The 112,272-nt window shown below is 70.7% G+C and carries 105 protein-coding genes and 4 pseudogenes (2 of these 109 only partly in view); 62 read left to right on the top strand and 47 right to left on the bottom strand.

The annotated features are described in order from the left end of the window. Both ACIBHX_RS29215 and ACIBHX_RS29220 read right to left on the bottom strand, forming a co-directional pair. A protein-coding gene (locus tag ACIBHX_RS29215) for a glycine--tRNA ligase (RefSeq protein WP_397070497.1) crosses the window boundary here: on the bottom strand, nt 1–1,378 show its 5' portion. It extends 8 nt beyond the left edge of the window; the window shows 1,378 of its 1,386 coding nt (coding positions 1–1,378); it begins with the start codon at nt 1,376–1,378; its stop codon lies off the left edge, out of view. Nucleotides 1,379–1,465: 87 nt separating this feature from the next. Continuing rightward, entirely contained in the window at nt 1,466–1,756 is a 291-nt protein-coding gene (locus ACIBHX_RS29220; protein ID WP_397070498.1) for an antibiotic biosynthesis monooxygenase family protein, read from the bottom strand. A 253-nt stretch (nt 1,757–2,009) separates the two neighbouring features. Between ACIBHX_RS29220 and ACIBHX_RS29225 the strand changes: the two genes are divergently transcribed. From ACIBHX_RS29225 to ACIBHX_RS29250, 6 genes are all read left to right on the top strand, one after another. After that, the gene (locus tag ACIBHX_RS29225; protein WP_397070499.1) at nt 2,010–2,309 is read left to right on the top strand and encodes a DUF6703 family protein; all 300 of its coding nucleotides are present in this window, start codon (nt 2,010–2,012) and stop codon (nt 2,307–2,309) included. 51 nt (nt 2,310–2,360) lie between these two features. Then, nucleotides 2,361–3,257 carry a metal ABC transporter substrate-binding protein gene (locus tag ACIBHX_RS29230; RefSeq protein WP_397070626.1) on the top strand — a complete coding sequence of 299 codons (897 nt, stop codon included), beginning with the start codon at nt 2,361–2,363 and terminating at the stop codon, nt 3,255–3,257. After that, on the top strand, nt 3,254–4,033 hold the full coding sequence (locus tag ACIBHX_RS29235; RefSeq protein WP_397070500.1) for a metal ABC transporter ATP-binding protein: 780 nt from the start codon (nt 3,254–3,256) through the stop codon (nt 4,031–4,033). The genes ACIBHX_RS29230 and ACIBHX_RS29235 overlap by 4 nt, the downstream gene beginning before the upstream one ends. Further along, the gene (locus tag ACIBHX_RS29240; RefSeq protein WP_397070501.1) at nt 4,030–4,902 is read left to right on the top strand and encodes a metal ABC transporter permease; all 873 of its coding nucleotides are present in this window, start codon (nt 4,030–4,032) and stop codon (nt 4,900–4,902) included. Before ACIBHX_RS29235 ends, ACIBHX_RS29240 begins: the two co-directional genes overlap by 4 nt. Next, complete coding sequence (locus ACIBHX_RS29245) at nt 4,899–5,276, top strand: Fur family transcriptional regulator (protein WP_397070502.1); 378 nt, start codon at nt 4,899–4,901, stop codon at nt 5,274–5,276. The genes ACIBHX_RS29240 and ACIBHX_RS29245 overlap by 4 nt, the downstream gene beginning before the upstream one ends. A 240-nt stretch (nt 5,277–5,516) precedes the next feature. Next, the gene (locus tag ACIBHX_RS29250; protein WP_397070503.1) at nt 5,517–6,065 is read left to right on the top strand and encodes a CGNR zinc finger domain-containing protein; all 549 of its coding nucleotides are present in this window, start codon (nt 5,517–5,519) and stop codon (nt 6,063–6,065) included. A 168-nt stretch (nt 6,066–6,233) separates the two neighbouring features. Here the strand turns inward: ACIBHX_RS29250 and ACIBHX_RS29255 are convergent, their stop codons facing one another. From ACIBHX_RS29255 to recO, 4 genes are read right to left on the bottom strand one after another with little or no spacing between them, the layout of a single operon-like run. Beyond that, nucleotides 6,234–6,758 carry a TetR/AcrR family transcriptional regulator gene (locus ACIBHX_RS29255; RefSeq protein ID WP_397070504.1) on the bottom strand — a complete coding sequence of 175 codons (525 nt, stop codon included), beginning with the start codon at nt 6,756–6,758 and terminating at the stop codon, nt 6,234–6,236. Between the two features lie 16 nt (nt 6,759–6,774). Next, nucleotides 6,775–7,971: a cytochrome P450 gene (locus tag ACIBHX_RS29260; RefSeq protein ID WP_397070505.1), complete on the bottom strand. Its 1,197-nt coding sequence runs from the start codon at nt 7,969–7,971 to the stop codon at nt 6,775–6,777. Between the two features lie 18 nt (nt 7,972–7,989). Then, complete coding sequence (locus ACIBHX_RS29265; protein WP_397070506.1) at nt 7,990–8,778, bottom strand: isoprenyl transferase; 789 nt, start codon at nt 8,776–8,778, stop codon at nt 7,990–7,992. Further along, nucleotides 8,775–9,578: a DNA repair protein RecO gene (recO, locus tag ACIBHX_RS29270; protein WP_397070507.1), complete on the bottom strand. Its 804-nt coding sequence runs from the start codon at nt 9,576–9,578 to the stop codon at nt 8,775–8,777. Before recO ends, ACIBHX_RS29265 begins: the two co-directional genes overlap by 4 nt. A 118-nt stretch (nt 9,579–9,696) precedes the next feature. Here recO and ACIBHX_RS29275 point away from each other — a divergent pair, with 118 nt between their 5' ends. The 4 genes from ACIBHX_RS29275 (at nt 9,697) to ACIBHX_RS29290 (ending at nt 13,590) form a co-directional block, all read left to right on the top strand. After that, nucleotides 9,697–11,196, top strand: a complete 1,500-nt coding sequence (locus ACIBHX_RS29275) for a CDP-alcohol phosphatidyltransferase family protein (protein ID WP_397070508.1) — start codon at nt 9,697–9,699, stop codon at nt 11,194–11,196. Beyond that, on the top strand, nt 11,193–11,912 hold the full coding sequence (locus ACIBHX_RS29280; protein ID WP_397070509.1) for a DUF5941 domain-containing protein: 720 nt from the start codon (nt 11,193–11,195) through the stop codon (nt 11,910–11,912). Before ACIBHX_RS29275 ends, ACIBHX_RS29280 begins: the two co-directional genes overlap by 4 nt. A 197-nt stretch (nt 11,913–12,109) precedes the next feature. After that, on the top strand, nt 12,110–12,865 hold the full coding sequence (locus ACIBHX_RS29285) for a hypothetical protein (protein ID WP_397070510.1): 756 nt from the start codon (nt 12,110–12,112) through the stop codon (nt 12,863–12,865). Then, the gene (locus ACIBHX_RS29290) at nt 12,862–13,590 is read left to right on the top strand and encodes a vWA domain-containing protein (RefSeq protein WP_397070511.1); all 729 of its coding nucleotides are present in this window, start codon (nt 12,862–12,864) and stop codon (nt 13,588–13,590) included. Before ACIBHX_RS29285 ends, ACIBHX_RS29290 begins: the two co-directional genes overlap by 4 nt. On the opposite strand, the gene ACIBHX_RS29295 is transcribed toward ACIBHX_RS29290, so the two are convergent. After that, complete coding sequence (locus ACIBHX_RS29295; protein WP_397070512.1) at nt 13,587–14,753, bottom strand: hypothetical protein; 1,167 nt, start codon at nt 14,751–14,753, stop codon at nt 13,587–13,589. The two genes, ACIBHX_RS29290 and ACIBHX_RS29295, sit on opposite strands and share 4 nt — an antisense overlap. Nucleotides 14,754–14,800: 47 nt before the next feature. Between ACIBHX_RS29295 and ACIBHX_RS29300 the strand changes: the two genes are divergently transcribed. The 4 genes from ACIBHX_RS29300 (at nt 14,801) to rocD (ending at nt 18,349) form a co-directional block, all read left to right on the top strand. Beyond that, entirely contained in the window at nt 14,801–15,745 is a 945-nt protein-coding gene (locus ACIBHX_RS29300; protein WP_397070513.1) for an isopenicillin N synthase family dioxygenase, read from the top strand. 18 nt (nt 15,746–15,763) lie between these two features. Then, a complete protein-coding gene (locus ACIBHX_RS29305) occupies nt 15,764–16,234 on the top strand; it encodes an Lrp/AsnC family transcriptional regulator (RefSeq protein WP_397070514.1) in 471 nt (156 codons plus the stop codon). Between the two features lie 108 nt (nt 16,235–16,342). Next, nucleotides 16,343–17,140 (top strand): dimethylargininase, encoded by a 798-nt coding sequence (gene ddaH, locus ACIBHX_RS29310; RefSeq protein WP_397070515.1) that lies wholly within the window; start codon nt 16,343–16,345, stop codon nt 17,138–17,140. Continuing rightward, nucleotides 17,141–18,349, top strand: a complete 1,209-nt coding sequence (gene rocD / locus ACIBHX_RS29315) for an ornithine--oxo-acid transaminase (protein WP_397070516.1) — start codon at nt 17,141–17,143, stop codon at nt 18,347–18,349. Between the two features lie 66 nt (nt 18,350–18,415). Here the strand turns inward: rocD and ACIBHX_RS29320 are convergent, their stop codons facing one another. The 3 genes from ACIBHX_RS29320 to ACIBHX_RS29330 form a co-directional block, all read right to left on the bottom strand. Continuing rightward, on the bottom strand, nt 18,416–19,651 hold the full coding sequence (locus ACIBHX_RS29320; protein ID WP_397070517.1) for a CU044_5270 family protein: 1,236 nt from the start codon (nt 19,649–19,651) through the stop codon (nt 18,416–18,418). Continuing rightward, complete coding sequence (locus ACIBHX_RS29325) at nt 19,644–20,225, bottom strand: RNA polymerase sigma factor (RefSeq protein ID WP_397070518.1); 582 nt, start codon at nt 20,223–20,225, stop codon at nt 19,644–19,646. The genes ACIBHX_RS29320 and ACIBHX_RS29325 overlap by 8 nt, the downstream gene beginning before the upstream one ends. 66 nt (nt 20,226–20,291) lie before the next feature. Next, on the bottom strand, nt 20,292–21,821 hold the full coding sequence (locus tag ACIBHX_RS29330) for an alkaline phosphatase D family protein (RefSeq protein WP_397070519.1): 1,530 nt from the start codon (nt 21,819–21,821) through the stop codon (nt 20,292–20,294). Nucleotides 21,822–22,030: 209 nt separating this feature from the next. Between ACIBHX_RS29330 and ACIBHX_RS29335 the strand changes: the two genes are divergently transcribed. Further along, nucleotides 22,031–23,308: a Glu/Leu/Phe/Val dehydrogenase gene (locus ACIBHX_RS29335; protein WP_397070520.1), complete on the top strand. Its 1,278-nt coding sequence runs from the start codon at nt 22,031–22,033 to the stop codon at nt 23,306–23,308. Between the two features lie 80 nt (nt 23,309–23,388). On the opposite strand, the gene ACIBHX_RS29340 is transcribed toward ACIBHX_RS29335, so the two are convergent. Continuing rightward, nucleotides 23,389–24,783, bottom strand: coding sequence for a purine-cytosine permease family protein (locus ACIBHX_RS29340; RefSeq protein WP_397070522.1), 1,395 nt, complete (start codon nt 24,781–24,783; stop codon nt 23,389–23,391). A gap of 84 nt (nt 24,784–24,867) precedes the next feature. Here ACIBHX_RS29340 and ACIBHX_RS29345 point away from each other — a divergent pair, with 84 nt between their 5' ends. Next, nucleotides 24,868–25,701, top strand: coding sequence for an LLM class F420-dependent oxidoreductase (locus ACIBHX_RS29345; RefSeq protein ID WP_397070523.1), 834 nt, complete (start codon nt 24,868–24,870; stop codon nt 25,699–25,701). A 196-nt stretch (nt 25,702–25,897) separates the two neighbouring features. Here the strand turns inward: ACIBHX_RS29345 and ACIBHX_RS29350 are convergent, their stop codons facing one another. Then, nucleotides 25,898–26,269, bottom strand: coding sequence for a VOC family protein (locus ACIBHX_RS29350; RefSeq protein WP_397070524.1), 372 nt, complete (start codon nt 26,267–26,269; stop codon nt 25,898–25,900). Between the two features lie 2 nt (nt 26,270–26,271). Then, nucleotides 26,272–27,261 carry an MBL fold metallo-hydrolase gene (locus ACIBHX_RS29355; protein ID WP_397070525.1) on the bottom strand — a complete coding sequence of 330 codons (990 nt, stop codon included), beginning with the start codon at nt 27,259–27,261 and terminating at the stop codon, nt 26,272–26,274. 57 nt (nt 27,262–27,318) lie between these two features. Here ACIBHX_RS29355 and ACIBHX_RS29360 point away from each other — a divergent pair, with 57 nt between their 5' ends. Beyond that, complete coding sequence (locus tag ACIBHX_RS29360) at nt 27,319–27,939, top strand: TetR/AcrR family transcriptional regulator (RefSeq protein WP_397070526.1); 621 nt, start codon at nt 27,319–27,321, stop codon at nt 27,937–27,939. Nucleotides 27,940–28,391: 452 nt separating this feature from the next. On the opposite strand, the gene ACIBHX_RS29365 is transcribed toward ACIBHX_RS29360, so the two are convergent. Continuing rightward, nucleotides 28,392–28,820 (bottom strand): MarR family winged helix-turn-helix transcriptional regulator, encoded by a 429-nt coding sequence (locus ACIBHX_RS29365; RefSeq protein ID WP_397070527.1) that lies wholly within the window; start codon nt 28,818–28,820, stop codon nt 28,392–28,394. A gap of 89 nt (nt 28,821–28,909) precedes the next feature. On the opposite strand from ACIBHX_RS29365, the gene ACIBHX_RS29370 reads away from it, so the two are divergent. The 4 genes from ACIBHX_RS29370 to ACIBHX_RS29385 all read left to right on the top strand — a co-directional run bounded on the left by ACIBHX_RS29370 (nt 28,910) and on the right by ACIBHX_RS29385 (nt 33,283). Next, the gene (locus tag ACIBHX_RS29370; protein ID WP_397070528.1) at nt 28,910–29,989 is read left to right on the top strand and encodes a substrate-binding domain-containing protein; all 1,080 of its coding nucleotides are present in this window, start codon (nt 28,910–28,912) and stop codon (nt 29,987–29,989) included. A 26-nt stretch (nt 29,990–30,015) separates the two neighbouring features. Then, entirely contained in the window at nt 30,016–31,392 is a 1,377-nt protein-coding gene (locus tag ACIBHX_RS29375) for an APC family permease (RefSeq protein WP_397070529.1), read from the top strand. Further along, entirely contained in the window at nt 31,389–32,399 is a 1,011-nt protein-coding gene (locus tag ACIBHX_RS29380; protein ID WP_397070530.1) for an acetamidase/formamidase family protein, read from the top strand. Before ACIBHX_RS29375 ends, ACIBHX_RS29380 begins: the two co-directional genes overlap by 4 nt. A gap of 95 nt (nt 32,400–32,494) precedes the next feature. After that, nucleotides 32,495–33,283: a trypsin-like serine peptidase gene (locus ACIBHX_RS29385; RefSeq protein ID WP_397070531.1), complete on the top strand. Its 789-nt coding sequence runs from the start codon at nt 32,495–32,497 to the stop codon at nt 33,281–33,283. Nucleotides 33,284–33,295: 12 nt separating this feature from the next. Here ACIBHX_RS29385 and ACIBHX_RS29390 read toward each other — a convergent pair whose 3' ends face one another. The 3 genes from ACIBHX_RS29390 to ACIBHX_RS29400 are packed head-to-tail and all read right to left on the bottom strand — an operon-like array spanning nt 33,296 to nt 35,438. Further along, nucleotides 33,296–34,186, bottom strand: coding sequence for a Gfo/Idh/MocA family protein (locus tag ACIBHX_RS29390; RefSeq protein WP_397070533.1), 891 nt, complete (start codon nt 34,184–34,186; stop codon nt 33,296–33,298). Beyond that, nucleotides 34,183–35,094 carry an NAD-dependent epimerase/dehydratase family protein gene (locus ACIBHX_RS29395; RefSeq protein WP_397070534.1) on the bottom strand — a complete coding sequence of 304 codons (912 nt, stop codon included), beginning with the start codon at nt 35,092–35,094 and terminating at the stop codon, nt 34,183–34,185. The genes ACIBHX_RS29390 and ACIBHX_RS29395 overlap by 4 nt, the downstream gene beginning before the upstream one ends. Nucleotides 35,095–35,096: 2 nt before the next feature. Then, complete coding sequence (locus tag ACIBHX_RS29400) at nt 35,097–35,438, bottom strand: YrdB family protein (protein WP_397070535.1); 342 nt, start codon at nt 35,436–35,438, stop codon at nt 35,097–35,099. A 118-nt stretch (nt 35,439–35,556) separates the two neighbouring features. Here ACIBHX_RS29400 and ACIBHX_RS29405 point away from each other — a divergent pair, with 118 nt between their 5' ends. Continuing rightward, the gene (locus ACIBHX_RS29405; protein ID WP_397070536.1) at nt 35,557–36,255 is read left to right on the top strand and encodes a TetR/AcrR family transcriptional regulator; all 699 of its coding nucleotides are present in this window, start codon (nt 35,557–35,559) and stop codon (nt 36,253–36,255) included. A 124-nt stretch (nt 36,256–36,379) separates the two neighbouring features. Here the strand turns inward: ACIBHX_RS29405 and leuA are convergent, their stop codons facing one another. After that, a complete protein-coding gene (leuA, locus tag ACIBHX_RS29410; RefSeq protein ID WP_397070538.1) occupies nt 36,380–38,086 on the bottom strand; it encodes a 2-isopropylmalate synthase in 1,707 nt (568 codons plus the stop codon). Between the two features lie 165 nt (nt 38,087–38,251). Then, nucleotides 38,252–38,998 (bottom strand): dimethylargininase, encoded by a 747-nt coding sequence (ddaH, locus tag ACIBHX_RS29415; protein ID WP_397070539.1) that lies wholly within the window; start codon nt 38,996–38,998, stop codon nt 38,252–38,254. Between the two features lie 38 nt (nt 38,999–39,036). On the opposite strand from ddaH (ACIBHX_RS29415), the gene ACIBHX_RS29420 reads away from it, so the two are divergent. The 6 genes from ACIBHX_RS29420 (at nt 39,037) to ACIBHX_RS29445 (ending at nt 45,754) form a co-directional block, all read left to right on the top strand. Continuing rightward, a complete protein-coding gene (locus tag ACIBHX_RS29420) occupies nt 39,037–39,282 on the top strand; it encodes a DUF2630 family protein (protein WP_397070540.1) in 246 nt (81 codons plus the stop codon). Nucleotides 39,283–39,323: 41 nt separating this feature from the next. Further along, nucleotides 39,324–40,298 carry a GNAT family N-acetyltransferase gene (locus ACIBHX_RS29425; RefSeq protein ID WP_397070541.1) on the top strand — a complete coding sequence of 325 codons (975 nt, stop codon included), beginning with the start codon at nt 39,324–39,326 and terminating at the stop codon, nt 40,296–40,298. A gap of 11 nt (nt 40,299–40,309) precedes the next feature. Then, nucleotides 40,310–42,358: a glycoside hydrolase family 6 protein gene (locus ACIBHX_RS29430; RefSeq protein WP_397070542.1), complete on the top strand. Its 2,049-nt coding sequence runs from the start codon at nt 40,310–40,312 to the stop codon at nt 42,356–42,358. A gap of 99 nt (nt 42,359–42,457) precedes the next feature. After that, the gene (locus ACIBHX_RS29435) at nt 42,458–43,759 is read left to right on the top strand and encodes an MFS transporter (protein WP_397070543.1); all 1,302 of its coding nucleotides are present in this window, start codon (nt 42,458–42,460) and stop codon (nt 43,757–43,759) included. A gap of 10 nt (nt 43,760–43,769) precedes the next feature. Continuing rightward, the gene (locus ACIBHX_RS29440; RefSeq protein WP_397070544.1) at nt 43,770–44,435 is read left to right on the top strand and encodes a response regulator transcription factor; all 666 of its coding nucleotides are present in this window, start codon (nt 43,770–43,772) and stop codon (nt 44,433–44,435) included. Further along, on the top strand, nt 44,432–45,754 hold the full coding sequence (locus ACIBHX_RS29445; RefSeq protein WP_397070545.1) for a sensor histidine kinase: 1,323 nt from the start codon (nt 44,432–44,434) through the stop codon (nt 45,752–45,754). The genes ACIBHX_RS29440 and ACIBHX_RS29445 overlap by 4 nt, the downstream gene beginning before the upstream one ends. On the opposite strand, the gene ACIBHX_RS29450 is transcribed toward ACIBHX_RS29445, so the two are convergent. Continuing rightward, nucleotides 45,745–46,653, bottom strand: coding sequence for a TAXI family TRAP transporter solute-binding subunit (locus tag ACIBHX_RS29450; RefSeq protein ID WP_397070546.1), 909 nt, complete (start codon nt 46,651–46,653; stop codon nt 45,745–45,747). The two genes, ACIBHX_RS29445 and ACIBHX_RS29450, sit on opposite strands and share 10 nt — an antisense overlap. A 32-nt stretch (nt 46,654–46,685) precedes the next feature. Between ACIBHX_RS29450 and ACIBHX_RS29455 the strand changes: the two genes are divergently transcribed. The 3 genes from ACIBHX_RS29455 to ACIBHX_RS29465 all read left to right on the top strand — a co-directional run bounded on the left by ACIBHX_RS29455 (nt 46,686) and on the right by ACIBHX_RS29465 (nt 50,681). Further along, nucleotides 46,686–47,414, top strand: a complete 729-nt coding sequence (locus ACIBHX_RS29455) for a Mut7-C RNAse domain-containing protein (protein WP_397070547.1) — start codon at nt 46,686–46,688, stop codon at nt 47,412–47,414. Nucleotides 47,415–47,473: 59 nt separating this feature from the next. After that, complete coding sequence (locus ACIBHX_RS29460) at nt 47,474–49,024, top strand: BTAD domain-containing putative transcriptional regulator (RefSeq protein ID WP_397070548.1); 1,551 nt, start codon at nt 47,474–47,476, stop codon at nt 49,022–49,024. A gap of 1,195 nt (nt 49,025–50,219) precedes the next feature. Next, nucleotides 50,220–50,681: a hypothetical protein gene (locus tag ACIBHX_RS29465; protein ID WP_397070549.1), complete on the top strand. Its 462-nt coding sequence runs from the start codon at nt 50,220–50,222 to the stop codon at nt 50,679–50,681. 424 nt (nt 50,682–51,105) lie between these two features. On the opposite strand, the gene era is transcribed toward ACIBHX_RS29465, so the two are convergent. The 8 genes from era to ACIBHX_RS29505 form a co-directional block, all read right to left on the bottom strand. Beyond that, nucleotides 51,106–52,023 carry a GTPase Era gene (era, locus tag ACIBHX_RS29470; RefSeq protein ID WP_397070627.1) on the bottom strand — a complete coding sequence of 306 codons (918 nt, stop codon included), beginning with the start codon at nt 52,021–52,023 and terminating at the stop codon, nt 51,106–51,108. 9 nt (nt 52,024–52,032) lie between these two features. Then, complete coding sequence (locus ACIBHX_RS29475) at nt 52,033–52,509, bottom strand: NUDIX domain-containing protein (protein ID WP_397070550.1); 477 nt, start codon at nt 52,507–52,509, stop codon at nt 52,033–52,035. Between the two features lie 3 nt (nt 52,510–52,512). Next, entirely contained in the window at nt 52,513–52,827 is a 315-nt protein-coding gene (locus tag ACIBHX_RS29480; RefSeq protein WP_397070551.1) for a cytidine deaminase, read from the bottom strand. A gap of 13 nt (nt 52,828–52,840) precedes the next feature. Further along, nucleotides 52,841–53,473: a hypothetical protein gene (locus ACIBHX_RS29485; RefSeq protein ID WP_397070552.1), complete on the bottom strand. Its 633-nt coding sequence runs from the start codon at nt 53,471–53,473 to the stop codon at nt 52,841–52,843. 342 nt (nt 53,474–53,815) lie between these two features. Beyond that, entirely contained in the window at nt 53,816–55,105 is a 1,290-nt protein-coding gene (locus ACIBHX_RS29490) for a hemolysin family protein (RefSeq protein WP_397070553.1), read from the bottom strand. Next, the gene (ybeY, locus tag ACIBHX_RS29495) at nt 55,102–55,572 is read right to left on the bottom strand and encodes an rRNA maturation RNase YbeY (protein ID WP_397070554.1); all 471 of its coding nucleotides are present in this window, start codon (nt 55,570–55,572) and stop codon (nt 55,102–55,104) included. The genes ACIBHX_RS29490 and ybeY overlap by 4 nt, the downstream gene beginning before the upstream one ends. Continuing rightward, on the bottom strand, nt 55,569–56,597 hold the full coding sequence (locus ACIBHX_RS29500; protein ID WP_397070556.1) for a PhoH family protein: 1,029 nt from the start codon (nt 56,595–56,597) through the stop codon (nt 55,569–55,571). Before ACIBHX_RS29500 ends, ybeY begins: the two co-directional genes overlap by 4 nt. A gap of 364 nt (nt 56,598–56,961) precedes the next feature. Beyond that, the gene (locus ACIBHX_RS29505; RefSeq protein ID WP_397070557.1) at nt 56,962–57,306 is read right to left on the bottom strand and encodes a histidine triad nucleotide-binding protein; all 345 of its coding nucleotides are present in this window, start codon (nt 57,304–57,306) and stop codon (nt 56,962–56,964) included. Between the two features lie 332 nt (nt 57,307–57,638). On the opposite strand from ACIBHX_RS29505, the gene ACIBHX_RS29510 reads away from it, so the two are divergent. Then, nucleotides 57,639–58,118, top strand: coding sequence for a SigE family RNA polymerase sigma factor (locus tag ACIBHX_RS29510; protein WP_101783532.1), 480 nt, complete (start codon nt 57,639–57,641; stop codon nt 58,116–58,118). After that, a complete protein-coding gene (locus tag ACIBHX_RS29515; protein ID WP_397070558.1) occupies nt 58,115–58,762 on the top strand; it encodes a hypothetical protein in 648 nt (215 codons plus the stop codon). The genes ACIBHX_RS29510 and ACIBHX_RS29515 overlap by 4 nt, the downstream gene beginning before the upstream one ends. A 3-nt stretch (nt 58,763–58,765) precedes the next feature. Here ACIBHX_RS29515 and ACIBHX_RS29520 read toward each other — a convergent pair whose 3' ends face one another. Genes ACIBHX_RS29520 through hrcA form a run of 3 tightly spaced genes read right to left on the bottom strand, consistent with a single transcriptional unit; the run spans nt 58,766 to nt 61,709 of the window. Continuing rightward, nucleotides 58,766–59,491 (bottom strand): 16S rRNA (uracil(1498)-N(3))-methyltransferase, encoded by a 726-nt coding sequence (locus tag ACIBHX_RS29520; RefSeq protein WP_397070560.1) that lies wholly within the window; start codon nt 59,489–59,491, stop codon nt 58,766–58,768. Nucleotides 59,492–59,544: 53 nt separating this feature from the next. Continuing rightward, nucleotides 59,545–60,684: a molecular chaperone DnaJ gene (gene dnaJ, locus ACIBHX_RS29525; RefSeq protein WP_397070561.1), complete on the bottom strand. Its 1,140-nt coding sequence runs from the start codon at nt 60,682–60,684 to the stop codon at nt 59,545–59,547. A gap of 11 nt (nt 60,685–60,695) precedes the next feature. After that, nucleotides 60,696–61,709: a heat-inducible transcriptional repressor HrcA gene (gene hrcA / locus ACIBHX_RS29530; RefSeq protein ID WP_397070562.1), complete on the bottom strand. Its 1,014-nt coding sequence runs from the start codon at nt 61,707–61,709 to the stop codon at nt 60,696–60,698. Nucleotides 61,710–61,855: 146 nt separating this feature from the next. Here hrcA and ACIBHX_RS29535 point away from each other — a divergent pair, with 146 nt between their 5' ends. Genes ACIBHX_RS29535 through ACIBHX_RS29545 form a run of 3 tightly spaced genes read left to right on the top strand, consistent with a single transcriptional unit; the run spans nt 61,856 to nt 63,884 of the window. Next, a complete protein-coding gene (locus tag ACIBHX_RS29535) occupies nt 61,856–62,563 on the top strand; it encodes a hypothetical protein (protein ID WP_397070563.1) in 708 nt (235 codons plus the stop codon). 32 nt (nt 62,564–62,595) lie between these two features. Continuing rightward, the gene (locus ACIBHX_RS29540) at nt 62,596–63,405 is read left to right on the top strand and encodes a DUF3097 domain-containing protein (RefSeq protein WP_397070564.1); all 810 of its coding nucleotides are present in this window, start codon (nt 62,596–62,598) and stop codon (nt 63,403–63,405) included. Further along, a complete protein-coding gene (locus ACIBHX_RS29545) occupies nt 63,402–63,884 on the top strand; it encodes a DUF4870 domain-containing protein (protein ID WP_397070565.1) in 483 nt (160 codons plus the stop codon). Before ACIBHX_RS29540 ends, ACIBHX_RS29545 begins: the two co-directional genes overlap by 4 nt. Here the strand turns inward: ACIBHX_RS29545 and ACIBHX_RS29550 are convergent. Further along, nucleotides 63,877–64,530: pseudogene (locus ACIBHX_RS29550) on the bottom strand (formylglycine-generating enzyme family protein); the annotation flags it as partial. The gene ACIBHX_RS29545 and the pseudogene ACIBHX_RS29550 overlap by 8 nt on opposite strands. Before the next feature lie 47 nt (nt 64,531–64,577). On the opposite strand from ACIBHX_RS29550, the pseudogene ACIBHX_RS29555 reads away from it, so the two are divergent. Next, nucleotides 64,578–65,549 (top strand): annotated as a pseudogene (locus tag ACIBHX_RS29555) (sulfatase); the annotation flags it as partial. Between the two features lie 572 nt (nt 65,550–66,121). On the opposite strand, the gene hemW reads toward ACIBHX_RS29555, so the two are convergent. Then, entirely contained in the window at nt 66,122–67,333 is a 1,212-nt protein-coding gene (hemW, locus tag ACIBHX_RS29560; protein ID WP_397070566.1) for a radical SAM family heme chaperone HemW, read from the bottom strand. 128 nt (nt 67,334–67,461) lie between these two features. On the opposite strand from hemW, the gene ACIBHX_RS29565 reads away from it, so the two are divergent. After that, nucleotides 67,462–68,706, top strand: a complete 1,245-nt coding sequence (locus ACIBHX_RS29565) for a glycoside hydrolase family 18 protein (RefSeq protein WP_397070567.1) — start codon at nt 67,462–67,464, stop codon at nt 68,704–68,706. A 52-nt stretch (nt 68,707–68,758) separates the two neighbouring features. On the opposite strand, the pseudogene ACIBHX_RS29570 reads toward ACIBHX_RS29565, so the two are convergent. Both ACIBHX_RS29570 and ACIBHX_RS29575 read right to left on the bottom strand, forming a co-directional pair. Then, nucleotides 68,759–69,100, bottom strand: a pseudogene (locus tag ACIBHX_RS29570) (ATP-binding cassette domain-containing protein); the annotation flags it as partial. A 45-nt stretch (nt 69,101–69,145) separates the two neighbouring features. Then, a complete protein-coding gene (locus ACIBHX_RS29575) occupies nt 69,146–70,708 on the bottom strand; it encodes an amidohydrolase (RefSeq protein WP_397070568.1) in 1,563 nt (520 codons plus the stop codon). An 84-nt stretch (nt 70,709–70,792) separates the two neighbouring features. Between ACIBHX_RS29575 and ACIBHX_RS29580 the strand changes: the two genes are divergently transcribed. The 4 genes from ACIBHX_RS29580 to ACIBHX_RS29595 all read left to right on the top strand — a co-directional run bounded on the left by ACIBHX_RS29580 (nt 70,793) and on the right by ACIBHX_RS29595 (nt 74,327). Next, on the top strand, nt 70,793–71,482 hold the full coding sequence (locus ACIBHX_RS29580; protein ID WP_397070569.1) for a LysR family transcriptional regulator: 690 nt from the start codon (nt 70,793–70,795) through the stop codon (nt 71,480–71,482). A gap of 67 nt (nt 71,483–71,549) precedes the next feature. After that, on the top strand, nt 71,550–72,035 hold the full coding sequence (locus tag ACIBHX_RS29585) for a hypothetical protein (RefSeq protein WP_397070570.1): 486 nt from the start codon (nt 71,550–71,552) through the stop codon (nt 72,033–72,035). A 43-nt stretch (nt 72,036–72,078) separates the two neighbouring features. Further along, a complete protein-coding gene (locus ACIBHX_RS29590) occupies nt 72,079–73,500 on the top strand; it encodes a sensor histidine kinase (protein ID WP_397070571.1) in 1,422 nt (473 codons plus the stop codon). Further along, nucleotides 73,497–74,327, top strand: a complete 831-nt coding sequence (locus ACIBHX_RS29595) for a response regulator (protein ID WP_397070572.1) — start codon at nt 73,497–73,499, stop codon at nt 74,325–74,327. Before ACIBHX_RS29590 ends, ACIBHX_RS29595 begins: the two co-directional genes overlap by 4 nt. Here ACIBHX_RS29595 and ACIBHX_RS29600 read toward each other — a convergent pair. Continuing rightward, nucleotides 74,324–74,590 carry a hypothetical protein gene (locus ACIBHX_RS29600; protein ID WP_397070573.1) on the bottom strand — a complete coding sequence of 89 codons (267 nt, stop codon included), beginning with the start codon at nt 74,588–74,590 and terminating at the stop codon, nt 74,324–74,326. The genes ACIBHX_RS29595 and ACIBHX_RS29600 overlap by 4 nt on opposite strands. 74 nt (nt 74,591–74,664) lie before the next feature. Between ACIBHX_RS29600 and ccmA the strand changes: the two genes are divergently transcribed. From ccmA to ACIBHX_RS29620, 4 genes are read left to right on the top strand one after another with little or no spacing between them, the layout of a single operon-like run. Then, nucleotides 74,665–75,294, top strand: coding sequence for a heme ABC exporter ATP-binding protein CcmA (gene ccmA / locus ACIBHX_RS29605; protein WP_397070574.1), 630 nt, complete (start codon nt 74,665–74,667; stop codon nt 75,292–75,294). Beyond that, nucleotides 75,291–76,877, top strand: a complete 1,587-nt coding sequence (locus ACIBHX_RS29610) for a DUF6297 family protein (protein ID WP_397070575.1) — start codon at nt 75,291–75,293, stop codon at nt 76,875–76,877. The genes ccmA and ACIBHX_RS29610 overlap by 4 nt, the downstream gene beginning before the upstream one ends. Nucleotides 76,878–76,913: 36 nt before the next feature. Further along, the gene (locus tag ACIBHX_RS29615; RefSeq protein ID WP_397070576.1) at nt 76,914–77,207 is read left to right on the top strand and encodes a hypothetical protein; all 294 of its coding nucleotides are present in this window, start codon (nt 76,914–76,916) and stop codon (nt 77,205–77,207) included. Next, complete coding sequence (locus tag ACIBHX_RS29620; protein WP_397070577.1) at nt 77,204–77,620, top strand: acyl-CoA thioesterase; 417 nt, start codon at nt 77,204–77,206, stop codon at nt 77,618–77,620. Before ACIBHX_RS29615 ends, ACIBHX_RS29620 begins: the two co-directional genes overlap by 4 nt. Nucleotides 77,621–77,622: 2 nt before the next feature. Here ACIBHX_RS29620 and lepA read toward each other — a convergent pair whose 3' ends face one another. Then, nucleotides 77,623–79,449 (bottom strand): translation elongation factor 4, encoded by a 1,827-nt coding sequence (lepA, locus tag ACIBHX_RS29625; RefSeq protein WP_397070578.1) that lies wholly within the window; start codon nt 79,447–79,449, stop codon nt 77,623–77,625. Nucleotides 79,450–79,505: 56 nt separating this feature from the next. On the opposite strand from lepA, the gene ACIBHX_RS29630 reads away from it, so the two are divergent. From ACIBHX_RS29630 to ACIBHX_RS29655, 6 genes are all read left to right on the top strand, one after another. After that, nucleotides 79,506–80,495, top strand: a complete 990-nt coding sequence (locus tag ACIBHX_RS29630) for a hypothetical protein (RefSeq protein ID WP_397070579.1) — start codon at nt 79,506–79,508, stop codon at nt 80,493–80,495. 109 nt (nt 80,496–80,604) lie between these two features. Further along, on the top strand, nt 80,605–80,871 hold the full coding sequence (gene rpsT / locus ACIBHX_RS29635; RefSeq protein ID WP_397070580.1) for a 30S ribosomal protein S20: 267 nt from the start codon (nt 80,605–80,607) through the stop codon (nt 80,869–80,871). Between the two features lie 219 nt (nt 80,872–81,090). After that, on the top strand, nt 81,091–84,129 hold the full coding sequence (locus tag ACIBHX_RS29640; protein ID WP_397070581.1) for an FtsX-like permease family protein: 3,039 nt from the start codon (nt 81,091–81,093) through the stop codon (nt 84,127–84,129). Beyond that, on the top strand, nt 84,126–86,747 hold the full coding sequence (locus ACIBHX_RS29645) for a hypothetical protein (protein ID WP_397070582.1): 2,622 nt from the start codon (nt 84,126–84,128) through the stop codon (nt 86,745–86,747). The genes ACIBHX_RS29640 and ACIBHX_RS29645 overlap by 4 nt, the downstream gene beginning before the upstream one ends. Next, complete coding sequence (locus ACIBHX_RS29650) at nt 86,744–87,664, top strand: ABC transporter ATP-binding protein (protein ID WP_397070583.1); 921 nt, start codon at nt 86,744–86,746, stop codon at nt 87,662–87,664. The genes ACIBHX_RS29645 and ACIBHX_RS29650 overlap by 4 nt, the downstream gene beginning before the upstream one ends. Next, a complete protein-coding gene (locus tag ACIBHX_RS29655) occupies nt 87,657–88,352 on the top strand; it encodes an ABC transporter ATP-binding protein (RefSeq protein ID WP_397070584.1) in 696 nt (231 codons plus the stop codon). The genes ACIBHX_RS29650 and ACIBHX_RS29655 overlap by 8 nt, the downstream gene beginning before the upstream one ends. Before the next feature lie 183 nt (nt 88,353–88,535). Here the strand turns inward: ACIBHX_RS29655 and ACIBHX_RS29660 are convergent, their stop codons facing one another. Next, nucleotides 88,536–90,185, bottom strand: coding sequence for an MFS transporter (locus ACIBHX_RS29660; protein ID WP_397070585.1), 1,650 nt, complete (start codon nt 90,183–90,185; stop codon nt 88,536–88,538). 67 nt (nt 90,186–90,252) lie between these two features. On the opposite strand from ACIBHX_RS29660, the gene ACIBHX_RS29665 reads away from it, so the two are divergent. Then, entirely contained in the window at nt 90,253–90,750 is a 498-nt protein-coding gene (locus ACIBHX_RS29665) for a MarR family winged helix-turn-helix transcriptional regulator (RefSeq protein WP_397070586.1), read from the top strand. 783 nt (nt 90,751–91,533) lie between these two features. Here the strand turns inward: ACIBHX_RS29665 and holA are convergent. Then, nucleotides 91,534–92,517: a DNA polymerase III subunit delta gene (gene holA / locus ACIBHX_RS29670; protein WP_397070628.1), complete on the bottom strand. Its 984-nt coding sequence runs from the start codon at nt 92,515–92,517 to the stop codon at nt 91,534–91,536. A gap of 292 nt (nt 92,518–92,809) precedes the next feature. Between holA and ACIBHX_RS29675 the strand changes: the two are divergent. Next, a pseudogene (locus ACIBHX_RS29675) lies at nt 92,810–92,917 on the top strand (IS481 family transposase); the annotation flags it as partial. Between the two features lie 16 nt (nt 92,918–92,933). Here ACIBHX_RS29675 and ACIBHX_RS29680 read toward each other — a convergent pair. From ACIBHX_RS29680 to ACIBHX_RS29705, 6 genes are all read right to left on the bottom strand, one after another. Continuing rightward, complete coding sequence (locus ACIBHX_RS29680; protein ID WP_397070587.1) at nt 92,934–95,576, bottom strand: ComEC/Rec2 family competence protein; 2,643 nt, start codon at nt 95,574–95,576, stop codon at nt 92,934–92,936. A gap of 586 nt (nt 95,577–96,162) precedes the next feature. Then, complete coding sequence (locus ACIBHX_RS29685) at nt 96,163–96,888, bottom strand: helix-hairpin-helix domain-containing protein (protein WP_397070588.1); 726 nt, start codon at nt 96,886–96,888, stop codon at nt 96,163–96,165. A 385-nt stretch (nt 96,889–97,273) separates the two neighbouring features. Beyond that, nucleotides 97,274–98,026, bottom strand: a complete 753-nt coding sequence (locus ACIBHX_RS29690; RefSeq protein WP_397070589.1) for a DegV family protein — start codon at nt 98,024–98,026, stop codon at nt 97,274–97,276. A 166-nt stretch (nt 98,027–98,192) separates the two neighbouring features. Then, complete coding sequence (gene hutI, locus ACIBHX_RS29695) at nt 98,193–99,401, bottom strand: imidazolonepropionase (RefSeq protein WP_397070590.1); 1,209 nt, start codon at nt 99,399–99,401, stop codon at nt 98,193–98,195. 398 nt (nt 99,402–99,799) lie between these two features. Beyond that, a complete protein-coding gene (hflX, locus tag ACIBHX_RS29700) occupies nt 99,800–101,209 on the bottom strand; it encodes a GTPase HflX (protein ID WP_397070591.1) in 1,410 nt (469 codons plus the stop codon). A 63-nt stretch (nt 101,210–101,272) separates the two neighbouring features. Next, a complete protein-coding gene (locus ACIBHX_RS29705) occupies nt 101,273–101,962 on the bottom strand; it encodes a DUF4097 family beta strand repeat-containing protein (RefSeq protein ID WP_397070592.1) in 690 nt (229 codons plus the stop codon). A 142-nt stretch (nt 101,963–102,104) separates the two neighbouring features. Between ACIBHX_RS29705 and aceB the strand changes: the two genes are divergently transcribed. The 5 genes from aceB to ACIBHX_RS29730 are packed head-to-tail and all read left to right on the top strand — an operon-like array spanning nt 102,105 to nt 108,313. Beyond that, nucleotides 102,105–103,676 (top strand): malate synthase A, encoded by a 1,572-nt coding sequence (gene aceB, locus ACIBHX_RS29710; RefSeq protein WP_397070593.1) that lies wholly within the window; start codon nt 102,105–102,107, stop codon nt 103,674–103,676. After that, nucleotides 103,627–105,093 carry an FAD-linked oxidase C-terminal domain-containing protein gene (locus ACIBHX_RS29715; protein ID WP_397070594.1) on the top strand — a complete coding sequence of 489 codons (1,467 nt, stop codon included), beginning with the start codon at nt 103,627–103,629 and terminating at the stop codon, nt 105,091–105,093. The genes aceB and ACIBHX_RS29715 overlap by 50 nt, the downstream gene beginning before the upstream one ends. Beyond that, nucleotides 105,093–106,265, top strand: a complete 1,173-nt coding sequence (locus tag ACIBHX_RS29720; protein ID WP_397070595.1) for an FAD-binding oxidoreductase — start codon at nt 105,093–105,095, stop codon at nt 106,263–106,265. Before ACIBHX_RS29715 ends, ACIBHX_RS29720 begins: the two co-directional genes overlap by 1 nt. A 37-nt stretch (nt 106,266–106,302) precedes the next feature. Then, on the top strand, nt 106,303–107,526 hold the full coding sequence (locus ACIBHX_RS29725; RefSeq protein WP_397070596.1) for a (Fe-S)-binding protein: 1,224 nt from the start codon (nt 106,303–106,305) through the stop codon (nt 107,524–107,526). A 34-nt stretch (nt 107,527–107,560) separates the two neighbouring features. Then, the gene (locus ACIBHX_RS29730; protein WP_397070597.1) at nt 107,561–108,313 is read left to right on the top strand and encodes an IclR family transcriptional regulator; all 753 of its coding nucleotides are present in this window, start codon (nt 107,561–107,563) and stop codon (nt 108,311–108,313) included. A 487-nt stretch (nt 108,314–108,800) separates the two neighbouring features. On the opposite strand, the gene ACIBHX_RS29735 is transcribed toward ACIBHX_RS29730, so the two are convergent. After that, complete coding sequence (locus ACIBHX_RS29735; protein WP_397070598.1) at nt 108,801–109,049, bottom strand: hypothetical protein; 249 nt, start codon at nt 109,047–109,049, stop codon at nt 108,801–108,803. Between the two features lie 44 nt (nt 109,050–109,093). Here ACIBHX_RS29735 and ACIBHX_RS29740 point away from each other — a divergent pair, with 44 nt between their 5' ends. From ACIBHX_RS29740 to ACIBHX_RS29750, 3 genes are all read left to right on the top strand, one after another. Continuing rightward, on the top strand, nt 109,094–109,306 hold the full coding sequence (locus ACIBHX_RS29740; protein WP_397070599.1) for a DUF2277 domain-containing protein: 213 nt from the start codon (nt 109,094–109,096) through the stop codon (nt 109,304–109,306). A gap of 60 nt (nt 109,307–109,366) precedes the next feature. After that, nucleotides 109,367–111,283, top strand: coding sequence for a hypothetical protein (locus ACIBHX_RS29745; RefSeq protein WP_397070600.1), 1,917 nt, complete (start codon nt 109,367–109,369; stop codon nt 111,281–111,283). An 81-nt stretch (nt 111,284–111,364) separates the two neighbouring features. Continuing rightward, a complete protein-coding gene (locus ACIBHX_RS29750; RefSeq protein WP_397070601.1) occupies nt 111,365–112,024 on the top strand; it encodes an HNH endonuclease family protein in 660 nt (219 codons plus the stop codon). 67 nt (nt 112,025–112,091) lie between these two features. Here the strand turns inward: ACIBHX_RS29750 and ACIBHX_RS29755 are convergent, their stop codons facing one another. Further along, nucleotides 112,092–112,272, bottom strand: partial view of a phosphomannose isomerase type II C-terminal cupin domain gene (locus ACIBHX_RS29755; RefSeq protein ID WP_397070602.1) — the 3' portion only. The gene runs 155 nt beyond the window's last position; only the last 181 of its 336 coding nucleotides appear in the window; its start codon lies beyond the right edge, outside the window; the stop codon is at nt 112,092–112,094.

Here is a 112,272-nt window from a genome sequence, read left to right on the forward strand (position 1 = left end):
TGAGGTGGGTGCGGAGGTAGGTCTCGACCTGGTCGAGGGAGATGCGCTGCTGCTCCATCGTGTCGCGCTCGCGGATCGTGACCGCGTGGTCCTCGAGCGTGTCGAAGTCGACCGTGATGCAGAACGGCGTGCCGATCTCGTCCTGACGGCGGTAGCGGCGGCCGATCGCGCCGGCGTCGTCGAACTCGACGTTCCACCGCTTGCGCAGCTGGGAGGCCAGGTCGCGAGCCTTGGGCGAGAGGTCGGCGTTGCGCGACAGCGGCAGCACCGCGACCTTGACCGGCGCGAGGCGGTGGTCGAGGCGCATGACCGTGCGCTTCTCCATGACGCCCTTGGCGTTGGGCGCCTCGTCCTCGGTGTAAGCGTCGAGCAGGAACGTCAGCGTGGCCCGGTCGACACCGGCCGCGGGCTCGATGACGTAGGGCACGTACCGCTCGCCCGTGTCCTGCTCGAAGAACGACAGGTCGACCCCGGAGGCCTGCGAGTGCGCCGTCAGGTCGAAGTCGGTGCGGTTGGCGATGCCCTCGAGCTCGCCCCACTCACCGCCGGCGAAGTTGAAGCGGTATTCCACGTCCACCGTGCGCTTGGCGTAGTGGGACAGCTTCTCCTTCGCGTGCTCGTAGAGCCGCAGGTTGTCCTTGTTGATGCCCAGGTCGGAGTACCAGCGGTAGCGCTCGTTGATCCAGTAGTCGTGCCACTCCTCGTCGGTGCCGGGCTTGACGAAGAACTCCATCTCCATCTGCTCGAACTCGCGGGTGCGGAAGATGAAGTTGCCAGGCGTGATCTCGTTGCGGAACGACTTGCCGATCTGGCCGATGCCGAACGGGATCTTCTTGCGCGCCGACTGCTGCACGTTGAGGTAGTTGATGAAGATGCCCTGAGCGGTCTCCGGGCGCAGGTAGGCCAGGCCGGACTCGTCCTCGACCGGGCCGAGGTAGGTCTTCAGCAGGCCGCTGAACTGCCTGGGGTCGGTGAAGGCGCCCTTGGTGCCGCAGTTGTGGCAGGTGATGTCGGCCAGGCCGTGCTCGGGCGACCTGCCGTTCTTCTCCTCGTAGGCCTCGATGAGGTGGTCGGCGCGGAAGCGCTTGTGGCAGGACTGGCACTCGGTCAGCGGGTCGGTGAAGGTCTCGACGTGGCCGCTGGCCTGCCACACCTCGCGGGCCAGGATGACGCTGGAGTCGAGGCCCACCACGTCGTCGCGGGACTGGACCATCGACAGCCACCACTGCCGCTTGACGTTGTTCTTCAGCTCGACGCCCAGCGGACCGTAGTCCCACGACGCACGCAGACCTCCGTAGATCTCGCTCGACGGGTAGACGAGCCCGCGGCGCTTGGCGAGGCTGACGATGGTGTCCATGACGTCTGTACGGCGTGCCATGTTGGTTGGGTCTCTTTCCGGCTGGAGGTCGGCGAGGGAAAACGGATGAGCCCAGCTTAGGGGACTCGCGGTTGCCCTCGCGCGCGACTATTCCTCTTGTCCGGAAACGTAAACGTCCTCGAAGGCGCTCGGCTCGTTGACCATGAGGATCATCAGCGGGTACATCGCCATCCGCGCGGCCGACAGGGCCCGGCGGTAGAAGCCCGCGCCCTCCCACTCGCTGACCAGCGCCCACAGGTTGGGCTCGTCGACCGAGCGGGCAAGCCTGCCGCGCTGGAAACCCGGCTCCCCCGCCAGCGTGTCGAGGATGACGTGGGCCTGCTTGATGAAGTCCTGCGACTGCGACTCTGGCACGGAGTAACGGATGACGGCGAGCACCCGCCCAAGCTTAGAGTGCCAGCAGCACCGCCACCGGCGGACAGGTCAGGTAGGCCCTGGAACGATGGAAGTCCAGAGATGCTGACCGGTTTCTCCTGTTCCACGCCAACGAAGCGCGTGTCGCGCCTTTTGGCACAGATGCACGCCTACAACCATCGTCGCCTCCCGTACGGTCACCACCACCAGCCGCCCGCCGGGAGCGGACTCCCCAGCCGAGACGTGGTCCTCGGGACCAGGGATTAGGCTCACGCCCGTGGCTCCTCGTGAGAACTCCTTCCGCAAGGCCGTCGAGGCGCGCAGCGCGACGCCGATGGTTTACCTGTCCACCCAGCTGCCCCGGTGGGTGGTCCCGGTGCTGCTGGTGATCCTGCTGCTGGCCGGCCTGGCGGTCACCAACCCGCTGGGCGCGCTGGCCGTGCTGCCGGTGCTGGCGTTCGTGTGCTGGCTGGCCTACCTGTCGTGGCCGTCGATCGGCGTCGGCGGCAGGATCCTGCGGATCGTGGTGATGGCCTTTCTGCTGGCGCTCATCGCCACCCGGCTCGGGGCGTTCTGAACGTCGGAGATTTTGACAATCGTTTTCATTTTCTCCATACTCAGGGGTGTGATGTCCAGAACGCCCCTTATCGGCATGGCCGCGGCCCTCGCCCTCGTGACGACCACCGCGGCCTGCGGCTCCGGCGCCGCCGAGACCTCCCAGGGCGGACCGCCCGACGTGGTCGCCGCCTTCTACCCGATGCAGTGGCTCACCCAGCAGGTCGGGGGCTCCGACGTCAAGCTGACCGTGCTCACCGCGCCGGGCGTCGAGCCGCACGACCTGGAGCTGGGCCCGCAGCAGGTGGCGATGCTGGACCGGGCGGCGCTGACCGTCTATGTCAAGGGCCTGCAGCCCGCCGTCGACGACGCGGTCGCCCAGTACGGCGCCGACAAGGGCTTCGACGCCGCCACCGCGGTCAAGACGCTCCCCCTGACGGACAAGAGCGAGAACACCGACGTCGCCTACGACCCCCACGTCTGGCTCGACCCTTCGCGCATGGCCACGGTCGCCACCAAGCTCGGCGAGCGCCTGGCCACCGCCGACCCCGCGCACGCCCAGGCCTACAAGGACCGCGCCGCCAGTACGGCTGCCGCGCTCGGCGCCCTCGACCAGGAGTACGCCAAGGCGCTGGCCACCTGCCAGACCAAGACCCTGGTCACCAGCCACGCGGCGTTCGGCTACGTGGCCGACCGCTACCACCTCAAGCAGGTCGGCATCACGCTGGACCCCGAGCAGGAGCCCTCGCCCACCCGTATCCTCGAGGTCGCCAAGCTGGCCAAGAGCGAGGGCGTCACCACGATCTTCACCGAGTCCCTGGTCAGCCCCAAGGTGGCCGAGGTGCTGGCCACGGAGGTCGGCGCCAGGACGCAGGTCCTCGACCCGCTGGAGAGCAAGCCCGACGGCGACTACCTGTCGGCCATGCGCAAGAATCTGGACTCACTCAAATCCGCACTGAGGTGTTCATGACGGAGACCGCATTCCAGATGGTCGGCGGCCGGGTGACGCTGGACGGCCGCGAGATCCTGCGCGGCATCGACCTGACGATCTGCCCCGGCGAGGTCGTCGCCGTCCTGGGCGCCAACGGCTCCGGCAAGTCCACGCTGGTGCGCGCCCTGCTCGGCCTCACTCCACTGTCGGGCGGCAAGACCCTGATGTACGGCAGGCCGCCGGCGAAGTTCCGCGACTGGTGGCGCATCGGCTACGTGCCCCAGCGGCTCAACGTGGGCGGCGGGGTGCCCGCCACGGTCCGCGAGGTCGTGGCCTCCGGCCGGGTCGCCAGGCAGAAGCGGCTGCGCCGTACCAACTCCGCGGACAGGACCGCGGTGGCCGAGGCGCTCGAGGCCGTGGCGCTGTCCGACCGGGCCTCCGACCCGGTCCAGTCGCTGTCGGGCGGGCAGCAGCAGCGGGTGCTCATCGCCCGCGCGCTGGCCGGGCAGCCCGACACCTACGTCATGGACGAGCCCACCGCAGGCGTGGACGCCGAGTCACAGCACCTGCTGGCCGACACCATGGCCAGGCTCGTGCACGACGGCAGGACCATCGTGCTGGTGGTGCACGAGCTGGGCCCGCTCGAACCGCTGATCACCCGCGGCGTCGTGGTCCGCGACGGGCTGATCGGCCACGACGGCCGGCCGCCGCAACCGGAGGGCGACTGCGCCCGGCCGGGGCATCAGCATGTCCACCCGCACGCGGCAGGCGCGGCGGCGGGACCGCTCAGTGGCTGGCAGGGGGAGGCACCGTGATCGAGCTGCTGCAGACCGACATCCTCCAGCGGGCGCTGATCGCCGCCGTGCTGATCGGGCTGTGCGCTCCGGCGGTCGGCACGTTCATCGTGCAGCGCAGGCTGGCGCTGCTCGGCGACGGCATCGGCCACATCGCGCTGACCGGCGTGGCGCTCGGCTTCCTCACCCAGACCGCGCCCGTGATCACCGCTGTGATCGTCTCGGTGGCCGGTGCGATCGTCATCGAGCTGGTCAGGGCGCGCGGGCGCACCAGTGGCGACGTGGCCCTGGCCCTGCTGTTCTACGGCGGCATCGCCGGCGGCGTCATGCTCATGAGCATCTCTCCCGGCGGCAGCAGCACCAAGCTCAACTCCTACCTGTTCGGCGCGATCGCGCTGGTCTCCGACCAGGACCTGTGGATCATCGGCGGGCTCGCCGTCGCGGTGATCGGGGTCGTGTTGGTCTTCGGCAGGGAGCTGTTCGTGCTCTGCCAGGACGAGGAGATGGCCAAGGCCAGCGGGCTGCCCGTGCGGATGCTCAGTATGATCATCGCGGTGACCGCGGCGCTGACTGTCGTCATCGCCATGCGCGTGGTCGGGCTGCTGCTGGTCAGCGCGCTGATGGTGATCCCGGTGGCGACCGGCCAGCAGTTCACCCGCGGCTTCCGCGCCACGATGGCGCTGGCCATGGTGTTCGGCGTGCTCGCCGCCGTGGGCGGGCTGCTCGGCTCGACGGTCTCCACCAGGGTGCCGCCCGGCGCCGCGATCGTCCTCGTTGCCCTTGCAGGCTTCGTCGCGGCCCTCGGTGTCGGTAGATTCGTACGGCGGGGCAGAACGCGGGAACCGGCCGTCAGCCGGCGCCCCAGCATACGGATGGAGGAGGTCTCATGAGTGTTAGACGAGATGCCGTGCACGACACCCTCCGCCAGAGCGAGGGCTTCCGCAGCGCGCAGGACGTCTACGCCGAGATGCGCCAGCACGGCGCCAAGATCGGCCTGACGACCGTCTACCGGGCGCTGCAGGCGCTGGCCGACGGCGGCCAGGTCGACGTGCTGCGCACCGACGAGGGCGAGTCGGTCTACCGCGCCTGCGCCAGCGGCGACCATCACCACCACCTGGTGTGCCGTCGCTGCGGCCGCACCGTGGAGGTCGCCGGGCCCGCCGTCGAGCGCTGGGCCGAGATGGTCGGCAGCGATCACGGCTTCACCGAGATCACTCACACGGTCGAGGTCTTCGGCACCTGCGCCGGCTGCTCGACCGGCTGAAAGAACCGTTACCTGACATGAGATCAATTCTGATCACATGTCAGGCAGCCGTTACCTTTCATCGGCGGGTTCCGCCAGACCCCAACCGAGCCACGACAGGCCCAGAACCCCTGCGCCCACATGGCGCACAAACGCGGCCGCATGACGACGTTCGCTGATGAAAACCCGTACGGTTGCTGACCCCCGGCACCCCGATGGAGAGATACGCTGACGCTAGAACCGGGTCCGACAGGAGTCAACATGCCGTTTGGCCATGACATGGCGTATTCGCTGGCCTCAGCAGTGGAGCTGGTCAACACCTCACCGGCTACCGGCGGCGAGGATGGTCTGGCCGATCTGTCCGACCTGCAGGCATTCGTGGAATCCCAGCAGGTGAGCGGCGTCGACGTGCTCACCACGCGAGACCTCGGGCAGGTGCGGATGGTCCGCGAAGCGTTCCACCGCGTCTTCACCGCGCCCGACCAGCCCACGGCGGTGCGCCTGCTCAACGCGCTGCTCTCGGAGACGCGCATCACGCCCCGCCTCACCGAGCACGACGGGCACCCGCTGCACGTGCACTACTTCGCGCCCGGCTCCACGCTCGCCGAGCACCTGGCCGCCGACTACGGGGTCGCGCTCGCGCACCTGCTGGTGGAGGGCGAGTGGGAGCGGCTGCGCACGTGTTCGGCGCCCGACTGCGACCGCGTCTTCGTCGACGAGTCCCGCAACAGATCCCGCGTGTACTGCGACAGCCGCACCTGCGGCAACCGCATGCACGTAGCCGCCTACCGAGCTCGCCGCCGCGCATAGCCATTCCAGCCAGCTTCAGGGCGTTTCAGGGCGCCTTAGCGCGCTTTAGGGCTTTTTCTTGTACGGCGGGCCGCCGCCACCGGCCGCCCGCCGTACAGGAAAGAGAAGATCGCAGCCGGAGTGCGGCGGGCGGGCGGTGGGGCGGTTTGCCGTACGAGGGAGGGAGTTCTAAGAGCGCGGGCGGATCGCGTCGAGGAGGAGGGGGAGGTAGCGGGTGTGGTCGTCGGTGGCCAGGGCCATGATGACGATCGCGGCCAGGTCGCGGGGTTCGAGGTCGGCGCGGGCCCGGCCGAGGCGCTGGGCGGCCGTGAGGGCCTCGCCGAGCGGGGCCAGGAAGCGCAGGGCGATGTCGATGCTGAGAGCGTGCGACTCGCGGGCGGCGGCCAGCAGCGAGCGGTGGGTGGCCAGGGTGGCCACCGTGGCCGTCAGCGCCGCGCACAGCCCCTCCCAGGGGTCGGCGGCCTGGCGGGCCGCCTGAGCCAGGGGCTCGATCTCCTCGGCGAAGTACGCCTCGAAGGCCGCGCCGACGAGCGTGTCCCTGTCGCCGAAGCGCCGGTAGACGGTGGCGATGCCGACCCCGGCGCGCCGCGCGACCTCCTCCAGCGAGACCTCGGGCCCCTGCTCCCGCAGCGCCTCGATGGCCGCCCGGGCGATCCTGCCGCTGTTGCGCAGCGCGTCGGAACGGGTCGGCACGGCTAAACCATGAAGCTCACCAGGCCACCTCGAGCGAGGACAGCCCGAAGACGACGGAGAAGGAGCGGAACTCCGGCTCGGGCCCCGCCAGGCGCAGCCCGGGGAAGCGCCGCAGCAGCGCGGGGAAGGCCGTACGCATCTCCATGCGGGCCAGCGGCGCGCCCAGGCAGTGGTGGATGCCGTGGCCGAAGGCCAGGTGCCCGGGCGCGCCCCGAGTGATGTCCAGCCGCTCCGGGCCGTCGATGAAGGCCGGATCGCGGTTGGCCGTCGGCAGCGCGCACAGCACCAGCTGCCCCTCGGGGATCGCCTGCCCGGCGATCTCCACGTCGGTCGTGGTGACCTTGGCCGTGCCCGCGTGGACGATGCTCAGCCAGCGCAGCAGTTCCTCCACCGCCGCGTCGACCAGCGCGGGCTCACTGCGCAGCAGCTCCAGCTGTTCGGGGTGGCGCAGCAGGGCCAGCGTGCCGAGGCCGAGCATGTTCGAGGTGGTTTCGTGCCCGGCGATCAGCAGCAGGTTGCCGATGCCGACCAGCTCCATGGCCGACAGGTCGCCGCCGTGCTCGCGCACCAGCATGCCGAGCAGCTCGTCGCCCGGGTCGGCCATGATGCGCTCGACCAGCTCGGTCATGTAGGCGCGCGACTCGCGCTGCGCGGCCATCCGCTGCTCCGGCGGCAGGCTCACGTTCAGCAGCGTGCCGGTCCTGCGCTGGAAGTCGGCCCTGTCCTCGTACGGCACGCCGAGCAGGTCGCAGATCACCAGCGAAGGCACCGGCAGCGCGAACGAGGAGACCAGATCGGCGGGTGGTCCTGCCGCCTCCATGGCGTCGAGGTGCTCCTCGACGATCTTCGACACGAGCGGCTCCAGGCGCCGCATCCTGCGCAGCGTGAACTCCGGCGCCAGGAACTTGCGCAGCCGGGTGTGCTCGGGCGGGTCGAAGGCCAGCAGGTTGCCCGTGCGCATCTCCTCCAGCTCCCGCTCGCTCATGTCCCTGGCGGAGGCCAGCTGGACCATGCGCTGGCGGGCGTTGCTGTAGGTGTCGGGGTCGCTGAGGACGGCCCGGACGTCGGCGTAGCGGGTGACCAGCCAGGCGTCGATGCCCCACGGCGTGGCGACCTTGGTGACGCCCTCCCCGTCGCGGAGCCTGGCGAGTTCCGGGGCCGGGTCGAAGCCGGCCCTGGACATGTGCAGCGGTACTTGCGTGGACTCGCTCACCCTGGAAACGATAGCAACCTATCGTTTCGCCGGAAATACCTCGTTCGGCACCGCGCCGCCGTATCGCCTGTCGCGCTTGGCGAAGATCTCGCAGGCCTCCCACAGATCGCGGCGGTCGAAGTCGGGCCAGAGGCGGTTGAGGAAGACCATCTCGGCATAGGCCGACTGCCACAGCAGGAAGTTGGAGAAGCGCTGCTCGCCCGAGGAGCGCACGAACAGGTCGACGTCCGGGATCTCGGGCTCATCCAGGTAGCGGCGGAAGGTCTTCTCGCTGACCTTGCCCGGCTTGACGCGGCCTGCGGCGATGTCCTGGGCCAGCTTGACGGCGGCGTCGACGATCTCGGACTGGCCGCCGTAGTTGACGCAGAACTGCAGGGTCAGCTTGCTGTTGCCGACGGTCATCGCCTCGGCCGTCTGGAGCTCGGAGATCACGCTCTTCCACAGCCGGCCGGGCCTGCCCGCCCAGCGCACCCGCACGCCCATGGCGTTGAGCTCGTCGCGGCGGCGGCGGATGACGTCGCGGTTGAAGCCCATGAGGAAGCGGACCTCGTCGGGCGAGCGCTTCCAGTTCTCCGTGGAGAAGGCGTAGGCGCTCAGGTACGGGACGCCGAGCTCGAGCGCGCCCTCGATGACGTCGAACAGTGACGCCTCGCCCGCCTTGTGCCCCTCGGTGCGCGGCAGGCCGCGCTGCTTGGCCCAGCGGCCGTTGCCGTCCATGACGATCGCCACATGCCTGGGCACCAGGTCACGCGGAATCGGCGGCGGGGTCGCGCCGGAGGGATGCGGCGTGGGGGGACGGACGTTCAAACCGGTTCTCTTCCTGTGCTCATGGAGTCTTGCACCTTGGGATCCCAGGATGGTTCTCCAGGTGTCCGGCTCGGCTCCCTCTCCACGTGTTTCAGTGATCGGATGCCGTGCTCCAGGTGCCACTGCAGGTAGGCGGCCACCAGACCGCTGCACTCGCTGCGGTGTCGGGGCTGGGAGGCGTCGGCCGTGACCCAGTCGCCGCGCAGCAGCGCTGTCATCAGGCCGATCGTCTCGGCCGCCGGCACCACGGACCCGGCGGGCTTGCACGCGCCGCACACCACGCCACCGGCGACGATGGCGAAGCCCCTGATCGCCGGCGCCTGGCACTTGGCGCACGCCTCCAGCGCGGGAGCATAGCCCGCCACGGCCAGCGAGCGCAGGAAGTAGGCGTCCAGCACCAGCCTGGCCTCATGCTCGCCGTCGGCCAGCGTGCGCAGCCCGCCCACCAGCAGCAGGAACTGCCGCAGCGCGGGCTCCTTCTCACCCTGGGTGAGCCGGTCGGCGGTCTCCAGCATGGCGGTGCCCGAGGTGTAGCGGGGGTAGTCGGTCGCCAGGGCCTCGCCGTACGGCCTGATCGTCTCCGCCTGGGTGACCACGTCGAGGCTGCGGCCTACGTGGAGCTGCAGGTCGACGTGCGTGAAGGGTTCGAGTCGCGCCCCGAAGCGTGAAGTCGTGCGGCGGACGCCCTTGGCGACGGCCCGCACCTTGCCCGTGCGCTTGGTCAGGACGGTGACGATGCGGTCTGCCTCGCCGAGCTTCTGCGTGCGCAAGACAACGCCTTCGTCACGGTAGAGACTCACTTACTCATCTTATGGCCGGACTGGGGTGGAGCGACTTTGCGCAACCCTCACTAGACTTTGACGTCTGTCCCCGCATCACCCGTTGTTCAACCCCCCGCAACTGCCTCGAAAGGGAGTCATGACCCGCGTGGTCCTGCTGGGCGCCTCGCCCGGCCCCGACACCTCTCCGACCGGCCTGAGGCTGACCGCACTGCCTGGCGATCCCACCGTCGCCGAGCGGCTGCGTGGACAGCTTCTCTCCCTGGATCCGCAGCCCGTCACGATCGACCCCTCCGACGTGTCGAGCGCACTGCGCGCATTGGCCGAGGTCGCCGAGTCCGCAACGGACAACCTCTTCATCATCCCCGAGAACTCGGTGATCCACGACGAGCTGATCTACCAGATCACCAAGGCCAAGCGCGCCGCGCTGGCGCTGGTCGCCAAGGAACCGAGGCCCGAGGGCGAGGAGGCGCCGGAGGACAGCATCCCGATCGAGGAGGCCGATCCCGAGATCGGCCGCAACACCCTCGAGGGGCTGCCCGTGCGCGCCCGCGCGGGCAAGTCCAGGGTCGTCTCGGTCGGCACCGCCGCTCACGCGGTCACCCGGCCCAACACCGCGCTGCTCGGCCCGCTGCACATCGGCCAACGCAACCTGCCGATGCTGGCCGAGACCTGCCGGGCGCTGGCCGAGATGAGCTTCGTCGGCGACGACGACTTCGTCCAACTGCTGGTGTTCGGCCTGGTGCGCAACGGCGTGTCGGTCGGCATCCGAGGCCGCCGCGACCTGTTCTACCGCCGGGTCACCACCCAGGAGGAGGTCAACGAGGCCGGCGCCGAGATGGCCGGCATGGACGAGGACCGGGCCAGGCTCGACAACGCGGTCAAGGGCGCCGACGGCTTCTTCACCACGTACTTCGTGTCGACCTACTCGCGCTTCATCGCCCGCTGGGCGGCCAGGCGGGGGCTGACGCCCAACCAGGTGACGCTGATCTCGATCACGCTGGGCGTGCTGGCGGCCGCCTGCTTCGCCACGGGCCAGCGGCCGATGATGGTGCTGGGCGGTGTGCTGATCTACTTCGCGTTCGTCTTCGACTGCGTGGACGGACAGGTCGCCCGCTACGCCAGGAAGTTCGGTGTCCTGGGGGCGTGGCTGGACGCCACGTTCGACCGTTTCAAGGAGTACGTGGTCTTCGCCGGGCTGGCGGTCGGCTGGGTGGTGTCGGGCCACGGCGACGAGATCTGGATCCTGGCGCTTGCCGCGATCTCGCTGCAGTCGGTCAGGCACCTGCTCGACTTCTCCTTCGGCATCTCCAACCGGCGCAAGCCGCCCGCGCAGCTGCCCACGCTCGCTCTCGACGCGCCCAGCGACAAACCGCTGCGTAAGGCGCTGGAGAAGCGTAAGGTCGAGCGCAGCCAGGGCATCCGAGGACTGCTGAAGATGTGGACCAAGGCCGGGCGCTTCCGCGCCGTCCACTGGGCCCGCAAGATGATCGTGTTCCCCATCGGTGAGCGGTTCGCGGCCATCGCGATCACCGCCGCCCTCTTCGACGCCCGCATCACCTTCCTCACGTTGGTGATCTGGGGTTCCGTCGCCGCCGCTTACACCCTCACCGGACGCGTCATGAGGTCACTCGCATGATCACCCACCCGGCCACCATCTCCGCGCCCACTCCCGACCCTGACGAGGAGCGCCGCCGCATCCAGACGGCCCGGCTGCTCGCCTACCGCGACGACGGGCCGCTCGTGCACGCGCTCGGCCCCAGGCTCGGCAAGGGCGTGCCGCCCGTCCCCGCCACGCTCGTGGCTCTGCTCGCGGTCATCGCCCTGCAGGTGTCCGGGGTGCTCAAGCCCGGGCCGATCCTGCTGCTGCCGGTGCTGATCGTGGTGCTGCTCGTGCTGCCCACCGCGCCGCGCGACCACCTGGGGCGCTTCGACTGGCTCACGCCGCCGCTGCTGCGCGGCACCGAGTTCCTGACCATCGTCGTGGTGGGGCTGGCCTCCGACGCGCCCAAGTGGCTGCTGTTCGTCCTGGTCTACGTGGTCGGCTACCACACCTACGACACGGTTTATCGCACGCGACAGAGCATCTGGCCGCCGGCCTGGGTGTTCCACGCCGGGCTCGGGTGGGAGCTGCGGCTGCTGATCATCGGGGTGGGGGCCGCGCTCGGGTGGCTCACGCCGGTGCTCGCCGTACTGACCGCCTACCTGTTCGTGCTGTTCGCCATCGAGAGCGTGACCAGCTGGGTGCGGCTGGACAAGGCCTCCGCACAGGCCGGGGCCGACGCCGAGCAGGACCTCGAGGCCTCGCCCGAGGACGCCCAGGAGGCCGCCACCGGGGAGGCCGAGCGCGGCTGATCCTTTCGTACGGCGGGCGGTGGGGACCGCCGGTCGCGCGGCGCCTTCAGGGGGAAGGCCGCTGACCCGCAACGAGGCCGGGCGCCATCACGGTGCCCGGCCTTTCGCGTACCCGGGATGGATATGCGCGGATATTTCGGGGATTGCGCGCTTAGGCTGGGAGGCAGGCACGGCTCGGGTCTAGCCGGGAGACGCGGATGGCGTTCTGGTCACGGCTGTTCACGCGGGGGACGCACGAACGGGACGCCGCGTACCGGCAGGGTGCGCGCGATGCCAGGCAGCACCCGTTAGGCGAGTTCACCGATCCCGAGTCCCAGCCCGCCTACGTCTCCGAGCTGCGTGCCCGCTCCCGGCAGCGCGTCGCCGAGATCGACAGAGGGCTGGTGGCCCGCCGTACCGCGCTGCTGCGTGAGGCAGCCGAGGCGCGCGAGACCATCCTGCGCGAGCTGTCGCGACCGGACGTGCCACAGGCCAACGGCCACCGCCCGCTCCCCGCGGCCGGCGGCCAGGACGCGTTCATCTCGATCGCCGAGGCCAGGTGGCGGCGAGAGGAGCGCAGGCGCCGGGACGTGGTGCGGGCGGCCGGCGACACCCTCCAGCGGGCGCGCACGCGGATCGAGCAGCTGGCCCAGGAGTGGCAGAGCGCGCTGGCCGAGCGGGAGCACGCCGTGGCGGCCACGCAGGCGGAGGCCGACGTCCTGATCGCCGCCTACCGCAGCGGGGTGATGAGCGCCCACCCGCGCAGGGAGGAGCTGCCGCCGCTGTGGAAGGGCGAGGTCGCCGCCACCACCCGGCCGCCCACGCTGACGGAGGGCACGCAGGAGCTCGGCCGCATCCTCCAGGACGTCGAGCACCGCATCGAGCTCTGGCACCACCAGGTACGGCCGGCCCTGCCCTCCCCCGATCCGGAACCCGAACCGGCCCCGCCGGACGACCACGAAGAGGGGGCGTGATGGCGCAGGCGCCGGGCGGCCGGCGGGTGGCCGCGGCGCTGGTGGCGCTGCTGGTCGTGGCGGGTGGGGTGGCGGGATGCGGGAGCGAGGCGAAGGCCGTGTGCGGGGCCGTGGTGGATTCCACCTCCTACGCCGAGCCCGCGGCCTCGCGCCAGGACGTGAGCTCGAAGCTGCCCGCCTTCGCGCAGGGCTGCGACTGGATCGCGTTCGCGGCCGTGACCGGGAACTCGGAGAGCAGCGCGTGCCGCCAGGACCCGGTGTCCATCGCGGCGACCAGGCAGGAGAACCCCAACGACAACCCCGTGGTGGCGGACAAGATCCGGGCACACCGCGTCACCGAGGTGCTGCCGAGGGCGGCCAAGCTGTTCGACTGCCCTGCCGAGGGTCAGGGCTCCGACGTGCTGGGCGCGCTGCGTTACGTGGCCAAGCAGCTGGCCGCCCAGCGCCGGCCGGACGCGGCCCACCAGCTGATCGTCTTCAGCGACCTGATCAACAACCGCGGCGAGCTGAACGTCAACAAGCTCGACCTCGGCGACCGGGCGAGAGCCGCCAAGATCAAGGAACTCAAGGACGCCCACCTGCTTCCCGACCTGACCGGATACGCCGTCACGGTCCATGGCTTCCTGCGGAACAAGACCTCGAGCCCGGACCGCTTCCCGCTGCTCGAGAGCTTCTGGAAGGAGGCCTTCGAGGTGGCCGGAGCGACGTCCGTGGACCTGCTCTAAGGCACCGACCGGCGGCGCGACACGATGCGCTCCGCCCAGCTGGCGGCCTCGGGATCATGCAATCCCTCCACGACCCCGCCGAGGTAGGCCGTGGCCAGGCTTTCGAAGCCGCTGTCCAGCTGCCTGACCCGGCCGGCGTGGCGGCGCTCCGCGGCCTGGACGTACTGGGCCACGCTCTCGGCGTAGCCGGCGTCGCGCTGGTAGTCGGCCTGGGCGCGGGCGCAGGTGGCCGCCTCGGCGTCCCGCTTGGCGCGCAGCTCGCGCAGGCGGCGGTCGTTGGGGTTGTGCATCCTGCGGCCCAGGTCGGCGGCGATCAGCGCGGTGGCCACCAGCAGCGCCAGCAGCAGGATCATGGTGGGCAGCTGCCCGGCGCCGTCAGAGGTGGGGCCGATGTTCTGGCCGTCCACCACGAGCGGCTTGACCAGGGCGTCGCGCCGCAGCACGGCTACGGCCCCGATCAGGCCGAGCCACGCCAGGGCGACGAACCCCAGCAGCCACCTGCCCCTGGCCGGGCTGCCCGCCTCCTGCCAGGCACGGAACGCCCTGCCGTACATGTGCGGGGCGACCAGCATGATCAGGGCGGCACCCGCGGCGAGCAGGGCCGTCATGGCGACGCTGTCGCCCCAGTTGAGGATGACCTGGTACAGGATGGGCACCTCGACGATCAGCAGCAGGACGAGCAGCAGCGCGGCCGGCAGCCAGCGGCGCACGACCGGCCAGCGGCTGCCCGACAGCGCGATCGAGCCGGGGCGGCCGTCGCCGGGACGCCTGCTCGGCTGCTCCAGCTCGGCCAGGTGGCGGCGGGTGTCGTCCAGGGCCTGGCGGGCCTCGCCGAAGGCGCGCTGCGACTCGGCCAGCCTGATCTTCTGCGACTCGAACTCGGCGCGGGCGCGCTGCTGCTCGCGTTCCGCGCAGTCCTCGACGTTGGCCAGCTCGGCCAGGCGCTCGTCCTCCAGCTCGTGGAAGCGCGGCACGCTGCCGGTCTCCAGGGTCAGCGTGTCGATCTGTCCTTCGGCCGCGTGACCGCGGCCCAGTTCCCGCTCCTGCCCGCGGCGCTGCCGCCAGTCGGGCGGGTGGTAGAGATCGCCGTCGTAGGCGACGGCGGGGGCGATGCGGACGACCTCGTCCGCGGGCGTGTCCTGCTTCCGGCGAGCCAAGCGCATCTGGCCTCCAACCCGGGATATCCACGCTAATGCGGAACAATGGGCGAGTGAGCGAATTGCCGGTAATCGACATCGCACCACTCACGAGCGGGGACCCAGGACGGGTGCCCGACGAGATCGAGGCCGCCTGCCGCGACAGCGGGTTCTTCTACGTCTGCGGGCACGGCGTGCCGCCGGAGCTCGTCGAACGCCTCGACACGGCGGCCCGGCGCTTCTTCGCCCTGCCCGAGGACGTCAAGGGCGAGATCTCGATGGACCGCGGCGGGCGGGCCTGGCGCGGCTTCTTCCCCGTCGGCGGCGAGCTCACCTCCGGCGAGCCGGACCTGAAGGAGGGGCTCTACTTCGGCGCCGAGCTCCCGCCGGGTGACCTGCCGCTGCACGGCCCGAACCTGTTCCCCGACCAGGTCCCGGCGCTAAGGGAGGCGGTGCTGGCCTATCTCGACACGATGACGGGCGTGGCGCAGACGGTGATGTCGGGCATCGCGCTCAGCCTCGGCCTGGACCGGGACTACTTCCGCAGCACCTACACCGCCGACCCCACCATCCTGTTCCGGATCTTCCACTACCCGCCCTCCACGCCGGACGCGGACTCCTGGGGCGTCGGCGAGCACACCGACTACGGCCTGCTCACGCTGCTCCTCCAGGACGCCAACTCCGGCCTGCAGGTCCACACGCCCCGCGGCTGGGTCGAGGCACCGCCGATCCCCGGCACGTTCGTCTGCAACATCGGCGACATGCTGGACAAGCTCACCGGCGGCGCCTACCGCTCGACGCCGCACCGCGTCCGCAACCTCAGCGGGAACGAGCGGCTCAGCTTCCCCTTCTTCTTCGACCCCGGCTGGGACAGCGAGGTCCCGCCCCTGCCGTACGCGCCCGGCACCCGCCCCCGCTGGGACGGCCAGGACCTGCGCGCCTTCACCGGCCCCTACGGCGCCTACCTGCTGAGCAAGGTGTCCAAGGTCTTCCCCGCCCTCAGCGACGACGTGCTCTGAGTCGGTATACCTGTCTCTGTGGAACTGGACAGGCTTGACCGCGACATCATCGGGGCGCTCGTCGAGGATGCGCGGACGACATATGCCGACATCGGCCATCAGGTGGGGCTGAGCGCGTCGGCGGTGAAGCGGCGCGTCGACCGGCTCAGGGAGGCGGGCGCGATCACGGGTTTCAGTGCCCGCGTGGCCCCGCAGGCGCTCGGCTGGACCACCGAGGCGTACGTCGAGCTGTTCTGCCAGGGCAAGACCAAGCCGTCCGACATCGGGCTGGCCGTGGCCAGATTTCCCGAGGTAGTGGGGGCCGCCACGATCACCGGCGAGGCCGACGCGCTGCTGCATATCCGCGCGACGGACGTGCGGCACGTGGAGCGGGTCATCGAGCGCCTGGCGGCCGAGCCGTTCGTGGTCAGGACCAAGAGCGTGATCGTGCTGTCTCGCCTGGTCGACGAGGCGATCCCGGTGCGCAACGGATCGCACGTGAAGGGCTGAGATTCGCAACAGACCCGCGCGAACACGCAATGTCGCGGTCTTGGCCTGCATATTCATGCATTTCTAGGCTGTCTCCGTCCCCCAACGACCCCTCAGACGGAGTCCTGAATGCCCAAGCACTTCCTGATGTGCCGCCCGGAGCACTTCACGGTCGAGTACGCCATCAATCCGTGGATGGACCCCGAGGCCGGCGCCGATCGCGAGGTGGCGATCCGGCAGTGGGAGGGCCTGAAGGCGGCCTACGAGAGCCTCGGTCACAAGGTCAGCCTGATCGACCCGATCGCGGGCCTGCCCGACATGGTCTTCGCCGCCAACGGCGCGCTGGTCGTCGGCGGTCGCGTGTACGGCGCGCGGTTCACCTTCCCCGAGCGCGCCGCCGAGGGCCCCGCCTACCTGCGCTGGTTCACCGACCGCGGCTACCAGGCCAAGGCCGCCGAGCACGTCAACGAGGGCGAGGGCGACTTCCTCACCCTGGATGACTTCGTGCTGGCGGGCACCGGGTTCCGCACGGACCTGGCCGCCCACAACGAGGCGCAAGAGTACCTCGGACGGCCGGTAGTCTCATTGCGGCTGGTCGACCCGCGTTTCTACCACCTCGACACGGCGCTGTTCCCGCTTGACGGGCACAACGTCGCCTACTACCCGGGAGCCTTCTCCGAGGGCAGCCGCCGGGTGCTCGAGTCACTGTTCCCCGACGCCGTGATCGCGAGCGAGGCGGACGCGGCCGTGCTGGGGCTGAACGCGGTCAGCGACGGGCGCAACGTCGTCATCAACGCCGAGGCCACCGAGCTCCAGCTGGAGCTCAAGCGCCGAGGCTACGACGTGATCCCCGTCGACCTGTCGGAGCTGCGTAAAGCGGGCGGCGGGCCCAAGTGCTGCACACTGGAAATTAGGGGGGAAATCTAAATGACTACCAGCTCAGAGCTGATCGAGATCAGCGAGCGCCGCAGCGCGCACAACTATCACCCGCTTCCCGTGGTGATCCACGAGGCGCACGGTGCCTGGGTAACCGACGTCGAGGGCAAGCGCTATCTCGACTTCCTGTCCGGATACTCGAGCCTGAACTTCGGCCACGGCAACCCGAAGATCATCGAGGCGGCCCAGGAGCAGCTCAAGAACCTGACGCTGACCAGCCGCGCGTTCTACCACGACCAGTTCGCGCAGTTCTGCGCCGGGCTCGGCGACCTGACGGGCAAGGACATGATCCTGCCCATGAACACCGGCGCCGAGGCCGTCGAGACCGCGATCAAGGTGGCCCGCAAGTGGGGCTACCAGGTCAAGGGCGTGGCACCGGAGCAGGCCACCATCATCGTGATGGAGGACAACTTCCACGGCCGCACCACCACGATCATCAGCTTCTCCACCGACCCCGACGCGCACGACGAGTTCGGCCCCTACACGCCCGGCTTCAAGGTCGTGAAGTACGGCTCGGCCGAGGCGATCCGCGAGGCCATCGACGCCAACACGGTCGCGGTCCTGGTCGAGCCCATCCAGGGCGAGGCGGGCGTGCTGGTGCCCCCGGACGGCTACCTGACCCAGGTGCGCGAGCTGTGCACCGAGAACAACGTCCTCATGATCGCCGACGAGATCCAGTCGGGTCTGGGCAGGACCGGCAAGACCTTCGCCGTCGAGCACGAGGGCGTCGTGCCCGACATCTACGTCCTGGGCAAGGCCCTCGGCGGCGGCGTCGTGCCGGTGTCGGCCATCGCCGCCGACCAGGACGTGCTCGGTGTCATCCAGCCGGGCCAGCACGGCTCGACGTTCGGCGGCAACCCGCTGGCCTGCGCGGTCGGCAACGCCGTGATCGAGATCCTGAACACCGGCGAGTTCCAGGCCAGGGCCACCCAGCTCGGCGAGATCATGCACGCCAAGCTGCGCGAGCTGATCGGCCACGGCGTGGTCACGGTGCGCGGGCGCGGTCTGTGGGCGGGTGTCGACATCGACCCGTCGCTGGCCACCGGCCGCGAGGTGTCCAAGCGCCTGATGGAGCGCGGGGTGCTGGCCAAGGACACGCACGGCTCGACGATCAGGCTCGCGCCGCCGATCGTCATCTCCGAGGAGGACATGCTGTGGGCCCTCGGCCAGCTCGCCGAGGTCATCGCCACGATCCGCTAGGGGTCTTCCACGCGAGTACTCCGATGACCTGCCCGAGACGGCTGGCCCGGGCAGGTCATCGGATCGCTAGCTCGGCAGATCCGTGGGGACTTCGTTCTTGGGAGGCTCTGCCGTCGCGGTGGATTCGCTGAGCGGATCATCACCCGGCGGAGGCTCTGTCGGGAGCGTGGGTGATGCCTCCATGGTCGCCGTGATGGTCGCCTCATCCGTCGGGAGGGGCGGCGGCTCGCTGGCCGACGGCATCGAGCTGCTGAACTGCTCGCCGTTCTGCGGGTCGCAGCTGGCGTCCTTGCCCTCCGACTTCGCCTCCACCGGCAGCGAGTCCACGGCGGTGATCGACGTCTGCGCGGTCAGCGCCATCACACTGCCCTCCGGAGCCTTGGCCACGCCCGCGTCCACGACCGTGGCGCGCTCGCCCATGAGCAGGTGGCTGTCGGGGTCGAAGATGAACTGCACCAGCTGCCCGTGCGCCACCCGCCCGAGCGCCACGCCCTTGCGCCCCGCCGAGTCCTCCACCCCTTCGGCCACCTTCACGCCGGGGATCGACTTGAGCGCCTCGAAGTAGGCATCACGCTGCGCCTTTGGCATGTAGGTCTCGTTGAGCAGCTCGGTGGCGCTCTCCCAGGCCTGGTCGTCGACCGAGACGTCCTTGCCCGCCGTGTCCGTGTGCTGGTAGAAGCGGGTACGCAGCTGCGCAGGGTCGGTGGGCAGCGTGCTGAGGTAGGCGTAGTCGCGCCGAGCGTCCCCGAGCCGCTGCGGGCAGGCCGCCAGCCGGCTCCACCAGGGCGTTTCGCCCTTGCCCTCGGCCAGCGCCTCCTTGGGCAGTTTCTCCCCCGGCCACGGCTTGGCGGGCAGCCCCTGGATCATGAGCAGGCCGTCCTTGCTGCCGTCCACCGACTGCCAGATCTTGCGGTGCGTCCGGTAGAGCCAATGGCTGGAAGCGCCGTCCTTGCCCATCGACTCCGAGGTGTACATGGTGTCCGACTCGACCAGGATGTACTGGCCGGCCTGCGGATTCAGGTCACCGGGGAGGCCCGGCGGCACCACCGAGGCCACGGCCGCCGGCGAGGCGACCCCGCCGCCCTGCTGGCCGGACAGTGCCACGGCCACGCCCCCGACCAGGGTGACGGTCACCCCGAAGGCGGCCGCGGCCTGCCAGCCCAGGCGCGGAAAGCGAAAGGTGAAGGCGCGCCCCCCGCGCGCCTCCTCCAGCAGCCGGTCGCGCGCCCTGTCACGGGCCTCGCTCGGGTACGGCGGGGCCGCGGGGCGGCCCTGCGCGAAGAACTGGATCTCGTCATCCATGCTGGGGCTCCTCTGCTGCGAAGGGGTCGATGCCGCCGAGAGCCCTGCGCACCTTGACGCGGAGCCTGTGCAGTCGGGACCTGACGGTGCCGACGGGGACGCCGAGGGCCACCGCCGCGTCCTCGTAGGTGAGGTCGGCCCAGGCGACCAGGAGCAGCAGGTCGCGCTCGGCCGAGTTGAGCCGATCAAGCGCCCTGGCCAGCCGCGGCTGCAGCTGCTCGGCCGTGACGCGGTCGGCGCTGCGGTCGTCGAACCCGCCGGGCCGCTCGGGGCTCACCTTCGCCATGGCCTGGGTGCGCCGGCGCTCGGCCCTGCGGTGCTGCGCGATGACCTTCGTGGCTATGCCGTACAGCCAGGGCCTGGCGTCGGGCCAGGCGCGGTCGTAGCGCGAGCGCGCGCGGAATGCGACGAGGAACACCTCGCCCGTCACGTCGTCGGCGAGCTCGAGGCCCAGGCGCCTGGCGGCATAACGGAAGATCTCGTCGGCGTGCCGATCGAACAGCGCGGCGAAACTCTCAGGCTCGGTCAGCGACTGCCCGATGAGCACCGAGTCGTCCAGCGTCTCTGATAGCACCTACCGGTCCTCTCTCATGCGGTCACCCTGTTCTTGACCGCACGCGCAGGACCGGTTCCCACGAAATTACAGCCGCACGGATCCGATCAGCTGGAGCCGGTCGCCGGTGGATCCGTGCCAGGTCACCTCGTCGGGGAACGTCAGTGTGGCCAGCGCGTTCTGGAACCACGGCCCGTCGGTGATCCGCCAGCGGATGGGCGGCTTCGGGATGCGGGCCGCCCTGGCCAGCAGGCCGCCGATGGCGGCGGCCAGGCCGAACTGGCTGGCCACGTTGACCAGGCGCAGCACGCGGCTGAGCGGGTTGCGGATCGGCGAGCAGACGGCCTGCCGGATGTTGCGCGATCTGGCCAGGTAGGAGAAGTGCACGTCGCCGGACAGGATCACCACCGGAATGCCGGTCTTGATCAGCAGCCTGGCCAGGTCGTCGAACGAGCGGCGGAAGGCCGCCCAGTGCTCCAGGTCGATGGCCTGGCGGAACGTCTCCGACCAGCGCGCCATGGGCCTTCCCCAGGCCCCGTCGCACAGCGCCTCGTTCCAGTTCTGGATGTGGTGCACGCCCTCCGGCAGCAGGAACGGGATCGACGAGCCGATCACCAGCCGCACCGCGGGAGCGGTGACCTGCTCGCGCAGCCACTCCCACTCCGCCGGGTCGAGCATGCGCCGGTCGCCGGGGGTCAGCCGCCTGGCGCACCGGGTGTCGACCATGATCAGCCGGGTGCCGCCGAGGTCGCGGGCGTAGCTCCACCGGGTGCTCTCCGGCTCGGCGTCGGCCCGTTCCGCGAAGGCGTCCAGCGCGGCCGAGTCGCCCTTGCGCAGCGCGGCCAGCAGCGGGTCGGCCGCCCGCTCGGCCGGGGACAGGTTGCCCAGGTGCTGGTAGATCCAGTAGGCCCCGAGCCCCGACACCACCCTGCGGTGCCACCACGGGGTCGCGGCCATCTGCGCGCGCCAGGTCTGGGAGGTGTTCCAGTCGTCGCGCACGTCGTGGTCGTCGAAGATCATCGCGGTGGACACCGTGGACAGCAGCCACCGGATGTCCGGCTCGCTCCAGGCGCGCAGGTAGAGCTGGGCGTACTCCTCGAAGTCCGCGACCTCGCCGGTGGGCTCGGTGGAGCGGCGAGACCGGATGAACTCCAGCATGTCGGGCGAGGGGTTGTCGGCGTAGACCTGGTCGCCGAGCATGATCAGCAGGTCGGGCCGTTCGTCCAGCTCCTTCAGCCGCTTGGCGTAGCTGCGCAGCACATCCTCGCCGTGCGTGCGGACGTGGGCGGCGTCGTTCGGGACGCTGGTTCGGCAGGAGCCGAAGACGATCTTCTCGGGCCCGCCGGGTGGCAGCAGGCGGATCCGGCTCGGCGGCGCGCCCTCCAGCGGCCAGACCTGCTCGCCGTCCACGAGCACCCGGTAGGAGTCGACGTCGCCCGTCAGCTCGGTGAGGTCGACGAGCGCATAGTGGTGCCCGTGCACCGTGAACGTCCGGTCGTCGTAGGCCCGGCCGCCCGCCTCCACGGTCACGACGCCGGGTTCGGCCGTCTCCACCCAGATGGACGCGCTGGTGGAATCCACGTACCGGAGCATCGGCCCGACCACGAGCTCCTGCATCGCACCCCCGATGTGACAGATCGGCACAGTACCGATCTCAAGCCTGCCAGAGTGGCGCGTTCCCAGCACGCCCATGAGCGGCTTGGATTTATGGACAACGGGATCTCCACGGCGACGCCTTAGGATGATCCAGAAAAGAACGCCCAAATGGGTTAGGCAATGGCGCCTTTCCCGCTTTAAGGGCGTCCATAACAGGAGGAACCTCTTCCATGACCGTTATGGTGCCGTCAAGGACGCCGGCCCAGATCACCCCGGGACGCCAGGCTCTCGACTCCGCACTCCACCAGCTCGACCAGGCGGCCGCGCATCTCGGCCTCGACGACGGCCTGCACACGATGCTCGCCACGCCCCGCCGCTCGCTGACCGTGTCGGTGCCCGTCCGCCGCGAGGACGGGCGGATGGACGTCGTCCAGGGCTTCCGCGTCCAGCACAACGTCTCACGCGGCCCCGCCAAGGGCGGCATCCGCTTTCATCCCAGCACCGACATCCACGAGGTCACCGCGCTGGCGATGTGGATGACCTGGAAGTGCGCGCTGGTCGGCATCCCCTACGGCGGCGCCAAGGGCGGCGTGGCCGTGGACCCGACCGTGCTCACCACCCGCGAGCTGGAGCGGCTCACCCGCCGCTACGTCAACGAGATCCTGCCGCTGATCGGCCCCGAGAAGGACATCCCCGCCCCCGACGTCGGCACCGACGAGCAGACCATGGCCTGGATCATGGACACCTACAGCGTCAACACCGGCTACTCGGTGCCCGGCGTGGTGACCGGCAAGCCGATGACGCTGGGCGGCTCGCTGGGCAGGGCCGGCTCGACCTCGCGCGGCGTGCAGATCGCGGCTCTGGCCGCGCTCGGCCGCTCGCCCGAGGGCGTGCGCGTGGCGGTCCAGGGCTTCGGCAAGGTGGGCGCGCTGGCCGCGCAGTACCTCGCCGACGCCGGCTGCCGCGTGGTCGCGGTGTCGGACGTCTCCGGCGCGGTCTACTCGGCCTCGGGTCTGGACGTCTCCGACCTGCGGGCCTGGGTGGCCGAGTCCGGCGGCGTGTACGGCTACCGCCACGCCGACGCCCTCTCCCACGACGAGCTGTTCGAGCTGGACGTGGACGTGCTGGTCCCGGCGGCGCTGGAAGGCGTGATCACCGCAGCGAACGCGCCGCGGATCAAGGCCCGCCTCGTCGTCGAGGGCGCCAACGGCCCCACCACCCCGGAGGCCGACGAGATCCTGGCCGCCAACGGCACCGTGATCGTGCCCGACATCCTGGCCAACGCCGGCGGGGTGATCGTGTCGTACCTGGAGTGGGTGCAGAACATGCAGGCCTACTCCTGGAGCGCCGCCGAGGTCGAGATGAAGCTGCGCGACCTGATGCAGAACGCCTATGGCGAGGTCAAGTCGCTGGCCGCCGACCGCGACCTGACCCTGCGCCAGGCCGCCCATGTGATCGGCGTCGGCCGCGTCGCCGAGGCGCACCAGATGCGCGGCCTCTACCCCTGATAGCTACTTGAGTAGCCCCCTGGCCCGCCCATGGACCGATTCCGGACCATGGGCGGGCCTGCGAGCGTCGGGGGCATGAGCTAACGCCTGCGCGGTTTGAGCACCAGGTAGAGCAGTCCGCCGAGGACCAGCGCCACGATGACGCCGATGTTGGCCGCGCCGAACGTCCCCTGCTTCATCGAGTCGCTCATCAGGAAGCCGACCACCTTGGCGATGTTCGGATCGGTCGAGGTGATCAGCCCGATCCCCACGACCGAGGCCACGACCAGCGAGATCAGCCCCGGCCAGTTGAAGGCGGGAGCCCCGGCCCGCAGCAGGCTCTCGTCGTAGAGGCGTCCGCCGTCGCGCTGGCGCCACATGTCGACCAGGAAGATCGCCACCCAGGCGGCCATCACCACCCCGATGATCGCCAGGAACGCCTGGAAGGTGCCGAAGAAGCTGTCGGAGACGAACAGCAGGTAGTACCCGCCGAGCACCATCAGCACGCCGTCCACCAGCACCGCGTAGTGCCGCCGGATCGGCACGCCGAGCGCCAGCATGGACAGCCCGGACGAGTAGATGTCCATGATCGCCCCGGCCAGGAAGCCGCCGATCGCGGTCAGCAGGTACGGCAGCAGGAACCAGGTCGGCAGCGCGCCGGCCAGCGCCCCCACCGGGTCGGCCGCCGCCTCCCCCGCCAGCTTCGGATCGCCCCCGGCCAGCAGCACGCCGAACACCAGCAGCACCGTCGGCGGCAGCGCCCCGCCCAGCGTCGTCCACAGCGCCACGGAGCCGGGCTTGGAGTCGGCCGGCAGGTAGCGGGAGTAGTCGGCGCCGCAGTTGACCCAGCCCAGCCCGAGCAGCGTCATCGCGAAGATGATCCCGCCCACCCAGGCCCCCGGGCCGCCCGTGGTCGGCAGGCTGGTGCCCAGCTTCGGCACCATCAGCGCCATGTAGACCACGGTCAGCGCCACGAACGCGTACGTCAGGTACCGCTGCACCGCCATGATCATCGCGTGCCCGAACACCCCGACCGCGACCACGACCAGCGCCGCCACCGCGAAACACACCGCGGTCGCCACCGTGGGGTTCAGCCCCGGCGCCAGCCGCCCCAGGATCGCCGCCCCACCCTGCGCCGACAGCGTGACCAGCACGGTCTCCCAGCCGACGTTCGAGACATAGGACAGTACGGCCGGCAGCTTGTTGCCCTGGTAGCCGAACGCCGCCCTGCCCAGCGTCATCGTGGGCACGCCCGAGCGGGTGCCCCCGATCGCCACCAGACCGACCAGCCCGAACGACAGCAGGTAACCCAGCGTCCCGGTGATGATGGCCGGGAACACGCCCAGCCCGAGGCCCACGATGTACACGCCGAAGGCGACCCCGAACAGCGACAGGTTGGAGCCCGCCCACGGCCAGAACAGGTCCCTCGGCCTGCCGTGCCGCTCCTCGAGGGTGACCGCGTTGATGCCGTTCTGCTCCACGGCCATGGTGTCCATGATCGGACGGTACACCCAGGGGGTTACCCGAATCATCACCACCTGGGCGATGTGCGCCCTTCGTCACGCGGGGAAGGTGAAGGCATGAAACTCAGCCTGAACATCACCGACTTCTCCTACCCGGCGGGCACCATCGCCCAGCGGCTGACGGAGGTCGTCGAGGCGGCTGAAGCGGCCGGGATCGACACCGTCTGGGTCGGCGACCACCTGATCATGGTCGTGCCCGGCGCCTCCATCGACGACCCGATGCTGGAGGCCTACACCACGCTCGGCTACCTGGCGGCCCGCACGACGCGGGTCCGGCTGGGCACGATGGTCGCCGGCGTCACGTTCCGGCCGCCCGCGCTGCTGGTCAAGGCCGTCACCACGGTGGACGCGCTGTCGGGCGGGCGGGCCTGGCTCGGCATCGGCGCCGGGTACCAGCAGATGGAGGCCGACGCGATGGGCCTGGACCTGCCGCCCACGACCGAACGATTCGAGCGGCTGGAGGAGACGCTGCGGATCGCCGACCGGATGTGGTCGGGCGACCAGAGCCCCTTCGAAGGCAGGCACTACCGGCTCGGCCGCCCGGTCGGCAGCCCGCTGCCGATCTCCCGGCCCAGGATCCTGATCGGCGGCACCGGCGAGAAGCGGACGCTGCGGTTGGTGGCCGAGTACGGCGACGCCTGCAACCTGTTCGACATTCCCGGCCAGCTTCCGCACAAGCTGGCGGTCCTGGCCAAGCACTGCGAGGCCGTCGGGCGCCCCTACGACGCCATCGAGAAGACGGTCAGCGCCCGCCTGGAAGGAACCGCCGACGCCCTCGTTCCCAAACTCCGGGAGTTCCACGACCTGGGCATCGACCACACGATCCTCATCACCGAGGGCCCCTGGACCCCCGACCGCGTCGCTTCCCTGACCCCGCTGACCCAGCTCTAACCAGCCGTGCGCAGCCCCCGTTCGCGTGGAAAGCGCCCGTGAGACCTGAACCGGACGCCCCGTGCCACGTCCAGAAGGCGCCGTTACGGCGGGCCACAATCACCGACTCGCCAGAAGCGCCGGTCACGGGCCCTCAGCCGACGTACGGCGGGCGGCCGGTGGGGCGGCCTGCCGTACAACAGAAGTCTTTTGAGAGTTATGCATACGGCGCGGTGATGACCTCCATGTTGTGGCCGTTCGGGTCGTCGAAGTAGACGCCGCGGCCGCCGAACAGGTGGTTGATCTCGCCGGACTTGGCGTGGCCAGGGTCGGCCCAGTAGCGCAGGTCGCGCTCGCGGATGCGCTCGAAGATGTCGTCGAACTCCTGCTCGGTGACGATGAAGCAGTAGTGGATCGGCTCGAACCCGTCCGACTCCATGTAGTCGAGCGTCACACCGTTGCTGGTCTCGAGCGGTGTGAACGGCCCCCAGTCCTTGCCCACCTCGAGCCCGAGGATCTCGCCGAGGAACTCGGCCGAGGCGCGCTTGGAGCGGCACGGCACGATCGTGTGGTTCAGGTCCACAGCCATGCTTACACGGTATGTCGGCCGGTGTAGACACGGTAGGTGGCCAGCACGTTTAGCCGGTGCAGGTCGCGGCACAGCGCGAGCATGCCCTGCTGGGCGCGCTCCCCGTAGGCGGCCATCGCCGCGGCCAGGCTGGGATCGAGTCCCTGGGCGTACGGGTCGGTGGTGACGACCTTCTCCAGCGGCTTGCCCGCCTTGACGGCCGCCGCGACCTCCTCGTGCAGGCGCTCCAGGTAGCCGATCAGCGCGTCGATGGCGGCGTGCCCGTCGCCCATCGGGCCGTGGCCGGGGACGATCGTGTCCAGGTCGGGCAGCGTCTGCCGCATCTTGCGCAGCGAGTCCAGGTACGGCAGCGGGCCGCCCTGCAGCAGCATGTGCGCGGTGCCGGCGTGGCACAGGAAGTTGCCGGTCCAGGCGGTGCGCGTGTCGGGGACGTAGACGACCGTGTCGCCCGGGCCGTTGCCTGGGCCGAAGTGCCACAGCTGGACCTGCCTGCCGCCCAGGTCGAGCTCGGCGTAGGAGTCGAAGACCAGGTCGGGCGTGCGCCACGTGGTGACCTGGTCGAACATCGCCTCGTCGCCGTACATGTTGCCCGACCTGACCTGCTTCTCGTAGGCGAGGTCGGCCATGTTCTCCTTGTTGGCGCGCGAGGTGACGATCACCACGTCGTCGGGGAACTGCGCGTTACCGAAGGTGTGGTCGCCGTGGTAGGTCGTGTTGGCCAGGTAGCGCACGGGCGCGTCGGTCAGCTCCCCAGCCAGTTTCTGCAGCTCGTGGGAGATGTCCGGCGTGATACCGGCGTCGACCACCAGCGCGGCGCGGCTGCCGGCGATCAGCCCGTTGTTGTCCTTGGGCGGGATGTTGGCCATCAGCGCGTAGACGCCGTCGGCGAAGGCGTGCGGCAGGTGGCGCAGGCCGGTGGGTGACAGGTTCGGACCGCCGTATCCGTGGGGACGCTCGGCGATCTCTCGGTCGGGAATGTGTGACATCGACATGCCCTCAAAATAATCGAACGCTCGCTTATTTATCAACCCTCATGATTGGATGGCTTCGTGAGCACGACGATCCGACGACGGCCCGGCCGCCCGCCCAAGGCGGAGGCAGGCGACACCAAGGCGGCCCTGGTGGACGCCGCGCTGCGGCTGTTCGCCCAGCACGGGTACGCGGGCACCTCCATCAGGGCCATCGCCCGCGAGGTCGGGCTGAGCGAGAGCGTCCTGTACGCGCACTTCGACGGCAAGCAGGCGATCTACCAGGCCGCCATGGAGCTGGCCGGGCCGCAGGTGGCGATGGTCGCGATCTCCTCGGCGCCCGCGGATCCGGCGGAGTTCGTCCGCTCGTTCGCGGCCCAGCTACTCGAAGCCTGGGACACGCCCAGGGCGCGCCAGGTCATGAGCCTGGTGGCCCGCGACGGCCTCATCCACGACCCCGTGCTCGCCGCCGGAATCGAGCAGGCCCTCCACCATCTCGCCGAGATCTTCGCCTCCTGGGACCTCGACCCGTCGCTCGGCTCACCCGACGACCTGGCCTACGCCCTCCTCGCACCGATCGCCCACGCCCGCCTCCTCTGGCTCCACGACGCCGCCACCCCCGACCAACGCGAAACCGCCCACCACCGCATCACCCGCCACGCCACCCTCTTCGCCCACTCCCTCACCCACCCCACCCCCTAACCCCAGACCCACTCCCCCGCTACGACAAGCAACCCCAACCCCGAGCGCCGAGACGGCGAGACCGGGTACGACGGCCATCGACGCCCTCTAAGCGGCGCGTAACCGGAACCCCGAGACGTGGGTGCCCCGGCCAGGAACATGGGCGCCCGGAATGGACGTAGCGAGTGACGAGGCGCGGGCAGAAGCCAACAGACACCACCACCCCCAGACCACACTTCCCGGCGCCGGGATGGCGAGACGTGGCACGGCGGCCGTCGGCGCCCCCTGTGCGGCGCGCAACGCGGAACCGGTGACGCGGGCATGCCGGAACCCTGGGAGCGCGGGTATCTGGTAACCCCGGAACGCGGGCATGCCGGACTCCCGGATGCGTGGGGGCCGGGAGCCCGAGGAAGAAGAGCGAGCCGGGAGCCCGAGGTAGGGGTGGGCTGGGAGCCCGAGGGTGGGGCGGGGGGTTATTCGAGGGATTGGACGAGGGATTCGAGGTCGCGCATGAGTTGCTCTGTGCGTTCGATGCCGAAGGACTGCTCGATGTGCCGGTGGTGGTCGGCGATGCTGCCTTCGACCCGCGCGAGCAGGTCGGACCCGCGGTCCGAGACGAAGACCGCCACCCGCCGCCGGTCACCGCCCGAGGGGCCGCGGTAGACCAGGGCACGGTCGATCAGCCGGTCGACCGCCTTGGTGAGCGTAGGGTGCGGCATCAGGACAGCCGCCGCCAGCTCCCCCATCGAGTGCCCCCGCCCGTCGGCCAGCGCGCGCAGGATCCGCCACTGCTCCACGGTCAGGTCCTCGCCCGCCAACGCCGCCGCCAGCCCCCTGTTGACGCTCCGCTCGGCCCGGCTGAGCAGATACGCCAGCGAGGACCCGAGCCCGGTAACGGTCATGAGCCCTCCTTCGCCGGCCTCATGACCAAAAATGTCGAGGTCATGTGAGGTCCTTTCGAGCGGAGTCTGCCTTGGAGGATACTCGTCGCGTGGGGCCGATCGTCGATCCTCTCGAAGCGCGCCTTCTCCCGTCGGACGCACTCAGGATCGGTCTCGTCGTGCCCGTCTCGGGGGTGCTCGGCCTGGTCGGCCCGTGCGCTATCAACTGCGCGGCGCTGGCGGCCGAGGAGGTCAACGCGGCCGGCGGCATCCTGGGCAGGCCGGTGGAGCTGGTGCTCATCGACGGCGGCCGCGACAAGGCAGAAGTCGCCGCCGAAATTTCCGGACTTATCGAGATAAAGGCGATCGACGCCCTGGCCGGGACCCACGCCAGCGACACGCGCGTCGCCATCGTCGACGCCATGAAGGGCCGGGTCCCGTTCGTCTACGCCCCGCCGTACGAGGGCGGCGGCCGTGCGCCCGGCGTCTACTTCCTCGGCGAGACGCCCGCCAGGCAGTTGGAGCCCGGCATCGAGTGGCTGGTCACGCACCACCGCGCGCGCCACTGGTTCCTGCTGGGCAACGACTACGTCTGGCCGCGGCTGGTCAACGCCGCCGCCTGCCGCCTGCTGCACGAGCGCGGCGCCGTCGTGGTGGGCGAGCGTTTCGTCAGGTACGGCCAGGCCGCCCGGTGGCTGGATCGGGTGGCCGAGGCGAGACCCGACGCGATCCTGCTCACGCTGATCGGCAGCGACCTGGTGGCCTTCAACCGCGCCTACGCGGCGAGTGGCCTGGGCGCGGCCCGGTTGTGCGGCGCGCTGGAGGAGCACGGGTTGCTGGGCATCGGCGGCGACGGGACCGGCGAGCTGTACACGTCGATGGGGTACTTCCGCGACCTGGCCACGGATGCCAGCCTGGCCTTCGCCGAGCGGTACACGGCCCGGTTCGGCGCGCAGGCGCCCATGCTGAACGCGCACGGCCACGGCTGCTACGAGGCGGTGGCCATGCTGGCCGCGCTCGCGGCCAGGGCGGGGACGCTCGCCGTACCGGCCGTGGACAGGGTCGCGGACGGGACGACGATCACCAGCGCGCGCGGGCCGCTGACGCTGGTGGATCGGCAGGTCAGGCAGCGCGTGCACCTCGGCAGGGCGGACGGCATCGAATTCTTTCTAGAGAAACCTTTTCACTAGAAAGCTTTGGCTCTAGGGTGCAGGCCATGACCTCCATCGAGCAGTTCGGCTACCGCCAGGAGCTCCAGCGATCGCTGAGCTTCGCCGACCTGATGATCTACGGCCTCATCTTCATGGTGCCGATCGCCCCCTTCGGCATCTTCGGTGGCGTCTTCGCCGGCTCCGGCGGGATGGTGGCGCTGGCGTACATCATCGGGCTGGTCGCGATGGCCTTCTCCGGGCTGTCGTACGCGCAGATGGCCCGGGCGTTCCCGATGGCCGGATCGGTGTACACCTACGCGGGGCGCGGGATCGGGGCGCCCGTCGGATTCCTGGCCGGGTGGATGATCCTGCTCGACTACGTGCTGGTGCCCTCGCTGCTGTATCTGGTGGCGGGGACGGCCATGCACTCCTTCATCGGCGTCGTCCCGATCTGGGCGTGGATCGCGATCTTCGTGCTGCTCAACACGGTGGTCAACTACCTGGGCATCGAGATGACGGCCAAGGTCAACCGGGTCATGCTGGTCGCCGAGCTGGTGGTGCTGGCGATCTTCCTGGTGGTCGGCGCCGTCGCGCTGGCCCAGGGCAAGGCCACGGCGGGCGCGCTGACCCCGCTGTACGACTCCTCGACGTTCTCGTGGGGGCTGGTGCTGACCGCGGCGTCGCTGGCCGTGCTGTCGTTCCTGGGCTTCGACGGCATCTCGACGCTGGCCGAGGAGAACCGCGAGGACGCCAGGCGCCTGGGCAGGTCCATGGTCGCCGCGCTCTCGGTCGCCGCGGTGCTGTTCGTGGTGCAGACCTGGGTCGCGGCGCTGCTGGTGCCCGACAGGGCCGCGCTGCTCGCGCCCCAGCCCGAGCAGGCCAAGCTGGACAACGCCTTCTACGACCTGTCGTCCTACGCGGGCGGCCCCTGGCTGGCCATCCTGACCGCCGTGGCCACCGCGGTCGCGTGGGGGTTCGCCAACTCGATGGTCGCCCAGGCCGCCACCAGCCGCCTGCTGTTCGCCATGGCCCGCGACGGTCAGCTGCCCGCTTTCCTGGCCCGCGTCGACCCCCGTCGCAAGGTGCCGACCAACGCCACGATCGCGGTGGCGGTCCTGTCGCTGGCCATCGGCGTCGGCATGAGCCTGTACGACAAGGGGATCACGTTCCTCGGCTCGATGGTCAACTTCGGCGCCATGACCGCCTTCCTGCTGCTGCACGTATCGGTCGTGATTCACTACGTCGTACGGCAGCGCAGCCGCGACTGGGTGAACCATCTGATCGTCCCGGTGATCGGGTTCGTGGTGCTGATCCTCGTCGTGATCAACGCCCAGGTGAACGCGCAGACCCTCGGCTTCGTCTGGATGGGCCTGGGCCTGGTCGCGATCGCCGTCCTGTACGCCATGGGCCGCAAGCCCACTCTGCCCTCGGAGGTTTCGTGAACGTCGTGTCCTACCACCCCTCGCCCGACGAGCTCAGCTACACCTTCGGCGGGCGCGCCCCGGTGGGCAAGGTACGGCCGGGCACGATCATCGAGCTGTACACCGAGGACTGCTTCGGCGGTCTCGTCCAGTCGGTCGGCGACCTGCCGTCGCAGGTGTGCGAGTTCCCCTACCTGAACCCGGTCACCGGCCCCTTCCACGTGGAGGGCGCCGAGCCGGGCGACACGCTGGCCCTGCACTTCGTCTCGATCACCCCGGCCCGCGACTGGGCCATGTCCAGCACGTTCCCGCTGTTCGGGGCACTGACCAGCACCCACACGACCGCGACGCTGCAGCCGGCGCTGGAGGAGCGGGTCTGGCGCTACGACATCGACCTGGCGCGCAACGTGGCGATCTATCAGGCCCGCAACAGCGACTTCACCGTGGAGCTCCCCCTCGACCCCATGCACGGCACGGTCGGCGTGGCGCCCGCCGCCAACGAGGCGCGCATGACGATCACCCCGGACGCGCACGGCGGCAACATGGACACCCCGGAGCTCCGCGCCGGCGTCACCCTCTACCTCGGCGTCAACGTCGAGGGTGGCCTGTTCTCCATCGGCGACGGGCACGGCCGCCAGGGCGAGGGCGAGGTCTGCGGCACCGCGCTCGAGGCCGCGATGAACACGGTCGTCGCGGTCGAACTGATCAAGGGCGTGGCCACACCGTGGCCACGGCTGGAGGACGACCGGCACATCATGTCCACCGGATCGGCCAGGCCGCTCGAGGACGCCTACCGCATCAGCCAGCACGACCTGGTCACCTGGTCGGCCTCGCTCACCGGGCTCGACGAGCTGGACGCCTACCAGCTCATCAGCCAGGCGGGCCAGGCCCCGGTGGGCAACGTGTGCGACACGAACTACACCATGGTCGCCAAAGTGGCCAAGTCCTATCTGAACTCCCCGGAGGTGTACGAAGGCGCGCACGCCAGGCTGCGCGAGCTCGCCACGCAGTACCGCTCGACCCGCTGAGAGGGCCGGCCGCAGGGGCGCCGATCGTCCAGACTCGGGAAAATCCCTGGTGTCGCAGGTCAGGGCAGTGATCATTTTCGGTCTAGGGTTGAGGCGTGCTCAGGCTGATGCTGTCCCTCGCCCTGACCGCCTCACCCGACCTCGTCATGCCGCCGGTGGAATCCGTGCCGCACTCCATGGTGCTGACACCCGGCGGCGACCGGCTCGGCTACGTCCGCGTCCCGCACCCCTACACCGGCACCAGGCGCCTCACCGGGGTCCTGGTCGGGCGCGTGGCCGGCACCAGCCGGATCGAGCAGTGCGGCGGCACCGTGCTCCACGGCGGTCTGGTGCTGACCGCGGCCCACTGCCTGTTCCAGGACGGGCGGATGCTGCGCGACGTGCAGTTCGCGCCCGGATACGAGAACGGCAGGGCCGCGCTGGGACGCTGGCCGGCCCTGCGCGTCTGGGTCCCGCAGCGGTGGCAGCACAGGCCGTACACGCCACGGCTGATGCCGTACGACGTGGGCCTGGTCGCGGTCGGCAAACCCGGACGGAGGCTGGAGTCGGCGACAGGGCCGGGGTTGCGGCCGCTCGTGACCAGGCCCGGGACCGCGCTCGGCCGCCTGGAGCTGCTCGGCTATCCCGCCGGACGCCACTACCCGGGCACGGAGCAGTTCCGCTGCGTCGCCGACACGAGCGAGGTGGAAGCGGGCGTGCTCGTCACCCGCAACTGCCACGCCCCCGCCGGCAGCAGCGGCAGCCCCGCCCTGACCGGCAACGCGGTCGCGGGCGTGGTCTCGGCCTCCAGCCCGCTGAGCGACCCGGCCGGCTTCACCGTCCTCACCCGGCTCGGCCGGCCGTTCAGCCGCCTCCTCGCCCGCGCCAGCCACCCATCGGCCTAGCAGACCGCCAGGTCAGCCGGTGGCGTGGGCGACGACGGCCTCGCAGATGGCGTGGGATTCGAGCGCGTCGGCGGCCGACAGGACGCGGCCCTCGCGCACCGCCGCCAGGAAGGCCAGGCTGACCTGCTCGATCCCGCGCTGGCGTGCCACCGGCACCCAGTCGGGCCGCCGGGTGAGGATCTCGCCGCCCGCGTAGTCGACCACGTCGCCCAGGTTGACCACCCGGCGCTTGACGCCCGAGCCCATCACCTCGCACGACTCCTCGCTGGCGCCGCTCGCCCGGTTCATCACGCCGATCGCGGTGAAGCCGTCGCCCGACAGTTCGAGCACCAGGTGCTCGACGAGACCTCCGCGGGTGCGCGTGCGGATCGTGGTGTCGGTGACCGCGCCAGGCGCGAGGAAGCGCAGCGTGTCGACCACGTGGATGAAGTCGTCGAAGATCGCCCGCCGGGGATCGTCCGGGTAGTTCTCCCGGTTCTTCTCCATCAGGACGAGGCTGCGCGGCAGCTCGGCCAGCCCGGCGTATCCCGGCGCGTACCGCCGGTTGAAGCCCACCATCAGCGACCGCCGCGCCGATTCGGCCTGCCGTACCAGCTGCTCGGCGTCAGCGAGGTTGTCGGCCAGCGGCTTGTCGACGTACACGTGGACGCCCGCCTCGAGCAGCCGCCCCACGATCTCCGGGTGCGCGCCCGTGGCCGCGTGCACGAACGCGGCCTCCACCCCCGCCTTGATCACGTCGTCCACAGCAGTGAACCGCCCGGAGACGCGGTAGGCGTCTCCCAGGCGGTCCAGGGTGTCGGGGTTGCGGGTGCACAGGTGGAGGTCCAGGCCGGGCTGCGCGGCCAGCACGGGAAGGTAGGCCTTCTCCGCGATGTCCCCCAGCCCGATCAGCGCAATCTTCATCCGGCCAGAGTAGCCTTCAGCGCCACGTCGATCGGGGTGGGCGCCATGCCGAAGGTGTTCTGGAAGGCCGAGGAGTCCAGCTCGTAGGGTGCGACGAACTGGTAGCGCGTGTGCTTCAGCTCGCGGATCATCGGGCTGAACAGGCCCACGACCCGCATGAGCGGCCAGGGTAGCTCTGTCAGCTTCGGCGCGGGCTTGCCCAGGATCGCCGCCATCCGCTCCCCCACCTCGCGGAAGGTGAGCATCTCCGCGGTCGGCACGTGCCAGGGGCGGCCCCAGGACCGCTCGTCCGTGCCGGCGATGATCAGCGCGTCGGCCACGTCCGGCAGGTACGTCCAGCTGTGCGGGATGTCGGCGGGCCAGATGAGCTGGATCGCCTTGCCGGCCTTCAGCGCGGGCACGAACCGCTCGCCCAGGTAGGACTGGTCGCTGGCGCCCGGGCCGAAGTAGTCCGAGCCGCGCACCTCGACCGTCCGCACCCGGCCCGCCCGGTGCGCGGTGAGCGCGTCCTGCCAGATCTTGGCCCGCACCTGCGCCTTCGGGTTGGTGGACGCGAGCGGCAGGTCCTCGGTCATCGGGCCCGTGACCGGGCCGTAGGGGTAGAGGTTGCCCAGGATGACCAGCACGGCGCCGGTGGCCTCGGCGGCTCCCAGGAAGGAGGCGGCCATCGGCGGCCAGTCGGTGAGCCAGCGGTGGTATTGCGGGTTGACGCAGTTGTAGAGGGCGTCGGCGCCGCTGGCGACCTCGGTCAGCCGGGCCTGGTCCGTGACGTCGGCCGCGACCTTGGTGGCACCGGCCGGGCCGCTGCCGGAGCGCGTGACGACGGTGACCTGGTGTCCCTGCTGGAGGAGCTTGGTGGCCAGGTGCGAGCCGACCTGCCCGGATCCCACGACGACGTGCTTTCCCATGATCAGACCTGCTTCCAGACGATACGGAGGACGGCGTTGACGGCGAAGACGGCCGCGAAGATCAGGGCCGGGGTGAGCGAGATCGAGGCGTAGAGCGCCAGCGCGCCGCTGCCGAACCAGGCGACCTCGAACAGCGCCCGGGTGATCCCGGTGAGCGGGTAGGTGGCGTTCTTGCCGCCGCCGGCGGCGAACAGTCCCCAGAGTGTCGCGAGGAGCGCGGGAGCGCCGATCCCGGCGACGATCTTGATGATCCAGTTCGGGCTGACGGTGAAACCCCAGTAGCACACCGAGATCAGCACGCCCATCTCGAGGAAGAACATCAGTATCGCGTTGGCGCCCTTCATCCCGGCCTCCTATTTTGTGTTCACCGTTCGCTTACGAGAGCAATGCTCTCGTAAAAGAGCGACATTCGTCAAGAGCAGTGCTCTCGTTTTTTCGCAGTGCTCTGGTAGCGTGCTGAACATGACTGCTAGCCGTACCGCGCGTGAACGGGTCCGTGCGGAGCTGACTAAGGAGATCGCCGACATCGCCCGGAGACAGCTGGCGACGGAGGGTGCCGGAGGGCTGTCGCTGCGGGCCGTGGCCAGGGAGATGGGCATGGTGTCCTCGGCCATCTACCGATACTTCCCATCACGGGATGACCTGCTCACCGCGCTGATCATCGACGGGTACAACGCGATCGGGGAGGCCGTCGAGCGAGCGGACGCGGCCTGCGCGCGCGAGGACTACCTGGGCAGGTGGCTGGCGATCTGCCACGGGGCGCGCGACTGGGCGATCGCCCATCCGCACGAGTACGCCCTGCTCTACGGCTCGCCGGTGCCCGGATACCAGGCGCCGCAGGACACGATCGCGGCGGCACTGCGCGACACGGTCGTCATGGGCGCCCTGGTGTCGGAGGCCTACCACGCCGGAGCGCTCCAGCCCGTGCCCGATGCGCCGGCGACCCCGAGTTCGCTCGCCGGCGACGCCGCGGCCGTGCGCACCATCATCCCCGACGTGCCGGACCAGGTGATCTACCGCTCGATCGCGGCCTGGACGGGCCTGTACGGCTGGCTCAGCTTCGAGCTGTTCGGCCAGTTCAACGACACCATCAACGACCTGCGCGGCTCGTTCGAGCACACCATGTGCCTCAACGCCCGCCAGCTGGGTCTCCTCCGCTAGACCTCGCACGGCCCACTGGGTGCGCGTCACGGCGGGCCGTCTCGTCACCGGAGGAGCGTATCCCTGGACAGGGCCCAGCCATCTGCGGCGGGTGGGCCCTGCGGGGCTTGCCGTACCGAAGATCTCAGCGACCAGCGCGGTTGACCGCGGAGATGATCGCCTTGAGCGAGGCGGTGGTGGTGTTGGCGTCGATGCCGACGCCCCACAGGACCTGGCCGTCGACGTCGCACTCCACATAGGAGGCGGCCTTGGCGTCGCTGCCCTTGCTGAGCGCGTGCTCCACGTAGTCGAGCACCCGCACCTGGACACCCAGCACCGAGATCGCGTCGATGAACGCCGAGATCGGGCCGTTGCCGCTGCCTGAGATCTCGCGGATCTCCCCGTCGAAGCGGATGTCGGCGGAGATGCGGTCCTTGTCGTCGACGGTCGACTCGCTGCGGTGTGCCATCAGGCTCAGGCGACCCCAGCGGTGGCCGGGCGTGGGCAGGTACTCGTCCTGGAAGGTCTCCCACATCTGCGCCGGGGTGATCTCCCCACCCTCGGCGTCGGTGTGCGCCTGCACCACCTTGGAGAACTCGATCTGCAGCCTGCGCGGCAGGTCGAGCTGGTGGTCGGCCTTCATGATGTAGGCCACGCCGCCCTTGCCCGACTGGCTGTTGACCCTGATCACGGCCTCGTAGCTGCGGCCGATGTCCTTGGGGTCGATCGGCAGGTACGGCACGGCCCAGCGGAACTCGTCGACCGGCACCCCGGCGGCGGCCGCGTCGGCCTCCAGGTGCTCGAAGCCCTTCTTGATGGCGTCCTGGTGGGAGCCGGAGAAGGCGGTGTAGACCAGCTCGCCGCCCCACGGGTGGCGCGGGTGCACGGGCAGCTGGTTGCAGTATTCGGTGACGCGGCGGATCTCGTCGATGTCACTGAAGTCGATCTCGGGGTCGACGCCCTGCGAGAACAGGTTCATGCCCAGGGTCACCAGGCACACGTTGCCGGTGCGCTCGCCGTTGCCGAACAGGCAGCCCTCGATGCGGTCGGCGCCGGCCATGTAGCCCAGCTCGGCGGCGGCCACCGCGGTGCCGCGGTCGTTGTGCGGGTGCAGCGACAGCACGATCGAGTCGCGGTGCTTGAGGTTGCGGTGCATCCACTCGATCTGGTCGGCGTAGATGTTCGGGGTGGCCATCTCGACGGTGGCGGGCAGGTTGATGATGACCTTGCGGTCGGGGGTGGGCTGCCACACCTCGTTGACGGCGTCGCACACCTCGACGGCGTACTCCAGCTCGGTGCCGGTGAACGACTCGGGCGAGTACTGGAAGTAGACGTCCACGTCGGTGGCGTCGGCCAGCTTCTTGACCAGCTTGGCGCCCTCCACGGCGATCGCGGTGATGCCGTCCTTGTCCTGGCCGAACACGACGCGGCGCTGCAGCGTGGAGGTGGAGTTGTACAGGTGCACGATGGCCGTGGAGGCGCCCTCGATGGCCTCGTAGGTCCGCTCGATCAGCTCGGGCCTGGCCTGCGTCAGCACCTGGATGACGACGTCGCCGGGGATCCGATCCTCTTCGATGATCTGCCGGACGAAGTCGAAGTCGGTCTGGGAGGCGGCGGGGAAGCCTACCTCGATCTCCTTGTAGCCCATCTTCACCAGCTGCTCGAACATCATCAGCTTGCGATGGGAGTCCATCGGGTCGATGAGCGCCTGGTTGCCGTCACGCAGGTCCACCGCGCACCAGCGGGGCGCCTTGGTGATGACCTGGCCGGGCCAGGTGCGGTCGGCCAGCCGTACGGGCTCGAAAGGTTGGTAGCGCTGGAAGGGCATTCGGCTGGGCTGCTGTGCGGTCATGTCAGTACTCCTGGGTCGGCCTGAAGGGAGGATGGCCGACGCGCATGGCTCGCACCGCGGCGAGGGAGCCGGCCTCAGTGGCCCCCGCCGCGGCGGCTAAGAAGCAGCAGCCCGCGCAGCATGCCTTGCACGTTACCAGACGTCTCGCGATGCCCTGCCGGGATCTCACATGCTGAGAAGCACCGACAGGCAGGTGACGGAGCCCTCCAGCTTCTCGAATTCCGAGATGTCCACGCTCGTCACGCGATATCCGCGCTCGTGCAGCAGGGCGGCGGTGCTCGGCGCGGAGGCGGCCATCAGGATCCTGTCTCCGCCGAGCAGGACCACGTGCGCGCCCGGCTCCTCCGGCGGGACCAGCATGCCGGGCAGGTTCACGTGCTCGTCCAGCCCGATGAGCGTCCCGTCCGGCAGCGCGGTCACCGCCGACTTCAGGTGCAGCACGCCGTCCAGGTCGACGGGCACGACGCGCCGCTCGGGCAGCAGCGCGGTCAGCTGCCCGATCCCCTCGTCGTTGGTCCTGGCCGAGCGCCCCACGTACACGGTCTGGCCGACCTGCAGCACGTCGCCGCCGTCGAGGGTGCCGGGCTCGGCGATCCTGACCGTCTTCAGCCCGAGCCCGCGGATGGCCGACGCCACGGACTCCACCTCGGGCTGCCGCTCAGCCGCCCCGGGCCTGGTCAGTACGGCCAGCCGCCCCGACACGACCACGGTGTCCTCCACGAACACGCCGTCGGGCAGGTCGTCGGCCGGATCGGCGTAGACCACGGGCCAGCCGGCCTCCTCCAGCGCGGCCACGTACGCGGCGTGCTGCCGTGCGGCGAGCACGGCGTCGACCGGCTCGCGCTCGATATTGGTGACGATGCCCTCGGCGATCCGGGGACCAGGCTTTCTTACCAGCGCGATACCAGACATAGGGCGCTTTCTATCACGTCGTCGGTAGAGTCTCGGACATGCAGGACAACGAGATTCTCACCAAGATCAGCGACCTGGTCGCCGAAGAGCACGACCTTCGCGGCAAGGTGGCGTCGGGCGAGGTCACCACGGACGAGGAGCACGCCCGCGTCAAGGAGCTCGAGGTCGCCCTCGACCAGTGCTGGGATCTGCTCAGGCAGCGCCGCGCCCGCCGCAGCGTCGGTGAGGATCCCGACAGCGCCGCCGCCCGGCCGGTCAACGAGGTGGAGAACTACCAGCAATAATTCGGTGGCACGCGCGACAGGGCATGCGCTTGCCTGAAGACATGCGGATCCACCCCATCGACTTCGACAGCCCGGCCGAACTCATGGCCGGGCTGTACGACGCCTACACCGAGGCACACGCCGAGATCCCCGGCCCGCCGGAGACCAAGCAGCACCTGACCTACGTGCTCAGGAACCCCGAGGCCGGCGCCCGCCTCGAGGGGTACGCGTGGGTCGACGAGGGTCGTGTGGTGGCCGCCTACGCGCAGTCCTTCATCCAGCGCGACAACCCCCACCTGACCTGGCTCTACCCGTTCTTCGTGCGGCCCGACCGGCGGCGCGAGGGGCTGGCCACGCTGATGCTCGACCACGTCAGGCAGCGGGCGCGCGCCGACGGACGGACCATGGTGCTCACCGAGGCGCCCGTCACGGGTTCCGGTTCGGCCTTCGGCCATGCCCGCGGTTTCAAGGTCGCGGTCGTGGAGGCGCGGCGCGTGCTGGACCTGCGCAAGTCCGACTGGGACAAGCTGGAGCGGCTGATGCCGGAGGCCGACGGCTACCGGATCGAGCTGTCGGAGGGGCCGGCCGGTCCCGAGCTGCTTGAGGACCTGGCCACGCTGATGTACGGCATGAACGACGCCCCGCACGCCGAGGGCATCGAGGCGTCCACGTTCGACGCCGACCTGCTGCGCGAGCGGGAGGCGCACATCGTGCCGGGCGGCGGTCACTGCTACACCGCCATCGCCAGGCGGATCTCCGACGGCGTCCCGGCCGGCTACACGCGCATCTACGTCGACACCAACCGCAGCGTCGGCTGGGGCCGGCAGGCCGACACCACGGTGCTGCGCGAACACCGCGGCCACCGCCTGGGCCTGATGCTCAAGCTGGCCAACCTGTTGCGGTTCCGCGACCGGGAGCCGGCGGCCGAGCGCATCATCACCTGGAACGCCACGTCGAACGCGCACATGGTGGCGATCAACGAGGCGATGGGGTTCGAGCTGCTGGACGAATGGAACGAGTGGCAGCTGGCGATCTAACCTGATCACCTATGACCCTCGAGGCGTTACGGGACACGGATCCGCGGCAGGTCGGCCCGTACACGCTGCTTGGCCGGCTCGGCCAGGGCGGCATGGGCATCGTGTACCTGGGCCGGGCGGCCGACGGCGCCAAGGTGGCCGTGAAGCTGATCCACGCCCGCATGGACGCCGACCCCGGCTTCCGGCGCCGCTTCGCCAGGGAGGTGGCCGCCGCCCAGCGGGTGGCCCGCTTCTGCACCGCGCCCGTGCTGGACGCCGACGTGCGGGGCGACCCGCCCTACCTGGTCACCGAGTTCGTCGAGGGTCCGAGCCTGGACCAAGCCGTCTCGGCGTCGGGCCCGCTGCGGGGCTCGGCGCTCGACGGCCTGGCGGCGGCCACGGCCACCGCGCTGCGGGCCATCCACGGCGCGGGCGTGGTGCATCGCGACCTCAAGCCGTCCAACGTGCTGCTGTCGCAGGTCGGGCCGAAGGTCATCGACTTCGGCATCGCCCACCTGGAGGGCGGCGAGCTCAGCAGCGCGATCGTGGGCACGCCCGCGTACATGTCGCCCGAGCAGGTCAGCGGTGGCCCGATCGGCCCAGCCTCGGACATCTTCTCCTGGGGCTGCGTGCTGGCCTTCGCCGCCGGCGGCCACTCCCCCTTCGAGGGCGGCTCCGTGCCGGACGTCCTGATGCGCATCGTCACCGCGGAGCCGGACCTGTTCGGCCTCACCCCGCCGCTGCGCGACCTGGCCGGCGCCGCGCTGGCCAAGGACGCGGCTGCCCGGCCCACTGCTGACGACCTGCTCACCTCGCTGAGCGCCGCGGGCACTCCGCTCCCCTTCTCCGGTACGGCGAGCCCGCCCGAGCCCCCGGCCGCGGCTCAGGAGACCGACGGGAAACCGCTCGAGCCCACCGGCGGGCCCGTGACCGCGGGTTCCAGGCCGTCCAGGCGGCTCCTGGTGGGCGCGGCGGCAGCCGTACTGGCCGTCGGAGCCGTCGCGACCGCCGTGGCCCTCACCAGGGATCGGCAGATCACGGCGACCCATCAGGCGAAGACCACGGCCGGGACCGCCACGGCGCGGGCGGGCGGCGGCAACCCGTTGCGGGCCGAGTCGGTGACGCTGTTCGCGCCGCCCGAGCCGGGCGCCAGCTGGCAGGCGGGCATGTGGGAGAAGGACCGCCCGCAGGATGCCGCGCTGATGCGGAAGGTGGCGGCCGTGCCGTACGCGATCTGGCTCACCGACCCCGACGTGCGCGCGAAGGTGGCCGCGGCGGTCGAGCAGGCCGCAGGCCGGGTCCCGGTGTTCGTGGCCGACTACCTGCCGGGCGCCGACTGCCTGCCGCGCGGCGCGAAGGACCGGGCCGAATACGAGCAGTGGATCGAGGCCGTGGGCCGCCAGATCGGCGACGCCGAGGCCGTGGTGATCCTCGAACCCGACGCCCTGGCCAAGGTCCCCGGCACCAAGCAGTGCCCGATGCCCGGCACCGAGCAGGAACGCCTCCAGACGCTCGCCAGGGCCGTCGACACGCTCAAGCGCCACCCCCACACGGCCGTCTATCTCGACGCCAGTCTCAAGGACTGGCCAGACGTGCCCACCATGACCAGGCGCCTGCTCGGCGCGGGCGTCGCCAGGGCCGACGGCTTCTCCCTCAACGTCAACGGCTTCAACAGGACCGACGCGCTGGTCGCGCACGGCAAGCAGCTGGCAGCCTGCCTGGCCCTGGCGAACCAGACCTGCACCGGCACGGTCGATCCCGGCAGGCTGCCGCACTTCGTCGTCGACACCTCACGCAACGGCCAGGGCAGCTGGAAACCGCCGTCGACGTACAAGGACCCGCAGACCTGGTGCAACCCGCCAGGCCGCGGCATCGGCGCGCGCCCGACCACGAAGACCGGCGACGAGCTGGTCGACGCCTACCTGTGGATCAACCGGGCGGGCACCTCCAACGGCCGCTGCAGGCGCGGCACCACCGGCGACAAGGACCCGGAGCGGGGCGTCGTCTCGCCGGAGGCCGGCACCTGGTGGGGCGATCTCGCGCTGGAGCGGGCGAAGCTGGCGGACCCGCCGTTGCGCTGATGTTAAGCGCACGTTAGATCTGGGCTAACAGCCCTTGTCGGAACAACCTTCTGCGGAGAGGCTCTGGCCTGCACGTATTCCCCCCGCAGGAGGTACCTCGTGAGCAATACCCGCACGCCGTGGAAAGCGGTGATCGGCGGCTCCGTCGGCAACCTGGTCGAGTGGTACGACTGGTTCGTCTACAGCAGCTTCGCTGTCTACTTCTCCGCGGCCTTCTTCCCCAACGGCGACCAGACGACGCAGCTGCTGCAAACCATGGGGATCTTCGCCGTCGGCTTCTTCATGCGCCCGGTGGGCGGCTGGCTGCTCGGCCGCTACGCCGACAGGAAGGGCCGGAAGGCGGCACTGACGCTGACGGTGACGCTCATGTCCGGCAGCGCGCTGCTCATCGCGATCGCCCCCGGCTACGCCACGGCGGGCGCCTTCGGCGCGCTCGTCCTGCTGGTCGCCCGTCTGCTGCAGGGTCTGTCGGTCGGCGGCGAGTACGCGGCCAGCGCCACCTACCTGACCGAGGCCACGCCGCAGGGCAAGCGCGGATTCGCCTCGAGCTTCCAGTACGTGTCGATGACCGCGGGCCAGCTCGTCGGCCTCGGCCTGCAGATCATCCTGCAGAACTCGATGTCGAAGGAGGCGCTCACCTCCTACGGCTGGCGCATCCCGTTCATCGTGGGCGCGGTGGCCGCCGCGGTCGTGTTCTACCTGCGGCGCAGCCTGCTGGAGACCGAGGCGCACGATGAGGAGAGCAAGCACTCCGAGGAGCGGGGCACGCTCAGGCAGCTGTGGGCGCACAAGAAGGAGGCCCTGCTGGTCATCGCGCTGACGATGGGCGGCACGGTCGCGTACTACACCTACACCACCTACCTCACCAAGTACCTGGTGCTCACGGCGAAGATGGAGAAGGAGACGGCCGCGCTGGTCAGCTTCACCGCGCTGTTCGTCTTCATGCTGCTGCAGCCGCTGGCCGGTGCGCTGTCGGACCGGATCGGGCGGCGGCCCCTGCTGATCACCTTCGGCATCGGCTCCATGCTCGGCACCGTTCCGCTGATGACGGCGCTGGGCAGCGCCAAGGCGTACGGCGGGGCGCTGGTGCTGTCGCTGGTCGCGCTGGTCATCGTGACCGGCTACACCTCGATCAACGCGGTGGTCAAGGCCGAGCTGTTCCCCACCCAGGTGCGCGCTCTCGGCGTGGCGCTGCCGTACGCGATCGCCAACGCCCTGTTCGGCGGGACCGCCGAGTACGTGGCGCTGTGGTTCAAGAAGCTGGGGATCGAGTCCGGCTTCTTCTGGTACGTCTCGGCGCTGGCGGCGATCTCGCTGGTGGTCTACCTGACCATGCGCGAGACCCGCGACGCGGCGCTGACCAGGTCGGAGCGGGCGGAATCGGTCCCGGTCTCGGCCTAACCTGGGCGACATGCGCGTACTCCTGGTCGAGGACGACGATCGGCTCGCGGCGGCGCTCACCACGGCCCTCGCGCGCCACGGCCACCAGGTCACGCGCGCGGGGCTGGCCGTCGACGCCCTCCGCCTGGCGGGGGGCGTCGACTTCGTCCTGCTCGACCTGGGCCTGCCCGACATGGACGGGCTGGACGTGCTGCGCCGGCTGCGCCGCAGCTCCGCCGTACCGCTGATCGTGGTGACGGCGCGCATCGACGAGCGCGACGTGCTGCGCGGGCTGCGCTCAGGGGCCGACGACTACCTGGTCAAGCCGTTCCGCACGGCCGAGCTGATGGCCAGGATGGAGGCGGTGCTGCGGCGCGGCACCCGGCCGATGCCGGTGCGCGACCACGTGGTCAGCGTCGGCGACGTCCGCATCGACCTGGAGGCCAGGCAGGTGTCGGTGGCCGGCGAGCAGGTGACGCTGACCCGGCGCGAGTTCGACGTGCTGGCGATGCTGGCGCGCGAGCCGGGCGTGGTGCGCAGCCGGGAGGAGATCCTGGACGAGGTCTGGGGCGACCCGCTGCTGTCGGCCTCCCGCTCGCTGGACGTGCACGTGGCAGGCCTGCGCTCCAAGACGGGCCGTCCCGGGCTGGTGGAGACGCTGCGCGGCACCGGCTATCGGCTGGGGTCGACGGCGTGAACTCGCGCCTGGTGGTCACGTTCACCACGCTGATCGTCTTCCTGATCGCGGCGCTGGCGGTGCCGCTCGGCCTGGCCTACGCCTCCCACCGCACCAACCGGCTGCTGCTGGACCGCCGCGCCGACGCCACCCGCTTCGCCGAGCTGGCCGACCAGGCCTCCCGCGACGACGACCACACGGCCCTGATCGCCGAGCTCGACCGCTACGCCGACCTGTACGGCGCGGCCGTGCGCATCCGTGACCGCGACGGCACGCTCATTGCGACCGCGGGCCGCTTCGACGCCGACGAGCGCGAGGCCACGCGGCTGGCGCTGTCGGGCCAGACCACCGAGGACCTGCCCACGGTCAGCCCGTTCGGCCCGGCGACGGTGCTGCTGGCCGAGCCGGCCGGCCGTGACGCCCAGCTGTCGGGCGTGGTGCTGATCCAGGCGCCCGCCACGCAGGCCAGGCGGGACGTGGCGCTGGTGTGGGGCGTGCTGGCGGTGGGCGCGCTGGTGGCGCTTGGCTACTCGGTGCTGGCCGCGCGCCGGCTGGCCCGCTGGATCATGCGGCCGGTCACCGAGCTCGACCGCACCACCCAGGCCATCGCCGAAGGGCACCTGGACGCCCGCGCCCACCCGGGGGTGGGCCCGTCGGAGCTGCGACGCCTGGAGGAGCGCTTCAACGCGATGGCCGACGCGGTCTCGGCCGCGATGGAGCGCCAGCGGGCCTTCGTCGCCGACGCCTCACACGAGCTGCGCACCCCGCTGACCGTGCTGTCGCTGCGGCTGGAGAACCTGGAGCCGCACCTCCACGCGGAGGGCACGGCCGAGTTCGAGGAGGCGATGGCCGAGTTGGACCGGCTCGCGCTGCTGGTGGAGGACCTGTTGGCGCTGGCCAGGGTGGAGGCGGGCACCGAGGACAAGCAGGTCGAACTGGCCGCGAGGGTGGCGGTCTGGCGCGAGGTCTACGCCGCCAAGGGCATCACCCTGCACACCGACATCCCCGAGCCCTCCCAGGCACCCGACGCGGTGGCCAGGATCGCCGACATCGCGCTGGACAACGCGCAGAAGTTCGTCCCCGAGGGCGGCATGGTCACCGCCTCCTACGACGGCGCGGTGCTGCGGGTCGCCGACGACGGGCCCGGGCTGACCGAGGAGGAGCGGGGCGAGGCGCTCGGCCGCTTCTGGCGTTCCGGGTCGCACGCCAACGTGCCGGGCAGCGGGCTCGGGCTGGCCATCGCGGCCGAGCTGGCCCGCTCGTGCGGCGCCACGCTCTCGCTGCTGCCCGCCGTACCCCGAGGGCTGGTCGTGGAGGTACGGCCGGCCGCTCAGCCGTAGACCGAGCGGTAGTAGCGGGCGGCGCCCGGGTGGAGCGGCACGACGCCGGTGCCGATGGCGTAGCGCCTGTCCAGGCGGCCGCCGGGCGCGGTGGGGGCCTGGAGGCGGTCGCGGGCGCGGAAGAGGGTCTCGGTCACCGTGTAGGCCACGTCGTCGGGCAGGGAACCGCGGCACATCAGGTAGCTGGGGGTGCCCACGGTGGGCACCGGCTTGGCCCCGCCGTACACGCCCGCGGGGAAGGAGGCGTGCTCGTAGACGGGGCCGTAGGTGCGGCGCAGCACGGGCACGAACTGCTCGAGCGGGACGAGCCGGATGTCGTTCAGCTTGGCCAGCGCGGGCGTGGGCACGCCGCCCGACCAGAAGAACGCGGCCAGGTCGCCCTCCCGCAGCGCCTTGATCGACTCGTCCAGCCCCAGCTTCGTGGTCGAGGCGGGCACCTTCAGCCCGGCCACGGCCAGGATCCGCGCGGCGGTCACCGCGGTGCCCGAGCCGTCGGCGCCGATCGAGACCTGCCTGGCCGCCAGGTCCTGCGGCGTCCTGACCAGCGAGTCCTCGGCCACGACCAGGTGCACGTAGTTCATGTACATCCTGGCCAGCGCCATGACCGGCTGGTGGCGCACGCGCACGGCGTCGTCTGCGCTGTCGGCCAGCGCGAACCCCAGGTCGGCCCGCCCGTCGGTCAGCATCGTGAGGTTCTGCACGCTGGCGGCCGTCTTGATCACGGTCACCGTGAACCCGTCGCGCCGCAGCTCGGGCGCGAACCGGTCGCCCAGCATCTCGTACGGCCCGCCCGTCGAGCCCGTCGCCAGCCGCAGCTGCGGCAGTTCCTCGGTCGAGGCCGAGCAGCCGGCGACCGCCAGCGCGGCCCCGGCCAGGAACACGCGGCGGGTCAGGGACATGCCTTCACCGTATCCGCAGCTGCCGAAGTGGCATGCTGGACAACGTGGCCGAAACGGACGTGCTCCTGCGTATCGCTCCCGAGCTCATGATGTTCCTGCCCGGCGCCCGGCGTACCGAGTGGCAGCGGGTCGCTCCCGACGGCACCTCGACGCTCGGCCATCTGGTGGAGTCGCTCGGCATCCCGCTGACCGAGGTCGGCCCGATGACCGTCGACGGTGTCGGCGTGGGCCCCGGCCTCCACCCGCGACCCGCCCAGGTCGTGGAGGTGCACGCGGTGCCGCGTCCGCAGCCGATGGGACACCGCTTCCTGCTGGACGTGCACCTGGGGACGCTGGCGCGGCGGCTGCGGCTGCTCGGCATCGACGCCGCCTACCACAACGACATGGACGACCCTTCGCTCGTCGTCCAGGCCAACTCCGAGCGGCGGGTGCTGCTGACGCAGGACCGCGGGCTGCTGCGGCGGCGCGCGCTGTGGCTGGGCGCCTACGTGCGCGGCAGCCGGGCCCCCGACCAGCTGCGCGACCTGCTCGAGCGCTTCGCGCCGCGGCTGCGCCCGTGGACGCGGTGCACGGCGTGCAACGGCGAGCTGGACACGGTGGCCAAGCGCGAGATCGAGCCGATGCTGCAGGCGGGCACGCGGCGCAGCTACGACGTCTACGGCCAGTGCCGCGACTGCGGCAAGGTGTACTGGCACGGCGCGCACAGCGGCCACCTGGAGGAGATCGTCACCCAGGCGGAGAACTGGACGTCAGACAGGTGACGCCGCCAGTCTGACATTCTGCACTCAACGATCTCTTCCCCCCTTGTGAGGTTGTCTTCGTGGAGTTCCGCATCATGGGCCCGCTCCAGGTGCGCGACGGCGAGCAGGACCGCACGCCGACCGCGCCCAAGCACCGGGACCTGCTGGCCGTGTTCGTGCTGAACGCGCGCCGGCCGCTCACCCCGGGCAGGCTGCGGCAGCTGCTGTGGCCCAGAGAAGGCGGCGACCGCTCCGACTCGCTGGTCCGCGGCTACGTGGGCCAGCTGCGCCAGCTGCTGGGCAAGGACGTCATCACGACCGCCTCCGGCAGCTACACGCTGGCCATCGAGGACGACCAGCTCGACGTCAACCGCTTCCGCTCCCTGGTCGAGCGCGGCGCCCACGACGAGGCGCTGGCCCTGTGGCGCGGGCCCGCGCTGGAGGACCTGGACCCCGAGGGCGAGCGGTGGACCGAGACCCCGCGGCTGCGCGCCGAACTGGAGGAGCTGCGCGTGCTGGCGCTCGAGCGCCGGGTGCAGCGCGACCTGGACGCGGGCCGCCACCGCGAGTTGCTGGCCGAGCTGCGGCGCCTGATCGAGCAGCATCCCTTCTGGCAGCGCTTCCGCGGCCAGTACCTGCTCGCCCTCTACCGCAGCGGCAGGCGGGTTGAGGCGCTTGACGCCTACCAGGCGCTGCGCGACGAGCTCGACGACGGCCACGCCATCGAGCCCGACCCCGAGCTGCAGCTGCTGTACCACCGGATGCTGCACGACGACGTCTCGCTGCACGTCTCGGCGGGCCCGCCGGTGCTGCTGCCGCGCGACGTGTCCGACTTCTCCGGCCGGGCCGACCTGCTCGAGCTGGTGATCGGCGACGAGGTCGTGGTGCACGGCGCGGCCGGGGTGGGCAAGTCGGCGCTGGCCGTGCACGCCGCCTGGCTGCACCGCGAGCGCTTCCCCGACGGCATCCTCTACGCCGACCTGCGCGAGACCAGCGGGCCCGCGGCCGTGCTCGAGGACTTCCTGCGCTGGCTCGGCTGCCCGGCCCAGGCCATCCCGGTCGGGCTCGAGCAGCGCGAGCGCCTCTTCCTCACCTACGCGGCCAACCGGCGGCTGCTGGTGCTGCTGGACAACGCCTCCAACGAGGCGCAGGTGCGGCCGTTGCTGACGGCCTGCCCGACGGTCATCACCAGCCGCTCCCCGCTCGGCGGGCTCGCCGGCGCGGGCCGCGTGCCGGTCGGCGTCCTCGACGACGCGGCGGCCATCGAACTCCTCGGCAAGATCATCGGTCCCAATAGAGGCAATTTTCCCGACTTATCAGGATCTGTGGGAGCTTGCCCATCGCGCTGCGGATCGCGGGGTCGCGGCTGGCCACCCGCCCGGGCTGGACCGTTGACTATCTGGTCGACCTGCTGGAGGACGAGCACGGGCGGCTGGAGGCGCTGCACGCGGGCGACCAGACCGTGCTCAGCGTGTTCGCCGTCGGCTACGAGGGCCTGTCGGAGCAGGCCCGGCAGACGCTGCGCCGCCTGGGCGCCGTCTCCGCGCCCGACTTCGGCACGTGGGTGGCCACCGCCTTCGGCGGCGGGGCCGAGGAGCTGGTCGAGGCGGGCCTGCTGGAGACCCACATGATCGACGTGGCCGGGCAGGTGCGCTACCGCCTGCACGTGCTCACCCGCCTCTACGCCCGCGACCTGCTCGGCGAGCAGGCCGTGCCCGCGACGCTGACCATGCTGGCCACGGTCGCCAGGTCCGGGGTGGCGGCGGCCCGCCTCATGCCCAAGCCGGGCCCCGGCGGCACCGTCGTCGAGACCAGGGAGATCCGCCAGTCGGTCGAGTGGCTGGTGGCCGAGCGGACGTTCCTGGTCGGGCTCGTCTGCGACCTGGGCAGGGCCGGGCTGGACGAGGAGTGCGCGCGGCTGGCCCACATGCTGGTGCCCTTCCTGGAGCGCTACCGCTTCCTCGACGACTGGCGGCAGATCTGCGGCCCGGCGCTCGAGGCCGCCGCCCGGGTGGGCGACGGCCAGGTCCGGGCGCTGGCACTGCGCGACGAGGGCGACCTCTACCGCGCCCAGCGCCGCTGGGAGCTGGCCCACGACCGGCTCCGGCAGTCGCTGGCCATGTCGCTGGCCGACGGCCGCCCCCGCGCCGCCGCCCAGACCCGCCGCCGGCTCGGCCAGGTGCAGCTGGAGCAGGGACGGCTGGAGGAGGCCGAGCGCACGCTGGCCACGTGCCTGGCCGACGATCTCTCGGAGGGCTACGAGGACGCCGAGACTCTGCACGCGCTCGGCCTGCTGCTGCACCGCGCCGGCCGCCTCGGCGAGGCCGTCGAGCGGCTCACCACCGCCGCCAGGCGCCTCGCCGACGCCGGCGACCGCCACCGCCACGCCGACGTCCTGCTCGACCTGGCCGCGGTACGGCTGGCCCAAGGTGAGCCCGCCGAGTCGCGCCAGGCCGCCCAGACGGCCCGCGGCATCGCGATCCGATTGGGCGACCGGCTGATCGGCGCCCGCGCCCTCATGGCGCTCGCACAGGTGAACCTGGCGGAAGGCGACCGCCGCACCGCCCGCGACCTGGCGGCGGAGGCGGTCAAGGCCTTCGCCGACCTGGCCGACGAGGACGGCGTAGCCCGCGCCAGAGCCCTGATGACCCGCACCTGACGCTTGGAAACGCGAGAGCGGGGGCGCGTGCCTGTGCTTTCCGGTGGCCCTCGTCTCCGGGGTCGCCGAAGATGCCGGGGAGCTACGACGCGGCCTCCTGGGGGGCGAAACAGGCGTCACCTTTCAACGGCTGGTGAGTGGCCGCCCGCCGTCCTAGGGTTGATCGCGTGACCGACTACCTGACGCCGAAGCCCCGCACGCGCACCGGTTACACGCTCGCCGTGGCGGTGACGGGCGTGCTGCTCGTGGTCAGCACCCTCCTGCCCTGGGCCGGGGTCGAGGCTCGCAGCGACCTCATCGGCGGCGGCCTCACCGACGACATGCGCGGCATCGACGGCTCGTACGGCATCTACACGCTGGTCGCCGGCCTGGCCGTGGTGGCGTTCGGCGTGGCGGGGCTCATGGGCCGCCGCTGGCTCGCCGCCCTCGCCGTCCTGCCCGCCGCCCTCGCGGTGCTCGTCCTGGTCATGTTCCTGTCAGACTCGACGGGCGGCGCGTCGCTCGACTTCGGCCGCCTGCTGTCGATCGAGCCTGTCATCCGCTTCGGCTGGTACGCCGCCCTCACCTGCGCCCTGGCCGCCACCCTCACCTCCCTACTCACCCTCCTCCGCCGCCGCACCCCCTCGTGAATCCGACGCCTCTCGCCGCCCTCCCCGCACAAGCTTCAGCTGCACGGCAAGCCTCTGCTGCACAGCTGGCTTCTGCTGTACGGCAGCCACCGCCACCGGCCGCCCCCCGCACTTCGGCTGAGGGCCCGCTCGCGGCGCTTCCGGCGAGTCGGTGACAGTCACTCGCCGCCACGGCACCCCACAACCGGGCACCGCGGCCCGCCTTACCCGCCGCACACAGGCGCCGCCCACCACCGCACACCTCCCCGCCGACCCGGCGCCAGAAAGCACCACCGTGGATGGACAGGGAACATGGGCTCTCGTGCCACGGCTCCCGCCGGGCGCCGGGGCGAGAAACCAACCGCACACGAGAAGAACGCCTGCCGTACGGCGGAAGCCAACCGCACAGGAGGAGGACGCCTGCCGGGGAGCAGTTGGAGGCGGGTTAGTCGAAGAAGCCGAGGCGGCGGAGTTGTTTCGGGTCGCGTTGCCAGTCCTTGGCGACGCTGATGCGGAGGTCGAGGTAGACGCGGGTGCCAAGGAGGGCTTCGATCTGCTTGCGGGCGCGCGTGCCCACGTCGCGCAGGCGCTCGCCCTTGTGGCCGATGACGATGGCCTTCTGCGAGGGGCGCTCGACGAACAGGTGGGCGTAGATGTCCAGCAGGTCGTCGCGGCCCTCGCGGGGCATCATCTCGTCGACGACGACCGCGATCGAGTGGGGCAACTCGTCGCGGACGCCCTCCAGGGAAGCCTCCCTGATGAGCTCCCCGACCAGGATCTGCTCGGGCTCGTCCGTGAGCCGCCCGTCCTCGTAGAGCGGCGGCGACTCCGGCAGGTGCTCGATCAGGACGTCGGCGAGCACGTCGAGCTGGTCGCTCGTCTCCGCCGAGACGGGGACGACCGCGGCGAACTCCGCCACCTGCGACACCGCGAGCAGCTGCTCGGCGATGCGTTCCTTGGTGGCCAGGTCGCACTTGGTGACCACCGCGACGACCGGCGTCTTCTTGACCGCGGCGAGCTTCTCGGCGATGAAGCGGTCACCCTTGCCGATCGGCTCGTTGGCCGGGACGCAGAAGCCGATCACGTCCACCTCGGTGAGCGTGGACAGGACGAGGCTGTCGAGGCGTTCACCCAGCAGCGTGCGCGGGCGGTGCAGGCCTGGGGTGTCCACGATGATCAGCTGGGCGTCGGGGCGGTGCACGATGCCCCTGATGACGCGCCGGGTGGTCTGCGGCTTGGAGGAGGTGATGGCGACCTTCTGGCCGACCAGGGCGTTCATCAGCGTGGACTTGCCGACGTTCGGCCTCCCCACGAAGCAGGCGAAACCGGCACGGAAATTGTCTGGCGAAGTCACGTACTCGATTGTCGCCCATCAAAAGCGCTGACCACGCCACCAGGTGAACGCGTCGGGCACCACCACCGGTGACCACGCCGTCGTACTAAGTCTGGAAATTTCGTCTTCTGTGACCCAGCGATACGAGGTGATCTCGTCCCCGTCGGGTGTCGGAGTGCCGCCGGCCACCACGCATCCGTAGGCCGCGATCACGTACGCGCACTGGTGCCCGTTGGGGTACACGGTGCGGAACTCCGGCCCGCCGTACACCCCGATCAGCCCGCGCACCGCCACGTCCACCGCGAGTTCCTCGCGCAACTCCCTGACCACGGCGTCCTCGGGCCGCTCGTCAGGATCGACGCCCCCGCCCGGAGCCGCCCACAGCTCGACGTCACCGTGGCGGGCCATCAGCAGCCGCCCCTCGGAGTCGAACACGAACCCGGCCACCGACGGCAGCATCAGCAGGTCCGTGCCCACCTTCTCGCGGATGTTGGCCAGGAACGGCGACATGGCCATCGCTCAGCGCACCGTCCCGTCGGGGCCCGCCACGATGAGCTCCTTGACGCCCAGCGACGCGACCAGGTGCCGATCGTCCTCGCTCGGCTCGCCCGCGGTGACCAGCGCCGCCGCCTCGAGCGACTGCGCGCCGCTGGAGACCGCCATGGCCACGGCCACCTGCACGGCCGGGAGCGTCAGGGCGGGAAGCGCCACATTCGTCGCCGAGTAGGTGCGCCCGGTCTCGTCGCGGACGGCGGCACCCTCGGCCGAGCCGTTGCGCGCCCTGGCCGCCCGCGCCAGGGTGACGAGCTTGCTGTCTTCTGCGTCGAGAGTCACCCGACCAGCCTAGTCAGGGCTCCGCCATCCCCACGACCGCGCCCAGCAGCCGCCAGGTCTTGGCCGCGTCGACGTCCGCGATCCCGGTGTGAACCACGGAGACCAACGTGTCGCCCGTGCGCACGAGCATCACGTCCAGCGCGTAGGGGTAGCCGTTCAACCGTCCACGCAGCTCGCCGCCGACCGCCTCGTCGCCCACACCCTTGACGGGAAGCGTCCGCAGCCGCAGATGGGTCCCGTCCTCGGCGCGCACGCCCCGGCACGCCAGCAGCGCCTTGCCCAGGTCCTCGATGTGCCCCTCGGCCTCGGAACCCGCATACCTGGCCAGCCCCACCGCGAGCACCTCGCCCAGCCCATCCCCCTGGTAGGTGGCCGCCGCCTGCGCCGTCAGCGCCCGCGCCGGCGCGTGCCCGCCCGCGGGATCGAGTACGGCACGGCACTCCCGGCTCCCCGGCGCGAACGGAACCCGCCACGCCTGCTGGGCGCGCACGGAGAAGCCGTCGGGCAGCTCGGGGTCCTTGTTCAGGATGTCCCGGAACTTGTCCTCCGCCTGCACGTCCGTGTGAGCGCTCGTGGTGGTGCTCCCGCATCCCGCCAGCCCGGCGAGGAGCAGCCCGAGCACCATGACCCGCGGTCCGCGTCCCATGATTCCCCCCGGACGCAGCCTCCCCAGTCCACGAATGTGGCAATCCACCGGAGTTCCCAACAAACGCTCAAAGGGTGCCCTCGCCGGAAATTTGGCGAGAGCACCCTTTTACGCCGAGCAACGCCACGACCGGCTAGCTGGCCGGACGTTGCCGTCCCCCCAGGGAGCCTTCCTCTCGCCGCGAACCCCACCCAGCGATCGGATGCTCCTCGGTGACGCCCGCCGCACCGGGCGTCTGTCATCAGAGTGGGGCACAGGGCTTGCAGAAGACTTGTAGAACACTTGCGGCAAATCACGCACCACCGCGCACGCCTTCCGACCTGGCCCGCCGTACGGCGAGTGTCAGTCCTGCTCGGCCTGGGCGGCAAGCTCGTCCTCCTCCGGCGGCGTGGCCGGCCGCACCACCACGGTGCTGATCCGGTTGCGCCGCCCGGCCAGGCTCTCCGCGGTGAGGCGCAACCCGGCCACCTCCGCCTCCGACCCGGCGATCGGAACCCGCCCGAGGGCGTGCGCGAGCAGCCCGCCGACGGTCTCCACGTCGTCCACCTCGATCTCGGTGGTGAACAGCTCGGCCAGCTCGTCCACCGGCATCCGCGCCGTCACCCTCACGGCCCCGTCGGGCATGGTCTCGACGCGCGGCGCCTCCTGGTCGTACTCGTCGGTGATCTCGCCGACGATCTCCTCCAGCACGTCCTCGATCGTGACCAGGCCCGCCGTGCCACCGTACTCGTCGATCACGATGGCCAGGTGGATCTGCCTGGCCTGCATCTCGCGCAGCAGCTGGTCGATCGGCTTGCTCTCGGGCACGTAGGTGGCCGGGCGCATGATCGACTCGACCTTCTCCGTGCCCTCGCCGTTCTCGTGGACGCGCCGGATGATGTCCTTGAGGTAGGCGATGCCGATGACGTCGTCCTCGTTCTCGCCCGCGACGGGGATGCGGGAGAAACCGCTGCGCAGGTGGAGCGAGAGCGCCTGGTTGAGCGTCTTGCCGCGCTCGATGAACACCATGTCGGTGCGCGGCACCATCACCTCACGCACCAGCGTGTCGCCCAGCTCGAACACCGAGTGGATCATCTCGCGCTCGTCAGGCTCGATGACGCGCCGCTCCTCGGCCAGGTCCACCAGGTCGCGCAGCTCCGCCTCCGAGGTGAACGGGCCCTCGCGGAACCCCTTGCCCGGCGTGAGCGCGTTGCCCAGCAGGATGAGCAGCTTGGGCAGCGGCCCGAAGATGCGCGTCAACCCGGACACGATCGGCGCGCTGGCCAGAGCGATCGGCTCGGCGTGCTGGCGCCCGAGCGTGCGCGGCGAGACGCCGACGATCACATAGCTGACCACGATCATCACCACGGCCGCCCACACGTAGGCCCAGCCCTGGTCGTGCATCAGGTCGATGAAGAGCAGGGTCGCGATCACCGTGGCGACCAGCTCGCAGCTGATCCGCAACAGCAGCAACAGGTTCAGGTAGCGGGGCGGATCGGTGACGATCGCCTGCAGGCTCCGCGCGCCCCGCCGGTTCTCGCGGACGAACTCCTCTGCCCGTACGCGGGAGATGCGCGTCAGCGCCGTCTCGGCGCTGGCGATCAGGCCACCGCACACAACCAGTGCGATGGCCAGCGGCAACCAGGCGTTCACCGAGCCCGCCACGACTCCAGAAGCCGGGCCTGAAGGCCGAACATCTCCTTGTGCTCCTCTGGCTCGGCGTGGTCGTAGCCGAGCAGGTGCAGGATCCCGTGCGTGGTCAGCAGCTCCAGCTCGTCCTTGGTGCTGTGACCCGCCTCGGTGGCCTGCTTGGCGGCCACCTGCGGGCAGAGCACCACGTCACCGAGCAGCGCCGGGTCGGCGGGCACGTCGGAGTCGCCGCGCGCGCCCCCGCCGCCGCCCGGACGCAGCTCGTCCATCGGGAAGGCGAGCACGTCGGTCGGACCGGGCTCGCCCATCCACTTCTCGTGGTGCTGCGTCATCGTCTCCTCGTCGACCGCGAGGATGGACAGCTCGGCCAGCGGATTGACCTCCATGGCCGCGAGCACGTGCGCGGCCAGGGCGGCCAGGTCCTCCTCGTCGAGCTCGACGCCGGACTCGTTGTTGATCTCGATGCTCATCGGCGCTTGCCTCGCTGCTGGATCTGCTTGGGCTCCTGGAGCGCGTCGTAGCGGCCGTAGGCGTCGACGATCTCGCTCACCAGCTTGTGGCGGACCACGTCGTTGCTGGTCAACCGGGAGAAGTGGATGTCGTCGATGTCCGTCAGGATCTCCTGGACCACGCGCAGCCCGCTGGTCGTGCCCGCCGGCAGGTCGACCTGCGTGACGTCACCGGTCACCACGATCTTGGAGTTGAAGCCGAGACGCGTCAGGAACATCTTCATCTGCTCGGCCGAGGAGTTCTGCGCCTCGTCGAGGATGATGAACGCGTCGTTGAGCGTCCGGCCACGCATGTACGCCAGGGGGGCGACCTCGATCGTGCCCGCGGCCATGAGCTTGGGGATCGAGTCGGGGTCGATCATGTCGTGCAGCGCGTCGTAGAGGGGCCGCAGGTAGGGGTCGATCTTCTCGTAGAGCGTGCCGGGGAGGAAACCGAGCCGCTCGCCCGCCTCCACCGCCGGCCTGGTCAGGATGATCCGGTTGACCCGCTTCTCCTGCAGCGCCCGCACGGCCTTGGCCATGGCGAGATACGTCTTGCCCGTGCCCGCGGGTCCGATGGCGAACACGATCGTGTGCCTGTCGATCGCGTCGACGTACCGCTTCTGGTTGACCGTCTTGGGGCGGATCGTCCGGCCCCGGGAGGACAGGATGTCGAGGGACAGCACCTCGGCGGGGCGGTCTGAGGTCATCTTCAGCATCGCGATGCTGCGCTCGACCGCGTCGGGGGTCAGCTCGCCGCCGTTGCGGAGCACCTCCACCAGCTCCTCGAACAGGCGCACCACGGCGCCGCTCTCGTCGGGAGTGCCGGTGACGGTGATCTCGTTGCCGCGGACGTGAATGTCGGCCCGGAAAGCACCCTCGATGACACGCAGCAGCTCGTCACGAGAGCCCAGGAGGCTGACCATCGGGTATTCGTCCGGAATCAGCACCTTGGCCTGAGTGCGCGAGGGCGGTGCCGACCGTCGGGATTCATGTAGTTCGGACATGGGCAGGCCAGCGGCCTGAAGCCTCCGGGTGTCTAGGCTGTAGTTCACCACCCATCGTAGCCGGGACCAGCCCAATCGCTCGCGCCAATATCACCCGCCCCACCACCCCTTCCCCTTCTCGCGATCGGCGTTCTTGATCCTGTACGGCGGGCCGCTCCCACCGGCCGCCCACCGCACTCTGGCTGAGGGCCCGCGACCGGCGCTTCTGGCGAGTCGGTGCACCTTCCCGCCGCCACGACTCCGCCCATACCCACCCGACCGAGCCCCTGGGCCGACCGCCGCGCGAACGCGCCGGGCCTCGCCGTACACCTTTCGCCGCGGCGCGGACCCCGCATGGCTTGCCGTACAGGTGGTGGAGAAGGGGTTAGCCGGGGGGCCAGAGGAGGGGGCGGCCGCCGAGGACGTGGGCGTGGACGTGGAAGACGGTTTGGCCGGCGCCGGGACCCGTGTTGAGGACGACGCGGTAGCCGGTTTCGGCGACGTCGTCCTGGAGGGCCACGGCGTGGGCGGCCTTGAGGAGGTCGTCGGCGAGGCCGTCGTCGGCCTGGGCCAGCTCGAAGGCGTTGGCGTAGTGGGCCTTCGGGATGACCAAAACGTGAGTCGGCGCCTGCGGATTGATGTCGCGGAAGGCGACAGTCCGGTCCGTCTCGTGGACGATGTCGGCCGGAATCTCCTTGGCCCCGATCTTGCAGAAAAGACAGTCCGTCACGCGAGCAACCCTACCGACCAGGACAGTCTAGATCGGAAGTTCCGCTTGACCTGGAAGGACCGGCAACCCCTTTGGCCGTTGCCAATCGGTAATCCGCCGTGTCGTGCGAAGGAAGATCCACGCGGTTAGGGTGTGTGTGCGACACTTCACCAAAAAACGACGATTCAGGCTCGGGCGAGGCCACCTGGCGAGGACACGACTCGGTAATGCCCTCTAAGGAACCGGAAGAGCGTAAACCCTCAGGGAAGGCCGAGCGTCCCACTGATGTGACCACCGAAACCCTTCTGGCCGACAGGTCGTTGGGGGCGGTGCCGGTCGGGTGGGACGCCGACATGGCCGTGACTGCGCTCTACAGTGCGCATTTTCGGTCATTGGTGCGTCTCGCGGTGTTGCTTGTGCGCGACATAGCAACCGCGGAGGAAGTCGTGCAGGACGCGTTCGTCGCCATCCATGGCGCCTGGCGCAGACTGCGTGACCCCGACAAAGCACTCGCCTACCTGCGCCAATCTGTCGTCAACAGATCCCGTTCCGTGCTGCGTCACCGCGCGGTCGTCGAGAAGTACGCACCCAAGGGCCTGCCCGACGCCCCGAGCGCCGAGAACGGCGCCATCGGCGAGTTGGAACGCTCTGCCGTCATCGAGGCTTTACGCGCCCTGCCCACCCGTCAGAGAGAGGCACTTGTCCTTCGGTACTACGGTGATCTGTCCGAGGCTGAGATAGCCCACGCCATGGGCATCAGCAAGGGCGCGGTCAAGAGCCACACAGCCCGTGGCATGGCCGCTCTGCGATCCGTCCTGGAGAAAATGTCATGACCCAGCCGCCCGACGAGTACGGCGACGTTCTGCGCCGTGTGCTCCGCGCGGAGGCCGACGCGGTCGTGCCCTCTCCGGAAGGGCTGGAGATCATCCGCGCTCGGATCGAGCGGCGCGGGGTTCGCAACATGTTCTGGTGGCGGGCCGGCGCGGCCGCCGCCAGCGCGGTGCTGGTAGCGGGGACGATCATCATGGTCATCCCCGACCTGCGGGCCAAGGTGACCGAGACGATCCAGCCACAGAACTACACGACCGCTCCCACGGAGTCCTCGACCAGCAGGCCGGTGCCGACCAAGCCGTCGCACAGCGACCCGCCACCCGTGGTCGTGGTGCCGTCCACCACGCCGACCAGCCGGCCCTCGCAGAGGGCCACGGAGAGGTCGACGAGCAAGCCGAGCCCGACGCCCACGCCTACCCCTACGCCTACACCCACGCCCTGCCCGACCGACGAGCCTCAGTCCGAGCCGCCGGCGACCGACTGCCCGACCCCCTCGGCGAGCCCCACGCCGACGCCCACGGACGCGCTCACGCCGATCACGACGTGCCCGGCCGAGGGGTGCCTGCCGGACGCTCCGGCTCCTTCCTCCAGCCAGGCCGCCTCGCCGCTGCTGAACGGCGTCCCGGCCACCAGCACGCCCCAGTAGGGCTCACCAGCGTCCGGTCCGCGCGAGCAGCACCGCGGCCGCCGCCACCCCCGCCGTTGAGGTCCGCAGAACTGTGGGCCCGAGCAGAGCCGGTACGGCTTTCGCGGCCTCGAACCGGGCGAGCTCCTCCCCGGCGATCCCGCCCTCCGGCCCGACGACGACCACGAGGTCGCCGCTGGCGGGCAGTTCCAGCGAGGACAGCGACGCGGTGGCCTCCTCGTGCAGCACCACTCCCAGCGCGGCATCGGCCAGCAGCGAGGCGACGCCGGCGGTCGAGGCAAGATCGGCCACCTCGGGCAGGTGGAACCTGCGGGCCTGCTTGCCCGCCTCACGCGCCGTCGAGCGCCACCGGCCCAGCGCCTTGGCCACCTTGTCGCCCTTCCACTGGGTGATGCTGCGCGCGGCGGACCACGGCACGATGACGTCGACGCCCACCTCGGTCATCATCTCCACGGCCAGCTCGCCCCTGTCGCCCTTGGGCAGCCCCTGGACGACGACGAGGCGCGGCGCGGGGGCCGGTACGGCGTAGCGGTCAAGCACGTCGAGCCGCAGCGCGTCCTTGAGCACCTCTCGCACGACGCACTCGGCCACGGAGCCGGCCCCGTCGGTCAGGTCGACCCGCTCCCCCGCGCGCAGCCGCCGCACGGTCGCCGCGTGCCGCCCCTCGGGTCCGTCCAGGATCACCTCGGATCCGCCCAGCTCATCCGCCAGGAAGACAGGCACGCTCATCCGCGATCACTCCACCAGCACTCATCGATCGTTCGCCCCGCCGCCCGGTGGGGTCAGCGGCCGTTGAAGGCGTCGCGGAGGCGGGAGAAGAAGCCCTGCTGACCGGGGGCGAACTTGCCGGGCGGGCGCTCCTCGCCGCGCAGCTTGGCCAGCTCGCGCAGCAGTTCCTCCTGCGCGGGCTCGAGGCGGCTGGGCGTCTCGACGTTCACGTGGATCAGCAGGTCGCCGCGGCCCGTCTCGTTGAGGCGCTGCACACCGCGGCCGAACATGGTGATGACCTGGCCCGACTGCGTGCCCGGCCGGACGTCGATCTCTTCTGCGCCGTCGAGCGTCTCGACGGTGAGCACGGTGCCGAGCGCGGCGGCCGTCATCGGGATCTGGACCGTGCAGTGCAGGTCGTCGCCGCGCCGTTCGAAGATCTCGTGCGGCCGCTCGACGATCTCCAGGAACAGGTCGCCCGCGGGGCCGCCGCCGGGGCCGACCTCGCCCTCGCCGGCCAGCTGGATGTGGGTGCCGTCCTCGACGCCCGCGGGGATGCGGACCTTGATCGTGCGGCGGGTGCGGACGCGGCCGTCGCCGGAGCACTCCTGGCAGGGGTGGCGGATGATCGTGCCGAAGCCGCCACACTGCGGGCAGGGGCGGGAGGTCATGACCTGGCCCAGGAACGAGCGCGTCACCTGGGAGATCTCGCCCCGGCCGTTGCACATGTCGCAGGTGTCGGGGTGGGTGCCGGGCGCGGTGCCCGCGCCGTGGCACACCTCACACAGCACGGCGGTGTCGACGACCAGCTCGCGGGTGGTGCCGAACGCCGTCTCGCGCAGGTCGAGCTCGACCCGGATGGTGGCGTTGCGGCCCCGCCTGGCACGGGAGCGCGGGCCTCGGGCGCCGCCTGCCGTACCGAAGAAGGCGTCCATGATGTCGCTGAACGGGAAGCCCGCGCCGAAGCCACCGGCCCCGGCTCCGGCGCCCGCGCTCTGGAAGGGGTCGGCGCCCAGGTCGTACATCTGGCGCTTGTTGGGGTCGGACAGCACCTCGTAGGCCTGCGTGATCTCCTTGAAACGCTCCTGCGTCTCGGGATCGGGGTTCACGTCGGGGTGCAGCTCGCGGGCCAGCCGGCGGTACGCCTTCTTGATCTCGTCCTGACTGGCGTCACGGCGCACCCCGAGGGTGGCGTAGTAGTCGCTGTTTGCCACTTATCGACCTCTTATGATGCAGCCAGGATCTGGCTGACGTAGCGTGCCACCGCGCGCACGGCGCCCATCGTCACGGGATAGTCCATCCTGGTCGGCCCCAGCACGCCGAGCCGGGCCAACTGGTTGTTGCCAGAACCGTATCCGGTCGCGACGACGGATGTGCCGCGCAGGTAGGGGTTCTCTGACCCGATGCGCACGGTGAGTTCGGACGGGATGTCGGAGGAAGTCTCGCCGAGCAGCCGCATGAGCACGACCTGCTCTTCCAACGCCTCGAGCACGTCGCGCAGCCCGGTGGCGAAGTCGGCCCCGGCGAGGTTGGCCGCGCCGGCGAAGACGATCTTCTCGTCGTGCCGCTCGACCAGGGTCTCGAGCAGCACCGACAGGATCGTGGCCACCGCGGGCCTGTCCTCGACGGGGAGTCGCTCGGGTAGGTCGGCCACCAGGTCGGGGACGTTGCTCAGGCCGCAGCCGTCGAGGCAGGCGTTCAGCACCGCCCGCAGGTGGGCGATGCGGGTGTCCTCGACGACTTCGGGCAGCTCGATGACGCGCTGCTCCACGCGGCCGGTGTTGGTGATGAGCACGAGCATCACCCGGCGCTCGTGCAGCGGCACCAGCTCGACGTGGCGCACGGTCGAACGGGTCAGCGTCGGGTACTGCACGACCGCGACCTGACGGGTCAGCTGGGCCAGCAGCCGCACGGTGCGGGTGACCACGTCGTCCAGGTCGACGGCGCCCGCCAGGAACGTCTCGATCGCCCGCCGCTCGGCGCCGGAAAGGGGTTTGACCTGCGAGAGCCTGTCGACGAACAGCCGGTAGCCCTTGTCGGTCGGAACCCGGCCGGCGCTGGTGTGCGGCTGGGCGATGTAGCCCTCCTCCTCCAGCGCGGCCATGTCGTTCCTGACCGTCGCCGGGGAGACCTTGAGGTTGTGGCGCTCCGCCAGCGCCTTGGAGCCCACCGGTTCGTTGGTGGACACGTAGTCCTCGACAATGGCTCGGAGCACCGCTAGTTTCCGATCGTCGAGCACGTGCTCACCTCCTGCCTCCATCTTTCAGGAAACGCCAGATTTGGCACTCTGTGTTCCCGAGTGCCAAGTGTACGGCTCCGGCCCTCACGGTGCGATAACAGAGCGCTGCTGGCGTACTGCAAGTCCTGGGGCTCACACTGGCCGACATGACCGACGATTCGCAGCCGCCGCAGTACGGTCCCCCGCCGGGACAGGGTCCGTACTATGGCCAGCAGCCTCCTCCACCGCCGCCGCCCCAGTATGGCGGCCAGCCGTACCAGATGCCCCCTCCGTACGGTTATCAGCAGTTCGCCAGGCCGGTCGATCCCAAGCAGGTCAGGCCGCGGCTGTGGTGGATCGCGGTCGGCTGGCTGGTGGCGGTGGTGTGCGTCGCCGTGGGCATCGGTGTGTTCGCTTCGGGCATAGTCAGCACGGTGGCGAACGCGGCGCCGACCAAGGTCTTCGCCGCCGACGAGCAGGCGACGGTGACGGTCGATCCGGCCGACAGCCCCGCCCTCTACGTCACCCGGGGTGAGCTGGTCCACTACCAGTGCCAGATCTCCGACGGCGCCCGCCTGGCCAACACGCCGATCAACCAGACGGTCGGCCTGAACGGCAGGTCCTGGGAGATGATCCTGGTGATCAACGCCCCGAGGAAGGGTCAGTACCAGATCACCTGCACCACCCAGGAGAAGAACCCGGACACCCGCTTCGGGGTGGGCCGTGAGCTGACCGGCAGCGCGCGGGGGCTGGTGGGCAGCGCGGTGGCCTTCGTCGCGATTCCGCTGATCGGCATCCTGGCGGCGATCGCGGTCACGATCGTCGTGCTGATGCGGCGCGGCAGTCACCGCAAGCGGCTTGCGGCTGGTGGCTGATTTGCTTGCGGATGATTTGCTACGGTCCCCGTGTGTACGAGGGTGATGTTCTCGCGGGGAATTGGCGGCGTCCGGGCAAGGGCAAGATCCCCCTGGTGCCCGCCGAGTACGACCTGGTCGTGGAGGACGCCGACAGCGGCTTCTGCGGCGCGGTCGTGGCCTGCGACAAGGAGGCCGTCACCCTGGAGGACCGGTTCGGCAAGCGCAGGCTCTTCCCGCTCGCCCCGGCCGCGTTCCTGCTCGAGGGCAAGGTCGTGACTCTGGTACGGCCGGCCGCCGCGCCCACGGGCCCCAAGCGCAGCGCCTCGGGCTCCACCGTGGTCGAGGGGCTGCGGGCGCGGGCGGCCAGGGAGAGCCGCATCTACGTCGAGGGCGTGCACGACGCGGCGCTGGTCGAGAAGATCTGGGGCCACGACCTGCGGGTCGAGGGGGTCGTGGTGGAGTACCTGGAGGGCGTGAACGATCTGCCGTCCATCGTGGCGGAGTTCGAGCCGGGGCCGGGGCGCAGGCTGGGCGTGCTGGTCGACCATCTGGTGCCCGGTTCGAAGGAGAGCCGGATCGCCGCGCAGGTCACCTCCGGGCACGTGCTGATCGTCGGACATCCGTACATCGACATCTGGCAGGCGGTCAAACCGTCCGTCCTGCGTATCCCGGGCTGGCCTGACGTGCCGCGCGGGGTGCCGTGGAAGGAGGGCGTGATCGCGGCCCTGGGCTGGCGTGTGGAGCCGGCCGAGGCGTGGCGGCGGATTCTCGGGGCCGTCTCCACCTTTTCCGACCTGGAGCCCGAATTGCTGGGCCGGGTCGAAGAACTGATCGACTTCGTCACTACGGAGGCATCATGAGTCAGGATTCCCCGGAACAGCAGCCAGAGTCCGGCCCCCAGCAGGGGTACGGCTACGGCCAGCCGCCGACCCCGCCGCCGGGCTACCAGCAGCCCGGTTACGGTTACGCGGCTCCTCAGCAGCGCCCGCCGCACGTGCCGGGGCAGTACGGCCCGCGGCCCGGCAGCGACGACACCACGATGGCCATGCTGGCGCATCTGCTCGGCCTGCTCGTGTCGTGGATCGGTCCACTGATCATCTACCTGATGAAGAAGGACGAGTCCCCCTATGTCAGGGACCAGTCGGCCGAGGCGCTGAACTTCCAGATCACGATGTTCATCGGCTACATCGTGGCCTTCGTCCTTTCGTTCGTCCTCATCGGGATCATCCTGTTCCCGGTGATCTGGATCGTTTCCCTGATCTTCCACATCCAGGCGGCGCTGGCCGCCAACCGCGGCCAGAACTACCGCTACCCGATCAGCATCCGGATGATCAGCTGACGGTTCTGAACCCGCAGTTGCCGCTGCTGGATCCGGGCGTGTTCGCCGAGCGCGCGGCGACCCGGTAGCGGTGGCAGTACGACTCGTGGCACAGGTACGAGCCGCCTCTGATCACCCGGCGTTCCCCGGTTTCCGGGCCGCCGGGTGAGTCGAGGGGCGAGCGGGCGTAGTAGCCCGGGTCGAACCAGTCGGCGCACCACTCCCAGACGTTGCCCGCCATCTCGTGCAGGCCGTAGCCGTTGGGCGGGAACGCGCGCACGGGCGCGGTGGCCAGCCAGCCGTCCTCGCCGGTGTTGCGGCCCGGGAACGATCCCTGCCAGATGTTGACCGGCCACGGCTGCGCAAGCTCGTCTCCCCAGGGGAACCGCCTGCCCGCCAGCCCGCCTCGGGCCGCGTACTCCCATTGCGCCTCCGTCGGCAGGCGGCGCACTGCCCAGTCGCAGTAGGCCCGCGCGTCGTGCCACGACACGTGCACCACGGGATGGCCGGGCTCCGCCTCTGACAGCGGGCCGTAGGGGTGGCGCCAGTCGGCGCCGCGCACCTCCACCCACCACGGCGCGCCGGGGTCCACGGCGGCGACGTCCGCCCTGGTGGCGGCCACGGCCTGGTGGAAGACCATGGACGTGCCCGCCCGCTCGGCCTCGGTGCGGTATCCGGTCTCCTCGGCGTTTCGACAGCCTCAACCGGCACCTGCTGCCGCCGTACGGGGCCGACTGGACGCACGCGCCGAACTTCGCCAGGCTCGCCGAGCGGGCCGTCAGCTTCGACAACTGCTACGCCGGGTCACTGCCGTGCATGCCCGCGCGGCGCGAGATCCACACGGGGCGGCACAACTTCCTGCACCGCAGCTGGGGTCCGCTGGAGCCGTTCGACGACTCGATGCCGGAGATCCTCAAGCAGCACGGCGTCTACACCCACCTGGTCAGCGACCACCTGCACTACTGGGAGGACGGCGGCGCCACCTACCACGGGCGCTACAACTCCTGGGAGTTCTTCCGCGGCCAGCAGGGCGACCCGTGGAAGGGGCAGGTCGCCGACCCGGAGCTCCCAGATGACGTCAAACAGATGCGTTTCTCCACCTACCGCCAGGACTGGGTGAACCGGCAGCACCTGGCCACCGAGGACAGGCACCCGCAGACGCTGACGTTCGACGCCGGGCTGGAGTTCATCGCCACCAACCACGCCCAGGACCGGTGGTTCGTGCAGATCGAGACGTTCGACCCGCACGAGCCGTTCTTCTCCCACAAGCAGTACAAGGACCTCTACCCGCACGACTACGACGGGCCGCACTTCGACTGGCCCGACTACAAGCGGGTGACCGAGACGCCGTCGCAGGTCCAGCACGCCCGGTACGAGTACGCGGCGCTGCTGTCGATGTGCGACCACTCGCTGGGGCGGGTGCTCGACGCCATGGACGCCCACGGGCTGTGGGACGACACGCTGCTGATCGTGTGCACCGACCACGGGCTGCTGCTCGGCGAGCGCGGCTGGTGGAGCAAGAGCGTGCAGCCCTGGTACAACGAGCTGGTCCACCTGCCGCTGTTCGTCTGGGACCCGCGGGCGGGGGGCGCCGGGGAGCGGCGGGAGTCGCTGGTGCAGACGATCGACCTGGCGCCGACGCTGCTGGAGTACTTCGGGGTGGACCGGCCGTCCGACATGCAGGGCGAGCCTCTCATGTCCGATTTCTCGCGCGACGGCGCGCTCTTCGGCATCTTCGGCGGGCACGTCAACATCACCGACGGGCGGTACGTGTACATGCGGGCCCCCGCGGCGGAGGAGAACGCGCCGCTGCTCGAGCACACGCTGATGCCCACGCACATGCGCGGGCGCTTCACCCCCGCCGAGCTGGCCGAGGTGGATCTGGCCGAGCCGTTCACCTTCACCAAGGGCGCGCGGACGCTGCGGATGCCCGGGCGCACCTTCGTCAACCCGCACGCGCACGGGACCCTGCTGTTCGACCTGGCCACCGATCCCGGCCAGCTGTCGCCGCTGGTCGACGAGGAGGTGGAGCTGCGCATGGCCCGGCTGCTCGTCTCGCGGATGCGTGCCGGCGACGCCCCGCCCAGCCAGTTCGAACGGCTCGGCCTGCCGTACACCGGTGAGGTCACCCGCGAACACCTGCTCGTGGCCGCGCAGCGGGAGGTGGCGGTGCGGGCGGCGCGTGTTCCTGACGCTGCTGTACCGGCCGTACGCCAGGGACGCCGCCGTGGTCCAGGAGGAGCTGTCGCTGCGCCGAGTCAGGTCAGCAGGTCTCGGATGAGCGCATCGGCGAGCAGGCGGCCGTCACGGGTGAGGACCAGGGTGCCCTGCTTGAACGCCTCGATCTCCAGCAGGCCTCTGGCCATGGCGGCGGCCACCGCTTCGGGGGCGGTGACGGAGGCCAGCGGGTAGCCGGTGGCCAGCCGTACCTCCAGCATGAGGCGCTCGGCCGCGCGGTCGTCGGCCGTCAGCACCTCGCGCGCCTGTGCCGGGGACACCCCCTCGGCCAGGCGGCGGGCGTAGGCGGCGGGGTGCTTGACGTTCCACCAGCGGGTGCCGCCGACGTGGCTGTGCGCGCCGGGGCCGGCCGCCCACCAGTCTCCGCCGGTCCAGTACAGCAGGTTGTGGCGGCAGCGCGCGGCGTCGGAGGTCGCCCAGTTGGACACCTCGTACCAGCGGAAACCCGCGGCTGCGAGCAGCTCGTCGGCGATCACGTATCGGTCGGCGGCCACGTCGTCGTCGGGCATCGGCAGCTCGCCGCGCCGGATGCGGGCCGCGAGCCTGGTGCCCTCCTCGACGATCAGCGAGTACGCCGACACGTGGTCGGGCTCGGCGGCGATCGCGGCCTCAAGCGAGGCGCGCCAGTCGTCGTCGGTCTCGCCCGGGGTGGAGTAGATGAGGTCCAGGTTGACGTGCTCGAATCCGGCCTTCCTCGCCTCTCGCACGGCCTGCTGCGCCCTGCCCGGGGTGTGGGTCCTGTCCAGGACCTTCAGCACGTGCTCGCGGGCGCTCTGCATGCCGAAGCTGATCCGGGTGAAGCCCTGGTTCCTCAGCTCGTCCAGGTACCTCTGGTCGACGGACTCGGGGTTCGCCTCCGTGGTCACCTCGGCGCCCGCCCGCAGGCCGAACTCGTCGCCGATCGCCCGCAGGATCCTGCCCAGGTCGCCGGCGGGCAGCAGCGTGGGCGTGCCCCCGCCGAAGAACACCGTCTCCACCGGGACGTCCTTGCCCAGCACCTTCCGCGAGAGGCGGATCTCCTCGATCACGGTGTCGGCGTAGTCGCGCTGCGACGCGCCCGGCCCGAGCTCACTGGCGGTGTAGGTGTTGAAGTCGCAGTATCCACACCGCGTGACGCAGAACGGCACGTGCACGTAGAAGCCGAACGGCCGCTCGCCCAGGGTCTCCAGGGCGCTCGCGGGCAGCTCGCCCGACGCGGGACTCGGCTCACCGTCAGGAAGTGTGGATGGCACATCTCCAGTGTGCCCGCCCCCGCCCCATGGTCCCGCCGCCCGGGGCGTTGACGGGGGTGGATCGGGGTTCTACCATCGCGACTACTTATAGGAAAGTTTCCTATAAGTGAGCGCCCGGGAGCCGCCTCGTGAAGAAGATCCTGATCGCCGTGGTCTCGCTCTTACTCGGCCTCGCGGCCGTCTCGGCACCGGCGGAGGCGCGCACCGGGTTCAAGCGGGTCGCCTACTTCATCCAGTGGGGGATCTACGGGCGCGACTTCCACGTCAAGGACATGGAGACCAGCGGCGCGGCCGGCAAGCTCACCCACGTCAACTACGCGTTCGGGTTCGTCAACGCGGAGGGCTCGTGCTACTCGGCCGACCCGTGGGCCGACTGGCAGCGGCCCGTCTCGGCGGAGGAGAGCGTCGACGGGGTGGCCGACGAGCCGGGGCAGGCGCTCAACGGCAACCTCAACCAGTTGCGCAAGCTCAAGGCCAGGCATCCGGGGCTGAAGGTGCTGATCTCGCTCGGCGGGTGGACGGGCTCGAAGTACTTCTCGGACGCGGTGCTGACGCCCGAGTCGCGGGCCAGGCTGGCGCAGTCGTGCGTCGACCTGTGGCTGCGCGGCGACCTGCCGGGGCTGGCGCCGGGCGCGGGCGCCGGGGTGTTCGACGGGATCGACCTCGACTGGGAGTGGCCCGCTTCCGCGGGCAACGACGGGAACGTCGTCCGGCCGGAGGACAAGCAGAACTTCACGGCCTTCCTGGTCGAGCTCAGGCGGCAACTGCGGGAGTTCTCGCCGGACACCCAGCTGACCGCGTTCCTGCCCGCGGCGGCGGCGAAGATCGACGCCGGGTTCGAGGTGGCCAAGATCTTCCGCCAGCTCGACTTCGCCACCGTCCAGGGGTACGACCTGCACGGCACCTGGGAGCCGCAGACCGGGCACAACGGCAACCTCTTCACCGACCGCCGCGACCCCAACCCGATCAGGTACAGCGTGGACCAGACCGTGCGCGACTACCTGTCACGCGGCGCGCCTGCCCGCAAGATCGTCGTCGGCATCCCGGCCTACGGGCAGGGGTGGACCGGCGTCAAGGGCGGCGACGGCCTCTACCAGCCCGCGACCGGACCGGCGCCCGGCAAGTGGGGTCTGGGCACCGAGGACTACAAGGACCTGGTGAACAAGCCCGGCAAGCGCTACAGGGACGTGCGGACCGGGGCGCAGTGGCTGTATGACGGCAACGAGTTCTGGTCGTACGACGACCCGGCGGTGCTGGTCGAGAAGGCGGCCTACATCCGCTTCAAGGGGCTCGGCGGGTCGATGATGTGGTCGATCGACCAGGACGACTCGCGCGCCTCCCTGACCAGCGCCCTGTACTCGGTCCTGCGCTGACCGGCCCGGGCGGGCCGGGTGCCTGTCCGGGGCACGGGCGACCGTACGAGGATCACAGCACGCTGGACAGGAAGGCCCTGGTCCGCTCCTGCTGGGGGCGGGCCAGCACCTCGTCGGGGCGCCCTCGTTCCACCACGACCCCGTCGGCGAAGAACGTGAGGGTGTCCCCCACCTCCCTGGCGAACCCGATCTCGTGGGTGACGACCACCATGGTCATGCCATCCGCCGCCAGCGCCTTCATGACCTCCGGGACCTCGTCCACGAGCTCGGGATCCAGCGCGGAGGTGGGCTCGTCGAAGAGCATCAGCCGAGGCCGCATGGCCAGCGCCCTGGCGATGGCCACCCGCTGCTGCTGACCGCCCGAGAGCTGGTGCGGCCGCTTGTGCGCGTGGTCGGCAGGAGTGCGCCGATCGTGAGGATTTTCAACGGGGGGTCTCCTTTAGTCTCGCTGCCAGCGGGCCTCGCCGCCGACGACGGTGGTCAGGACCTTGGTGCGCAGGACCGCCTCGGGCGGTTCCACGAACGGGTCGGTGTCGACCGCGATGAAGTCGGCGAGCCTGCCGGGGGTGAGGCTGCCCTTGCGCCCCTCCTCCCCCGCCGCGAACGCCGAGCCGAGCGTGTGCGCCTTCAGCACCTCCCCGATGCTCAGCCGCTGCTCCGGCTGCCAGCCGCCGGGCGGCGTGCCGTCCTGGCGGGCACGCGCGACCGCGGCGTACAGCGCGGGGAACGGGTCGGGCTCCTCGACCGGCGCGTCGGAGCCGAAGGCCAGCGCCACGCCGGAGTCGAGCATGTCGCGCCAGGCGTAGGAGGCCAGGCGGTGCCCGGCCAGCAGGGAGTCGACCAGGTCGATGTCGCTGGTGCAGTGCACCGGCTGCATCGACGCGACGATCCCGAGGCGGGCCATCCGCTGGATGTCGGCCGGGCGCAGGTGCTGCGCGTGCTCGATCCGCAGGCGCAGCCTCGTCGGCGTCGCCTCGTAGGCGTCGATGACCAGGTGGTTCGCCTGGTCGCCGATGGCGTGCGTGGCCACCGCGATCCCGGCCTCGACGGCCATCCTGATCAGCTCGACCAGATCCTCATACGGCGTGACCGCGATGCCGTGGTTGCCAGGCTCGTCCGCGAACGGCTCGCTCATGTGGCAGGTGTGCGAGCCGAGGGCCCCGTCGCTGAAGATCTTCACGGGCCCGGTGCGGAACCAGTCGTCGCCGTCGCCGGTGCGCCGGCCCTCGGCGATGGCCGCCTCCAGGTGGACGCGCGGGATCGCCTTGTGCACCCGGATCTTGAGCTGCCCCGCGTCCTTGAGCGCCAGGTAGGCGGCCCGGCAGTCCTCGCCGTCGATGTCGTGGACGCTGGTCAGGCCGAGCGCGAGCAGCTCCTCCTGGGCGGTCCTGAGCTGGTCGCGCAGCTCCGCCGAGGTCATCAGGTCGCGCAGCGGATAGGCCGCCGACTCGCGCAGGATGCCGGTCGGCTCACCGTCGGCGTCCCTGACGATCTGGCCGCCGATCGGGTCCGGCGTCGTGCGGTCGATGCCCACTGCCCGCAGCGCGGCCGTGTTGGCCCAGGTGGTGTGGCCGTCGACGCTGGGCAGCGCCACGGGACGATCAGGGCAGATGCCGTCGAGTGCGTGCTGGTCGGGCTGGACCGGGCGCTCCCAGGTGTTGCTGTTCCAGCGCCCGCCGAACAGCCACGCTCCCGGCGGCAACCGCCGGGCGCGCTCCGCGACCCGCGCCAGGGCCTCCTCCAGCGAGCGCGCGCCGCGCAGATCCACCTCGCTCAGCCCGCGCGCGAAGCTCGCGGTGTGAATGTGCGCGTCGTACAGGCCCGGCAGTACGGCGGCGCCGTCGAGGTCGACGAGTTCCGCCTGACCGCCCACGGCGGCGCGGACTTCCGCTTCGTCGCCCACCGCCACCAGGGTCTCGCCCTCGACGGCGAGGGCGCTAGCCAGCGGTTTGGTGTCGTCTCCCGTGTGGATTACGGCGTTGCGGAATACCCGGATCGTCATGGGCCATCACTGTAAGTGGCTGCTATTAGGGTGTGAAAGGTCACAAAGGCGGACCTTTTTCATGGCTGAGAATAAGGACCTCTAATGCTGAAGCCCGAGCATCTGCTCACCCTGCGCGAGGTGATCCAGCGCGGCTCCTTCGCCGCCGCCGCGAACCGGCTCGGCTACACCGCCTCCGCCGTGTCGCAGCAGATGGCGGCGCTGGAGCGGGAGATCGGGGTGCGGCTGTTCCACCGCTCGGCGCACAGCGTGCTGCCGACCGGGGCGGCCGAGGTGATGGCCAGGCACGCCACGACCGTGCTGAACGACATCGACCGGCTCGTGGCCGCCACGCAGGCCGCGCACCGTAACACCGAGCGGCAGGTGCGGCTGGGCGTCTTCCCCAGCTTCGGCCTGAACGTCCTGGGCGAGGCGATCGGGCGGTTGCCGGCCGGCGACCGTACCGGATTCCGCATCTCGGTGGCCGAACCCTCCCAGCTCATCCCGCATCTCGGAGAGAGCGGCGAGCTGGACGCGGCCATCGTCTACCAGGTGGGCAACTCCGGGCTGTCCTGGCCGACCTCGGTGGACCGCCGCTGGATCGCCGAGGACCGTTTCCGCGTCGTGCTGCCCCGGGCCTGGCTCTCGACACCCCGCCAGACGTCATCGTGGCCGACGTCCCGTGGCTCAGGATCAGCCGCGGCATCTCCGCCCTCGTCCACCCCGACCGCGAGACCGGCCGCCTCCGGCTCCTGCTGGACTCCCTCACCCTCTGACATGTGCCTCCACCCGTAGGTGGAGATCGCGGACTCAATCCCCGGGCCGATCCGCCGGACCGGGGTCGATCCCTACCGTCGAGGGCATGGATACGGCTCTGGCCACCGCGCTCATCCCACTCGCCGCGCTCTTCATCGTCTACCGGCAGATGATGACCCGGCCCACCGAGCGTCCGGGCATCCTGTACGTCGCCCTCGCCCTGGTCGTACTCGGCCTGGCCAAGGGCGGCATCGTCGACAGCGGCCACCTCACGCTCAGCGTGGCGCTGGTCGCCGTGGAGGTCGTGTGCGCGGTCGCGTTCGGCATGATCAGGGCCGCGACCGTGCGCGTGTGGCGCGACGCGGCGGGCGTCACCTGGTCCAAGGCCACCGGCTGGACGCTGCTGGCATGGGTGGTGTCGATCGCCACGCGCGTCGGGCTGTACTTCGTCGGCGCCGCCTTCGGGCTGGCCCTCTCGACCGGGAGCCTGCTGCTGTTCATCGGCCTCACCATCGGCGTCCAGTCGCTGCTCGTCACCCGGCGCGGGCGCATGCTGGCGGGCACGCCGCAGCGCGCGAGCAGCCTCGTCTGAACTGGCTCGTCCGGTCCCGGGCGACGATGAGAAGCTGGGTCCCATGACCATCGAAAAGGGCAGGATCGCCACCCACGCGCTGCGCGTGGTGGCGATCGTCCTGTTCGTGGTCTCGCAGGGCAGGTCCGTGCCCGGGTTCGGCCTGTCGGGCGTGGAGCTGACGGTCACGCTGCTGTCCGCGTTCCTCATCCTCGTCCTCTCCCTGGTGATCTTCCCCGTCGACTGGGACCGCCCCCGCCTCGCCGACCTCCTCCCCTGGCCCACCTTCGCCCGGGCCCCCGAGGCGTGGTGGGCTACCGCGGTGCGGATGGCCGGGGACCTGCCGGTGAAGGCGATGCTGCTGGCCGTGGCGGTGGTGCTCGCGCTGGGGCTCGACTCGGTGGCGCAGGACGGTCCGGCTCTGGCCGCGATGTACGTGAGCGTCGGTACGGCCGCCGCCCGCCTGCCCCTGGCCTCGTCCGTGCCCGTCGGGGTCGTGGCCGTCGTGGGGTTGCTCGTCAGCGGCGCGACGGGCGGGCGGGTCGACCGAGACCTCAGCCTGGTCCTGGCCCTGGCCATCGTGTTCCTGGTGGCGTACTCCGTCAGGGAGCGCAGGGCCCTGCGGGTGGCCGAGGGGCGCGAGGCGGTGCTGGCCGAGCGTGCCCGCATCGCCAGAGAGATCCACGACGTGCTCGCCCACTCGTTGTCGGCCCAGATCGTCCACCTGGAGGGGGCCAAGCTGCTGCTCCGCGCCGACCGCGCCGAGGAGGCCCTCGACCGGGTGATCCGGGCGCGCGACCTGGCCAAGTCGGGGCTCGAGGAGGCGCGCAGAGCGGTGTCGGCGCTGCGCGAGGACATGCCCGGGCTGCCGGTGGCGCTCAAGAGCCTCGCCGCCGACTTCGAGGACGCGACCGACCTGCCCTGCCACCTCACCATCGCCGGCGGCGAACGCCGCATCACGCCCGAGACCGAACTGGCGATGACCCGCACCGCCCAGGAGGCCCTGACCAACATCCGCCGCCACGCCCCCGGCTCCCCCGCCACGGTCCACCTCACCTTCGCCCCCGGCATCTGCACCCTCGACATCACCAACCCCACCCCCCCACCCCCCAAACCCACCCACCCCACCGAATCGGAGCGCGAAACACCCGGAACCACCCACCCCGCCGGGGCGGAGCGTGGAACGCCTGGAATCACCCACCCCGCCGGGGTGGAGCGTGGGACGCCTGGGACCGTCCGCCCCATCGGCGGGGAGGATGGGGCGCCCGATGTGGACCACACCTCTGGGGGGCGGCCGGGAGTCGCTGGGTCTGGTGGGGAGGGGCGCGTAACCGAGCCTGGGGCGGTGGCGCGCGGGGGCGCAGGGGGGCGTGGGGGAGGATATGGGCTTGTGGGAATGCGTGAGCGGGCCGAGCTCCTCGGTGGGAGCCTTACGGCCGGCGAGTCGGATGGCGTCTTCCGTGTCCACCTCGAGGTGCCGTCGTGACAGTGCGGGTGCTGGTCGTGGACGACCAGGCGGTGGTGCGCGAAGGGCTCGTGCTGGTGCTCGAGCTGCTGCCGGGCATCGACGTCGTCGGCTCGGCGGGCGACGGCGAGGCGGCGCTCGCCCTGGTGGCCGCCGAGCGACCGGACGTCGTGCTCATGGACCTGCGGATGCCGCGCATGGACGGCGTCGAGGCGACCCGGCGTATCCGCACGGACCATCCCGGCACGCAGGTCGTGGTGCTCACGACGTATTCGGACGACGAGTCCGTCTTCGCCGCCCTACGCGCAGGGGCCCGCGGCTTCCTGACCAAGAGCGCCGACTCGGACGAGATCGCCAGGGCCATCACCACCGTCATGCGCGGCGACGCCCAGCTGGACCCGGCCGTCCAACGCCGCCTCCTCGACACGATGACCCATAACCCCGGCGCCCCCCGCCCCCCGCTCGCCGAACCCGAATCGTGGCACGCCGACAACCCAAGCGACCCACGCACCACCGGAGGCGCGGGCATAGCCGGAGGCCCAGGCATCGCCGGAGGCGCGGGCATCGCGCGGCGTGCGCCGTACAGCGGCCCGGCGGCTGGTCAGCGGGACCCGGGCACGCCAGGACGTGGCAGGGAGTCTGGGGCGGAGCTGCCGGACGGGCTGACGCCGCGGGAGGCCGAGGTGTTGAGCCTGATCGCCGAGGGGCTGTCCAACAGCGAGATCGCCGGTCGCCTGTTCATCAGCGAGGCCACCGTCAAGACGCACATCAACAACCTGTTCACCAAGGCGCACCTGCGCGACCGAGCCCAGGCCGTGCGGTACGCCTACCGTCACGGCTTCGCCTAGTCCGCCTGGGCGAGCGCTAACAGCTTCGACAGCGCCGCCTGCCGGGTCTCCTCCACCGACTCGCCCCGCTCGCCGAAGCAGTCGGCCGCCACGTCGAGCACGGCGAGCAGCACCGCCGCGTCCGGATACGGCACGTCCACCATGACCGTGCCGTCGGCGGCCACCTCGCTGGGACCGAGGTGGAGCCGCAGCAGGCGCCGGGTCTCCTCGGCCATCGCCACGCCGAGAACCGCAGCGTGCTCGAAACGATCGGCAGCACTCACGTTTACCTCCAGCCGCACAGGTGTTCGGATGAGAGGAATCTAGAGGGCGCCACCGACAGAATAGGCTCGGGATCGTGACCGCAGAGATCATCAGAATCCGAGGGCTCTCGGTGACCCTGGGCGGCAACCCGGTGCTCCGCGAGATGGACCTCGACGTCTTGCAGGGCGAGATCGTCGCCGTCGTCGGTCCGAACGGTTCCGGCAAGTCCACCCTCCTGCGCTGCCTGGCCGGCCTCCTGCCGCCGAGCAGCGGCGAGGTCACTGTCTTCGACGCCCCGCCGAAGGACGACGCCGGCTTCTGGCGCGAGGTGGCGCTGGCGGCCGACGAGCCCGCCTGGTACCCGGGTCTGACGGCCGGCGAGCACCTGGAGCTCATGCGCACCGTCCACGGCGCGACCAGGATGCAGGCCGACGAGGCGCTCGACCTCTTCGACCTGACGGACAGGAAGGACGCCGCCCCGCTCAACCTGTCCACCGGCCAGCGCCAGCGCCTGTCGCTGGCCACGGCCCTGCTAAGGCCCAGCACCGTGCTGCTGCTCGACGAGCCCGAGCGCGGCCTGGACTCCGCCTTCCGCGAGCGGCTCGCCGTACTGCTGCGCGATTATGCCGAGGCGGGCGGCACCGTCGTGATGGCCACACACGACCCCGGGCTGGCCGCGCACGGCAGGGTCGTGACGGCGGACACGTGGCAGGCGGCCGCATGACCGCCGAGGTCAGAGCGTTCCTCGCGGCGCGCCGCCGCACCAGTGCCGGCGTGCTCGACCGCTACGTCGCCGTGTTCGCCCTGGTCATGGCCGCGATGGTGCTGGGGCGGCCGGTCAGCTCGCTGCTCGCGGAGCTGGTACGGCAGGCCGACCCGGCCCAGGCGGGCCCAGGGGTGGCGCTCGTCCTGCTGGCCGTGGCGGGGTTCGCGGCCGCGGCCCGCGCGGCGGGGCCGGTGGCGGTGCCCGGCGCTGACGCCTCCTGGCTGCTGCTGACCCCGTTGGACAGGCGGGTGGTCCTGGGCCGTACGGCGCGCGTCCTGCTCGCCGTGTCGGTGGTGGCCGGGCTGGCGCTGGGACTCGGCCTCCTGGCCGCGGCAGGCGCGCCGGGTCCGGTGCTGGGGTACGTGATCCAGGCCCTGGTTCTCGGAGTGGCGATGAGCGTGGGCGCGATGGCGATGGCCGTCCTGTCCCAGTCGTCCCAGGCCTGGCACACCTGGCTGACGGTCACCCTGGTCGTGCTCGTCGTGGCCGCCGCCCTGGCCGCCACCGGCCTCTGGCGTACCCTCCCCCACCTCCCGGACCTCTTCCAAGGCCTGCCCCACTCACCGCCACCCTCGCCACTCTCTGATTCCGCAGGTCACGCGCGGGCGCTGCCCACGGGCACGGCTGATGGCCAGGGGTTGCCGCGCGGGTTTGCCTGGGTGGTGGTCGTCGTGGGGGCGTCCGCGGTGCTCGTACGGCGGGCGTGGGTGGCCCTGGGGCGGATCCCGGCCGCCGCGCTGCTGCGGGCCTCGACCCGGGCGGGGCATGCCGCGTCGGCCGCGTTCACACTGGATCCTGGAGCGCTGACCTGGATCGTCGAGGACAACCACTGGCGGGCGCGGACGCTCCGCTCGCGCCCATGGCCCGCGCTGCCCGCGCCGTTCGCGCTGGCCTGGCACGACTGGCGGCGGGTGGCCAGGCGTCCCGGGCGGCTGGCCGTACTGCTCGCGACCGCGGCACTGCCGTGGCTGCTCGCCGGGGCGGGCGCGTCCGAGGCGGTTCTCGGGGCGAGCGTCATCGCCGGGGCGTTGCTGGTGGCCTCCACCGCGACGGCCGGAGCGCGCAGGGACGCCGACAACCCGGCCATGGCCCGCCTGCTGGGCGTCGGCAGGCGCCCCGCCCTGGCCGCCCGCGCGATCCTCCCCGCCTTCCTGGCCGCCACCTGGGCCTCCGCCGCCCTGGCGGGCCTCACCTGGGCATCCACCGCCCTCCCGGGTTTCACCGCCGCGCCCGCGAACCCGGCCACCGGAGTCGCGGCATGGCTGTTCGGGGTGGCCGTCGCGCCGGCGATCGCCGCGGGAGCGCTCAGGATGGCGCGCCGCAAGCCCGTCGACCACTCGCTGCCCGTGATCGACACCCCGAGCGGCCCGATCCCGACCGGGCCGCTGATGTGGGCCGGGACAGGGCCCGACGTGGCGCTGCTCGGCTCGCTGCCCGCACTCGCCGCCCTGACGTCGGGCGCGCTGGAACCCGGGTCCCTGGTCGCGCAAGCCGTACTGGGACTGGCGACGCTTGCCGTATATATCCAGAGAGCGCGATAATCGGTAAGCAATCGCTACCGATCGATAGGCGATGTCATGGACGTGGCACGGATCCAGGCGGCGCTCCGCCTGCTGGCCAAGGGGCTGGAGGAGCTCGCGGCCGGGCTCGGCGACGCCGAGCCCGGCGAGGACGAGCGGACGGCAGCTCTGATCGAAGAGTGGGGTGAGCGCGGCCTGTCCCAGAGCGAGGCGTCGGCGCTGTTCAGGAAGCACGGCTTCGCCCCGCAGACTGCCGGCGGCTGGGCGCGCGGCGAGTGGATCGCGCTCGGCGAGGACGGGCTGCGCTACCTGACCGCGAAGTCGCACGAGTGGCTGGGGGAGCGGCGATGACCTTCTCGGTGCGGATCGAGGTGCGCGGCTACGAGCTGGACACGCAGGGGCATCTCAACAACGCGGTCTATCACCAGTACGGTGACCACGCCCGCTGGGAGTGCCTGCGGGCGGCCGGGATCTCCGTCGACGACCTGCTGGCCACCGGGGTGGGCCCGGTGACGCTGGAGAGCACGATCCGATTCCACCGCGAGCTGCGCGCCGGCGACGAGGTGGAGGTGAGCTGCGCCTTCATCTGGGGCGAGGGCAGGACGCTGCGCGTCGCGCAACGGTTCACCCGGCAGGACGGCGAGCTGGTGGCCGAGCTGACCAGCGTGGGCGGGCTGCTCGACCTGGACGAACGCCGCCTAGTGGACGACCCGGCCGGCCGCTGGCGAGCCCTGGCGGGCAACCCGGCAGTGATCGGCCTGTAGAGCTACTTCTTCTTGTCGGTGCCGGACTCGGTGGACAGCGCGGCGACGAAGGCCTCCTGCGGGACTTCGACGCGGCCGACCATCTTCATCCGCTTCTTGCCTTCCTTCTGCTTCTCCAGCAGCTTGCGCTTACGGCTGATGTCACCGCCGTAGCACTTGGCGAGCACGTCCTTGCGGATCGCGCGGATGTTCTCGCGGGCGATCACCCGGGCGCCGATGGCCGCCTGGATCGGCACCTCGAACTGCTGCCGCGGAATGAGCTCGCGCAGCTTCTTGGCCATCTCGACGCCGTAGGTGTACGCCTTGTCCTTGTGCACGATCGCGCTGAAGGCGTCGACCGCCTCGCCCTGCAGCAGGATGTCGACCTTGACCAGGTCGGCCTCCTGCTCACCGGCGGGCTCGTAGTCGAGCGAGGCGTAACCGCGGGTGCGCGACTTGAGCTGGTCGAAGAAGTCGAAGATGATCTCGCCGAGCGGCAGCGTGTAGCGGATCTCGACCCGGTCCTCCGACAGGTAGTCCATGCCGAGCAGCTGCCCGCGCCGCCCCTGGCAGATCTCCATGATCGCGCCGATGAACTCGGCGGGCGCCAGGATCGTGGACTTGGTGACCGGCTCGAAGACCTGGGCGATCTTGCCGCCGGACGGGAACTCCGACGGGTTGGTGACGGTGACCTCGTTGCCGTCCTCCATCACCACGCGGTAGACCACGTTGGGCGCGGTCGAGATCAGCGACAGGCCGAACTCGCGCTCCAGCCGCTCGCGCACGATCTCCATGTGCAGCAGCCCGAGGAACCCGACGCGGAAGCCGAAACCGAGCGCGGCCGAGGTCTCCGGCTCGTAGACCAGCGCGGCGTCGTTGAGCTGCAGCTTGTCCAGCGCCTCGCGCAGCTCCGGGTACTCGTCGCCGTCGATCGGGTACAGGCCGGAGAACACCATGGGCTTGGGGTGCTCGTATCCGGCGAGCATCTTGGTGGCCCCGCCCACGACCGAGGTGACGGTGTCACCGACGCGCGACTGGCGGACGTCCTTCACGCCGGTGATGAGGTAGCCCACCTCGCCGACGCCCAGGCCCCGCTCCGACATCGTCGGCTCGGGCGAGATGACGCCGATCTCCAGCGTCTCGTGCGTGGCGTCGGTCGACATCATCCTGATGCGCTCGCGCTTGCCCAGGTGCCCGTCGACCACCCTGACGTAGGTGACCACGCCGCGGTAGGTGTCGTAGACGGAGTCGAAGATCAGCGCACGGGCCGGCGAGTCGGCCACCCCGACGGGCGCAGGCACCTCGGCGACCACGTGGTCGAGCAGCTCACGGACACCCACGCCGGTCTTGCCCGAGACCCTCAGCACGTCGGAGGGGTCGCAGCCGATCAGCCCGGCGAGCTCCTCGGCGAACTTCTCCGGCTGTGCGGCCGGCAGGTCGATCTTGTTGAGCACCGGGATGATGTGCAGGTCGGCGTTCATCGCCAGGTAGAGGTTGGCCAGCGTCTGCGCCTCGATGCCCTGCGCCGCGTCGACCAGCAGGACCGCGCCCTCGCACGCCTGCAGCGACCTGGACACCTCGTAGGTGAAGTCGACGTGGCCCGGCGTGTCGATCATGTTGAGCACGTGGCCGTTCCACGGCAGCCGCACGGCCTGCGACTTGATGGTGATGCCGCGCTCGCGCTCGATGTCCATCCTGTCGAGGTACTGGGCGCGCATGGACCGCTCGTCGACCACACCGGTGATCTGCAGCATCCGGTCGGCGAGGGTCGACTTGCCATGGTCGATATGCGCGATGATGCAGAAGTTGCGGATCAACGCGGGGTCGGTGTGGCCAGGCTGAGTGCGCACCTAAGTCCGTTTCAACAGGGTTGATGGTCGAGCGTCTTTCATGGTGACATGCCCGGGTGATTGCCCGAACCGTCATCCGCCGCGGCCTGCGCGGGCTCCTGCTCGTCTTGGCCGTCGCGGTCGCGCTGCTCGGCCTGCTCGCCGCCGCGCTCCGCCTCCAGTTTACCGGTGCCCCGGCGGCCTGGGCGAAGAGCACGGGCAACGACGCCCTGTGGCTCGGCCACGCCTGGGTGGACGGCCGCAAAACCGAGCGTGACGTCCGTGACCTGGCCGTACGGCTGCGCGGCACAGGTATCAAGGACCTGTACGTCCATTCCGGTCCCTTCGGCTGGGACGGCCGCCTGAATCCGGCCAAATACCCCAATGCCCGAAATTTCGTGAAGTGGGCGCGAGCACAGCTCCCCGGCATCCGCATCTCGGCCTGGCTCGGCCAGTCCCTCAAGCATGGCCTCGACCTCGACGACCCCGGATCCAGGCAGAACATCCTGGACGGAGTCGCCGACATCATGAAGCAGGGCTACGACGGCATCCACTACGACTTCGAACCCATCGGCAACGGCGACGCCAGTTTCCTCGACCTGCTGGACAAGACCCGTCAGCACACGCGCCTGCTGTCGGTCTCCACGCCGCAGATCGAGCCGTATCCCCTGATGCGCCCGATCGCCCGGCTGGCCATCGGTCACGACAAGTACTGGTCGAGCGACTACTTCAAGACGGTCGTCGACCGCGTCGACCAGGTCGCCATCATGACCTACGACTCGGGCACCCCGCTCCAGTCGCTCTACGGCGGATATGTCGTACGGCAGGCCGCCCTGGCCCTCGACCTCGTCCCCGCCACCAAGGCCCTCTACATAGGCGCCCCCGCCTATCATGACCAGGGAGTCGCCTGGGGCGACTACGCCGAGAGCGTCGCCATGGCGGCGGAGGGCGCCAAGCTCGCCCTGTCCGACCACGGCCCGCGAGAGCGCTACGGCCTGGCTCTCTACGTGGACTTCGCCGCCACGGAGCAGGATTGGCGAGAATACGCCAAAGGCTGGCTCGGTTGATTTGAGCCGCCACCATAGTCATTGGTATCCTGAGCAACTGCGTGTGGCGCGCCCTCTCTCGTGAGCCCGCGCGCCCCATCCATCTCAAGACTTTCACCGAGGCTTCTTCGTGGCGAACATCAAGTCCCAGATCAAGCGCAACAAGCAGAACGAGAAGGCTCGTCTGCGCAACAAGGCGGTCAAGTCGTCGCTGAAGACGGCCGTCCGCAAGTTCCGCGAGGCCGCGGAGCAGGGCGATGTCGAGCAGGCTGTGGCCCTGCAGCGCGTCGCCGCCCGCCAGCTGGACAAGGCTGTCAGCAAGGGCGTCATCCACAAGAACCAGGCGGCGAACCGCAAGTCGGCCATCGCCAAGCAGGCCGCCGCACTGGCCAAGTAGGTCAGGCACTCGAACGCCGCACTCCCGCAGGAGTGCGGCGTTTTCGGCGCGTCCGGGAGCGTCTCCCCCATACTTCGTCTAAGAGAGTAACACCACCCTTTTCGTGTCACAGTTTCGATATCACGCAGGCATCGCCGCAGCGTATCGGCTGTGTCACCGCCCCTTGCCCCGATCCGTACTTGTACACAAGGGTTCACTTAATCGGGTGAAGGGGGCCAGATGCGGGGGCCGTTGGTCGTCAAACGGGCGTTCAGCGAGCCACTGCTGTTACTGGCCGCGTTCGGCTCCATCCTGCTGGCCACCACCACCCTGGTCGCGCTGACCATGTACGCCTCCTCCATCGCCGACATCGGCGTGCGCCGCACGATGGAGACCGCGACGCCGACCCAGAAGGCCGCCACCGTGAGCACCTCGGTGTCCGCCGAGACCTTCCCCCGCTTCGACCAGGCGGTACGCGCCGAGGTGGCCAGGGCCTACGGCGGCGCGCCCGCGCAGATCACCACCAGCTTCCGCTCCGACTCCTACACGATGCCTGGCCAGGAGGGCCGCAAGACCCCTGAGCTGCTGCGCTTCGGCAGCTACGAAGGCCTCGACCAGCAGGCCGAGCTGATCTCCGGCAGCTGGCCGAAGGCGGGCGGAGACGTGGTGGAGGCGGCCGTCTCACTGCCCGCCGCCTCGGCCACCGGCTTCAAGGCCGGCCAGGTGATCACCACCGAGGGCCGGCTCGACCACACCAGGATCCGCGTCCGCATCACCGGCGTCTTCCAGCTGCACGACCCCTTCGGCGACCGGTGGAGCGGCGAGCGGCTGCTCGGCCGCGGCGTGGAGCAGGGCGGCTTCACCACCTACGGGCCGCTCATGGTGGCACGCGAGACGTTCCTGAGCCGCTTCGCCACCAACGTCGCCGTCACCTGGACCGCGGTCCCCGACCTGCGCTCCATCACCCCCGAGCAGCTGCGCCCCTTGGCCGGCAGGGTGGCGCGGCTGCACGACCGGCTGGCCGCCGCCGGCTGCGCGAACTGCACCGCGAACAGCCGCCTGCCCGAGCTGCTCACCCAGCTCGACACCGCCTCCCTGGTGGCCCGCTCCACCATGCTGATCCCGGTGCTGCAACTGCTCCTGCTGGCCGCCTACGCGCTCATGCTGACCGCCCGCCTGCTGGCCGACCACCGCCGCATGGAGGTGGCGCTGCTGCGCTCGCGCGGCGCGGGAACGCTCCGCCTGGCGTTCCTGGCCGGCGGCGAGGCCCTGCTGGTGGCCGTGCCGTGCGCGGTCGTCGCGCCGTTCCTCGGCCCGCCCCTGCTCGGCCTGATCAACGCGCTGCCCTGGATCAAGGCCTCAGGTGTACGGCTGGCGCTGTCGGCCGACGCGGGCGCGTTCCTCGTGTCGGCGGCCGTGGCTCTCGCCTCGGCGATCCTGCTGGTGCTCCCGGCGCTGGCCGGGGCGCGCCGTACCTATGTCGAGGAGCAGGCGGCGCGCGGGCGCGGCGGCGGGCGCGGGCTGATCGAGCGGGCGGGCGCCGACCTGGCGCTGCTCGTGGTCGCGGGGCTGGCCATCTGGCAGCTGCAGCACTACGGCGCGCCGGTCACCGCGACGGCCGGCGGCGACCTGGGCATCGACCCGCTGATCATCTCCGGGCCCGCGCTGGCGCTGCTGACCGGCGGCATGCTGGGGCTGCGGCTGGTGCCGCGCATCTCGCGGGTGGCGGAGAAGGTGACCGCCAGGCGGCCGGGCCTGGCTCCGGCGCTGGGCGCCTGGCAGGTGAGCAGGCGGCCGCTGAAGTACGCGGGTCCCGCGCTGCTGTTGACCATGGCGGTGGCGATCGGGATCGTCTCGCTGGCCACGGCGTCCACCTGGCGTGCCTCGCAGGCCGACCAGGCTCGCCACCAGGCGGGCGCCGACCTGCGGCTGGCCGGGCCGCCCGACGGCCCTGAGCTGGGCACGTTCGGCCGCGGCACCGCCTTCGCCGCGCTGCCCGGCATCACGGCGCTGTCCCCCGCCTACCGCGGTCTTGTCGACCTCGGCTCGCAGACCGCCACGCTGATCGGCCTGGATGCGGCCAAGCTCGACCAGTTGCTGCAGCTGCGTCCCGACCTGTCCGCCCGCAGCGTCGGTGAGATGTCGAAGGCGCTGGCGGCCGCCCGCTCCGCGGGTGACGCGCTCGAGATCCCCGGCAGGCCGTCCCATCTGCAGGTGGAGGCGCACGCCACGGGCAAGGCGCCGCTGCGCATGATGATCGCCGACGCGCTCGGCGTGTGGCACGAGGTCTCGCTGGGTGTCCTGCACGAGGGCGACAACCGGTTCGACGTCGATCTGGCGAAGCTGGCCGGATCCCGCGGGAAGATCACCTACCCGCTGTCGATCCGCGGCCTGGTCGCCAACCCTCCCGAGTCCGGGACCGTGCGGATCACGGCCTCTGTGCTCGGCCGGCCGTACAGCCTGGAGGTGACGGAAGCCCAGCCCGTCTCCACCGCGCGGCGGGACGCGCGGCCGCTGCCGATCGTGCTGACCGCCGACCTGGCCGCATCGCTCAAGCTGGCCGACGGGGCGACCGGACGCCTCAGCATGGACGGGCGCGTCATCGACGTCACCGTGGCCGGGATCGTCGCGCAGATGCCCACCTCGGCCGGGCAGCCGGCCCTGCTCGCCGACTGGACCACGCTGCACGATCGCGACCTGGCCGCGGGGTTGATCCCGCGGCCGGCGACGGAGTGGTGGCTGGCCGCGCGTGACGGCGACGCCTCCCAGGCCAAGGCCGTGCTGCAGGCCAGGCCGCAGTGGGACGTGACCGCGGTCGACCAGCGAGAGCTGGCCGCGCAACTGCGTGACGACCCGCTGGCCAGCGGGCTGCAGGGGGCGCTGATCCTCGGCTTCCTGGCGGCGCTGGTGTTCGCGGCGCTCGGGTTCCTGGTCAACGCGACGGTCGCGGCGCGCGAAAGGATGGCGGAGTTCGCCATCCTGCGGGCGCTGGGGGTGAGCTTCCGGCAGATGTTCGGGCTGCTGGCCATCGAGCAGACCTTCGTCATCGGGCTGTCGCTGGTCGCGGGGACCGCGCTGGCGGTCGTGGTGGGCGTGCTGGTCGTGCCGCACATCGTGCTCACCGGGCAGGCCGCCGCGGTCACCCCGGGCGTGCTGCTCGACATCCCGTGGCCGGCCACGCTCGCCATGCTCGCGGCGGTGGCCGCGGTGCTGTTCGCCATCGTCGCCGGTCTCGCCAGGCAGCTGCGGCGGCAGGGCTTCACCAGGGAGGAACTGTGAGACCCCTGCAGCTGGCCCGGGTACACCTCGGCGCGGTGGCCGTGCTGTGCGTGCTCACGCTCAGCGCCTGCTTCCTGGTCGCGGGACTGCCGCGGGCGCTGCAGGCCTCCTTCGACGCCGCCATGCGCGAGGCGCTCGGGCGGGCGCCGGCCGAGCAGCTCGACCTCACCGTGCGCTCGGTGTCGAACTCGCACGCCGACGACCTGACCGAGCTCGGGCAGTTCCAGGACAGGGAGAACCGCTTCCGCAAGGTGCTGCCCGCCCCGCTCAGGCCGATGGTCCAGCCGCAGGGCAGCGGCACCAGCCATTTCAGCGCCAAGACCTTCCAGACACCGGTGCAGGGCTCCGGCGGCAAGAGGTTCGTCAATCTGGGCTGGCTGTCCGACGCCGACAAGCGGGTGGACTGGATCCAGGGCAGGCCGCCCGGCCCGCCGGGCAAGACCACGTTCCAGGGCCACCCGATCACGCTCTTCGAGGTGGGCGTGGCCGAGGAATCCCTCACCCAGATGGGGCTCGCGCCCGGCCAGCAGAAGATCATCGGCGAGAGCGACTACGCCGCCGTCAAGGTCGTCGGCGTCTTCCGCGCCAAGAACCCCGCCGACCGTTACTGGAGCCACAACTTCGACGTCCTGCACGTCCAGCTCGTGCAGCAGCCCGGGGCGCTGGAGCCGGAGAAGCACACCACGGCGCTCATCTCCACGGCCGGGCTGACCGCGCTCAGCGGCGCCGACCGCAACCTGGAGTACTCCTGGGTGCTCCCGGTCGACCCGCGCACTGCCAGCGCACTTGACGTGCCCGGGCTGCGGGCCGCCGTGAACGACTTCGGGCGGGTCGCCATGCTGCAGGCGGTGGGCTCGACCTCGCAGTACCGGCTCGATTCCGGGCTGGCCAAGCTGCTCGGCGACTTCCTGGTCGCCATGGCCACCGCTCAGACCGTGATGTACCTGGTGCTCGGCGGGCTCCTCGTGGTCGCGCTCGGGGTGATCGTGCTCGCCGTACAGCTGCTCGCCAGCCGGCTGGACACCGCGCTGGCCCTCATGCGGGCCCGCGGCGGATCGCTGTGGACCGTCGCGGGCACCGGGGCAGGGGTGGTCGCGCTCGCGGTGATCCCGGCCACTCTGGCGGGATACGCGGCCTCCTACGCGGTCCCGGGGCCCGTTCTGCCGATCGTCCACATCGCGCCGGTGCTCGTGCTGGTCACGGCGGTGGGCTTCGCCTGGGGCTCGCTCGCCATGGCGCACAGGACGCCGCTGCACTCGGCGCGGTCCGACGTGGTCACGGCCCGGCCGTCTGCCAGGCGGATCACGCTGGAGGTGCTGGTCGTCGGCCTGGCGCTGGTGGGCGCCTACCTGCTGCGCACCCGCGGGCTCACCACGAACGTCGCCGAAGACGGCCAGGACCCCTTCCTGCTGCTGGTCCCGATCGCGCTGACGGTCGCCGCCGCACTGATCATCCTGCGCTGCTACCCCTACCCGCTCAAGCTGGTCGTACGGCTGGCGTCACGCCGCCGGACCGCCGTACCGTTCCTGGGCCTGACCCGGGCGGCCAGGGCGGGATTCGGCAGCGTGCTGCCTGTCCTCATCCTGCTGCCCGCGCTGGCGGTGTCGGTGTTCGCCGCCGTGGTGTCGGACGGGATCGGGCAGACCCAGGTGCTCGCCTCCTGGCAGCGGATCGGCGCCCCGGTCAAGGTGAGCCTGTCGCGGGAGATCCCCGCCGACGCGATCGAGCGGATCCGGCGGGTCCCCGGCGTGACGGGCGTGGTGCCCGCCCAGGCGGACACCGTCCAGATCGGCTTCGGCGGCCAGCGGGCCGACATCCTGGCCGTCGATCTGGGCCGGTGGCGGCAACTCCTCGGGAACGCGCCGATCTCGCTGCCCATGCCCGGGTCCGTGTCAGGCATCCCCGCCCTGGTCTCGCCCGACCTGCGCGGCCGCGGGACCTTCGAGATCGGGTGGCAGAGCAGGTTGAAGGTGACCACCGCCGGGGTGATCACCTCCTTGCCCGGGTTCTTCACCGAGGGCAAGTACCTGGTCGTGCCCTACGAGACCAACCGGCGCCCAGCCCCCAACACGCTGCTGATCGGCGGGGACGTGGATCCCGCCGCGATCACGTCCGCCGCTCGGATCCCCGAGCTGGAGGTGCAGTCGCGGGCTCAGACGCTGGCCGCGATCCAGAACGATCCGCTGACGGCGACCGTACGACAAGTCCTGCTCATCACGATGATCGCGCTGACCTGTTACGCGCTCGTCGCGGTGATCGTCACGCTCGTGGTGGGCGCGGCCGACCGGGCCAGGGCACTGTCGTTCCTGCGCACGCTCGGGCTCTCCGCGCGCCAGGCGCAACTGCTCACCGTGCTGGAGATCTCCCCCATGATCGTGATGACCGCCCTGGCCGGGCTCGCGCTGGGACTCGGCCTGCCCGCCGCGCTCGGGCCCGGCGTCGACCTCTCGGTGTACGCCGGGGGGCTGACGGTAGGCCAGTTCGGCCCCTCCTCCGTGACGCCCGTCGCGCTCGCGGCCGGCGTCACCGCGGTCGCCGTCCTCGGCGCGTACGCGCACACCACCATCAGCCGGCGGCGCAGCCTCGGCTCCGTCCTACGAGTGGGTGATCTCGTATGAACCCGACACTGTCCGAGCTCGAGGCGCAGGCCACCCAGGAGAAGGCCGCCTTCGGCGGCGACGCGCACATCGTCTGCGACAACCTGGTGCGCATCTACAAGACCGAGGGCGTCGAGGTGGTCGCCCTGCAGGGGCTCGACCTGCTCATCCAGAAGGGCGAGCTGGTCGCCATCGTCGGAGCCTCGGGCTCGGGCAAGTCGACGCTGCTGAACGTGCTGTCGGGGCTGGACGTGCCGACCGCAGGCGTGGCCAAGGTGGCGGGGATGGACCTGCTGGCGATGACCGCCAAGGACCGGCTGCGCTACCGGCGCTCGGTGGTCGGGTTCATCTGGCAGCAGACCGCGCGCAACCTGCTGCCCTACCTGACCGCTCGGGAGAACGTCGAGCTGCCGATGCGGCTGGCCGGCGGCGCACGCCGCGGGCGGGCCCTCGAGCTGCTCGAACTGCTCGGGGTCGACTACTGCGCCGACAGGAAGCCACCGGAGATGTCCGGCGGCGAGCAGCAGCGGGTCGCCATCGGCGTCGCGCTGGCCAACTCGCCGCAGCTGATCCTGGCCGACGAACCCACCGGCGAGCTCGACAGCGAGACCTCCGGCGACGTGTTCGACGCCCTGCGCACCGCCAACCGCGAACTCGGCGTCACCGTCGTCATCGTCACCCACGACCCGCTGGTCTCCTCACAGGTCGACAGGACCATCGGCATCCGCGACGGGCGCACAAGCAGCGAGACACTGCGCCGCGAGGACGCCGAGGGGCAGATCGTCGCCGAGGAGTACGCCGTGCTCGACCGGGTGGGGCGCCTGCAGCTCCCCCGCGACTTCATGAACGCCCTGCGGATGGAGCGCCGGGTGCGCCTCGAGCTCGAGTCCGACCACATCGGCGTGTGGCCCGCCCGAGAGGAGCCGTCCAATGAGTGAGCCTCTGGTTGTCGTCGAGGGGCTGCGCAAGGTCTACCGGACCGGGCCCAAGGAGGTCGTGGCGCTGCGGGAGGTGTCCTTCCAGGCTTTCCCCGGCGAGCTGATCGCCATCCGCGGGCGCTCGGGGTCCGGCAAGACCACCCTGCTCAACCAGATCGGCGGGCTCGACAGGCCCGACGCCGGGCGGGTGGTGGTGGCCGGGCAGGAGGTCACGTCGCTCTCCGAGGACGCGCTGCTGGTGTTGCGCCGGGACGTGGTGGGGTTCGTCTTCCAGTCCTTCGGGCTGATCCCCGTGCTCTCCGCGGCCGAGAACGTCGGCGTGCCGATGCGGCTGGCTCGCATGCCGGTGCCCGAGCGCGAGCAGCGGATCAGCATGCTGCTCGCGCTCGTGGGGCTGGAGCAGCACGCCAACCAGCGGCCCTACGAGCTGTCCGGCGGGCAGCGGCAGCGGGTGGCCATCGCGCGGTCTCTGGCCAACAAGCCGCGGCTGCTGGTGGCGGACGAGCCCACCGGGCAGCTCGACTCGCAGACGGGGCGGCAGATCATGCAGCTGCTGCGGGCGCTGGTGCGGAGCGAGGGGGTGACGGCGCTGGTGGCCACCCACGATCCCAGCCTGATCACGCTCGCGGACCGGGTCCTGGAGATCAGCGACGGGGTGCTTCGCGAGTCGGCCCTTCAGGAGTCCTGAGGCTCCCGCGCTCCTCGATTTACGGGTCTGCCCTCTCCGTGCGCGGCGCTGCCTTCTTCCTGTACGGCGCTGCCCCCTTCGTGCGCGGGGCTGCCCCCCTTCGTGCGCGGGGCTGCCTTCTTCCTGTACGGCGCTGCCCTTTTCGCGCGCGGGGCTGCCCCCTTCGTGCGCGGGGCTGCCCTCTTAGTGCGCGGGGCTGCCCTCTGCGTGTACGGGGCTGCTTTCTTGGGCGGCGGGGATGCCCAAGATCGTGGCCAGGTTCGCCACCGCGACCAGGACGCCGCCCACCACCATCGTCGTCGTGACGCCCGCCAGCCCCGCCAGCGGAGCGGCCACCGCCAGCCCGAACGGCCTGGAGGCGAACGAGATCAGCTGGTCGAACGACCGCACCCGGCCCAGGGCGTGCTCCGGGATCTCGTTCGCCACCACGGTCTCCCACAGCGGGCTCAACAACCCCAGCCCGAACATCGCTCCCGCATAGGCCACCGCGATCCCCCACGCGGGCAACGGCACGGCCAGCGCGGCCATCGGCAACACGTACAGAGCCGCGCAAGCCTGCACCACCACCAACGCCCGCCGCGTCCCCACTCCACCTCGCACTCCGTCCCGCGCCCCGGCACCCGCCCCGTCTCGCACTCCGTCCCGCGCCCCGGCACCCGCCTCGTCTCGCACTCCGTCTCGCGCCTCACCGGGCCGCTCGACTTCTCCCCCCGCGCCCTTCCGCCCCTCGCCACCTCGGCCCGGCGCGCCCGCCCCCACCCCACGCACCACAGCCGAGATCCGCACACCCGCCACGTCGTCGCTTACCTGGCCCGCCGCGCCCTCCCTACCGGCAGCACCAACACTCCCGCCCTCTCCCACTGCGCCCACGCCCAGCCCTCGACCACGCCCCTGCGCCGCGTCCTCCCTGCCGACAGCACCGACCTTCCTGCCCATCGAGCCCACGCCCTCGCGGCCACGCTCGTTCTCCCTGATGGCGATGCGCAGAGTGGGCCCCCGCCCGATGGCGGGGCGGTTGCGGGGGCGGAGGATCGGGAGGCGGGGTGCCATGAAGACGCCCGCCACGAGGCCGACCGTGCCGCACTGGACGATCAGCACCCAGCTGGACTCGCCCCCAAGACTGCTGACGGCCATGAGCGGCCCGAGTGTGAGGAACAGCCCGGCCATGAAGTGCCACACCCCGTGCCCGAGCACGCTGGTCAGGAACCACGGCCTCCGCCGTACCTCGCGCCACCCCTCCACCAGGTCCCGGCCGAAGGACGCGGTCTCGGCGTGACGTTGCGGCCGTGCCGTACGCACACCTCCGAGAGTCATGGCCGAGCAAGCGAACAGCACCGCCGTGAGCAGCGCCGCCCATCCAGGCCCGGCCACCAGCACCAGCCCACCGGAGATCGCCGGGGCGACCACGCCGGACAGGCTGGTGGCCACGCCGATGCGGGCGTTCACGCGCAGGCGGTCGGGGCCCTGCACCACCGCCACCACCAGCCTCGGTACGGCCGGCGAACCGAAAGCCACCGCCACACCCGCCACGCCCGACAGCACCGCCAGATCCGGAATCCGTGTCACGCCGAGCAGCAGCTCGACGCCGATCGCGACCTGCGTCAGGCCACGCACCAGGTCGGCGGCCAGCGCGACCCGCTCGGGCCTGAACCGGTCGGCCAGCACCCCACCCACTGGGAGCAGGACCAGCATCGGCAGCAGCTCGCACGCCAGCACCAGCCCCAGCGCCTGGGCCGACCCTGTGGCACGCAGTACGGCGAGCGTCAGCGTCGTCGGGATCAGAGCGGTGGCGAGCGCGGACACGGAGCGCCCCACCAGCAGTCGCGTGGTCATGGACGTGACGATATTTCGTTGGCATATCTTTCGTCAACAAAATACTTGCTGGCGTATCGTTGCTGGGATGGAGGACTCGGTCGATCGTCACCTGGCGCGCTGGCGCGGTAAGGCGCCCTACGACGAGCAGGTGGAGGCCATCGTGACGCGCATGCAGATGCTGGTTAAGCACCTGCGCGCCGCGAAGGAGGCCTCGGTGGCGGGGGCGGGCCTGCAGTACTTCGAGTACGACACGCTCCACCGCCTCGTCGCCCACGGCGGCTCGGCCACCCCCACGGAGCTTGCGGAGGAGCTCATGCTCTCGCCCGCCGGCATGACCGGCCGCCTGGACACCCTCGAATCCTCGGGCCTCGTCCGCCGGGTCCGCAGCACCACGGACCGCCGCCGCGTGGACATCGAAATCACCGACAAGGGCCACGACCTCTGGACGGAAGCCATGTCCTTCCAAGGCGACGTAGAAACCGCCCTGATCTCCACCCTCCCCCCCGAAGACCAAACCACCCTCAACACCCTCCTCAAACACCTCCTAACCCAAGCCGAATCCCACCCCCCAACCCCCCACTAACCCCACCCCGCCCCCACGCAACACCCTGCGCCACCCAGCACCCCGGCTGGACGTCCACACCCGATACCGCTCATATCCCCGCGACTCATTCCCGCGCGACGCTCACACCCGAGCCTCCGCGCCTCGCCCACACCCAGCACCTCATTCCCGCGCAACCCCCACACCCGAGCCTCCGCGCCTCGCCCACACCCAGCACCTCATCCCCGCGCGACCCCCACACCCGAGCCTCCGCGCCTCGCCCACACCCAGCACCTCATCCCCGCCCGCCCCAGCCTGCGCACGCCCCATCGCCCGCCCGCCCATCTCGACGTCCGCTCATCCCACGCCTACGCATCTTCGCGCTCACCCCGCGCCTGCCCCGCCGCCAGAGCCCACCACGCCAGGACGCCCGACGACCACGCAGCGCGCTCAGGCCCCATGCCTGGCACGTGCCCAGCATCGGCGTAGCAGCTGGCCACCCACGCGGTCACCGCCAGGGTCCTGTGCACCCACGATCCAGCCCGCCACCCAGGCGCAAGCCCTTACCGGAGCCCGGCTGCCGCGCGCGCCGTGGGCACAGCGGCTACGGGGGCCGGAAGGTGACCCCACTGAGGCAAGCGGCCACGAGAACCGGACAGTCACCGTACTGGGGCAAGCGGCCACGCGAGCCGGGCCGTGAACGTACTAAGGCAAGCGACCATGCGAGCCGGGCCGTAAACGTACTAAGGCAAGCGACCACGAGTGTCGGACGGTGACCGTACTAAGGCAAGCGGCCACGAGGGCCGGACAGTGACCGTGCTGGACTTAGCGGCCTGTGCGGTTGGCGACGATGCGCTGGACCGTGTGTTCGAGGGCGTAGGCGGGGTCGGCGCCGCCGCCCTTGACCTGCTCGTCGGCGGCGGCCACCGCCTGGATAGCACGCGACAACCCCTCGGGACCCCAGCCGTTGAGCTGCCGTTTCACGCGGTCGATCTTCCAGGGCGGCATGCCAAGGTGGCTCGCCAACTGCCCGCCCCGGAGGTTGCGCGGCGCCCCGCCCACCTTGGCCAGCGAACGCAGCCCCCCGGCCAGCGCACTCACCAGCAGCACCGGCGCGACCCCGGTGCCCAATGCCCAGCGCAGTTGCTCCAGCGCCTCGGCCAGCCGTCCCTCGACGGCCGAGTCGGCGACGTTGAAGCCGGTGACCTCCGCCCGCCCCTTGTGATAGCGGGCGACGGCGGCCATGGTGATCGTCTTGTCCTCGGTGTCGTACCTCAGTTGGCTGCAGGCCGCCGCCAGCTCCCGCAGGTCGTTGCCCACGGCGTCGAGCAGCGCCTGCGCGGCGTCGGCCGCGATGCCACGCCCGGCCCGCTTGATCTCTCCCTTGATGAAGTCGAGCCGCTCCCCCGGCTTGGTGATCTTGCTTATGGTGACCACCTGGGCCCCGGCCTTCTTCACCCCGTCGACCAGCGCCTTGCCCTTCACACCCCCCGGATGCACCAGCACCAGCACGGTGTCGTCCGATGGTTGCTTGGCGTACGCCACGACCTCGGCGATGATCTCCTTACCCAGGTCCTGCGCGGACCGGATCACCACGATCGACCGGTCGCCGAACAGCGACGGCGAGGTGAGCTGGGTCAGCTCCCCCGCGCCGACCTTGGATCCGACGAGGTCGTGCACGTCGGCGTCGGCATCGACCGCCCGCGCGGCCGCCACGACCGCGCTCACGGCCCGCTCGGCCAGCAACTCCTCATCGCCGACGACCAGAGTCACCGGTGCCGGATCGGTACGCGCCATGCCGAGCAGCATGCCACGCCCCACCGACAACCCGAAACTCATCCCCAAACCCGCGCGAGCAGCCAGAGCGCCCGCCGTACCCCCGCGCGGGCGATATCGGAGGCCCGCGGGCGCACGCGACAGGAGCGCGCGGCCGAGATAGGCAGCAAGGAACCGAGCGGGGACGGTCGTGAACGGTCGAGGCCGGCGTAGGCGGCGAAGGACCGAGACCGGACGTCCATGGCGACACGGGCGTCTGGGGACCGAGTCGGTGCTGTCATAGACGCAGTGCCGGCAAGGACCAAGCCGGGGCGGGAATGAAGGCCAAGCCTTCGGCCCCTGGCTCCACACCTACAATCACCACCGAGCACACACCGCACTCGGCGGCCACCCATCCGCCGCCCGCGTACCTATCCTCTCAGGTCAGTACAGCTTGAGGTTGTGGGACGTCATGGGCCGCGGGCGGCGATGGCGAGAGTTCCGTTGTGGGCGATGACGGCTAGGTCGCCTGATTTGTCTGTGCGGTAGACGCGTGCTCCAAGGCGGTTCAGTAGCGCGAGCGTTGACGGGGCCGGGTGGCCGTAATCGTTGTCGGCGCCCACGCTGATCAGGGCGGCCCGGGCCCCGACCGCGGCGAGGAACTCGGGGTCCTGGCGTGCCGAGCCGTGGTGGGGGACCTTCAGGATGTCGGACGTGGGGGCGACCCTGCGCAGGATCTCCGCCTGGGCCTCCGTTTCCACGTCGCCGCCGAGCAGCACCGAGCCGGCGCGCCAGCGTGCCCGCATCACGACGCTGGAGTTGTTGATCACGCTTCCTTCGCCTTGCCCGCCAAGCTCGCCCGCCCCGGGATCGGGCGCAAGCACCGTCAGCTCGCATGGCCCGAACACCCAGCGCATACCCGGACTCGCCACCCATTCCGGCACGTGCCACCGGCCGAGCTCCGCCACGATCCGCCCGCTTTCCTGAGGGGCCGTACGCCGCGGGCTGACGACCACCGCCCCTACCCGCCGCCCACGCACGACCCCAGGCAGCCCGTCGACGTGGTCAGCATGCGGGTGCGTGAGCACGACCAGCGGCACATCCCGCACCCCCAGTCGCCGCAGGCACCTGTCCATCACATCCGGGTCCGGCCCGGTATCCACCACCACCGCCCTTCCGTCCCCCGCGGCCAGTACCAGCCCGTCCCCCTGGCCCACATCGCAGACCACCATCAACCAACCCTCGGGCGGCCAAGGCGCAAGAACGGGACGTACGGCGAGCACCGCCACCAACGCGGCACCCGCCACGGTCAACGCGACCGCCCGCCAAGCCCGCCGCCGCCAGACGGGGACCGCCACAGCCACAGCCACCCCGAGCAGGACCAGCCCCACCCACCCGCCGGGCCACGGCACGCTCGCCAGCGGCATCCCCACCGCCCACCGCGCGACCTCGATGATCCACCCCACGGCGTAACCAGCGGGCACGACCAGCAACCGCGCCCCCTCCGGCCACACAGGCGCGACCAACGCCGCCAGGAACCCCAACAGCGTCGCCGGTGCCACCGCCGGCTCGGCGAGCAGATTCGCAGGCACGGCGACCAACGTGATCTGCCCCGACATCAACACCAGAACCGGCGTAACCGCCACCTCTGCCGCAGCCGCCACGGCCACGGCCTCCCCCACCCACCTCCAGACCCACCCCCGCCCAGCCCCGGAAGCCGCACGACCGACCACCCTGTCCCGCATCCACCCCGCCCACTCCCAAGCCCAGCGTGATCCGGTACGGCTGGCCGATCCGTAAGCCCCAGAGGGCGAATCGCGTCGGCTGGCCGATCCGTGAGCCGCGGAGGGCGAATCGCGAGCCACGAAGCGCCGCGTACCCTCGGCGCCAGGACGCAAGCTGCGGGCGCCTCCCACGGCTTCCGGTAGTGGTTCACCCAGACCCGCATTCCGTGGAGCAGGCATCGGAGAGGCACCTACTGCGGTCGGGATCATCCGCTCGGTGGGGGTGGGGTGGGGGGTGGCTGGGGGTGGGGTGGGGTGGCGGGCTGTGAGGCGGGATCGCCAGCGGGGGGCCAGGAGGAGGATGCCGGCCGTGGCTGCTACCGAGAGGGCGAAGCCGTAGGAACGGGCGAGTTCCGGGTCGAAGAGGATCAGGAGGAGGACCGAGGAGGCCAGGGCCGCAAGGCCGTCCTTGGCTCGGCCCGTACCGAGGGCCGTCGCCGCGATCAGGCCCATGAGCAGGGCTCGCAGGACGCTCGGCGACGGGCGGGCGATCACCGTGAACGCGATCATGGCGGCGGCGGCCAGGCCCGCCCGCCACGCGAGCGGGATTCCCGCCAGCCGGGACAGTGCGATCACCGCGCCTGCGACGATTGCGAGGTTCGCGCCGCTTACGGCGTTCAGGTGGCTGAGGCCCACCTCTTTGAGGTCCGCCGACACCCGCGGATCCATCCGCGAGACGTCCCCGACGACCAGCCCGGGCAGGAGGCCGCGTTGGTCGGCGGGCAGCACGTTGGACGCCTCCCGCAGGCCATCTCGGAAGCGGCCCGCCACGGTCTGTATCCACGACGGCTCGCCCAGCACTCGTAGCGGTCCGTGTACCAGCAGGATGCCGCCGACCAGCTCGCCCGCATCGGCCCTGGCCAGCCGCCCGTCGACCCGCAGGCGTTGGCTCGGCAGCAGACTCCGCCACTCGCGACCGCTCGCGAATACGACGACGGGCGTGCGTACGGCCAGCCGTACCGAAGCCGTCTCGATCACCTCGACGTCGGCGGGGACCACCACGCTTTCCTGCTTGAAGCGTCCTCCCTTCGGCGCGCGCACCTTGGGATCGTCGGTCAGTACGATCTCCGCCGCCACCGGTGATCCGCGCTTCGCCAGCTCGGCCACGGGGCCTGTAGTGACCGCGTACAGCCGAAGCCCCACGACACCCGCCGTGGCCGCCATGCACCCCAGCAGCCCGATGACCACGTAGCGCCAGCCCGCCGACGATTGGACCCGCCCCAGCCACTTCTCGGCGCGGAGAACAAGGGCCTCGGGCACCCTGGGCGTGATGCGAGTGCCGTCGATCCACGCCACGGCTGCGGTGGACAACGTGAGCGCTCCGGCCACCGTGAATGCCGTCCCTGTCGAGCAACCCAGAAGCACCAGGGCGGTGGCCCACGTCGCCAGGGCTGGCGGGACAAGTACCCACGAACGCCCCGCTCCGAATGCGGTCGGATGTTGAGGCGCCTCCCCAGGTGGGGCCGCCAGGCTTCGGGCCAGGTCGAGCAGACGCATCAGCGCAGGGCTCGGAGGGTTCGGCCGTGTGGGGTTCCGTCGTGCAGGCATGGGCTCCTGGCAGTGGTCGGTGTGCGGCAGAGGGAGACGAGGTCATCGGTGACCAAGGCGGATCGGGCATTACGGAGGTGGCGGGGAGTGGCCGAGGATGGGATGCCGCGATCGCGATCGCGGTCTGCTGGGTGCCGAGGTAGATCACCCATCACGGATGCGACGCACGTCCCCGGAAGGGATGTCGCGATCGATTGGCAGGGACCAACGGGGCTCCCGCATCACAAGGGCGGCGCGCATTACCGGGAAGGGATGTCGCGATCGGGATCGAGGGCGTCAAGATGTTCTGCCGCTGACCAGGTTGGACTGCCGCTGAGCGGGGTTGGGATGGCGTTGAGCGGGTTGGGATGGCGTTGGGGTGGTGGGCTTAGATGTGGACCTTGGGTTTGAGGGCTTCGAACTTTCTGGGGCCTATGCCGGAGACCTCCCGGAGTTGGTCGATGGTGCGGAAGCCGCCGTGGGTGGTGCGGTAGTCGATGATGCGGCCGGCCAGTACTTCTCCTACGCCGGGGAGCTGTTCGAGTTCGTTGAGCGTGGCGGTGTTCAGGTCGATCGAGGTCGTGGCCGGGTCGGCGAGGGTGGGGTTGGCGGGCGGGGCTCCTGGGGGTTGGGGGCCGACGATGATCTGCTCGCCGTCCACCAGGCGGCGGGCCAGGTTGATGGTGCCGGGGGTGGTGCCCTGGCGGAGGCCGCCTGCTGCTTGGAGTGCGTCCGTCACCCGGGAGCCGAGGGGGAGGGTGTAGACACCGGGCTTGCGGATCTTGCCGGTGATGTCGATCGTGACTGTGCCTGTGGGGGTTGGGGTGGGGGCGGGTGGTTGGGGGGCCGCCGCCGGAGGTGGCGGGAGGGGTTGCGGCTCGGGTTGGGAGCGCCAGACGTAGAGGGCCGCGACGATCGCCGCGACCACGGCTACGGCGAGCAGGATGCGGACGCGGGGGTTGGCGGGGGTGGTGATGCCGGCCGTACGGAAGGCTTGGAAGGTCGGCGGGATGTCGGGGGGCGTCTCCTGGAGGGGGCGGCGGTGCGGGGTGGTGATCGACCGTAGCCGGGACTCGGCTATGGCCTGCTCGGACGTGGGGTCGGGCGCGCGCACGGGATGAAGGTACGTGGGGCTGGGTGGGGTGGCGGCGGAAGAATCGCGTTCTGTGGATAGAGCGGGTCGCTGCCCGGGTCGCTGTGGACGAGCGCGCCCTGAAGATCCAGCTGGGGCTCGGGCACGCCAATGGACCTGCGGCCCTGGCACGGTCTTCCGGGGATAGGGCTGCGTGCTTCGATTGACGCTCGCCCGGTCCCGCGAGCGGCAGACTCGCCCGGCGAAGACATAGACCCGAGTCGACGGTCTAACTACCCGTGGCCAGACGCTCAACGCCGTGCTCGTCGGCCCGGGACTCGATCAAGGTCCACTGGCAGGGCCCGGTCGAGCGCCGCAGCGCTCACCTCAGCCCGCCATAGCATGGCGAGCCACAGCTCGGGCGGGCCTACCGACGGGAGGCAGGGGTGATGGTCAGGCCCAGCATGCCGGGGCCCACGTGGATGCCGATCACGGGGCCGACTTCCACTGTGCGGAGATCTGTGAGGGCGGGGATGCGGGTGGGGAGGGTGGTGGCCAGGGCTTGGGCCTTGTCGGGTGCCGCCAGATGCTGGATGGCGATGTCAACGGGACCGGAGCCGGCCGCTTGGACCGCCAGGTCCTCCAGGCGGGCGATGGCCCTGGCGGAAGTGCGGACCTTTTCCAGGGGGAGGATGCGGCCATCCGTGATGTGCAGCAGAGGTTTGATCATCAGTGCGGAGCCGACGAGGGAGGCCGCCGTGCCGATGCGGCCGCTGCGGCGCAGGTGTTCGAGGGTGTCGACGTAGAAGAACGTGCGGGTGGCGGCAGCCGTACGGCGGGCCGCTTCGGCGACCGCCTCGAGAGGTTCGCCGGCGATGGCCACCCGGGCGGCCGCGAGGACCGGGAAACCGAGGCCCATCGCGATGGAGCGGCTGTCGACGACCTCGACCGGGATGGGGGCTTCGGCGGCGGCCAGGCAGGCGGCCTCGAAGGTGCCGGACAGCTCGGCCGACAGATGTACCGAGACGACGCCCTCGAAGCCCTGGGCCGCCAGCTCGCGGAAGAGCGCCAGGAAGCGCTCGGGCGACGGCCTGGAGGTCGTCGCGCCGGAGAACCCACGCCCGACGCTCGAGGAAAGGGCACGCCTGGCTTCCGTGGATCCGCCAGAAGGGCGAGCCATCGCGCGCCCCGAGCAGGGCACACCAAACGGAAAATCACCCTCATCCCACGAAATACCGTCATAAATCACTTGCACGGGGACAATCCACACACCAGGCGAATCAACCAGGTAAGAGGTGGAATCCGTGACAACGGCGACCGAGGGCGGCATACCCCGAGATTAACGACTACTGAACGGGCGTCCCACCCTGCCACACCCGCCGCGGCTTCAACCCGAACGCCCACGCGAAGGCGCCCTCGTGGTCCGCGTCCCACTGCACGATGTCCGCCAGCCGCCCGGGCGCCAGCACCCCACGGTCAGGAGCGCCCAGCACCGTGGCACCGCCCAGCGTCGCCGCACGCAGCGCGTCGTTGACGCTCATCCCGAACGCCGAGACCGCCATCGCGATCACCAGGGACATCGAGGTGATGCCGCAGTATCCGGGGTTGTGGTCGCTGCCCAGCGCGATCTGCACGCCGTGCTTGATCATCTGCCGGACCGGCGGGATCTGGCCGCGCTGCTGCGCCGTGGCCGGGCACACGACCGCGGGCACGCCGTATCTCGCCATGATGGCGATGTCCTCGTCGGACAGGTGGTGCAGGCCGTCGGCGGAGGCGCAGCCGAGCTCGGCGGCCAGCTGGATGGCGCCGCGGCGGCTGAAGAGGCCGGCGTGGATGCGGGGCAGCAGGCCGACGTTGCGGCCGGAGGCCAGCACCCAGCGGGACTCCTCGGTGGTGAAGTGGCCCTCGTCGCAGTAGACGTCCACGCTGTCGGCGCCGGCGGCGGCCGCGTCGGCGCACCAGGCGCCCACGGCCTCGACGTACTCGCGCTGGCGGCCGAAGTATTCGGGCGGGACCACGTGTGCCGCGAGGAAGGTGACGTGCACCCGCGGCATCATCGGCTCCTTCTCCAGCTCGCGCAGGAGCCGCACGTCGGCCAGCTCGCCGTCGCGGGTGAGGTGGTAGCCGGTCTTGGCCTCGACCGTGGTGGTGCCGCCGAGCAGCCAGGACCGCAGCCGCTCGCGCACGCCGTTGCACAGGGTCCACGGGTCGGTGCCGCGGGTCACGGTGACCGTGGAGCCGACCCCGCCGCCCGCGGCGGTGATCGCGGAAGAGGTGGAGCCCCCGGTGCGGATCGCCAGCTCCGCATAACGATTACCGGCGTAGACCGGATGGGTGTGCGCGTCGATGAGGCCGGGCGTGACGAGCGCGCCGCCCAGGTTCTCGACGTGGTCGACGTCGACGATGTCGTCGACGACGCCGGGGACGCTCTGCGGCAGGTCGGGCGCGCGGCCGACCCACGCGATGCGGTCGTTGTGCACGAGGATGGCCGCGTTGCTGAGGACCTCGTTTCCGGTCCAGAGGCGGCCGATGTTGGTCAGCAGGCGAACGGTCATCGCATCACCCCACGGACAGAGCGCAGCACCCAGCGCACGGCAGCCGCCGCGCCCACTGAGTCCGCTCCGGGTCCGGACGACATGGGGGTCTCCTGCTCTCATCCGCGTAAGACTGCGGTGACCTTATCGCTGGACTCATGATCCGGCGATTTCAGTTCAGTTACGTTATTTCACAGGTCGGCTTGCTGTACAGGGCTATTCGGAAGAAAACCCAATCGTCCCCGTGGCCCCCGCATGCTTCATGCTTCACAGCAGCCATCATCCGAAACCGCGCCATTAGTGTCGTAAGGCTTGGCTCATGGTAGCAACCCCGGCCGCACACGACCACTGCCGCCTTTGTGCAGGTTTGAGGGGTACGGCGATGCCGCGCCGTACCCCTCAGGTCAGGTCAGGGCCCCTCAGGACACCCGCTCGACCGGCTTACCCACCTTCTCCAGCTCCTGGAACAGGCTGGGCAGTACCCGGGCGTGCAGGATCGTCCCGTCGGCCTCGTGCACGACGGAGAGCACCTCGCCCTCCTTGTGCGCCCGCGAGATCAGGTCGCCGCGCTCGTACGGGACCAGCAGGTGCACCTCGTGGTCGAGCCTGGGCAGCCGCTCCTCGATGAGCCGCATGAGCTCGCCGATGCCCGCGCCGGTGCGCGCGGAGACCACGATGCTGTCCTGGCCGAACCGCCTGGCCAGCCGGTCGAGCGTCTCCTGCGGAGCGGCGTCGGCCTTGTTGACCACGATGATCTCGGGCACGTCGAGCGCGCCGTCGATGTCGGCGAACACCTCGCGGACCGCCGCGATCTGCCCCTCGGGGTCGGGGTGCGAGCCGTCGACCACGTGCAGGATCAGGTCGGATTCGGCCACCTCCTCCAGCGTCGAGCGGAACGCCTCGACGAGCTGGTGCGGCAGGTGCCGGACGAAGCCCACCGTGTCGGCCAGGGTGAACAGCCGGCCCTCCGGCGTGCGCGAGCGGCGCACGGTCGGGTCGAGGGTGGCGAACAGCGCGTCCTCCACCAGCACGCCGGCGCCGGTCAGCCTGTTGAGCAGGGACGACTTGCCGGCGTTGGTGTATCCGGCGATGGCGACCGCCGGGACCTCTCGCGCGGTCCGGTGCGAGCGCATCGTCTCGCGCGCCACCGACATGCCGGAGATCTGCCGGCGCAGCTTGGCCATCCGCTCGCGGATGCGCCGCCGGTCCAGCTCGATCTTGGTCTCACCGGGGCCGCGGCCGCCGATGCCGACGCCGCCCGCGGCACGACCGCCGACCTGCCGGGACAGGTTGCCACCCCAGCCGCGCAGGCGGGGCAGCAGGTACTGCAGCTGGGCGAGCTCGACCTGGGCCTTGCCCTCGCGGCTCTTGGCGTGCTGGGCGAAGATGTCGAGGATCAGCGCGGTCCGGTCGATGACCTTGACCTTCACGATCTCCTCGAGCTGGCGCAGCTGACCGGGGGTCAGCTCGCCGTCGCAGATCACGGTGTCGGCGCCGGTCGACTCGACCACGTCGAGCAGCTCCTGCGCCTTGCCGGAGCCGATGTAGGTGGCGGTGTCGGGCTTCTGGCGGCGCTGGACCAGGCCCTCGAGCACCTGGGAGCCGGCGGTCTCCGCCAGCAGCTTCAGCTCCAGCAGGGAGTTTTCAGCGTCGACGGCCGTGCCGGAGGTCCAGACGCCCACCAGGACCACCCGCTCCAGACGGAGCTGGCGGTACTCGACCTCGGTGATGTCTACAAGTTCGGTGGACAGACCCGCCACGCGGCGCAGCGCCTGACGCTCCTCCAGGTCCATCTCGCCGGTGTCGAATTCAGGGTGCATTCGTGTCATCTCTAATAGGGAACGTCTGGACGCATCAGAATCATCCCCCGCCTGACGTCCCTCGTCACCTGGTTATCCCGCCGCGACGTCCACGTCGCCGGACCCGGCGTCGACCGAGATCTTGTGCGAGGAACCGGAGTCGCTGGGCAGAGTGACGTTCTTGTCCCCGGAACCTATGTGGGTCTTGACGTCATACGAGCCGTTCGGCACGCGCAGGGTGAGATCGCCGGATCCGGTCTTCATATCCACGTTGTCAGGCTGCGCGGCGTACTTCAACTCGATGTTGCCGGAACCGTCCTCGGCGAAGAGCTTCTTGCCGCCCAGTCCCGAACCGTCGATGTCGCCCGAGCCGGCGTTCAGCGTGAGGTCGCCGGTCAGCGAGCGCAGCGTCAGGTTGCCGGAGCCGACGTCGGCGTCGAGCTTGACGCCCTTGGGAATCTCGATCTTGTAGTCGACGCTGCAGCTGCCCCAGTTGGAGGGGCAGTCGTAGGTCATGAACAGCGTGTCGCCGTTGACCTTGTGCTGCGGCTTCGGCTTGCTGTCGCGCCACTGCAGCGTCTCGGTCACACGGATGGCCGTGCCGTCGTACTCGCTGATCACGCTGTCGCCCGAGCCGCTCTTCAGCTGCAGCGCGGTCACCTTGTCGGTGACCTGATAGTTCTGCGTCTCCTGGTTCGTCGGCCCGCCGATGCTCTTCAACCCGCACCCCGTAAGCAGCAGCGCCGACGCGAGCAAGCCACCCGCGATCACCATCGTCCTCATACCGGGAATCCTCCCGTGCCGCCGCGCGGCAGGCATCAGGGATCACCCGGGGGGAACCCCCACCTTTGACCCCTGACAACCCATGAAGTAGCTTCACTTCCATAATTCAGAAGCGGTTTTCCACAAAGCGGAAAGAGGCCACATGGAGATCACCGGCCCGATGCTCGACGGGTTCGACGAGATCCTCACTCCCCAGGCGCTGGAGTTCCTGGAGAGGCTGCAGCGCGAGTTCGGCGCTCGCCGCCAGGAGCTGCTGGAAGTCCGCCAGGTACGGCAGGCCGAGCTGTCGGCCGGGGGCACTCTCGACTTCCTGCCCGACACCAAGGAGATTCGCGAGGGCCAGTGGCGTGTCGCGCCGCCGGCGCCCGGCCTCGAGGACCGCCGGGTGGAGATCACCGGCCCCGTCGACCGCAAGATGACCATCAACGCGCTCAACTCCGGCGCCAAGGTCTGGCTGGCCGACTTCGAGGACGCCAACTCCCCCCTCTGGGAGAACTGCGTGTCCGGCCAGCTCAACCTGCGTTCCGCACTGGACCGCACGATCGACTTCGAAAGCGGCGGCAAGCGCTACGAGCTGCGCCCCGACCAGGAGCTGGCCACGATCGTGGTGCGCCCGCGCGGCTGGCACCTGCCCGAGAAGCACGCGCTGGTCGACGGCGAGCCCATCTCCGCCTCGCTGTTCGACTTCGGCCTCTACTTCTTCCACTGCGCCAAGCGGCAGCTCGCCAAGGGCAAGGGTCCCTACTTCTACCTGCCCAAGATGGAGTCGCACCTGGAGGCCCGCCTCTGGAACGACGTCTTCGTCCGCGCCCAGGACCTGCTCGGGATCCCCCAGGGCAGCATCAGGGCCACCGTACTGATCGAGACCTATCCCGCGGCCTTCGAGATGGAGGAGATCCTCTACGAGCTGCGCGACCACTCGGCCGGGCTCAACGCCGGCCGCTGGGACTACCTGTTCAGCGTGATCAAGAAGTTCCGCACGCGCGGCCGCGAGTTCCTGCTGCCCGAGCGGAACGCGGTCACGATGACCGCGCCGTTCATGCGCGCCTACACCGAACTGCTGGTGCGCAGCTGCCACAAGCGCGGCGCGCACGCCATCGGCGGCATGGCGGCCTTCATTCCCAGCCGCAGGGATCCCGAGGTCAACGCCAAGGCGCTGGAGAAGGTCACCGCGGACAAGACGCGCGAGTCGGGCGACGGTTTCGACGGCTCCTGGGTCGCGCACCCCGACCTGGTCCCGGTCTGCCGCGAGGTGTTCGACGGCGTGCTCGGCGACAAGCCGAACCAGCTCGACCGGCTGCGCGAGGACGTCCAGGTCTCCGCCGCTGACCTGCTCAACGTCCAGCCGGGCGACATCACCGAGGCGGGCCTGCGCAACAATGTCGACGTGGCGCTGCGCTACCTGGCCGCCTGGATGGGCGGGCTCGGCGCGGTGGCGATCCACAACCTGATGGAGGACGCGGCCACCGCCGAGATCTCCCGCTCGCAGATCTGGCAGTGGATACACAACGACGTCACGCTCACCGACACGGGTGTCCAGATCACCCGCGAGCTGGTGGAGCAGATCATCGCCGACGAACTGGCCAATATCGCGACCGAGCCGGCATACGACGCGGAGCTGTACGGTCAGGCTGAGGCATTGTTCAAGGAGGTCGCTCTCAACGATGACTTCGCCGAGTTCCTCACCCTCCCCGCTTACGCCCGTATGCCGTGATCTGACCGCTCTGCTCGGCGAGCACGCGGTCATCACCGACCCGGTCAGGCTGCGCACCTACGAGTGCGACGGCCTGACCCACCACCGGGCGACCCCCGGCGTCGTGACGCTGCCCGACACGGCCGAGCAGATCGCCGCGATCGTGCGGATCTGCAATGAGTACGGCGTGCCGTTCGTGGCCCGCGGATCGGGCACCGGCCTGTCGGGCGGCGCGCTGCCCCGCGAGGACGGCGTGCTCATCGTCACCTCCAAGATGCGCCGCATCCTGGAGATCGACCTACCCAACCGGCGCGCCGTGGTCGAGCCTGGCGTGACAAACCTGGCGATCACCGAGGCCGTGCGCGACCAGGGCTACTACTACGCGCCCGACCCCTCGAGCCAGCAGATCTGCTCGATCGGCGGCAACGTCGCGGAGAACTCCGGCGGCGCCCACTGCCTGAAGTACGGCTTCACCGTCAACCACGTCGAGGCGTGCGAGATCGTCACCCCCGACGGCGACCTGGTCGGGCTCGACCGGATGAACCCGGGATACGACCTGCTGGGGGCTTTCGTCGGCTCCGAGGGCACGCTCGGCATCGCCACCAAGATCACGGTACGGCTCAGCCGTACACCCGAGTCCGTCATGACCGTGCTGGCGGCCTTCCACAGCATCGAGCAGGGCGGGCGGGCCGTGTCGGCGATCATCGGGGCCGGCATCGTCCCCGCGGCGATCGAGATGATGGACGCGCTGGCAATCGAGGCCGCGGAGGCCGCCGTGGCCTGCCGCTACCCCGAGGGCGCGGGAGCCGTGCTGATCGTGGAGCTGGACGGGCCCGAGGCCGAGGTGGCGCGGCAGTTCGAGCAGCTCGAGGAGATCTGCTCGGGCGCGTTCGAGCTGCGGGTGGCCGAGGACGCGGTCGAGCGCGCGGCGATCTGGAAGGGGCGCAAGTCGGCCTTCGCCGCGGTGGGCCGCATCAGCCCGGCCTACATCGTGCAGGACGGCGTCGTCCCGCGCACCTCGCTCGGGCGGGTGCTGGCGGCTATCGACGAGCTGTCGGCCGAGTACGGGATCCGGGTGGCCAACGTCTTCCACGCCGGCGACGGCAACCTGCACCCGCTGGTGCTCTTCGACGACGCGGAGGCGGGGGCGGGCGAGCGGGCCGAGACGGTGTCGGGGCGGATCCTGGACCTGTGCATCGAGCACGGCGGCTCGATCACGGGCGAGCACGGCGTTGGGGTGGACAAGTCCCGATATATGCCGAAGATGTTCTCGGAGGATGATCTCGACACGATGCAGCTGGTCCGGTGTGCTTTCGACCCGAAGAGCCTGTCCAACCCGGGCAAGGTCTTCCCCACGCCACGCCTGTGCGGCGAGGTCCCGGGCATCCGCAAGGGCGTCCACCCCCTGGTCGAATCGGGGAAGGCGGAGCAGTTCTGATGAAGCTGGCCGACACCGGGGTCACGGTGCGTGACACCGACGAGGAGGACGCGGTCGCCGGAGTCCTGCCTCGCTGGGTGGCGATGCCGGAGTCGGTGGAGGAGATCGCGGCCGTGCTGCGGGCCTGCGCCGAGGAGGACCTGGCCGTCGTGCCGGCGGGCGGAGGCACCAAGCTGCACTGGGGCGCGCCGCCCGAGCGGTGTGACGTGCTGCTCGACCTGTGCTGCATGAACGAGGTGCTCGAGCACGCCTCCGGCGACCTGGTCGTGCGCGTGCAGGCGGGCGTCACGATGGACACGCTCGCCGAGCGGCTGGCCTCCTCGGGCCAGGAGCTGGCGCTGGACGTGCCGTTCATGGAGAACACGACCGTCGGCGGCACGCTCGCCACCGCGACCGCCGGCCCCCGTTCCTTCCGGTACGGCGGGCCGCGCGACCTGCTGATCGGCATCACGGTCGTGCTGGCCGACGGCACCATCGCCCGCTCGGGCGGCAAGGTGGTCAAGAACGTCGCCGGCTACGACCTGGGCAAGCTCTTCACCGGCTCGTACGGCACGCTCGGGGTGATCGCCGAGGCCACGTTCCGGCTGCACCCACTGCCTGCCGAACGCGTGTGGATCACCGGCGAGGTGGCTCCCGAGGATGTGCAGGGGCTGGCGGCCGCGCTGGCGGCGAGCCAGGCGGAGCCGACCGCGGTCGAGGTCGACTGGCTGGATCCGCGCGGGCCGCTCACCGTGGCCGTGCTGGTGGAGGGCGCGACCGCCCGTGCCCGCGCCGACGCGCTGAACGCGCTGGTCGAGGGCGAGATCGGTGACGAGCCGCCGCCGTGGTGGGGGCTGATCACCAGCGACGACGTGCTGATCGACCTGCGCTGCCTGCCCGGCCAGGTGGGCGAGACGCTGGACGCGGTGCGCGGCGGTGGGCTGTCGCTGCGCGGGTCTCCCGTGACCGGGCGCTTCCACCTGGAGTCCTGGGGCGAGCTGACCAGGGACGAACTGGCCGCGGCCGTCGCCGGGCTGCGCAAGCGGGTGGCCGTGGTCACCGTGACGGCCTCGCCGTACCAGGACATCGACCGCTACGGCGAGGTGCCGGGGCTGGCGCTGATGCGGCGCGTGAAGGACCAGTTCGATCCCGGGCGCAGGATGTCTCCCGGCCGGTTCGTGGGAGGGATCTGAGGTGGAGCGGCGAGCCGGTCGGGAAAGGAGCGCGAGCATGGGCGCGGACCCGAAGCTGATCGACGACTGCGTGCACTGCGGGTTCTGCCTGCCCACGTGCCCGACCTATGTGCTGTGGGGCGAGGAGATGGACTCGCCGCGCGGGCGGATCCATCTGATGAAGCAGCACGCGGAGGGCACCCCGGTCACACCGGAGATGGCCGGGCACTTCGACGCCTGCCTGGGATGCATGGCGTGCGTGACCGCCTGCCCGTCGGGTGTGCGGTACGACCGGCTGATCGAGCAGACGCGGGCCGAGGTGGAGCGGGTCCACGTGCGGGATCCCCAGGAGCGGGCCGTGCGCGAGATCGTGTTCAGCCTGTTCCCCTACCCCCGGCGGCTGCGGCTGCTGCGGCCAGGGATGGGGCTGGCGGCGCGGCTGGCGCCCTTCCTGGAGCGGGTGCACCCGAGCCTGGGGGCGATGGCCGCGCTGACGCCCAAGGTGGAGCGCAGGCAGCGGCTGCCGCGCCGCGTCAGGGCGCGCGGGCCGCGGCGCGCGGTGGTGGGGATGCTCGTCGGGTGCGTGCAGCGGGAGTTCTTCCCGCAGGTGAACGCGGCCACGGCGCGGGTACTCGCGCTCGAGGGGTGCGACGTGGTGATCCCGCCGAGGCAGGGCTGCTGCGGGGCGCTCAGTGTGCACTCGGGGCGCGCCGACCAGGCCAGGCGGCTGGCCAAGCGGACGATACGGACGTTCGAGCGGGCCGGGGTGTCGGTGGTGGTGGTCAACGCCGCCGGGTGCGGGTCGTCGATGAAGGAGTACGCCGAGCTGCTGTCCGGTGAATGGGCGGCCAGGGCGCGCCGGATCAGGGTCGTCGATCTCGCCGAGTGGCTGGTCGAGCTGGGGCCGGTGGCCGAGCGGCATCCGCTGCCGGTGACGGTCGCCTACCACGACGCCTGCCACCTGGCGCACGCCCAAGGGATCAGGAGCCAGCCGCGGGCGTTGCTGGCCGGGATTCCCGGGCTGGCGCTGAAGGAGGTGCCCGAGGCCGCGATCTGCTGCGGGTCGGCGGGCACGTACAACATCTTCCAGCCCGAGGCCGCCCGTGACCTGGGCGACAGGAAGGCCAAGTCGGTCGCCTCCACCGGGGCCGAACTGCTGGTGTCGGCGAATCCGGGGTGCACGATGCAGATCGCCTCGGCGATGCGCCGGGCCGGGGGCGAGATCCGGGTCGCCCACACGGCCGAGGTCCTGGACGCCTCGCTGCGCGGGGTCGGCCTGTGAGCGAGCGTCGCAAGCGCGCTGCGGAGGGGTCCGCATGAGCGTGCAGTCGGTCGACCGGGCGCTGGACGTGCTGGAGGCGCTGGCGGAGCACGGGGGCGAGGCGGGGTTGTCGGAGATCGCCGCGCGCACCGGCCTGCCGTACGGGACCATTCACCGGCTGCTGCGCACGCTGCTCATGCGCGGGTACGTGCGGCAGGAGTCCGACCGGCGCTACGCGCTCGGTGGCGGGCTGGTACGGCTGGGCGGGATCGCCGAGCGGATGGTCGGGGTGTGGGCGCAGCCGTATCTGGCGCGGATGGTGGAGCTGTCGGGCGAGACGGCGAACCTGGCGGTGCTGGAGGGCGACTTCATCGTCTACGTGGCGCAGGCGGCCTCACCGCGCAGGCTGCGGATGTTCGCCGAGGTGGGACGGCGGGTGCTGCCGCACAGCACGGCCGTGGGCAAGGTGATGCTCGCCGACCGGCCCGCCGACGAGGTGCTCGGTCTCTTCGAGCGCACGGGGATGCCGCGGCGCACGGCCAACACGATCACCTCCGCGCAGGACATGCTGACGGAACTCGACCGCGTGCGGGTTCGCGGGTACGCGCTCGACCTGGGTGAAGAGGAGCTCGGGGTGCACTGCCTGGCGGTGCCGGTGCACGACGGCGACCGCGTGGTGGCCGCGATGTCGGTCTCGGGGCCGGCCGAGCGCATCGAGGCGCTCGATCGGGAGGAGCTGGCGGAGGGCATGCGCAAGATCGCCGACACCTTCGGCACCGAGCTGAGCCCCAACCCCCCAACGCGATGACTTCCATTTTGTACGGCAGGCCACCGCCACCGGCCGCTCACCGCACTTCGGCTGAGGGCCCCTGACCGGCGCTTGCGGCGAGTCGGTGCCGCGCACCCACCGTCACGGCGCCCGTGACCCGAGCACCGCGCTCCCCCGTCCCCGCCGCACAAGGCGCCGACTTCCACCGTCCCACTCCTCGCCGACCCGGCGCCCACCCACACCCGGGCACGCTCCCGCATCAGGGGCCAGCGTGACGCGGCACGACGCCCGCCCAGCGCGCTCCCGCGCCGGGGTCGGCGGGACCTGGTACGGCGGTCGGCCGCCGCGTTGTACGGCGGGTGGGTCGGGACCGTGGTGCGTGGGTTACGAAGCGCCGTGGCGGCGAGTAGCCGTCATCGACTCGCCGGAAGCGCCGGGCGCGGGTCCTCAGCCGAAGTGCGGCGGGCGGCCGGTTGCGGCGGCCTGCCGTACATCCTCTCGAGAGGGCCAGATCGCGAGGTGGCGGTCAGGTGAGGGGTTGGCGGAGGCTGAAGAAGCCGGCGGAGGTGCGCAGGTAGACGGTCCAGGCGGGCGGCTCGGACGCCTCGGGATAGGGCGTGATCGCGCCCACCGGGCGGCCGTCCAGGTAGGCCGCCGCCCAGCCGCCCTGGTCACGACACTCCCAGCCGAACAGCTCGGCGTAGAAGCGCTGGGCTCCGTCGGCGTCGCGGGTCAGGAGCTGGACCCAGCAGGGCGCCCCGTCCGGAAAGCTCATGGCCGGAGCCTTTCACAGCCGGCCGACAAATTACCTTGGAAGGCATGTGCAGAAGTATCAAGACCCTCCGCCCGCCGTACACGGAAGAAGTGACGGAGGCGGACGTTCGAGCGGCCGCCCTCCAGTTCGTCAGGAAGATCTCCGGCTTCCGCGCACCCGCCGCGCACAACGCCGAGGCCTTCGACCGAGCCGTCGAGATGATCACGAAAGCGTCAGAGGAACTGCTGGATTCGTTGCAGATCCGCGGTTCCCGTTGACAGGGTCCCCAGGGCGGAGAAACGTGCCGACTAACAGGCATCGGACCCTGGGGGGCTCCCATGATCAGCGGGCTTTATCAAGGTCAGGACGGCGACTCCAGGCTGGAGCTCCGTGTCGACGTGGACGGGCCGCGCCCGACCCGGCGGGTCAGCGGCGACCTGTTCTCGGTCGCGGGCGCGACCACCTCCTACGTCGGCTCGTTCGTGGCCGGCTCCGCCGACATCAGGGTGGAGGGTGACCAGGCCTGGATCGAGGGGCAGGCCACGTTCAGCCACCACGCGCTGAACACCTTCCTGGGCATCCACATCGCGCCCGAGGGCTCCGAGGCGGTCATCGACGGGCACACCTACCGGATCGCCAAGGCCTCGCCGTTCTTCAGAAGCGTGCTGCTGGAGCAGGACTCGGTGGTGGGCACCGTCCCGTTCGTGGAGTACGCCACGGGGCAGCTGCCGGCGCCCACGGGCTCGCCCGCCAGGACGCTGAACGTGGCGGCCGCCTACGCCGAGGCGGGCGTGGAGATCAAGACCGTGCCGCCGCACGTCATCCCGGTCGACGGGTCGGGCACCGACCTGGCCTGGGACGACGCCGAGCTGCACCACGCGATGGAGCAGCAGTTCAGCCTGTTCACGGACGCGCCGTCGTGGCGGGTGTGGCTGCTGGTGGCCAGCAAGCACGTGGGCGGCTACCGCGGCATCATGTTCGACTACAACGACGCGCACCAGCGCCAGGGCTCGGCCGTCTTCTACGACGCGATCAAGGGCGACACGCCGCAGGCGCAGCGCGCCCAGTTGCGCACCTACGTGCACGAGCTCGGCCACGCCTTCAACCTGCTGCACTCCTGGCAGAAGAACCTGGCCACACCGCCCCAGCCCCTCGGCCCGAGCGGCGGCTTCGGCGACCTGAGCTGGATGAACTACGTGCAGAACTACCTGCCCGGCGGCGAGCAGGGCTACTGGGCGGCCTTCCCGTTCCAGTTCACCGACCCCGAGCTCATCCACATCCGGCACGGCTTCTACCGCGACGTCGCGATGGGTGCCAACGCCTTCGGCACCGGGGCCGCCGAGATCGCGCCCTTCGAGCAGCCCGTCGCCGACGAGTCGGGGCTGGCGCTCGAGGTGCGGGGCAAGGACTCCTTCGCCTTCGGCGAGCCGATCGTGGTCGAGCTCAAGCTGGCCTACACGGGCGAGCCGCGCAGCACGCACGGCCACCTGCACCCCGACACGGAGTTCACCCAGGTCTGCATCACCCAGCCGAACGGCAGGACGGTGCTCTACCGACCGATGATGCGCTACTGCGTGGACACCTCCCCGCAGATCCGGCTGGACGAGACGCATCCCGCGCTATACCGCAGCGCCTACATCGGCCACGGCCGCGACGGCCACTACTTCCAGCAGCCCGGCGAGTACAAGGTCCGCGCCCAGTACATCGCGGCCGACGGATCGCGCATCGTCTCCCCCGCCCTCACTGTCCGCGTCCGCTACCCGGTCAACGCCGTCGACCACCAGGTCGCCGAGCTCATGCTGGGCGAGGAGCAGGGCAAGCTCTTCACGCTGCTCGGCTCGGACTCGCCGACGCTGCGCGCAGGCAACCAGGCACTGGACGAGGTCATCGACAGGTACGGCACGCATCCCCTGGCCGTCTACGCCCGGATGGTCAAGGGGCTGAACGCCGAGCGCGGCTTCAAGGCGATCACCAAGGACAAGCGCCTGCGGGTGCGCCCGCCGGACCCCAAGCAGGGTGCGGAGCAGCTGTCCGCGGTCGTGGCCGAGGATGGCATCGACAACATCACGCTCAACCTGGTCATGCGCCGCCTGGCCAGAGCCGAGGCGCGCCAGGGCGATCTGACCAAGGCCAACGCGGTGATGGACCAGATGGTGGACACGTTCGAGGCCAAGGGGGTCAACCCCATCGTGCTCGGCCAGATCAGGCGCCAGGCGGAGCTCACCAAGGAGGCACTCAGCGCCGAAGCCGGATGAGAACCGGATATATGGCGGTTTAGTGGCACTCGCTATACCTAGACTTTACGGAAAACGAAGTCTGGGGGTACGGCGGTGCGGGTGCGAGCAGTCCTGGCCGGGGTGACGGCTACGGCGATGCTGACCGGGTGCGGCGGATTACAGGCGCAGTCCGGGGCGGATGCCGGCAAGACCGCGCCCGCCAACGTGAGCGAGGCACGTAAGAAGCTGGACGCGCTGTCGGTCAAGGGCCGCGCCCCCAAGACGGGGTTCGACCGCGACAACTTCGGCCCGGCATGGTCGGACGTCGACCACAACGGCTGCGACACCCGTAACGACATCCTCAAGCGTGACCTCAAGGATGAGACGTTCAAGTCGGGCACCCATGACTGCATCGTGCTGACGGGCACGCTCAACGACCCGTACTCCGGCAAGACGATCAACTTCAAGCGCGGCAACGACACCAGCAGCGCGGTCCAGATCGACCACCTGGTGCCGCTCTCCGACGCCTGGCAGAAGGGCGCCCAGCAGTGGGCGGCCGACAAGCGCAAACAGTTCGCCAACGATCCGCTGAACCTGCTGGCCGTCGACGGGCCGCTCAACAACCAGAAGAGCGACTCCGACGCCGCCACCTGGCTGCCGCCGCGCAAGGGCTACCGCTGCGCCTACATCTCACGCCAGATCGACGTGAAGACCAAGTACGCCCTCTGGATCACCGCGGCAGAAAAGACCGCGATGGAGGGCGTCCTGTCCTCCTGCTAGGTCCCGTCCGTGTACGGCGGGCGGCCGGTGGGGCGGCCTGCCGTACCAGGAGGGGGCTGGAGGTCGGTCAGGAGCGGCCGTAGGAGTCTTCGAGGCGCTCGATGTCGTCCTCGTCGAAGTGGCCGAAGGCGATCTCCAGGATGCGCGTGGCCGGCCCCGAGGAGCTGAGGCGGTGGGTCTGGCCGCGGTGGATCAGGACGCGCTCGCCCACGGCGGGCTCGATGCGCTTCCCGTCCACCTCGAAGACG

Origin of the sequence: Nonomuraea sp. NPDC050536 (genome assembly GCF_044457685.1) — a bacterium.
Classification (GTDB): domain Bacteria; phylum Actinomycetota; class Actinomycetes; order Streptosporangiales; family Streptosporangiaceae; genus Nonomuraea.

What these genes read in the sequence shown, in the direction of transcription:
- ACIBHX_RS29230 (WP_397070626.1), top strand. Translation starts at nt 2,361, where the DNA reads ATGTCCAGAACGCCCCTTATCGGCATGGCCGCGGCCCTCGCCCTCGTG.
- ACIBHX_RS29235 (WP_397070500.1), top strand. Translation starts at nt 3,254, where the DNA reads ATGACGGAGACCGCATTCCAGATGGTCGGCGGCCGGGTGACGCTGGAC.
- ACIBHX_RS29245 (WP_397070502.1), top strand. Translation starts at nt 4,899, where the DNA reads ATGAGTGTTAGACGAGATGCCGTGCACGACACCCTCCGCCAGAGCGAG.
- ACIBHX_RS29250 (WP_397070503.1), top strand. Translation starts at nt 5,517, where the DNA reads ATGCCGTTTGGCCATGACATGGCGTATTCGCTGGCCTCAGCAGTGGAG.
- ACIBHX_RS29275 (WP_397070508.1), top strand. Translation starts at nt 9,697, where the DNA reads ATGACCCGCGTGGTCCTGCTGGGCGCCTCGCCCGGCCCCGACACCTCT.
- ACIBHX_RS29280 (WP_397070509.1), top strand. Translation starts at nt 11,193, where the DNA reads ATGATCACCCACCCGGCCACCATCTCCGCGCCCACTCCCGACCCTGAC.
- ACIBHX_RS29285 (WP_397070510.1), top strand. Translation starts at nt 12,110, where the DNA reads ATGGCGTTCTGGTCACGGCTGTTCACGCGGGGGACGCACGAACGGGAC.
- ACIBHX_RS29295 (WP_397070512.1), bottom strand. Translation starts at nt 14,753, where the DNA reads ATGCGCTTGGCTCGCCGGAAGCAGGACACGCCCGCGGACGAGGTCGTC.
- ddaH (WP_397070515.1), top strand. Translation starts at nt 16,343, where the DNA reads ATGCCCAAGCACTTCCTGATGTGCCGCCCGGAGCACTTCACGGTCGAG.
- rocD (WP_397070516.1), top strand. Translation starts at nt 17,141, where the DNA reads ATGACTACCAGCTCAGAGCTGATCGAGATCAGCGAGCGCCGCAGCGCG.
- ACIBHX_RS29320 (WP_397070517.1), bottom strand. Translation starts at nt 19,651, where the DNA reads ATGGATGACGAGATCCAGTTCTTCGCGCAGGGCCGCCCCGCGGCCCCG.
- ACIBHX_RS29330 (WP_397070519.1), bottom strand. Translation starts at nt 21,821, where the DNA reads ATGCAGGAGCTCGTGGTCGGGCCGATGCTCCGGTACGTGGATTCCACC.
- ACIBHX_RS29335 (WP_397070520.1), top strand. Translation starts at nt 22,031, where the DNA reads ATGACCGTTATGGTGCCGTCAAGGACGCCGGCCCAGATCACCCCGGGA.
- ACIBHX_RS29340 (WP_397070522.1), bottom strand. Translation starts at nt 24,783, where the DNA reads ATGGACACCATGGCCGTGGAGCAGAACGGCATCAACGCGGTCACCCTC.
- ACIBHX_RS29345 (WP_397070523.1), top strand. Translation starts at nt 24,868, where the DNA reads ATGAAACTCAGCCTGAACATCACCGACTTCTCCTACCCGGCGGGCACC.
- ACIBHX_RS29350 (WP_397070524.1), bottom strand. Translation starts at nt 26,269, where the DNA reads ATGGCTGTGGACCTGAACCACACGATCGTGCCGTGCCGCTCCAAGCGC.
- ACIBHX_RS29355 (WP_397070525.1), bottom strand. Translation starts at nt 27,261, where the DNA reads ATGTCGATGTCACACATTCCCGACCGAGAGATCGCCGAGCGTCCCCAC.
- ACIBHX_RS29365 (WP_397070527.1), bottom strand. Translation starts at nt 28,820, where the DNA reads ATGACCGTTACCGGGCTCGGGTCCTCGCTGGCGTATCTGCTCAGCCGG.
- ACIBHX_RS29375 (WP_397070529.1), top strand. Translation starts at nt 30,016, where the DNA reads ATGACCTCCATCGAGCAGTTCGGCTACCGCCAGGAGCTCCAGCGATCG.
- ACIBHX_RS29390 (WP_397070533.1), bottom strand. Translation starts at nt 34,186, where the DNA reads ATGAAGATTGCGCTGATCGGGCTGGGGGACATCGCGGAGAAGGCCTAC.
- ACIBHX_RS29395 (WP_397070534.1), bottom strand. Translation starts at nt 35,094, where the DNA reads ATGGGAAAGCACGTCGTCGTGGGATCCGGGCAGGTCGGCTCGCACCTG.
- ACIBHX_RS29400 (WP_397070535.1), bottom strand. Translation starts at nt 35,438, where the DNA reads ATGAAGGGCGCCAACGCGATACTGATGTTCTTCCTCGAGATGGGCGTG.
- ACIBHX_RS29405 (WP_397070536.1), top strand. Translation starts at nt 35,557, where the DNA reads ATGACTGCTAGCCGTACCGCGCGTGAACGGGTCCGTGCGGAGCTGACT.
- leuA (WP_397070538.1), bottom strand. Translation starts at nt 38,086, where the DNA reads ATGACCGCACAGCAGCCCAGCCGAATGCCCTTCCAGCGCTACCAACCT.
- ddaH (WP_397070539.1), bottom strand. Translation starts at nt 38,998, where the DNA reads ATGTCTGGTATCGCGCTGGTAAGAAAGCCTGGTCCCCGGATCGCCGAG.
- ACIBHX_RS29420 (WP_397070540.1), top strand. Translation starts at nt 39,037, where the DNA reads ATGCAGGACAACGAGATTCTCACCAAGATCAGCGACCTGGTCGCCGAA.
- ACIBHX_RS29425 (WP_397070541.1), top strand. Translation starts at nt 39,324, where the DNA reads ATGCGGATCCACCCCATCGACTTCGACAGCCCGGCCGAACTCATGGCC.
- ACIBHX_RS29430 (WP_397070542.1), top strand. Translation starts at nt 40,310, where the DNA reads ATGACCCTCGAGGCGTTACGGGACACGGATCCGCGGCAGGTCGGCCCG.
- ACIBHX_RS29440 (WP_397070544.1), top strand. Translation starts at nt 43,770, where the DNA reads ATGCGCGTACTCCTGGTCGAGGACGACGATCGGCTCGCGGCGGCGCTC.
- ACIBHX_RS29450 (WP_397070546.1), bottom strand. Translation starts at nt 46,653, where the DNA reads ATGTCCCTGACCCGCCGCGTGTTCCTGGCCGGGGCCGCGCTGGCGGTC.
- ACIBHX_RS29455 (WP_397070547.1), top strand. Translation starts at nt 46,686, where the DNA reads ATGCTGGACAACGTGGCCGAAACGGACGTGCTCCTGCGTATCGCTCCC.
- ACIBHX_RS29475 (WP_397070550.1), bottom strand. Translation starts at nt 52,509, where the DNA reads ATGGCCATGTCGCCGTTCCTGGCCAACATCCGCGAGAAGGTGGGCACG.
- ACIBHX_RS29485 (WP_397070552.1), bottom strand. Translation starts at nt 53,473, where the DNA reads ATGGGACGCGGACCGCGGGTCATGGTGCTCGGGCTGCTCCTCGCCGGG.
- ybeY (WP_397070554.1), bottom strand. Translation starts at nt 55,572, where the DNA reads ATGAGCATCGAGATCAACAACGAGTCCGGCGTCGAGCTCGACGAGGAG.
- ACIBHX_RS29500 (WP_397070556.1), bottom strand. Translation starts at nt 56,597, where the DNA reads ATGTCCGAACTACATGAATCCCGACGGTCGGCACCGCCCTCGCGCACT.
- ACIBHX_RS29510 (WP_101783532.1), top strand. Translation starts at nt 57,639, where the DNA reads ATGGCCGTGACTGCGCTCTACAGTGCGCATTTTCGGTCATTGGTGCGT.
- ACIBHX_RS29515 (WP_397070558.1), top strand. Translation starts at nt 58,115, where the DNA reads ATGACCCAGCCGCCCGACGAGTACGGCGACGTTCTGCGCCGTGTGCTC.
- ACIBHX_RS29520 (WP_397070560.1), bottom strand. Translation starts at nt 59,491, where the DNA reads ATGAGCGTGCCTGTCTTCCTGGCGGATGAGCTGGGCGGATCCGAGGTG.
- ACIBHX_RS29535 (WP_397070563.1), top strand. Translation starts at nt 61,856, where the DNA reads ATGACCGACGATTCGCAGCCGCCGCAGTACGGTCCCCCGCCGGGACAG.
- ACIBHX_RS29545 (WP_397070565.1), top strand. Translation starts at nt 63,402, where the DNA reads ATGAGTCAGGATTCCCCGGAACAGCAGCCAGAGTCCGGCCCCCAGCAG.
- ACIBHX_RS29575 (WP_397070568.1), bottom strand. Translation starts at nt 70,708, where the DNA reads ATGACGATCCGGGTATTCCGCAACGCCGTAATCCACACGGGAGACGAC.
- ACIBHX_RS29580 (WP_397070569.1), top strand. Translation starts at nt 70,793, where the DNA reads ATGCTGAAGCCCGAGCATCTGCTCACCCTGCGCGAGGTGATCCAGCGC.
- ACIBHX_RS29585 (WP_397070570.1), top strand. Translation starts at nt 71,550, where the DNA reads ATGGATACGGCTCTGGCCACCGCGCTCATCCCACTCGCCGCGCTCTTC.
- ACIBHX_RS29590 (WP_397070571.1), top strand. Translation starts at nt 72,079, where the DNA reads ATGACCATCGAAAAGGGCAGGATCGCCACCCACGCGCTGCGCGTGGTG.
- ACIBHX_RS29610 (WP_397070575.1), top strand. Translation starts at nt 75,291, where the DNA reads ATGACCGCCGAGGTCAGAGCGTTCCTCGCGGCGCGCCGCCGCACCAGT.
- ACIBHX_RS29615 (WP_397070576.1), top strand. Translation starts at nt 76,914, where the DNA reads ATGGACGTGGCACGGATCCAGGCGGCGCTCCGCCTGCTGGCCAAGGGG.
- ACIBHX_RS29620 (WP_397070577.1), top strand. Translation starts at nt 77,204, where the DNA reads ATGACCTTCTCGGTGCGGATCGAGGTGCGCGGCTACGAGCTGGACACG.
- ACIBHX_RS29640 (WP_397070581.1), top strand. Translation starts at nt 81,091, where the DNA reads ATGCGGGGGCCGTTGGTCGTCAAACGGGCGTTCAGCGAGCCACTGCTG.
- ACIBHX_RS29650 (WP_397070583.1), top strand. Translation starts at nt 86,744, where the DNA reads ATGAACCCGACACTGTCCGAGCTCGAGGCGCAGGCCACCCAGGAGAAG.
- ACIBHX_RS29655 (WP_397070584.1), top strand. Translation starts at nt 87,657, where the DNA reads ATGAGTGAGCCTCTGGTTGTCGTCGAGGGGCTGCGCAAGGTCTACCGG.
- ACIBHX_RS29660 (WP_397070585.1), bottom strand. Translation starts at nt 90,185, where the DNA reads ATGACCACGCGACTGCTGGTGGGGCGCTCCGTGTCCGCGCTCGCCACC.
- ACIBHX_RS29665 (WP_397070586.1), top strand. Translation starts at nt 90,253, where the DNA reads ATGGAGGACTCGGTCGATCGTCACCTGGCGCGCTGGCGCGGTAAGGCG.
- holA (WP_397070628.1), bottom strand. Translation starts at nt 92,517, where the DNA reads ATGCTGCTCGGCATGGCGCGTACCGATCCGGCACCGGTGACTCTGGTC.
- ACIBHX_RS29690 (WP_397070589.1), bottom strand. Translation starts at nt 98,026, where the DNA reads ATGGCTCGCCCTTCTGGCGGATCCACGGAAGCCAGGCGTGCCCTTTCC.
- hutI (WP_397070590.1), bottom strand. Translation starts at nt 99,401, where the DNA reads ATGACCGTTCGCCTGCTGACCAACATCGGCCGCCTCTGGACCGGAAAC.
- hflX (WP_397070591.1), bottom strand. Translation starts at nt 101,209, where the DNA reads ATGACACGAATGCACCCTGAATTCGACACCGGCGAGATGGACCTGGAG.
- ACIBHX_RS29705 (WP_397070592.1), bottom strand. Translation starts at nt 101,962, where the DNA reads ATGAGGACGATGGTGATCGCGGGTGGCTTGCTCGCGTCGGCGCTGCTG.
- aceB (WP_397070593.1), top strand. Translation starts at nt 102,105, where the DNA reads ATGGAGATCACCGGCCCGATGCTCGACGGGTTCGACGAGATCCTCACT.
- ACIBHX_RS29715 (WP_397070594.1), top strand. Translation starts at nt 103,627, where the DNA reads ATGACTTCGCCGAGTTCCTCACCCTCCCCGCTTACGCCCGTATGCCGT.
- ACIBHX_RS29720 (WP_397070595.1), top strand. Translation starts at nt 105,093, where the DNA reads ATGAAGCTGGCCGACACCGGGGTCACGGTGCGTGACACCGACGAGGAG.
- ACIBHX_RS29725 (WP_397070596.1), top strand. Translation starts at nt 106,303, where the DNA reads ATGGGCGCGGACCCGAAGCTGATCGACGACTGCGTGCACTGCGGGTTC.
- ACIBHX_RS29730 (WP_397070597.1), top strand. Translation starts at nt 107,561, where the DNA reads ATGAGCGTGCAGTCGGTCGACCGGGCGCTGGACGTGCTGGAGGCGCTG.
- ACIBHX_RS29735 (WP_397070598.1), bottom strand. Translation starts at nt 109,049, where the DNA reads ATGAGCTTTCCGGACGGGGCGCCCTGCTGGGTCCAGCTCCTGACCCGC.
- ACIBHX_RS29740 (WP_397070599.1), top strand. Translation starts at nt 109,094, where the DNA reads ATGTGCAGAAGTATCAAGACCCTCCGCCCGCCGTACACGGAAGAAGTG.
- ACIBHX_RS29745 (WP_397070600.1), top strand. Translation starts at nt 109,367, where the DNA reads ATGATCAGCGGGCTTTATCAAGGTCAGGACGGCGACTCCAGGCTGGAG.